Source organism: Duganella sp. Root198D2 (assembly GCF_001428585.1).
In the GTDB taxonomy this organism is placed as follows: domain Bacteria; phylum Pseudomonadota; class Gammaproteobacteria; order Burkholderiales; family Burkholderiaceae_D; genus Rugamonas.
The window spans coordinates 1-113,095 of the sequence record NZ_LMIC01000008.1 but is presented as its reverse complement, the minus strand read 5'-3'; the positions used below and the strand labels follow the sequence as shown (position 1 = coordinate 113,095).

The 113,095-nt window shown below is 63.9% G+C and carries 103 protein-coding genes and 1 riboswitch (1 of these 104 cut by a window edge); of the genes, 32 read left to right on the top strand and 71 right to left on the bottom strand.

The window, feature by feature from the left end:
* Positions 1-480, bottom strand: partial view of a pyrroline-5-carboxylate reductase gene (proC, locus tag ASE26_RS10260; RefSeq protein WP_057246167.1) — the 5' portion only. Its footprint begins 357 nt before the window's first position; the window shows 480 of its 837 coding nt (coding positions 1-480); its start codon is at positions 478-480; its stop codon lies off the left edge, out of view.
* Positions 481-486: 6 nt separating this feature from the next.
* Positions 487-1,194 (bottom strand): YggS family pyridoxal phosphate-dependent enzyme, encoded by a 708-nt coding sequence (locus tag ASE26_RS10255; protein WP_055932482.1) that lies wholly within the window; start codon positions 1,192-1,194, stop codon positions 487-489.
* 57 nt (positions 1,195-1,251) lie between these two features.
* On the opposite strand from ASE26_RS10255, the gene ASE26_RS10250 reads away from it, so the two are divergent.
* From ASE26_RS10250 to ASE26_RS10230, 5 genes are read left to right on the top strand one after another with little or no spacing between them, the layout of a single operon-like run.
* A complete protein-coding gene (locus ASE26_RS10250; RefSeq protein WP_055932479.1) occupies positions 1,252-2,295 on the top strand; it encodes a type IV pilus twitching motility protein PilT in 1,044 nt (347 codons plus the stop codon).
* 2 nt (positions 2,296-2,297) lie between these two features.
* Positions 2,298-3,434 (top strand): PilT/PilU family type 4a pilus ATPase, encoded by a 1,137-nt coding sequence (locus ASE26_RS10245; RefSeq protein ID WP_055932476.1) that lies wholly within the window; start codon positions 2,298-2,300, stop codon positions 3,432-3,434.
* Positions 3,434-3,919: a glutathione peroxidase gene (locus ASE26_RS10240; RefSeq protein ID WP_055932473.1), complete on the top strand. Its 486-nt coding sequence runs from the start codon at positions 3,434-3,436 to the stop codon at positions 3,917-3,919. Before ASE26_RS10245 ends, ASE26_RS10240 begins: the two co-directional genes overlap by 1 nt.
* Before the next feature lie 15 nt (positions 3,920-3,934).
* Positions 3,935-6,964 (top strand): MHYT domain-containing protein, encoded by a 3,030-nt coding sequence (locus ASE26_RS10235; protein ID WP_055932470.1) that lies wholly within the window; start codon positions 3,935-3,937, stop codon positions 6,962-6,964.
* Positions 6,961-7,944, top strand: coding sequence for an HD domain-containing phosphohydrolase (locus ASE26_RS10230; protein WP_055932467.1), 984 nt, complete (start codon positions 6,961-6,963; stop codon positions 7,942-7,944). The genes ASE26_RS10235 and ASE26_RS10230 overlap by 4 nt, the downstream gene beginning before the upstream one ends.
* Positions 7,945-7,946: 2 nt before the next feature.
* Here ASE26_RS10230 and glcF read toward each other — a convergent pair whose 3' ends face one another.
* From glcF to ASE26_RS10215, 3 genes are read right to left on the bottom strand one after another with little or no spacing between them, the layout of a single operon-like run.
* On the bottom strand, positions 7,947-9,182 hold the full coding sequence (gene glcF / locus ASE26_RS10225; RefSeq protein ID WP_055932464.1) for a glycolate oxidase subunit GlcF: 1,236 nt from the start codon (positions 9,180-9,182) through the stop codon (positions 7,947-7,949).
* Position 9,183: 1 nt separating this feature from the next.
* On the bottom strand, positions 9,184-10,260 hold the full coding sequence (gene glcE, locus ASE26_RS10220; RefSeq protein WP_055932461.1) for a glycolate oxidase subunit GlcE: 1,077 nt from the start codon (positions 10,258-10,260) through the stop codon (positions 9,184-9,186).
* Between the two features lies 1 nt (position 10,261).
* Positions 10,262-11,719, bottom strand: a complete 1,458-nt coding sequence (locus ASE26_RS10215) for an FAD-linked oxidase C-terminal domain-containing protein (protein WP_055932458.1) — start codon at positions 11,717-11,719, stop codon at positions 10,262-10,264.
* 102 nt (positions 11,720-11,821) lie between these two features.
* On the opposite strand from ASE26_RS10215, the gene ASE26_RS10210 reads away from it, so the two are divergent.
* A complete protein-coding gene (locus ASE26_RS10210) occupies positions 11,822-12,376 on the top strand; it encodes a cob(I)yrinic acid a,c-diamide adenosyltransferase (RefSeq protein WP_055932455.1) in 555 nt (184 codons plus the stop codon).
* Here the strand turns inward: ASE26_RS10210 and ASE26_RS10205 are convergent.
* Positions 12,373-13,269, bottom strand: coding sequence for a LysR family transcriptional regulator (locus tag ASE26_RS10205; RefSeq protein ID WP_055932452.1), 897 nt, complete (start codon positions 13,267-13,269; stop codon positions 12,373-12,375). The two genes, ASE26_RS10210 and ASE26_RS10205, sit on opposite strands and share 4 nt — an antisense overlap.
* Positions 13,270-13,370: 101 nt before the next feature.
* On the opposite strand from ASE26_RS10205, the gene ASE26_RS10200 reads away from it, so the two are divergent.
* A complete protein-coding gene (locus tag ASE26_RS10200; protein ID WP_055932449.1) occupies positions 13,371-14,591 on the top strand; it encodes an SGNH/GDSL hydrolase family protein in 1,221 nt (406 codons plus the stop codon).
* On the opposite strand, the gene ASE26_RS10195 is transcribed toward ASE26_RS10200, so the two are convergent.
* From ASE26_RS10195 to ASE26_RS10165, 7 genes are all read right to left on the bottom strand, one after another.
* Positions 14,577-15,368: a M48 family metalloprotease gene (locus ASE26_RS10195; protein ID WP_229207176.1), complete on the bottom strand. Its 792-nt coding sequence runs from the start codon at positions 15,366-15,368 to the stop codon at positions 14,577-14,579. The two genes, ASE26_RS10200 and ASE26_RS10195, sit on opposite strands and share 15 nt — an antisense overlap.
* A complete protein-coding gene (locus tag ASE26_RS10190) occupies positions 15,316-15,723 on the bottom strand; it encodes a glutaredoxin family protein (protein WP_055932446.1) in 408 nt (135 codons plus the stop codon). The genes ASE26_RS10195 and ASE26_RS10190 overlap by 53 nt, the downstream gene beginning before the upstream one ends.
* Positions 15,724-15,744: 21 nt before the next feature.
* Positions 15,745-16,143, bottom strand: a complete 399-nt coding sequence (locus ASE26_RS10185; RefSeq protein WP_229207175.1) for a glutaredoxin domain-containing protein — start codon at positions 16,141-16,143, stop codon at positions 15,745-15,747.
* A gap of 48 nt (positions 16,144-16,191) precedes the next feature.
* Positions 16,192-16,374, bottom strand: a complete 183-nt coding sequence (locus tag ASE26_RS10180; RefSeq protein ID WP_055932443.1) for a hypothetical protein — start codon at positions 16,372-16,374, stop codon at positions 16,192-16,194.
* Positions 16,375-16,553: 179 nt separating this feature from the next.
* Positions 16,554-18,422, bottom strand: a complete 1,869-nt coding sequence (dxs, locus tag ASE26_RS10175; RefSeq protein WP_057246165.1) for a 1-deoxy-D-xylulose-5-phosphate synthase — start codon at positions 18,420-18,422, stop codon at positions 16,554-16,556.
* Between the two features lie 2 nt (positions 18,423-18,424).
* Positions 18,425-19,315 carry a polyprenyl synthetase family protein gene (locus ASE26_RS10170; RefSeq protein ID WP_057246162.1) on the bottom strand — a complete coding sequence of 297 codons (891 nt, stop codon included), beginning with the start codon at positions 19,313-19,315 and terminating at the stop codon, positions 18,425-18,427.
* Positions 19,312-19,551 carry an exodeoxyribonuclease VII small subunit gene (locus tag ASE26_RS10165; protein ID WP_055932435.1) on the bottom strand — a complete coding sequence of 80 codons (240 nt, stop codon included), beginning with the start codon at positions 19,549-19,551 and terminating at the stop codon, positions 19,312-19,314. Before ASE26_RS10165 ends, ASE26_RS10170 begins: the two co-directional genes overlap by 4 nt.
* Positions 19,552-19,810: 259 nt before the next feature.
* Between ASE26_RS10165 and ASE26_RS10160 the strand changes: the two genes are divergently transcribed.
* The 3 genes from ASE26_RS10160 to ASE26_RS10150 are packed head-to-tail and all read left to right on the top strand — an operon-like array spanning position 19,811 to position 22,689.
* The gene (locus tag ASE26_RS10160) at positions 19,811-20,911 is read left to right on the top strand and encodes an aromatic ring-hydroxylating dioxygenase subunit alpha (protein WP_055932433.1); all 1,101 of its coding nucleotides are present in this window, start codon (positions 19,811-19,813) and stop codon (positions 20,909-20,911) included.
* Positions 20,911-21,825, top strand: coding sequence for a DMT family transporter (locus ASE26_RS10155; protein WP_055932430.1), 915 nt, complete (start codon positions 20,911-20,913; stop codon positions 21,823-21,825). The genes ASE26_RS10160 and ASE26_RS10155 overlap by 1 nt, the downstream gene beginning before the upstream one ends.
* Positions 21,826-21,834: 9 nt before the next feature.
* Positions 21,835-22,689, top strand: a complete 855-nt coding sequence (locus ASE26_RS10150) for a sulfurtransferase (RefSeq protein WP_055932426.1) — start codon at positions 21,835-21,837, stop codon at positions 22,687-22,689.
* Positions 22,690-22,764: 75 nt separating this feature from the next.
* Here ASE26_RS10150 and ASE26_RS10145 read toward each other — a convergent pair whose 3' ends face one another.
* Entirely contained in the window at positions 22,765-23,532 is a 768-nt protein-coding gene (locus tag ASE26_RS10145) for a hypothetical protein (RefSeq protein WP_055932423.1), read from the bottom strand.
* A gap of 194 nt (positions 23,533-23,726) precedes the next feature.
* On the opposite strand from ASE26_RS10145, the gene ASE26_RS10140 reads away from it, so the two are divergent.
* Positions 23,727-23,912: a hypothetical protein gene (locus ASE26_RS10140; RefSeq protein ID WP_055932420.1), complete on the top strand. Its 186-nt coding sequence runs from the start codon at positions 23,727-23,729 to the stop codon at positions 23,910-23,912.
* A 3-nt stretch (positions 23,913-23,915) separates the two neighbouring features.
* On the opposite strand, the gene ASE26_RS10135 is transcribed toward ASE26_RS10140, so the two are convergent.
* The 6 genes from ASE26_RS10135 to polA form a co-directional block, all read right to left on the bottom strand.
* Positions 23,916-24,386 carry a TssQ family T6SS-associated lipoprotein gene (locus tag ASE26_RS10135; protein ID WP_055932417.1) on the bottom strand — a complete coding sequence of 157 codons (471 nt, stop codon included), beginning with the start codon at positions 24,384-24,386 and terminating at the stop codon, positions 23,916-23,918.
* Complete coding sequence (locus tag ASE26_RS10130) at positions 24,383-26,125, bottom strand: serine/threonine-protein kinase (protein WP_055932413.1); 1,743 nt, start codon at positions 26,123-26,125, stop codon at positions 24,383-24,385. Before ASE26_RS10130 ends, ASE26_RS10135 begins: the two co-directional genes overlap by 4 nt.
* Positions 26,122-26,892, bottom strand: coding sequence for a PP2C family serine/threonine-protein phosphatase (locus tag ASE26_RS10125; RefSeq protein ID WP_055932411.1), 771 nt, complete (start codon positions 26,890-26,892; stop codon positions 26,122-26,124). The genes ASE26_RS10130 and ASE26_RS10125 overlap by 4 nt, the downstream gene beginning before the upstream one ends.
* Before the next feature lie 10 nt (positions 26,893-26,902).
* Positions 26,903-27,505 carry a type VI secretion system-associated FHA domain protein TagH gene (gene tagH, locus ASE26_RS10120; protein ID WP_055932409.1) on the bottom strand — a complete coding sequence of 201 codons (603 nt, stop codon included), beginning with the start codon at positions 27,503-27,505 and terminating at the stop codon, positions 26,903-26,905.
* Between the two features lie 54 nt (positions 27,506-27,559).
* The gene (locus ASE26_RS10115) at positions 27,560-28,273 is read right to left on the bottom strand and encodes a ZIP family metal transporter (RefSeq protein ID WP_055932405.1); all 714 of its coding nucleotides are present in this window, start codon (positions 28,271-28,273) and stop codon (positions 27,560-27,562) included.
* A gap of 280 nt (positions 28,274-28,553) precedes the next feature.
* Entirely contained in the window at positions 28,554-31,307 is a 2,754-nt protein-coding gene (polA, locus tag ASE26_RS10110; protein ID WP_055932401.1) for a DNA polymerase I, read from the bottom strand.
* A gap of 109 nt (positions 31,308-31,416) precedes the next feature.
* Between polA and ASE26_RS10105 the strand changes: the two genes are divergently transcribed.
* From ASE26_RS10105 to ASE26_RS10095, 3 genes are read left to right on the top strand one after another with little or no spacing between them, the layout of a single operon-like run.
* Positions 31,417-31,833 carry a hypothetical protein gene (locus ASE26_RS10105; protein WP_055932398.1) on the top strand — a complete coding sequence of 139 codons (417 nt, stop codon included), beginning with the start codon at positions 31,417-31,419 and terminating at the stop codon, positions 31,831-31,833.
* A 36-nt stretch (positions 31,834-31,869) separates the two neighbouring features.
* Positions 31,870-32,826, top strand: a complete 957-nt coding sequence (locus ASE26_RS10100) for a homoserine kinase (protein WP_055932395.1) — start codon at positions 31,870-31,872, stop codon at positions 32,824-32,826.
* Entirely contained in the window at positions 32,827-33,606 is a 780-nt protein-coding gene (locus tag ASE26_RS10095) for a BPSS1780 family membrane protein (RefSeq protein ID WP_057246161.1), read from the top strand.
* Between the two features lie 46 nt (positions 33,607-33,652).
* Here ASE26_RS10095 and ASE26_RS29805 read toward each other — a convergent pair whose 3' ends face one another.
* The 6 genes from ASE26_RS29805 to ASE26_RS10065 all read right to left on the bottom strand — a co-directional run bounded on the left by ASE26_RS29805 (position 33,653) and on the right by ASE26_RS10065 (position 36,880).
* Positions 33,653-34,159: a dual specificity protein phosphatase family protein gene (locus ASE26_RS29805; RefSeq protein ID WP_082507377.1), complete on the bottom strand. Its 507-nt coding sequence runs from the start codon at positions 34,157-34,159 to the stop codon at positions 33,653-33,655.
* Positions 34,160-35,036: 877 nt separating this feature from the next.
* On the bottom strand, positions 35,037-35,228 hold the full coding sequence (locus ASE26_RS10085) for a hypothetical protein (protein WP_055932389.1): 192 nt from the start codon (positions 35,226-35,228) through the stop codon (positions 35,037-35,039).
* Positions 35,229-35,295: 67 nt separating this feature from the next.
* On the bottom strand, positions 35,296-35,592 hold the full coding sequence (locus ASE26_RS31465; protein WP_057262022.1) for a cyclic-phosphate processing receiver domain-containing protein: 297 nt from the start codon (positions 35,590-35,592) through the stop codon (positions 35,296-35,298).
* Positions 35,593-35,694: 102 nt separating this feature from the next.
* A complete protein-coding gene (locus tag ASE26_RS10075) occupies positions 35,695-36,060 on the bottom strand; it encodes a DUF4844 domain-containing protein (RefSeq protein ID WP_057246156.1) in 366 nt (121 codons plus the stop codon).
* A gap of 19 nt (positions 36,061-36,079) precedes the next feature.
* Positions 36,080-36,541, bottom strand: a complete 462-nt coding sequence (locus ASE26_RS10070) for a GNAT family N-acetyltransferase (protein WP_057246154.1) — start codon at positions 36,539-36,541, stop codon at positions 36,080-36,082.
* A gap of 87 nt (positions 36,542-36,628) precedes the next feature.
* A complete protein-coding gene (locus tag ASE26_RS10065; RefSeq protein WP_200951608.1) occupies positions 36,629-36,880 on the bottom strand; it encodes a hypothetical protein in 252 nt (83 codons plus the stop codon).
* 161 nt (positions 36,881-37,041) lie between these two features.
* On the opposite strand from ASE26_RS10065, the gene ASE26_RS10060 reads away from it, so the two are divergent.
* Entirely contained in the window at positions 37,042-39,348 is a 2,307-nt protein-coding gene (locus ASE26_RS10060) for a UvrD-helicase domain-containing protein (protein ID WP_055932381.1), read from the top strand.
* A 178-nt stretch (positions 39,349-39,526) separates the two neighbouring features.
* Here the strand turns inward: ASE26_RS10060 and ASE26_RS10055 are convergent, their stop codons facing one another.
* Positions 39,527-40,699 (bottom strand): hypothetical protein, encoded by a 1,173-nt coding sequence (locus ASE26_RS10055; RefSeq protein ID WP_057246149.1) that lies wholly within the window; start codon positions 40,697-40,699, stop codon positions 39,527-39,529.
* 114 nt (positions 40,700-40,813) lie between these two features.
* On the opposite strand from ASE26_RS10055, the gene ASE26_RS10050 reads away from it, so the two are divergent.
* The gene (locus ASE26_RS10050; RefSeq protein WP_057246148.1) at positions 40,814-41,737 is read left to right on the top strand and encodes a DMT family transporter; all 924 of its coding nucleotides are present in this window, start codon (positions 40,814-40,816) and stop codon (positions 41,735-41,737) included.
* Here ASE26_RS10050 and ASE26_RS10045 read toward each other — a convergent pair.
* Positions 41,734-42,255, bottom strand: a complete 522-nt coding sequence (locus ASE26_RS10045) for a GNAT family N-acetyltransferase (RefSeq protein ID WP_057246147.1) — start codon at positions 42,253-42,255, stop codon at positions 41,734-41,736. The two genes, ASE26_RS10050 and ASE26_RS10045, sit on opposite strands and share 4 nt — an antisense overlap.
* A gap of 130 nt (positions 42,256-42,385) precedes the next feature.
* On the opposite strand from ASE26_RS10045, the gene ASE26_RS10040 reads away from it, so the two are divergent.
* Positions 42,386-42,694 carry a hypothetical protein gene (locus ASE26_RS10040; protein WP_200960804.1) on the top strand — a complete coding sequence of 103 codons (309 nt, stop codon included), beginning with the start codon at positions 42,386-42,388 and terminating at the stop codon, positions 42,692-42,694.
* A gap of 79 nt (positions 42,695-42,773) precedes the next feature.
* Positions 42,774-46,220 carry an EAL domain-containing protein gene (locus ASE26_RS31945; RefSeq protein ID WP_055932365.1) on the top strand — a complete coding sequence of 1,149 codons (3,447 nt, stop codon included), beginning with the start codon at positions 42,774-42,776 and terminating at the stop codon, positions 46,218-46,220.
* A 46-nt stretch (positions 46,221-46,266) separates the two neighbouring features.
* On the opposite strand, the gene ASE26_RS10030 is transcribed toward ASE26_RS31945, so the two are convergent.
* From ASE26_RS10030 to thiC, 9 genes are all read right to left on the bottom strand, one after another.
* A complete protein-coding gene (locus tag ASE26_RS10030; RefSeq protein WP_057246145.1) occupies positions 46,267-48,372 on the bottom strand; it encodes a M56 family metallopeptidase in 2,106 nt (701 codons plus the stop codon).
* A gap of 175 nt (positions 48,373-48,547) precedes the next feature.
* Positions 48,548-49,654 carry an S-(hydroxymethyl)glutathione dehydrogenase/class III alcohol dehydrogenase gene (locus tag ASE26_RS10025; protein WP_055932359.1) on the bottom strand — a complete coding sequence of 369 codons (1,107 nt, stop codon included), beginning with the start codon at positions 49,652-49,654 and terminating at the stop codon, positions 48,548-48,550.
* 37 nt (positions 49,655-49,691) lie between these two features.
* Complete coding sequence (locus tag ASE26_RS10020) at positions 49,692-50,084, bottom strand: response regulator (RefSeq protein WP_055932356.1); 393 nt, start codon at positions 50,082-50,084, stop codon at positions 49,692-49,694.
* 155 nt (positions 50,085-50,239) lie between these two features.
* Positions 50,240-50,869 (bottom strand): ANTAR domain-containing response regulator, encoded by a 630-nt coding sequence (locus ASE26_RS10015; protein ID WP_055932353.1) that lies wholly within the window; start codon positions 50,867-50,869, stop codon positions 50,240-50,242.
* 17 nt (positions 50,870-50,886) lie between these two features.
* A complete protein-coding gene (gene thiE, locus ASE26_RS10010; protein WP_057246144.1) occupies positions 50,887-51,504 on the bottom strand; it encodes a thiamine phosphate synthase in 618 nt (205 codons plus the stop codon).
* Positions 51,505-51,513: 9 nt separating this feature from the next.
* The gene (locus ASE26_RS31990; protein ID WP_055932347.1) at positions 51,514-52,557 is read right to left on the bottom strand and encodes a bifunctional hydroxymethylpyrimidine kinase/phosphomethylpyrimidine kinase; all 1,044 of its coding nucleotides are present in this window, start codon (positions 52,555-52,557) and stop codon (positions 51,514-51,516) included.
* On the bottom strand, positions 52,554-53,336 hold the full coding sequence (locus ASE26_RS10000; protein WP_055932344.1) for a thiazole synthase: 783 nt from the start codon (positions 53,334-53,336) through the stop codon (positions 52,554-52,556). The genes ASE26_RS31990 and ASE26_RS10000 overlap by 4 nt, the downstream gene beginning before the upstream one ends.
* Before the next feature lie 16 nt (positions 53,337-53,352).
* Positions 53,353-53,556 carry a sulfur carrier protein ThiS gene (gene thiS, locus ASE26_RS09995; protein WP_057246143.1) on the bottom strand — a complete coding sequence of 68 codons (204 nt, stop codon included), beginning with the start codon at positions 53,554-53,556 and terminating at the stop codon, positions 53,353-53,355.
* Positions 53,553-55,412, bottom strand: a complete 1,860-nt coding sequence (thiC, locus tag ASE26_RS09990) for a phosphomethylpyrimidine synthase ThiC (protein WP_057246142.1) — start codon at positions 55,410-55,412, stop codon at positions 53,553-53,555. Before thiC ends, thiS begins: the two co-directional genes overlap by 4 nt.
* Before the next feature lie 78 nt (positions 55,413-55,490).
* A riboswitch (TPP riboswitch) is annotated at positions 55,491-55,603 on the bottom strand.
* A 57-nt stretch (positions 55,604-55,660) separates the two neighbouring features.
* Here thiC and ASE26_RS09985 point away from each other — a divergent pair.
* The 10 genes from ASE26_RS09985 (at position 55,661) to ASE26_RS09940 (ending at position 68,765) form a co-directional block, all read left to right on the top strand.
* Positions 55,661-56,284 carry a hypothetical protein gene (locus ASE26_RS09985; RefSeq protein ID WP_057246141.1) on the top strand — a complete coding sequence of 208 codons (624 nt, stop codon included), beginning with the start codon at positions 55,661-55,663 and terminating at the stop codon, positions 56,282-56,284.
* Between the two features lie 201 nt (positions 56,285-56,485).
* On the top strand, positions 56,486-57,691 hold the full coding sequence (locus tag ASE26_RS09980; protein ID WP_057246140.1) for a DUF4382 domain-containing protein: 1,206 nt from the start codon (positions 56,486-56,488) through the stop codon (positions 57,689-57,691).
* Positions 57,692-57,827: 136 nt separating this feature from the next.
* Positions 57,828-59,591, top strand: a complete 1,764-nt coding sequence (locus ASE26_RS09975) for an acyclic terpene utilization AtuA family protein (RefSeq protein ID WP_057246139.1) — start codon at positions 57,828-57,830, stop codon at positions 59,589-59,591.
* On the top strand, positions 59,588-60,712 hold the full coding sequence (locus ASE26_RS09970) for an acyl-CoA dehydrogenase family protein (protein WP_057246138.1): 1,125 nt from the start codon (positions 59,588-59,590) through the stop codon (positions 60,710-60,712). The genes ASE26_RS09975 and ASE26_RS09970 overlap by 4 nt, the downstream gene beginning before the upstream one ends.
* Before the next feature lie 11 nt (positions 60,713-60,723).
* The gene (locus ASE26_RS09965; protein ID WP_057246137.1) at positions 60,724-61,596 is read left to right on the top strand and encodes an SDR family oxidoreductase; all 873 of its coding nucleotides are present in this window, start codon (positions 60,724-60,726) and stop codon (positions 61,594-61,596) included.
* Positions 61,596-63,215, top strand: a complete 1,620-nt coding sequence (locus ASE26_RS09960) for an acyl-CoA carboxylase subunit beta (RefSeq protein WP_055932319.1) — start codon at positions 61,596-61,598, stop codon at positions 63,213-63,215. Before ASE26_RS09965 ends, ASE26_RS09960 begins: the two co-directional genes overlap by 1 nt.
* 11 nt (positions 63,216-63,226) lie before the next feature.
* Entirely contained in the window at positions 63,227-64,384 is a 1,158-nt protein-coding gene (locus ASE26_RS09955; RefSeq protein ID WP_055932316.1) for an acyl-CoA dehydrogenase family protein, read from the top strand.
* Positions 64,381-66,393, top strand: coding sequence for a biotin carboxylase N-terminal domain-containing protein (locus tag ASE26_RS09950; protein ID WP_200960803.1), 2,013 nt, complete (start codon positions 64,381-64,383; stop codon positions 66,391-66,393). The genes ASE26_RS09955 and ASE26_RS09950 overlap by 4 nt, the downstream gene beginning before the upstream one ends.
* 10 nt (positions 66,394-66,403) lie before the next feature.
* Positions 66,404-67,234, top strand: a complete 831-nt coding sequence (locus ASE26_RS09945; RefSeq protein ID WP_055932313.1) for an NAD(P)-dependent oxidoreductase — start codon at positions 66,404-66,406, stop codon at positions 67,232-67,234.
* On the top strand, positions 67,227-68,765 hold the full coding sequence (locus ASE26_RS09940; RefSeq protein ID WP_057246136.1) for a class I adenylate-forming enzyme family protein: 1,539 nt from the start codon (positions 67,227-67,229) through the stop codon (positions 68,763-68,765). Before ASE26_RS09945 ends, ASE26_RS09940 begins: the two co-directional genes overlap by 8 nt.
* On the opposite strand, the gene ASE26_RS09935 is transcribed toward ASE26_RS09940, so the two are convergent.
* The 10 genes from ASE26_RS09935 to ASE26_RS09890 form a co-directional block, all read right to left on the bottom strand.
* Positions 68,762-69,238 (bottom strand): hypothetical protein, encoded by a 477-nt coding sequence (locus tag ASE26_RS09935; RefSeq protein ID WP_057246135.1) that lies wholly within the window; start codon positions 69,236-69,238, stop codon positions 68,762-68,764. The genes ASE26_RS09940 and ASE26_RS09935 overlap by 4 nt on opposite strands.
* Positions 69,239-69,442: 204 nt before the next feature.
* On the bottom strand, positions 69,443-74,692 hold the full coding sequence (locus ASE26_RS09930; protein WP_057246134.1) for a DNA repair ATPase: 5,250 nt from the start codon (positions 74,690-74,692) through the stop codon (positions 69,443-69,445).
* A 20-nt stretch (positions 74,693-74,712) separates the two neighbouring features.
* On the bottom strand, positions 74,713-75,243 hold the full coding sequence (locus ASE26_RS09925) for a zf-TFIIB domain-containing protein (protein ID WP_055932301.1): 531 nt from the start codon (positions 75,241-75,243) through the stop codon (positions 74,713-74,715).
* Positions 75,240-77,303, bottom strand: coding sequence for a flotillin family protein (locus ASE26_RS09920; RefSeq protein ID WP_055932297.1), 2,064 nt, complete (start codon positions 77,301-77,303; stop codon positions 75,240-75,242). The genes ASE26_RS09925 and ASE26_RS09920 overlap by 4 nt, the downstream gene beginning before the upstream one ends.
* 42 nt (positions 77,304-77,345) lie before the next feature.
* Positions 77,346-77,972 (bottom strand): hypothetical protein, encoded by a 627-nt coding sequence (locus tag ASE26_RS09915; RefSeq protein ID WP_055932294.1) that lies wholly within the window; start codon positions 77,970-77,972, stop codon positions 77,346-77,348.
* A 27-nt stretch (positions 77,973-77,999) separates the two neighbouring features.
* Positions 78,000-78,335, bottom strand: coding sequence for a hypothetical protein (locus tag ASE26_RS09910; RefSeq protein ID WP_055932291.1), 336 nt, complete (start codon positions 78,333-78,335; stop codon positions 78,000-78,002).
* Positions 78,336-78,340: 5 nt separating this feature from the next.
* Complete coding sequence (locus ASE26_RS09905) at positions 78,341-79,051, bottom strand: PspA/IM30 family protein (RefSeq protein ID WP_057246133.1); 711 nt, start codon at positions 79,049-79,051, stop codon at positions 78,341-78,343.
* Between the two features lie 9 nt (positions 79,052-79,060).
* Positions 79,061-79,489, bottom strand: a complete 429-nt coding sequence (locus ASE26_RS09900; RefSeq protein ID WP_057246132.1) for a DUF2170 family protein — start codon at positions 79,487-79,489, stop codon at positions 79,061-79,063.
* A gap of 98 nt (positions 79,490-79,587) precedes the next feature.
* Positions 79,588-79,836, bottom strand: coding sequence for a hypothetical protein (locus ASE26_RS09895; protein ID WP_156409910.1), 249 nt, complete (start codon positions 79,834-79,836; stop codon positions 79,588-79,590).
* A 146-nt stretch (positions 79,837-79,982) separates the two neighbouring features.
* Positions 79,983-80,594, bottom strand: coding sequence for a TetR/AcrR family transcriptional regulator (locus ASE26_RS09890; RefSeq protein ID WP_057246129.1), 612 nt, complete (start codon positions 80,592-80,594; stop codon positions 79,983-79,985).
* 55 nt (positions 80,595-80,649) lie between these two features.
* Here ASE26_RS09890 and ASE26_RS09885 point away from each other — a divergent pair, with 55 nt between their 5' ends.
* Together ASE26_RS09885 and ASE26_RS09880 are read left to right on the top strand one after the other, a co-directional pair.
* Positions 80,650-83,445, top strand: coding sequence for a valine--tRNA ligase (locus tag ASE26_RS09885; protein ID WP_055933485.1), 2,796 nt, complete (start codon positions 80,650-80,652; stop codon positions 83,443-83,445).
* A 161-nt stretch (positions 83,446-83,606) separates the two neighbouring features.
* Positions 83,607-84,056: a DUF2147 domain-containing protein gene (locus ASE26_RS09880; RefSeq protein ID WP_055932277.1), complete on the top strand. Its 450-nt coding sequence runs from the start codon at positions 83,607-83,609 to the stop codon at positions 84,054-84,056.
* Positions 84,057-84,106: 50 nt separating this feature from the next.
* Here the strand turns inward: ASE26_RS09880 and ASE26_RS09875 are convergent, their stop codons facing one another.
* The 6 genes from ASE26_RS09875 to ASE26_RS09850 all read right to left on the bottom strand — a co-directional run bounded on the left by ASE26_RS09875 (position 84,107) and on the right by ASE26_RS09850 (position 94,045).
* Positions 84,107-86,467, bottom strand: a complete 2,361-nt coding sequence (locus ASE26_RS09875; RefSeq protein WP_082591328.1) for an RND family transporter — start codon at positions 86,465-86,467, stop codon at positions 84,107-84,109.
* A complete protein-coding gene (locus tag ASE26_RS09870) occupies positions 86,464-87,546 on the bottom strand; it encodes a YCF48-related protein (protein ID WP_055932274.1) in 1,083 nt (360 codons plus the stop codon). The genes ASE26_RS09875 and ASE26_RS09870 overlap by 4 nt, the downstream gene beginning before the upstream one ends.
* Positions 87,547-87,629: 83 nt before the next feature.
* Positions 87,630-88,973: a DUF1329 domain-containing protein gene (locus ASE26_RS09865; RefSeq protein ID WP_082507373.1), complete on the bottom strand. Its 1,344-nt coding sequence runs from the start codon at positions 88,971-88,973 to the stop codon at positions 87,630-87,632.
* Positions 88,974-88,995: 22 nt separating this feature from the next.
* Positions 88,996-90,924, bottom strand: coding sequence for a DUF1302 domain-containing protein (locus tag ASE26_RS09860; protein WP_055932271.1), 1,929 nt, complete (start codon positions 90,922-90,924; stop codon positions 88,996-88,998).
* A gap of 32 nt (positions 90,925-90,956) precedes the next feature.
* The gene (locus ASE26_RS09855; protein WP_055932268.1) at positions 90,957-92,588 is read right to left on the bottom strand and encodes a long-chain-fatty-acid--CoA ligase; all 1,632 of its coding nucleotides are present in this window, start codon (positions 92,586-92,588) and stop codon (positions 90,957-90,959) included.
* A gap of 11 nt (positions 92,589-92,599) precedes the next feature.
* Complete coding sequence (locus ASE26_RS09850) at positions 92,600-94,045, bottom strand: coniferyl aldehyde dehydrogenase (protein WP_082507372.1); 1,446 nt, start codon at positions 94,043-94,045, stop codon at positions 92,600-92,602.
* Positions 94,046-94,175: 130 nt separating this feature from the next.
* Here ASE26_RS09850 and ASE26_RS09845 point away from each other — a divergent pair, with 130 nt between their 5' ends.
* Entirely contained in the window at positions 94,176-95,099 is a 924-nt protein-coding gene (locus tag ASE26_RS09845; RefSeq protein ID WP_055932265.1) for a LysR family transcriptional regulator, read from the top strand.
* A gap of 19 nt (positions 95,100-95,118) precedes the next feature.
* On the opposite strand, the gene ASE26_RS09840 is transcribed toward ASE26_RS09845, so the two are convergent.
* Positions 95,119-95,796, bottom strand: coding sequence for a Crp/Fnr family transcriptional regulator (locus ASE26_RS09840; RefSeq protein ID WP_057246128.1), 678 nt, complete (start codon positions 95,794-95,796; stop codon positions 95,119-95,121).
* Positions 95,797-95,879: 83 nt separating this feature from the next.
* On the opposite strand from ASE26_RS09840, the gene ASE26_RS09835 reads away from it, so the two are divergent.
* Complete coding sequence (locus ASE26_RS09835) at positions 95,880-96,737, top strand: sterol desaturase family protein (RefSeq protein ID WP_057246127.1); 858 nt, start codon at positions 95,880-95,882, stop codon at positions 96,735-96,737.
* A 12-nt stretch (positions 96,738-96,749) separates the two neighbouring features.
* Here the strand turns inward: ASE26_RS09835 and ASE26_RS09830 are convergent, their stop codons facing one another.
* The 17 genes from ASE26_RS09830 to ASE26_RS09755 all read right to left on the bottom strand — a co-directional run bounded on the left by ASE26_RS09830 (position 96,750) and on the right by ASE26_RS09755 (position 112,738).
* Positions 96,750-98,258, bottom strand: a complete 1,509-nt coding sequence (locus ASE26_RS09830) for an ATP-binding protein (RefSeq protein WP_057246126.1) — start codon at positions 98,256-98,258, stop codon at positions 96,750-96,752.
* A gap of 8 nt (positions 98,259-98,266) precedes the next feature.
* Positions 98,267-101,773, bottom strand: a complete 3,507-nt coding sequence (locus tag ASE26_RS09825; RefSeq protein WP_055932255.1) for a response regulator — start codon at positions 101,771-101,773, stop codon at positions 98,267-98,269.
* A gap of 74 nt (positions 101,774-101,847) precedes the next feature.
* On the bottom strand, positions 101,848-102,612 hold the full coding sequence (locus tag ASE26_RS09820; RefSeq protein WP_057246125.1) for a glutaminyl-peptide cyclotransferase: 765 nt from the start codon (positions 102,610-102,612) through the stop codon (positions 101,848-101,850).
* Positions 102,605-103,660, bottom strand: coding sequence for a Holliday junction branch migration DNA helicase RuvB (gene ruvB / locus ASE26_RS09815; RefSeq protein ID WP_055932250.1), 1,056 nt, complete (start codon positions 103,658-103,660; stop codon positions 102,605-102,607). Before ruvB ends, ASE26_RS09820 begins: the two co-directional genes overlap by 8 nt.
* A gap of 56 nt (positions 103,661-103,716) precedes the next feature.
* Entirely contained in the window at positions 103,717-104,019 is a 303-nt protein-coding gene (locus ASE26_RS09810; RefSeq protein ID WP_055932247.1) for a hypothetical protein, read from the bottom strand.
* Positions 104,020-104,089: 70 nt separating this feature from the next.
* Positions 104,090-104,665, bottom strand: a complete 576-nt coding sequence (locus ASE26_RS09805) for a phospholipid scramblase-related protein (RefSeq protein ID WP_055932244.1) — start codon at positions 104,663-104,665, stop codon at positions 104,090-104,092.
* Positions 104,649-105,131: a GNAT family N-acetyltransferase gene (locus tag ASE26_RS09800; protein WP_055932238.1), complete on the bottom strand. Its 483-nt coding sequence runs from the start codon at positions 105,129-105,131 to the stop codon at positions 104,649-104,651. The genes ASE26_RS09805 and ASE26_RS09800 overlap by 17 nt, the downstream gene beginning before the upstream one ends.
* Before the next feature lie 4 nt (positions 105,132-105,135).
* Positions 105,136-105,690, bottom strand: a complete 555-nt coding sequence (locus tag ASE26_RS09795; RefSeq protein WP_055932235.1) for a dihydrofolate reductase family protein — start codon at positions 105,688-105,690, stop codon at positions 105,136-105,138.
* Positions 105,691-105,786: 96 nt separating this feature from the next.
* Positions 105,787-106,086, bottom strand: a complete 300-nt coding sequence (locus ASE26_RS09790; protein ID WP_055932232.1) for a hypothetical protein — start codon at positions 106,084-106,086, stop codon at positions 105,787-105,789.
* A gap of 20 nt (positions 106,087-106,106) precedes the next feature.
* Positions 106,107-107,390, bottom strand: a complete 1,284-nt coding sequence (locus ASE26_RS09785; RefSeq protein WP_057246124.1) for an MFS transporter — start codon at positions 107,388-107,390, stop codon at positions 106,107-106,109.
* Positions 107,391-107,448: 58 nt separating this feature from the next.
* Complete coding sequence (locus tag ASE26_RS09780) at positions 107,449-108,204, bottom strand: hypothetical protein (protein ID WP_055932224.1); 756 nt, start codon at positions 108,202-108,204, stop codon at positions 107,449-107,451.
* Positions 108,205-108,261: 57 nt separating this feature from the next.
* A complete protein-coding gene (locus ASE26_RS09775; protein ID WP_055932223.1) occupies positions 108,262-108,705 on the bottom strand; it encodes a VOC family protein in 444 nt (147 codons plus the stop codon).
* Between the two features lie 36 nt (positions 108,706-108,741).
* Complete coding sequence (locus ASE26_RS09770) at positions 108,742-109,119, bottom strand: hypothetical protein (RefSeq protein ID WP_055932222.1); 378 nt, start codon at positions 109,117-109,119, stop codon at positions 108,742-108,744.
* A gap of 42 nt (positions 109,120-109,161) precedes the next feature.
* Complete coding sequence (locus ASE26_RS32040) at positions 109,162-109,374, bottom strand: septation protein IspZ (RefSeq protein WP_373922086.1); 213 nt, start codon at positions 109,372-109,374, stop codon at positions 109,162-109,164.
* Positions 109,375-109,749: 375 nt separating this feature from the next.
* Positions 109,750-110,310, bottom strand: coding sequence for a hypothetical protein (locus ASE26_RS09765; RefSeq protein ID WP_156398035.1), 561 nt, complete (start codon positions 110,308-110,310; stop codon positions 109,750-109,752).
* A gap of 798 nt (positions 110,311-111,108) precedes the next feature.
* A complete protein-coding gene (locus tag ASE26_RS09760) occupies positions 111,109-111,315 on the bottom strand; it encodes a hypothetical protein (protein ID WP_055932220.1) in 207 nt (68 codons plus the stop codon).
* 55 nt (positions 111,316-111,370) lie between these two features.
* Positions 111,371-112,738: a serine hydrolase gene (locus ASE26_RS09755; protein ID WP_057246123.1), complete on the bottom strand. Its 1,368-nt coding sequence runs from the start codon at positions 112,736-112,738 to the stop codon at positions 111,371-111,373.
* Positions 112,739-113,095 lie beyond the last annotated feature (357 nt).

Here is a 113,095-nt window from a genome sequence, read left to right as displayed (position 1 = left end):
CGTGGCGCCGACGGCGCGCAGGATCTGGTCGGCCGCCGCGCGCTGCCCGGCGCTGACGCCGCAGGACGCCACCATGCCGGTCACGCCCATGCCGATCAGGGCCGGCGTGTTCGGCATGGTGCGCACGATGGACTGATAACCGCCCAGCCAGCGCGCCAGGTCGGCGGCGCGGATGCCGGCTGCAATCGACAGCACCAGCGGCGCACGGCCGGCCGCCTGCGCCGCCTGCAGCAGCGGCAGCAATTGCTGCGTCACTTCGTGCATGACCTGGGGCTTGACTGCCAGCACCAGCACTTCGGCCGCCGCCACCGGCTCGCCGGCCGCAGCGGCAACGCTCACGCCGTACTCCTGGCGCAGCTTTTCCAGCGATGCCGGGTTGGGGTCCACCACGTGGATATTTGCGCCGGGCGTCAACTTGCCGGCCAGGCCGGCGATCAGCGCAGCGGCCATATTCCCGCCGCCGATAAATGCAATTTTCATTACTTCTTACCCTTGGTTGTAGTCGCGGGCGCCGAAAATGGCGCTGCCGACGCGCACAATGGTCGCGCCTTCATGGATGGCGGCGCGCATATCGGCCGACATGCCCATCGACAGCGTGTCGAGCGCAATGCCCTCGGCCCGCAATTGATCGTAGAGTTCACGCAGCACGCGGAAGGCCGCGCGCTGCCTGTCGAAATCGTCTTCCGGCTCGGGGATGGCCATCAGGCCGCGCAAGACAAGGCGCGGCAGCGCGGCCACGGTACGGGCCAGTGCTGCGGCGTCGGCGGGCAGTACGCCACTTTTGCTGGCCTCCCCGCTGGTATTGACCTGGATGCAGACCTGCATGGGATGCAGGTGCGCGGGCCGCTGCCCGCTCAGGCGCTGCGCGATCTTTTCGCGTTCAATCGTGTGCACCCAATCGAAGTTTTCGGCTATAAGACGCGTCTTATTACTCTGGATTGGTCCTATAAAATGCCACTCCAACGGCGTGCAGCCGCGCATTTTTGCCAGTTCGTGGATCTTGTCCACCCCTTCCTGCACATAGTTTTCGCCAAAAGCACGCTGTCCCGCCAGCACCGCCTCGAAAACTGCCTGCGCCGGGAAGGTCTTGGCAACAGCCAGCAGCTGCACTTCGTTGGGAACGCGCCGCGCTTCGCGTGCGGCAACGTTAATTGCTTCAGTAACAACTTGCAAGTTGTGGGCTATTGTGGACATAATCGAATGAGACAGGGCCAAGCTTTTTTGGCTATTGAAAAAGCACAGGGATTATAAATGGACATTTCCGAACTTCTCGCATTCTCCGTCAAGAACAAGGCATCTGACTTGCACCTGTCGGCAGGCCTGCCGCCGATGATACGCGTGCACGGCGACGTGCGCCGCATCAACCTGCCGCCGCTCGAGCACAAAGACGTGCACGGCATGATCTATGACATCATGAACGACGGCCAGCGCAAGGCCTATGAAGAGATGCTGGAATGCGACTTCTCGTTCGCCATTCCGGGCCTGGCGCGTTTCCGCGTCAACGCCTACAACCAGGAGCGCGGCGCTTCGGCCGTGCTGCGTACCATTCCTTCCAAGATCCTCTCCCTGGAAGAACTGAATGCGCCGAAGATCTTCGCCGACTTCGCACTCAAGCCGCGCGGCCTGGTGCTGGTGACCGGCCCGACCGGCTCCGGCAAGTCGACCACGCTGGCAGCAATGGTCAACCACCTCAATGAAAACGAATACGGCCACATCCTGACCATCGAGGATCCGATCGAATTCGTGCACGAATCGAAAAAGTGCCTGATCAACCAGCGCGAAGTGGGGCCGCACACGCTGTCGTTCAACAACGCGCTGCGCTCGGCGCTGCGGGAAGACCCGGACGCGATCCTGGTGGGCGAATTGCGCGACCTGGAAACCATCCGCCTGGCGCTGTCGGCGGCGGAAACCGGCCACCTGGTGTTCGGCACGCTGCACACCTCCTCCGCCGCGAAAACCATCGACCGTATCATCGACGTCTTCCCGGCGGAAGAAAAGGAAATGGTTCGCGCCATGCTGTCCGAATCGCTGCAGGCCGTCATTTCGCAGACCCTGCTCAAGACCAAGGACGGTTCCGGCCGCGTCGCCGCGCACGAAATCATGATCGGCACCCCGGCCATCCGTAACCTGATCCGCGAAGCCAAGATCGCGCAGATGTATTCCTCGATCCAGACCGGCAACAGCGTCGGCATGCAGACCCTGGACCAGAACCTGACGGACCTGATCCGTCGCAACATGATCTCCCCGGCCGCAGCGCGCGCAGCGGCCAAGATCCCAGATAATTTCCCAGGCTAATCATGGAACGCGACCAGGCTTCAAAATTCATGTTCGACTTGCTGCGCCTGATGGTCAGCAAGAAGGGCTCCGACTTATTCATCACCGCCGGCTTCCCGCCGGCCATCAAGATCGACGGCAAGATGACGCCGGTGTCGGCGCAGGCCCTGACGCCGGCCCACACCTCCGACCTGGCCCGTGCGATCATGAACGACAAGCAGACCGCTTCCTTCGAGCAGACCAAGGAAGCCAACTTCGCCATCAGCCCGGGCGACCTGGGGCGTTTCCGCGTCTCGGCCTTCGTGCAAATGAGCTCCGTCGGCATGGTGCTGCGTACCATCAACAGCTCGATCCCCGAGTTCGACGAACTGGGCCTGCCGCCGATCCTGAAGGACGTGATCATGTCCAAGCGCGGCCTGGTGATCATGGTCGGCGCTACCGGTTCCGGTAAATCGACCACGCTGGCCGCCATGGTGGGCCACCGCAATGCCAACAGCTACGGCCACATCATCACCATCGAAGACCCGGTCGAATTCGTGCACCCGCACCGCAACTGCATCATCACCCAGCGTGAAGTGGGGGTCGATACCGAAGACTGGGAAATCGCGCTGAAGAACACCCTGCGCCAGGCGCCGGACGTGATCCAGATCGGCGAGATCCGCGACCGCCAGACCATGGACCACGCGATCGCCTTCGCCGAAACCGGCCACCTGGCGCTGGCTACCCTGCACGCCAACAGTTCCAACCAGGCGCTCGACCGTATCATCAACTTCTTCCCTGAAGAGCGCCGCCAGCAGCTGCTGATGGACTTGTCGCTGAACCTGAAAGGCATGATCTCGCAGCGCCTGATCCCGAAAAAGGATGCCAAGGGCCGCGCCGTGGCGGTGGAGATCATGCTCAATTCCCCGCTGATCGCCGACCTGATCTTCAAGGGCCAGGTGCATGAGATCAAGGAACTGATGAAGCGCTCGCGCGAACTGGGCATGCAGACCTTCGACCAGGCGCTGTTCGACCTGTACGAAGCCGGCCAGATCACCTATGAAGATGCGCTGCGCAACGCCGACTCGGTGAACGACCTGCGCCTTGCCATCAAGCTGGAATCGAAGGATGCGAAAACCCGCGACCTGGCGGCCGGTACCGAGCACCTGGGGATCATCTGATGACCACTGTTTACGATTTCAGCGCCGACAGCCTGGCGGGCCAGAACGTGGACCTGAAGCAGTACCAGGGCAAGGTGCTGCTGATCGTAAACACCGCCAGCAAATGCGGCTTCACGCCGCAGTACCAGGGGCTGGAGGAATTGCACAAGGAGTTTGCCGGCCAGCCCTTCGAAGTACTGGGCTTCCCCTGCAACCAGTTCGGCCAGCAGGAACCCGGCAACGCTGAAGAAATCGGCGCCTTCTGCGAAAAGAACTACGGCGTGACTTTCCCGGTGTTCGCCAGGATCGAGGTCAAAGGCGACAATGCGCATCCGCTGTACCGGCATTTGACGAAGAACGCTCCCGGCATCTTCGGCTGGGAAAGCATCAAGTGGAATTTCACCAAGTTCCTGGTGCGCAAGGACGGCAGCATCCATGACCGCTATGCGCCGACCACCAAGCCTGCCGACCTGGCGGATGAAATCAGGAAGCTGATAGCGCAATAAGGAAGGGGCGCCGTCATGGGCGAGATCAAGCACTACTTGATCCAGCTGTTCTCTCCGCCTGCCGACCCGGCGCTACTCACTTACGGGATCTACACTCCAGCGCTGGTCATCCTGTCGGTGCTGGTGGCGAGTTTCTCGTCCGCCATGGGCTTGCAGCTGGCCGGCCAGGCAGCGCGCAGCAGCAAGCGCACGCTGCGCCTGGCCGCGCTGGTGACCGGCAGCCTGGCCCTTGGCAGCGGGGTATGGGCCATGCACTTCATCGGCATGCTGGCCTTCGACCTGTGCACGCCGGTCTCCTACGATCCCGCCACCACCCTGCTGTCGATGCTGCCCAGCATCGCCGCCTCCACTGTCGCCCTGTCGCTGCTGAGCCGCCATCGCATCGGCTTGCGCAGCCTGCTGGTGGGCGGCGTGCTGGTCGGTGCCGGCATCGGCGCCATGCACTACACCGGCATGGCGGCCATGCGCTCGGCGCTGCAGTTGCGCTACGACCCGTGGATGTTCGGCTGGTCCATCATGGTCGCCATTGCGCTGGCGACCCTGGCGCTGTGGGTGCGCTTCGGCTTGCAGGGCCTGCGCGGCAGGCTGGGGGAAAGCGGCAGCGTCGCCGCGGCAGGCCTGATCATGGGCTGCGCCATCTCCGGCATGCACTACACCGGCATGGCCGCGGCACGCTTTGTCGGCCGGGTGCCGCTCGACCCGGCCAGCGGCATTGCCAATGCCGGCTTCCTGGCGCTGGCCGTGACCGTGACCACGGCGCTGCTGACGGCGCTGGTGGTATTCGCCAACGGCATGCTGCGCTACCGCGCCCTGTTCCACCACGTGAGCGACCTGGAACAGGCGCTGCGCGCCAGCGAAGAGCAATTGCGCTCGCTGGTCACGAACATCCCGGGCATAACCTTCCGCTGCCGCAACACACCCGGCTGGCCGCTGGTGTTTGTCAACGATGCCATCGAAAGCATGACCGGCTATCCCGCTGCCGACTTCCTGGGCGACCCGCCCAAGCGCCTGTTCGGGGAACTGGTGCATCCAGACGACTTTCCGGCAGTCCAGCAAGGCGCGCGCCTAGCAGTCGAACAGCGCCGCCCCTTCACGCTGGAATACCGGATCATCCACCGCGACGGCAGCATCCACTGGTTCTGGGGCAACGGCAATGTGGTGCTGGGCCCGAGCGGCGAAGTCGAACTGCTGGACGGCGTGGTGCTCGACATCAGCAATCGCCGCCTGATGGAGCTGGACCTGCGCGTGGCCAAGGAGCGTGCCGAGGGCGCCGCCGCTGCGCGCGCCGCCTTCCTGGCCAATATGAGCCACGAAATCCGTACGCCGATGAATTCCATCCTCGGTTTTACCGACGTGCTGCTGCATGGCGAACTCACTGCCGTGCAGCGGCGCCACCTCGACACGGTGCGCAATGCCGGCCGCTCGCTGCTGCGCCTGTTGAACGCCATCCTCGACACGGCCAAGCTGGACAAGGGCGCGGTGGAGCTCGAACTGCACGATTTCAGCCTGCTGGCACTGAGCGACGAGCTGTCCTCGAGCATGGGCAACGCGGCCAAGGCCAAGGGACTATCGCTGTCGCTGCACTACGACCCAGCCCTGCCGAACTGGATCCATGGCGACGAATTGCGCGTGCGCCAGGTGCTGACCAACCTGCTGGACAACGCGATCAAGTTCACCAGCCAGGGCGGCGTGTCGCTGGCTGCCAGCGCGGCACGGGAAGGCGAGCGGCGTATGGTGCATTTCGCCATCGGCGATACCGGCATCGGCATCGCCGCCGACCGCATGGCGGCCATCTTTGAACCCTTCGTACAGGCCGATGCCTCGATGAACCGCCGCTTCGGCGGCACCGGACTGGGTACCACCATCTGCAAGCAGCTGGTGGAGCTGATGGGCGGCCGCCTGTGGGCCGAGAGCGTACCGGGCAAAGGCAGCACCTTCCACGTCATGCTGCCGCTGCTGGCGGCGCGCGACGAGGCGGTACGCAGCGCGGCAGCACCGGTATTGCTGCCGCCGATGCATATCCTGGCAGCCGACGACGTGCCGCAAAACCTGGAGGTGCTGATGCTGCTGCTGGCAAAACTGGGGCATACCGTGACCGGCGCCGGCGATGGCGCAATGGCGGCGCAACTGGCGGCGGAAGCGCAATTCGATGCCATCCTGATGGACGTGCAGATGCCGGGCATGGACGGCCTGCAAGCCACGCGCCGCATCCGCGCCGACGAAGCGGCCGCGGGCCGCAGGCGCACACCTGTCATCGCCATGACCGCCAGCGTCCTGGAACGCGACCGCGATGCCACGCGCGAGGCGGGCATGGACGGTTTCACCACCAAGCCGGTCGATGTGGCCGTGCTGACGCAGGAACTGGCACGTGTGCTCGGCATGCCCGCCGGCGCCCCGCAGCTGGCGCCGGCCGCCATCCCGGCGCGCGGCATGGTACTGAATGCGGAAAAAGGCCTGGCGCGCTGGGCCGGCCAGCGCGAAGCCTACCAGCGCGCATTGCGCCGTTTTGCGCACGAGTATGAAAGCGCAGAGCGGGAACTGCGGGCCGGGCTCGCGACCGGCCAGCACGCCGCCTGCGCCGCCCTGGCGCACCGTTTGCGTGGCGCCGCCGCCAACCTCGGCATGGAACAATTGGCCGATGCGCTGTGGCGCCTGGAAAGCAGCTTGCAGGCGCAGGACGGGCGGGCGGCGCTGCCGGATCTGCTGGAGCAGGCTGCCCTGTGCCTGTCCGATGCGCTGGCGGCGGTGTGGGCGCAGGACGATATCCGCCCCGGGCCCGCCGCGGAAGCGGCAGCCGGCCCGGCAGCGGCGCTCGACCAGGAACAGGTGCGCGCGATGGGCAATGCCATGCTGCAGTCGCTGGAACGCGGCAGCTTCGACCAGCAGGAACTGGCGGCGCTGTCGGAGCTGCTGCACGGCCGGGCGGCCGAAGAGCGGCTGCAGGCCTTGCAACGCGCGCTCGACGACTTCGACTTCACGGTGGCGCGCGGCGCCCTGCAGGAACTGCTCGACGAATGCCTGCCGATGCAAAGGAAAATGCCATGACCCGACAGGCCACCGTGCTTGCCGTCGATGACGAATCGACCAACCTGCAGCTGTTGCGCCAGGTCCTGCAGGACAAGTACCGCCTGCTGTTCGCCAAGGATGGCGCGCGCGCCATCGAACTGGCGGTCAACGAAAAGCCCGACCTGATCCTGCTCGACGTGATGATGCCCGAAATGACAGGCTACGACGTATGCCGGGTCTTGAAAGCCAACCCTGCCAGCAGCAAGATCCCGGTAATCTTCGTCACCGCGCTGACCGATTCGACCGATGAAGTGGACGGCTTCGAGGCCGGCGCGGTGGACTTCATCAGCAAGCCGCTCAGCCCGGCCGTGGTCAAGGCCCGCGTCAAGCTGCACCTGTCCATGGTGCGCATGGAGGAGCTGCGCGCCAGCCGCCTGGCCATCGTGCAGCGCCTCGGCCTGGCCGCCGAATACAAGGACAACGAAACCGGCCTGCACGTGATCCGCATGAGCCACTACGCCCGGCTGCTCGGCACTGCCGCCGGCTTCGACGAGCAGCAAGCCGATGACCTGTTCATTTCGGCGCCGATGCACGATATCGGCAAGATCGGCATCCCCGACAGCATCCTGCAAAAGCCGGGCCGCCTGACGCCGCAGGAGTACAAGATCATGCAAACCCACCCCGGCATCGGCGCCCATATCATCGGCCAGCACGAGGGCGGCATGCTGGCCATGGCGCACGACGTGGCGCTGTCGCATCATGAAAAGTGGGACGGCAGCGGCTATCCCAACCGGCTGGCCGGTGAAGAGATCCCGCTGGCCGCCCGCATTATTGCAGTGGCCGACGTATTCGATGCGCTGACGTCCGTGCGGCCCTACAAGGCGGCCTGGAAACTGGAGGATGCCTGCGCCTGGATGCAGGACCAGCGCGGCCTGCACTTCGAGCCGCGGCTGGTGGACCTGTTCCTCGGCCAGTTGTCCGAAGTGGCGCGCATCATGGACAAGTGGGCCGAGCGCTGAGGCTAGCCGTGCAGCGCGCGGTCGACCAGCTCGATCCAGTGTTCCACCGGCGTTTGCGTGCCGGACTGCAGGTGGCCGATGCAGCCGATATTGGCCGAGACGATGCGCTCGGCGCCGGTATCGGCCAGGTTGGCCAGCTTGCGCTCGCGCAGTTGCTGCGACAACTCCGGTTGCAGCAGCGAATAGGTGCCCGCTGAACCGCAGCACAGGTGGGCGTCGCGGCACAGTTTCACTTCCACGCCGAGCGCGCGCAGCAGGCCCTCGACCTTGCCGCGGATTTGCTGGCCGTGCTGCAGCGTACAGGGCGGGTGCCATGCGACTGGCCCGGCGCCGGCCCGGGTTGCATCCGCGCGCTGCGCCAGCTCGGCCTCGAACGTGGGCAGGATTTCAGCCAGGTCGCGCGTCATGCCGGAAATGCGGGCCGCCTTGGCGGCGTAGGCGCCGTCGTGCGCCAGCAGGTGGCCGTACTCTTTCACCGTGACGCCGCAGCCGGAGGCGGTCATCACGATCGCCTCCACCTGTTCTTGCGCCACATACGGCCACCAGGCGTCGATGTTGCGCCGCATATCGCCAAGCGCGGCCTCCTGGTCATTCAGGTGGAAGCGCAACGCGCCGCAGCAGCCGGCACCCGGCGCTGCGACCAGCTGCACGCCCAGCGTGTCGAGCACGCGCGCGGTGGCCGCGTTGATATTGGGCGCCAGGCCGGGCTGCACGCAGCCGTCCAGCACCAGCATCTTGCGGGCGTGCCGGCGCGTTGGCCATGCTGCCGCGCGGCCGCGCGGCGGCAGCTTGTCCTGCAACGGCTTGCCCAGCACAGGCTTGAGCAGCTGCCCCATGCGCAGGGCCGGCTCGAACAGCCAGCGGCGCGGCAAGGCTTCCTTCAGCACATAGCGCCTGATGCGGTCTGGCAGCTTGCGCGGCACGCGCTGCTGCACCACCTTGCGCCCGATGTCGGCCAGGCGGCCGTATTTGACGCCCGAAGGACAGGTGGTTTCGCAATTGCGGCAAGTCAGGCAGCGGTCCAGGTGAAGCTGGGTACTGGCCGTCACCGCAGCGCCTTCCAGCACCTGCTTGATCAGGTAGATGCGCCCGCGCGGCCCATCCAGCTCATCGCCCAGAAGCTGGTAGGTCGGGCAAGTGGCGGTACAGAAGCCGCAATGCACGCAGGCGCGCAGGATCGCCTCCGCTTCATCGCCCTCCGGCGTGCCCTTGATGAAATCTGCCAGGTTCGTTTGCATATCAGTACATGCGGCCGCGGTTGAAAATGCCGGCGGGATCGAAGGCGGCTTTCAGGCGCTGATGGATGCGCGCGATCGCCGGCGCCAAAGGATGGAAGGCGCCTACGCCCGCGCCAAGGTCCTCGCTCGCTACCCGGTAGCGCGTAGCGTGGCCGCCCGCCGCCGCCGTAACGCGCCGGATATCGTCGGCCGCGCCGCGGTCGACGCGCAGCCAGCGCTGTGCCCCGCCCCACTCGATCATCTGCTCGCCGCGCATGACCAGCGCGCTGGCGGTGGCCGGCACCGAAAGGCGCCACAGCTCCGCAGCCCCGGCCTCCGCCGCCGCGAAGAAATCGGCGCCCTGGTCGCGCAAGGCGCTCCAGAATGCATCGCCAGCGGCCAGCGCCTCGCCTCCCATGCCTGACTGCGCCGCCCTGACTGCCGCCTGGGCGCCGGACAGGCGCACAGTCAGCACGCCGGCGTGCCAGCAAGTGCCCGACAGCGGCAGCGGCCGCCCCGCCCATTCATTCATCATGCGCAGCGCCTTGATTTCATCCGCCTCGAAGCGGATGGTCGCTTCGCAGAAAGGCAGCGGCAGCACTTTCAGCGAGACCTGGGTAATCAGGCCCAGCGTGCCCAGCGAGCCGGCCAGCAGCCGCGACACGTCGTAGCCCGCCACATTCTTCATCACCTGGCCGCCGAAAGACAGCAACTCGCCGCGGCCATCCAACAACTGCGCCCCCAATACGAAGTCGCGCAACGCCCCGGCAGTCGCGCGGCGCGGGCCGGACAAACCGCTGGCCACCACGCCGCCAATTGTCGAACCGGCGCCAAAGCGCGGCGGCTCGAACGCCAGCATCTGCCCATGCCGGGCCAGCAGGGCTTCGATCTCGGCCAACGGCGTACCGCAGCGCGCCGTGACAACCAGTTCGGTCGGTTCATAATCGACCACGCCGGCGTAGGCGCGAGTGTCGAATACGTCGCCCACCACGTTCTGGCCGTACCAGTCCTTGGTGCCGCCGCCGCGCAGCAGCAGCCGCGTGCCGTCGGCGCTGGCCGACCGGATGCGGGCGCGGAATTGTTCGAGGATCGCATCCATGTCAGAACCTCGGCAAGCCGGCGTGCGGCAAGCGTCCCGCGCGCACATGCATCTTGCCGAATTCGGCGCAGCGGTTCAGCGTGGGAATGGCCTTGTTCGGGTTCAGCAGCGCCAGGGGATCGAAAGCCTGTTTCACCGCAGAGAACGCGGCCAGTTCGGCATCGCTGAACTGGGCGCACATCGAGTCGATCTTCTCGATGCCCACGCCATGCTCGCCGGTGATGGTGCCGCCCACCGCCACGCACAAGGCGAGGATCTCGGCGCCGAACGCTTCGGCGCGCTGCAGTTCGTCGGGCCGGTTGGCATCGAACAGGATCAGCGGGTGCAGGTTGCCGTCGCCGGCATGGAACACGTTGGCGCAGCGCAGGGCGTATTTTGCCTCCATCTGCCCGATACCCAACAACACGCGCGCCAGCTGCTTGCGCGGGATGGTGCCGTCCATGCAGTAGTAGTCGGGCGAGATGCGGCCGGCCGCCGGGAAGGCGTTCTTGCGGCCGGACCAGAATTTCAGCCGCTCCGCCTCGCTGCCCGACACCAGCACCGCGCTGGCGCCGGCCGCTTGCAGTACTGCCGTCATGCGGGCGATTTCCTCTTCGACCTCATCGACCGTGCCATCCGCCTCGCACAGCAGGATCGCCGCGGCGTCGGTGTCGTAGCCGGCGCGCACAAAAGGCTCCACCATGCGCGAAGAAGTACGGTCCATCATCTCCAGCCCGGCCGGGATGATGCCGGCGGCGATCACGTCAGCCACCGCGCTGCAGCTCGCCGCCACTTCGTTGAAGGACGCCATGATGACGCGCGCACTGGCAGGCTTGGGCACCAGCTTGACGGTGACCTCGGTGACGATGCCCAGCATGCCCTCGGAACCAACGAAGGCGGCCAGCAGGTCCAGGCCCGGCGCATCGAGCGATTCGCCGCCCAGTTCCACCACGTCGCCCTCGATGGCCACCATGCGCACGCGCAGCACGTTGTGCACGGTCAGGCCGTACTTCAGGCAATGCACGCCGCCCGAATTCTCCGCCACATTGCCGCCGATGGTGCAGGCGATCTGCGACGAGGGATCGGGAGCGTAATACAGGCCGCTGGGTTCGGCCGCTTCGGAAATGGCAAGGTTGCGCACGCCCGGCTGCACCACCGCCGTACGCGCATAGGCATCCACGCGCAGGATCTGGTTCATGCGCGCGGTGGACAGCACCAGGCCGTCGGCAATCGGCATGGCGCCGCCGGACAGGCCGGTACCCGCGCCGCGCGGCACGATCGGCACATTGAACTGGCGGCATATCCGCAGCACCGCCAGCACCTGCGCCTCGTCGGCCGGCAGGGCGACCGCCATCGGGAGCTGGCGATAGGCCGAGAGGCCGTCGCATTCGTAGGGGCGGGTGTCTTCCTGGTCGGACAGCACGCTCGCCGGCGGCAGGGCCGCGCGCAGGGCGGCAACGAAGGCTGTGCTGTTATTCATTAATCCATTGTAAGTTCAAATCCTGCAGGCACGCGGAAATCCCCTCCCAACCATTGGTAATTTGTCGTATCCTGCCAGCGTTAACGACAAATTGAGGCTGCAATGGGTAATCGACTCTCGAAAATCGCCACCCGTACCGGCGACAAAGGCACCACCGGCCTGGGCGACGGCTCCCGCGTGGACAAGGACAATGTGCGCATCCAGGCCATCGGCGAAGTGGATGAGCTGAACTCCAACCTGGGCGTGCTGCTGGCCGAGCCGCTGCCGGACGAAATGCGCGATGAACTGGTCTCGATCCAGCACGACCTGTTCGACCTGGGCGGAGAGCTGTGCATTCCGGGCTACCAGATGATCAAGGAAGAACATGTCGAGCGCCTCGATGCACTGCTGGCCAAGTACAACGCCACGCTGCCTGCGCTGACGGAATTCATCCTGCCGGCCGGCTCGCGCGCCGCCGCGGTGTCGCATGTCTGCCGCACCGTGTGCCGCCGCGCCGAACGCGCCATCGTCACCCTGGGCAAGACGGAAACCATCCACGACTTCCCGCGCCAGTACGTGAACCGCCTGTCGGACCTGATGTTCGTGCTGGCGCGCGTGCTGAACCGCTTCGCCGGCGGCAGCGACGTGCTGTGGCACCACGACCGCAAACGCGGTTAAAAACCCGCCTGCGCGGCAAAGCGCTGCTGCAGGTAATCAAGCATCAGCCGCACCCGGTGCGGCAGGTAGCGGCGGCTGGGGTACAGCAGGTTCAGTTCCTGCCCCGGCCCTTGCCAGTCGCGCAGCACCCGGCGCAGTTTGCGCCGGGCCAGCAGGTCGTGCACCAGCCATTGCGGGCACAGGCCGATGCCGGCGCCTGCAGCCAACGTGTCGCGGATTGCCAGCGCGTTGTTGACGCGATAACGGCCATGCGTGGCGACCGTCACGCTTTGTTCACCATCCGATAATTCAAGCCGGTCGCCTGTGCTCAGCCAGGCGAAGCGGATGTATTCATGGCCGGCCAGCTGGGCCGGCGTTTGCGGCGTGCCGTGGGCTTTCAGGTAGGCCGGTGCGGCCACCAGCATGCGTGGCGAGACGCCGACCCGGCGCGCGACCACGTTCGGCGGCAAGTCGCTGCCAAGGCGCACGGCGATGTCGACACCCTCCTCCACCAGGTCCGCCATGCGGTCGTTCAGGATCAGCTCCACTTCAATGCCCGGGTATTGCCGCAGGAAGTCCTGTACGTAGGCGTTGAGGCAAAACTGGCCCAGTGCTACCGGCGCATTGATGCGCAGCAGGCCGCTGGCGGCGGCGGTTTCGCCGCGCACATCGGCCACGGCATCGGCATATTCTTCGAGCACGCCGCGGGCGCGTTCATAGAAACGGCGGCCGGGCATGGTGGGCGACAGGCTGGCGGTGCTGCGCTCGAGCAGGCGCACGCCAAGTTCGTCCTCCAGCGCGGCGACGATCTTGCTGATGTTCGATTGCGTCGTGCGCTGCTCGCGGGCGACAGCCGACAGGCTGCCCAGTTCAATGGCGCGCACGAAGCACTGGAGGGAGCGTAAGGTATCCATAGTCATTCCATTCTGGACTTAACTATAGTCCATTTTCCAGGCTACCAGTCGCATTCAGAATAAACGAGGATGTCTCCACCCCAATCAACTGGAGAATCCTCATGAAACGCCTGACCGCTTCCCTGGCCGCAATGCTGGCTGCCACCGCCGTCCACGCAGCCGAATGGCGCACCACCTGGTATGCCGCGCCAATGCCAGCCTGGGGCGCCGAATTCGCCTTGCCCACCATGCTGCCACCCGCGCTGGAGGCCCAGACGGTGCGCGAAGTCGTGCGCACCAGCGTCGGCGGCGAGCAGGTTCGCATCACCTACTCCAACCGCTATGGCGCTGCGCCGCTCGTGATCGGCGAGGCTCGGCTGGCAGCGACACGCGGCGAAGCGTCGCGCGCCGCCTCGTCGCAGCAGGATGGCTCAGGGGTGCAACTGACCTTCGGCGGCCAGCGCGGCGTGACGATCGCGCCGGGGCAGACGGCCACCAGTGACGCGGCATCCCTGCCGATAGCCGCCCGCCAGCGCCTGTCGATATCGACCTGGCTGCCCCAGCGCACCGCGCTGGCGACCTTCCATTGGGGTGCGCAGCAGACAGCGTTTGTCGCCCCCGGCAACCTGGCCGCCGCCACCGCATTGCCGGCTGCACAAGCCATGACAGGCCGCACCTTCCTCAGCGCCGTGCAGGTCGCAGGCCCCGCGCGCCTTGCCGTCGTCGCCTTCGGCGATTCGATCACGGACGGCAACGGCTCGACGCCGGACCTCGACCTGCGCTGGCCCGACCAGTTGGCCGCGCGCGCCGACGGCGTCGCCGTGGCCAATGCCGGCATTTCCGGCGCCCGCCTGCTGTCCGATGGAATGGGTGAAAAGGCGGCGGCGCGCTTCGAGCACGATGTGCTGGCGCAGCCGGGCGTCGGCACGGTGATCGTCCTGCTGGGCATCAACGACATCGGCTGGCCCGGCAGCGCCTTCGCGCCGCAGGAAGCGCCAGCCACGGCCAGCGCCATGATTGCCGGTTACCGCAAGCTGATCAGCGCCGCGCGTGCACGCCAGGTCCGTATCGTCGGCGGCACCCTGCTGCCATTCGAAGGCGCCCTGCACGGCACGCCCTACTCGGGCCATTATTCGCCAGCCAAAGACAAGGTACGGCACGAAGTCAACGACTGGATCCGCCACAGCGGCGAGTTCGACGCAACCATCGATTTCGACCAGCTGCTGCGCGATCCTGCGCACCCGACTCGCCTGCGCGCCGGCTTCGACTCCGGCGACCACCTGCACCCAAGCGACGCCGGCTACGCGGAAATGGCGCGCGCCGCGGCACTAGTCGCCAAGTAGGCGCGACATGCCTTTGGCAAGGCTGAGGCGAGTGGCCCCGCTGGGGTGGCTGACCAGCAGCGCGGGGCCGCTGGAATCGGCGGCAAGCTTGCTGTAGAAGGACAGCATGGCTGAGCGAGGCCAGCCGGCGCGATAGGCGATCAACATGCCGAGTTGGTCGGCTTCCCGCTCCTGGATCGCGGACAGCTTCGACAGGCGAAATTGCAAGGGGATGTCGGAGGCCAGCCGCTCCTCTACCACCTCCAGCGGCAAGTCGCGCCGGCTGTCGAGCAGCGCCTCCGACAAGGTCTCGCGCCCATGCTCCGCAACCACGTGCGCGATTTCATGCGCCAGCAGGATCGCCAGTTCGCCATCATCCAGCCGCAGGCTTTCAATAAACAGGCTGCCCACCAGCAGCTTGCCGCCAGGCTGGCTTTCCGCTTCGACTGCAGGATCGTCGGTCACGTGGACTTCCCACGGCCATTCCGCAGCAGCCGGCTTGAGCGCACTTGCCGCGTGCACCAGCCCCTGCGCGACGCGCCTCACGCGCAGCAGCAAGACCTTGTCACGGTCAAGCCGGCCAGCCGCGGCAAGCGACACCGTCTGCTCAATATACCGGTCTTCCGCGCGCTGCCCCACTTCCTCCGCAGCAAAGCGCAGTTCCTGCCAACGACCGGAATCGGGCACTTGCGCAAGCGCAGGGGTGAACACTGCCAGCAACGCGAGCGAGAGATAGCGCAAGAAATCAAGGCGCAGCGCGCCGGATAGCGGCATCCAGCGCTGCAGGATTGAAACCATGCAGCACTTCAGAACCGATGACGAACAACGGCACACCGCGTCCGCCGAGCTGCCCGAACTCCTGCGAATCACCGGCATCCCGCTCTTCATAAGGAATGCCGCGCGCGGCCATATGCGCCCGCGCCTTGGCGCAATAGGGACAGGTGGCCGTGGCATACATGACGATGTACGGCATGCGGGCAGGCAGCGTGGTGGCGGCGCGTTTCTGCTGCGTTGTGGAGGACCTGGTTTTGGCTGGCGCCTCAGCCGGCGCGTCCTCCATCGTGGGCAACTTGATCGATGGGGGCGGGGGCTGCCCGGCAAAGGCTGCGGCGCACACGGCCAGCAGGATAACGGCAAGGCTTGCGGCTTTCACGACTGCCTCCGTGGGGGAAGATCACCGGCCCAGCATAGCACGCCCGTCGGCCTTCAATGCCGCATGGATAACGGCGACATTAAAGCCGTCTATACGGCGCTCGCCTATCAGCAGCAGGGGAACGTTTTTCCCGCCGAGTTTTTTGAACTCCTCGCGCGACTCGCCCGGCTTGCCGACATCCAGGTCGGCGTAGGCAATACCGTTCTCCTTGAAGTAGGCACGCGCTTTGGCGCAATAGGGACAGGTCTCCGTACCGTACAACACTACCTGCGCCTTATGCTGCGTCAGGTAGGCGGAGTAGTCGCCCTGCACAAAGTCCTTCTTGAACAGGGCGGGTACTTTTGCCACCGCCACGCCGACCGCAAGGCCGGCTGCCAGGATCAGGGCATACATGCCCAGGGTCTTCAAATGCTTGATCATCGATGTCTTCGCAGATGTTGGTGACGGTGGCGGCTAAGGCTCAATCGCTTATTCGGCGTCGCATGCCTTGTTGCAGGCGAAGAAATCGGCGCGGCAGTTGTACCAATGCCCGCCCGCCTCCTGGCAAGCATCGAGTTCGGCATCGCAAGCCGCGTAGCATTCAGGGGAACCGGCATAGGCAGCTGCTGCAACGCCTACAGCAAACAGGAACAGACCAATCTTCTTGAACATCGTCTTCCTCCGTTAATTGTTTGATTGCGCAAATATTCATCATTTGCAGCAGCCACGTTAGCGGAAGCAACTATGTTGTTCAAGCAAAAACATGTACAGCGCAACAATATTGCAACACTATTAACATGCTAGGCAAAAAAAACGGCGCCGCAGCGCCGTTCCTTGTGGGGCATATCCGATCAACCGTTGTTGACCACCAGGCGTGGTTCGTCGCCGAAGCGCGCCTTGATCGAGGCCGCGATGCCGGCGGCATCCAGGCCCACCAGCGCCAGCAGCTTGGCCGGGTCGCCGTGGTCGATGAACTTGTCCGGCAGGCCGAGCATCTGGATCGGCTTGGTGATGCCTGCGGCGGCCATGGCTTCGGCAACGGCAGCGCCGGCGCCGCCCATGATGCAGCCCTCCTCCACCGTCACCAGGAAATCGTGGTCGGCAGCGAGCTGCTTGACCAGTTCCACGTCGAGCGGCTTCACGTAGCGCATATTGGCCACGGTGGCGTTCAGCAGGTCGGCCGCGCCCATCGCCGGCGCCACCATCGAACCGAAGGCCAGGATAGCGATCTTCTGGCCCTTGCGGCGGATTTCGCCTTTGCCGATCGGCAGCGTGGTCAGTTCCTGCGCAATGGCCGCGCCGATGCCGGCGCCGCGCGGATAGCGCACCGCCGCAGGACCGGGGTAGTGGTAAGCGGTCGAGAGCATCTGGCGGCATTCGTTCTCGTCGGACGGCGCCATCACCACCATGTTCGGGATGCAGCGCAGGTAGGCCAGGTCGTAGTTGCCGGCGTGGGTAGCGCCGTCGGCGCCCACCAGGCCTGCGCGGTCCAGCGCAAAGGTCACGTCCAGGTCTTGCAGCGCCACGTCGTGGATCAACTGGTCGTAGCCGCGCTGCAGGAAGGTCGAGTAGATCGCCACGACCGGCTTCAGGCCTTCGCAAGCCAGGCCGGCGCCGAAGGTTACCGCGTGCTGCTCGGCGATACCGACATCGAAGTAGCGGTCCGGATACTCTTTATCGAAGCGCACCATGCCCGAGCCTTCGCGCATGGCCGGCGTAATGCCGACCAGGCGCTTGTCGGCCTTGGCCATGTCGCACAGCCAGTCGCCGAATACTTCGGTATAGGTCTTCTTGGAAGGCGCCAGGGCGGGCTTGATGCCTTCGGCAGGATTGAACTTGCCGGTGCCGTGGTACAGGATAGGTTCGGCCTCGGCCAGCTTGTAGCCCTGGCCCTTGCGGGTCACCACATGCAGGAATTGCGGGCCCTTGAGCTGCTTGATGTTCTGCAGCGTCGGGATCAGCGAATCGAGGTCATGGCCGTCGATCGGGCCGATGTAGTTGAAGCCCAGTTCTTCGAACATGGTGGCCGGAACCACCATGCCTTTTGCATGTTCTTCCAGGCGCTTGGCCACTTCCAGCAACGGGCCTGGCAGCACCGATTTGCCGACGTTCTTGGCGGCGGCGTAGAACTGGCCCGACATCAGGCGCGCCAGGTAGCGGTTCAGCGCACCGACCGGCGGCGAGATCGACATGTCGTTGTCGTTCAGGATCACCAGCAGGTTGCAGTCCTTTTCCACGCCGGCGTTGTTCAGCGCTTCAAACGCCATGCCGGCGGTCATCGAGCCGTCGCCGATCACGGCGATAGCGTGGCGGTGCTCGCCCTTGATCTTGGCGCCCAGCGCCATGCCCAGCGCGGCGGAAATCGAGGTCGAGGAATGCGCGGTACCGAAGGTGTCGTACTCCGACTCCACGCGGCGCGGGAAGCCGGAAATGCCGTTCAGCTGGCGCAGCGTATGGAACTGGTCGCGGCGGCCCGTCAGGATCTTGTGCGAGTAGGTCTGGTGGCCCACGTCCCACACGATGCGGTCTTGCGGCGTGTTGAACACATAGTGCAGCGCAACGGTCAGCTCCACCGTGCCAAGGTTGGACGACAGGTGGCCGCCGGTCTTGGACACGGAATCGAGCAGGAAGCTGCGCAGCTCTTCGGCCAGTGGCGTGAGCTGGTGGCGGCCCAGCTTGCGCAGGTCGGCCGGGTTATTGATGGTTTCAAGCAGTTTCATGTTTAAGCTTTCCTCTGCACGATCAGGTCTGCGAGTTCACGCAGGCGCAGAGCTTGTTCTCCGAACGGCGCCAGCGCAGCGTGCGCATCCTGCCGCAATTTTTCCGCCAGGGCGATCGATGGCTCCAGGCCCAGGATGGATACATAAGTCGGCTTGTTGTCCGCCGCATCCTTGCCCGCCGTCTTGCCCAGCGTGGCTGAATCGGCCGTCGCGTCGAGCACATCGTCGACCACCTGGAAGGCGAGGCCGATGGCGCGCGAATAATCGTGCAGCGCCTTCAGTTCGGCTTCCGTCAAATCCTTGCCCGCCATCGCACCCAGCACGACGGAAGCGCGCAGCAGCGCCCCGGTCTTCAGCTGGTGCATGCGCTCCAGCTGTTCCAGCGTCAGGCTGATGCCCACGCTATCGAGGTCGATCGCCTGGCCGCCGCACATGCCGGCCGAACCGGCGGCATCGGCCAACAGGCGCAGCATGCCGACCAGGCGTTGCGGCGGCACCGAATCGACGCCGGCCAGCACGCCGAAGGCTTGCGCCTGCAGCGCATCGCCCACCAGCAGCGCGGTGGCTTCGTCATAGGCCACGTGCACCGTCGGCTTGCCGCGGCGCAGCGCATCGTCGTCCATGCAGGGCATGTCGTCGTGCACCAGCGAATAGGCGTGGATCATTTCCAAGGCGGCGGCCGCGCGGCTCAGGGCCTGCGCATCGGCGCCGTACAGGGCGCCGGCGGCATACACCAGCAGCGGGCGCACCCGTTTGCCGCCATCGAGTACGGCGTAGCGCATGGCCGCGTGCAGCTTGGCCGGAACGATATCGTCGGCAGGCAGGTAGGACGCCAGGTCCTGCTCCATGCCGGCCTGGATGGTCTTCATCCAGTCCTGGAACGATGCGGTCATTGGACGGCCTCCTCGCCTTCGGCGAATGGCTTGAGCATATCGCCTTCCAGCACCTTGACCTGGGCTTCGACTTTGTCGAGCTGTCCGGCACAGAATTTCACCAGCTCGGAGCCGCGGGCATAGGCTGCCACCGAAGCTTCCAGCGGCAGTTGGCCGGCTTCCATCTGGCTGACCAGCTGGGCCAGTTCGGCCATCGCTTCCTCGAAGGTGGCGGGCGCATTCATTTTCTTGGACATGGCATATAACTTGAGTGTAGCCCGCTATTTTAGAACAAACTCCTGTATCCGGTCTAAAAAGCGGCCTCTAATCCGCTGGAAACGTTGCAATTACTTTCACATTGACTGTCGCGCGCCCCGCCCCAGATAGTTCAGCGAAGATAGCCTGTTTCACGCTATAATCTCCGGTTCTGTCCGAAATACCGTTTTTATTATCTGAATTCAGGTCTTTGCGGATCTTTCTCTTCTTGGTTTGATTATTTAATTAAGGGGGGTTTGGATGTCCGATCTGGGTAGCCACGCCAAGCTGGCGCGTTCCAACGCGCAACTTCCGGTCACCGTCTATTTTGACGAAACGCTGCTGCAGCGTGAAATGCAGGAACTGTTCAAGAAAGGCCCGCGCTACGTCGGCCACGAGCTGATGGTGCCGAATATCGGCGACTTTGCCACGCTGGCGGCTGAAAATGAAGGCCGCATGCTGGTTCGCAATGCCAACGGTATCGAACTGCTGTCCAATGTCTGCCGCCATCGCCAAGCGCTGATGTTCAATGGCCGCGGCAATGCAGACACCATCGTCTGCCCGCTGCACCGCTGGACCTACGACCTGAAAGGCGAGCTGATTGGCGCCCCGCACTTCCCGGACACCCCGTGCCTGAACCTGCCGAAGGCCAAGCTGCAAAGCTGGAACGGCCTGCTGTTCGAGCAGAACGGCTACGACGTCATGGAAAAGCTGGGGAGCCTGTCGGTCACCAAGGACCTGGATTTCAGCGGCTACATGCTGGACCACGTGGAAGTGCACCACTGCGACTACAACTGGAAGACCTTCATCGAGGTCTACCTGGAGGACTACCACGTCGAGCCGTTCCACCCCGGCCTGGGCAGCTTCGTCACCTGCGACGACCTGCGCTGGGAATTCGGCCGGGACTACAGCGTGCAGACGGTGGGCGTGAACCGCGGCCTGAAGAAGTCAGGCTCCGACACCTACCAGGCATGGCACGAGCAGCTGCTCAAGTTCCGCAACGGCGAGCCGCCGAAGCACGGCGCGATCTGGCTCACCCTGTACCCGAACATCATGGTCGAGTGGTACCCGCACGTGCTGGTGGTCTCGACCCTGTGGCCGGAAGGCCCGAACCGCACCCGCAACGTGGTGGAGTTCTACTATCCGGAAGAAATCGTGCTGTTCGAGCGCGAATTCATCGAAGCCGAACGCGCAGCCTATATGGAAACCTGCGTCGAGGACGATGAAATCGGCGCCCGCATGGACGCCGGGCGCAAGATCCTGATGGAGCGCGGCGAGAACGACGCCGGCCCGTATCAATCACCGATGGAAGACGGCATGCAGCACTTCCATGAATGGTACCGGAGCAAACTGGACACCTGATGCAATCACTCTGGATGTTAGTTGCCAGTTTCCTGTTCGCCGCCATGGGGGTGTGCGTGAAACTGGCGTCCGGTGAATTCAGCGTTTCCGAAATGGTGATGTACCGCGGGGTGATCGGCATGGTCATCCTGTTCACCATGCTGCGCCTGCAGCGCGGCACCCTCAAGACCACCATGCCGCTGGCCCACTTGTGGCGCGGCGCGGTCGGCGTACTTTCGCTCTGGATCTGGTACTACACCATCGCCAAGCTGCCCCTGGCCACGGCCATGACGCTCAATTACATGGCGCCGATCTGGATCGCCGTGTGGCTGTTCGGCCATGGCTGGTGGCACCGGAAAAACCGCGTCGAATGGCCGCTGATCCTGGCGGTCGGCATGAGCTTTGTCGGCGTCACCTGCCTGCTGCAACCGGCCTTCGACGCCAACCAGCTCGGCCCCGCCCTGATGGCGCTCGGTTCCTCCGTGCTGTCGGCCATGGCCTATATGCAGGTGCGCAAGCTTGGCCTGGCCGGCGAACCCGAGTCGCGCGTGGTGTTCTTTTTCAGCGTCACCAATTTCTTTGCCGGCTTCAGCGGACACCTGCTGGAAAGCGGATGGAACTGGCACCCGCTGGACAACGCACGCGGCGTGCTGCTGATCCTGGGCATTGGCCTGTGCGCCACCGCCGCACAAGTGGCGATGACGCGCGCCTACCGCCTCGGCAAGACGCTGGTGGTAGCCAACCTGCAGTACACCGGGATTGTGTTCTCCAGCTTCTGGGGCGTGCTGCTGTTCAGCGACAGCTTCGGCTGGCTAAGCTGGGTGGGCATCGCGATCATCCTGCTGTCCGGTGTGGCCGCGACGTTCTACAATACCCGCAGCACGGAACGTGGCAAGGCCATTTCCGAAACCGACCCGATTGCCAGCGAAGTATAAGGACCACGCATGTTCACTACCCTGATCGACGCCAACACCCTTTCGCAGCACCTGTCCGACCCGCAGTGGGTCATCCTCGATTGCCGCCACGACCTGATGAATCCGGACTTCGGCCGCAACGCCTTTGCCGAAGGTCATATCGAAAACGCGCAATTCGCCAATATCGACACCGACCTGTCGGGTCCCAAGACGGGTAGCGATGGCGTGTTCCGTGGCCGCCACCCCTTGCCGGACCGCGCCGCGCTGCTGGAAACCCTGCGCCGCTGGGGCATCAACGACGATACGCAAGTTGTCGCCTACGATGCGCACGGCGGCATGTACGCGGCGCGCCTGTGGTGGCTGCTGCGCTGGGTTGGCCATGGCGCAGCGGCGGTGCTGGACGGCGGCCTGGCCGCATGGAGCGCCGCCGGCCAGCCTTTGGTCACGTCGGTCGCCGAACGCCCGCGCGGCAAGCTCGCCGACAAGGCAGCCCTGGTGCGCACAGTGTCGGCAGCCGAGCTGCTTGAAAACCTCGGGGTAAAACGCCTGCAAGTAGTCGACGCCCGCGCCAACGACCGCTTCCGCGGCGAGAACGAAACGATAGACCCGGTGGGCGGCCACATTCCCGGCGCGCGCAACCGCTTCTTCAAAGACAACCTGCAAGCCGACGGCCGCTTCAAAGACGGCGCCGCGCTGAAGCAGGAACTGACGCCGGTAGTGGGTGCGCCGGTTGGCGCCGTCATGCAATGCGGCTCCGGCGTCACCGCCTGCCACAACCTGCTCGCCCTGGAAATCGCCGGCCTGCCGGGCGCCGCCCTGTATCCCGGCTCCTGGTCCGAATGGTGCGCCGACAGCACCCGCCCCGTCGCCACCGGCCCCGCCTGATATTTCCAAGTACAGTTCAGCCCGTGTCACACTTGGGGTGTGACCCCATGGTGTGACACGAACTCAGCCGTTCAATCAGTCGCCGCCTCCGCCGCCGCAACTGCTGCCACAGCTGCTTCCGCAGCTGCTGCCTCCGCTGTCGCAACTGGAACTGGAGGAATCACTGCTGCAGTCAACCGAACTGCCGCAGCCTGAGCCGCAACTGCTGCCGCTGCTGCTGTCGCTGCTGCTGGAAGCCTGCTGCCGCGCGCGCTGTTCGAAGTCGTCGAACTGGGAGGCCGTGATGAGGCCCGCCGTCAGCAGGCCGGCCGCCGCCATCTGCGGCGGGCATTGGATGTCCGAGTCGAACCGGCCTTGTGCATCGAGTTGGCTGTAGCCGGGCTGGCCGCGCTTGACCGAGTAGCCGAAGCCGGACGGCATCTTCAACTTCTTATCCAGCAAGAACAGCGACGGCAGTCGCGGCCCTTCGGGATTCAGGCATTCGGCCAGGCGCGCCCGCACCAGGCAGACCGCCAGCGCTTCATCCAGGTTGCCGCCCATTGCGGCGCCTTCCACATGCGGCACCACGCGGCCAAAGTGCTTGCGGCAGAATGCTTCGAGCTTGAGCGGGGATAAACGCAGCCAGGCATGCCACACCGAGTCGGCGGCTTTGGATGGCAGGGCACAGGGTTTGCCATCCTGCGCGGCACAGTCGAAGAAGTCGAGCAGGCCAATCGTGGCGCGGGCAAAAAAAACGGCATCTGTCGGGATGCCGTGGTATTCGAGAGGCGCGCTGCTTTTCCAGTAGCTGTAAAGTCCCGCCGGTATCTCCTTGAGGGCTTTGTGGTGATGTGAGCGCGACATGAGGCGCCGCGCGTACCAACTGTTCAACATTGTCCAAATCATGATGCCAGCCTAAGTAAAGATTGTGACAAGTGTATTACAACGTGGCGCGCTTGCCGCACCAGCCCGCTTTTCGTTGGAAATTTGCGTGAGAAAGTGTGACTATATTCTTGAGAGTTCGTCGGGAATAACGAACTTGTCGCGAAAGCAAATATATGAAAATCAGAACAGAGCTGGCGGCCGCGGAATTCGAAACGCAGGACATCGTCCAGATTGCCATGCGCATCAATGTGGAGGCGGGCAGCATTCATGCCTGGATTTTCCTGAAGCAGAACGGCTTCCGGGATGACGAGATCATGAACTTGTTGCGTCACACCCCGTCATTGCGCGTCGTTCATTAGCAGTTACTTTTTTTTTGCAGCTTCCTTGCGGGCGCGTTCGAACGAAGGCGTCCACAGCGGGTGGCCCTTTTCGCCCGGGCTCAGGTCGAAGGACTTGTCCAGCTTGAAGGCCTTGACGAATTGCTGGCGGCACTGGGTGGCGCGGTTGGTGACGCAGTAGCTGAAGGCCGTATATTTGATCGCTTCCAGCTGCAGCGGCTTATCGGCATTCGCCAGTTCAGGCGCCGAGAGCTGCTTGATGGCGCCGTTGAAATTACCCGCCTTGTACATCTCGATACCTGCGCCCAGCGCCTTGCGCGCGTCCGGCACTTCCGGCTCCGCTGGCGGTGGAGGCGGAAGTGCTTTTTTGACCGGCGGCGGCGCCGCTTCTTTTGCAGTGGCAGGAGCGTGTGCCGGCTTGTCATGCAGCGGGCCGAAAGATTCGCAGCCAGCCAGCAAGAGCGCGGCGGCGATCAGGAAACTCTTATTCTTCATTGTCCAAAGTCATGCTTGATGGTGACCGGCTTCCTGGCGTCCACAGTGACCTTCTGGACATATGCTGGGAAGTTGGGGTTCTCGAGGCGAACTTCATGTTCGCCCAAAGGCAGCGTCAGTTTTTTCAAAGGCGGTGTGATGCCTTTCTGTACACCGTCGACGTAAATTGTAGCCCACGGCTGCACAGCGATGCTGAGCGTGCCGGAAGTCGGCGCAGGCGCTGCAGCAGTCGCGGCGGCGGTGCCCGGTGCGGCTTGCTCCGCCGGCGTGGCCGCCGGTACTGCACCTGCCGACGCGGATGCGTTGGCGCTGCTGCCGGCAACGGCAACCTGCGGCTCTGCGGCAGGGGGGCCGGCCTCAGCCAGCGCGCTGGCCGGGACTGCACTGGCAGGCGCTTCAGCGCTTGCGCTGCTTGCTGCCGGCACCTGTGCGCTGGCTACTTCCGGCGCGGCCGGCTTTACCGGGCTGCCGTCGGCAAACCACGTGATGCCGCCAACCAGCAAGGCCAGGACGCAAAGACCGCCGGCGATCATGTTGTTCGATGGGCGCGTGCTGCGTGCAACCGGGACCGCCTGCTTGCCCGATTTGCTGCCGGCCTTGTTGCGCCCGGAGCGGTTGCCCGAATCAAACGGCGAGCTTGCGCTCGGGCTCGAACTGGCGCCGGCTTCGCCCGATGCGGATCCGCCCTTCTCGGCGTTGCGAGGCGTGCGGGGGCGGTTGCGGCGCGGTACATTGTCTGTCGCAGTGCTGGCGTCACCGGCTGCGCCGGCATGCGCGGCCTCGGCGGCGCCGTCGGCTGCGGCTGGCGCATTGCCGCTGTCGGCGGCAGGCGTTGCGGCGGCCGGCGCGGCAGCATCAAGGCCAAGCAGCGCTGAAAATTCGGCGATCGATTGCGGACGGATTTCCGGACGCACGGCCATGCCGCGGTCGATCGCTTCCAGGAACTGGTTGCTGTAGCCTTCGCGCCCGCTGATCGCCAGCGGTTCGATCGGGTCGTTCAGCATGCGCGCCACCGCTGCCGGCGGCGCCTTGCCGGTGATCGCCGCATACATCACGGCAGACAGCGAATAGATATCGGTCCACGGTCCCTGGCGCATCGATTCGTCGTCGGCGTATTGCTCGACCGGTGCAAAGCCCGGCTTCAGGATCACGGTCAGCGACTGCGCCATGTCCTGCACGATCTGGCGCGCGGCGCCGAAATCGAGCAGTACCGGCTGGCCATCGGGCTGGATCATGATGTTTTCCGGCGAGACGTCGCGATGCAGGATCTTGGCCGCGTACAGCGCTTCCAGCGCGCCCAGCACCGGCTGCAGCAGGCGCTTGAGCCATGCTTCGGTCACCAGTTCCGGATTGTCGCGCACCACCGACTTGAAGGTGCGGCCTTCGTAGTAGCGCATGGCCATGTAAGCAGTGCCATGCGACTCCCAGAAGCGGTACACCTTGACCAGCGCCGGGTGGTCGAATTGGGCCAGCAGGCGCGCTTCGTTGATAAAGCTGCGCAAGCCGGCGCCGAAGGCTTCCGCGTGGCGCTTGGAGCGCACCGTCACCGTATGGTCGGTGGCGCGGGCGGCCAGGGCCGACGGCATGTATTCCTTGACCGCCACCGTGCGTTGCAGCGAGTGGTCGAAGGCGAGGTAGACGATGCCGAATCCGCCTTCCCCGATCACTTCGCGGATCTCGAATTCCGCGATGCGGGTGCCAATTGGCAGGCTGTTAGGCAGTTCGACTGCTTTGTTCATGGAGCTTCACCGATAAAAATTGCCTGAGCGCTGAAATTATCGCGCGCCTTATGCACCAGGCCCGCGCGCTCGTCGGCCAGGGTGCAGATGGCGGAAAGCCACTCTTGCGCGCTGCCTGCTTTCGCCAGCAACAACTCCATCTGCGGCTCGGCGACCCATTCCCACAGGCCGTCGGTGCAGATCAGGATTGCATCGCCCGCGCGCAGCGCCATTGGCGGCATCACGGACGGCAGCACTTCATTTTCAGTGCCAATAGCAGCATACAGCACATTGCGCTTGGGATGGCTGCGCGGGTCGGCCCCAGCGGCCAGCCCGGCGTCAATCATCTGTTGCACCATGCTATGGTCGCGCGTGGCATGCAGCAGGCGCCCGCGGCGGAACAGGTAGATGCGGGTGTCGCCCATATGCGCCCAAGTGGCCTGGGAGCCTGCACGGTCGACCAGCGCCAGCGCCACGGTGGCGCTCATGCCCTGCAGCGTGGGGCGTTGTCTTTTGCTGCGTGCTACCGCGATCGCCGCTTCGGCCACCATGGCCGGCGTGGCGTCGGCGCTGAAGGCGGGATGCTCGCCGAAGTTGGACAAGACCGCTTGCACCACGGTCTGGGCCGCGACTTCGCCGCCCTCGTGACCGCCCGCTCCGTCGGAGACGACGAAGCACACCAGTTCACCGCGCTCGGCACGGCCAATAGCATCCTGGTTGGATGCACGTCCGCCGACGGAAGTAACTTCCGCGACGCTGAGCGCAATGCGCTGGGGCATATCGGCCATGGCTGACTCCTTATTCCATCTCGTCCTGGCGGCGCTCGTAAGCGCTCAGGAAAGCATCGCCCAGCGTACCGTTGAAATCGGAGTCGGTTGCCTTGAGCAGGGCCGCGTGCTGGGCACGGTAGCTGTCCCACAAGGCCGCCTTGCGCGCGATCGGCAGGACGGTGCCTACCACGCCGCGCTTCAGCTTCTCCTCGACCGCTTGCGGCGATACCCGCGCCAGCGCTTCCGCGACGGCGCCTTCCATGCCGGCCTTCACGCATGTCTGGTGGGCAGTCAGGTCGGCGAAGGCATCTTCCAGCGCCTCCACCGGTCCCATGAAGCCAGGCATTTTCTTGCGCAGCATCTGGGTCTTGGCAGCCTGGCTGTCAGGCAGGAACTTCAGGGGGTTGTTGTTGCGCACGACGACGACGGTGGCGTCGGCGTGGATGTTGCGCTTGAGCTCAGCGCGATTCAGCAGCAGGCTATGCGCCCCGCTGATCGAGGTGCCGACCAGTTTTCCCAGCATTTCCATGAATTCCGGCGTCAGTTGCCAGTTTGGTTGCACTCCGGCGCCGCGCTGGAATGCGGCCATCAGAGCTTCTGCAGTGTGGTGTTCGGTCGATGTTTCGTGCATGGGGCAATCTCCTATCCCCTTAGCGTAGCAAAAATGATGCCAATGCGTAATAGTTCAATGCGTATCGTGCGCACTGGAAGTGAGGAATAGCACAATTACAACACCAAGTGCAATTAAGAAAACTTGCGGGATGGTCTCGCGCATGGTGGCGCGGCGTTGCATTTGTGGCATCAGGTCGCTGACGGCAATGTAGATGAAGCCGGAAGAGGCAAACACCAGCACGAAAGGAATCAGGTTGGTGGCCTTGTCCAGCGTGTAATAGCCGAGCACGCCGCCAGCCACGGACAGCAGGCTGCACAGCAGGTTGTAGACATAGGCGCGCGTGCGCGAGAAGCCGGCATTCAGCAGTACGATGAAATCGCCGATTTCCTGCGGGATCTCATGGGCAATGATGGCGACGCCGGTCACGATGCCCAGCTGAGGGTTGGCCAGGAAAGCCGCCGCAATCAGGATGCCGTCGGTGAAATTGTGCATGCCGTCGCCCACCAGGATCATCCAGCCGGCACGGCCCGCTTCGGCCTTGTCGTGGCCATGGTGGTGATGGTGGCCGTCGTGCTCGTGGTGGTGCGAGTGGCGCAAGATTGCCAATTTTTCAAGCAGGAAGAAGGCCAGCAGGCCGGCCAGCAGCGCGCCGAACAGGTGGCGCGGGTCGGTGCCGGACTCGAACGCTTCCGGCAGCGCGTGCAGCAGCGAAGTGGACAGCATGATGCCGACCGACAGGCTGACCATCTTCTCCACCACCTTCGACAGCAGGGCGAACGAAAACACCGCCGCTGCCGTAATACTGGCAACGCCGGCGATCGTGGTGGCCAGCAGGATGGAGGTCAGGACGGGGTCGATGGTGCTTCCTTCGCGTGCAAACCGGGCATTTTACCGCCCTGCAGCATTTTTCGCTAACTCAAGCCCTTGCGAAGCCAGCTCGACAGAGACGGTGCCGCTCACTTGCAATTTTTTTATTGTTGTCATTTCAAGTAAGTTGACAAGGTTTGTCGAGCTCGGCTGCCAAAATTTGTCAGTGCTGACAAATTTTGGCGATCAGCAGGCATCTTTAGTGAGCCTCTTCCCAATTGCAGCCAACTCCGACTTCCGCCACCAGCGGCACCTTGAGTTCCGCCACACCCGACATCAGCTTCGGCAGCATGTCCCTGACCAGCGCCAGCTCGGCATCCGGCACTTCCAGCACCAGTTCATCATGCACCTGCATGATCATCTTGCTTGCCAGGCCTTCGCGCTCGAGCCAGTCCTGCACCGCGATCATGGCCAGCTTGATCAGGTCGGCCGCCGTACCCTGCATCGGCGCATTGATCGCCGCGCGCTCGGCACCCTGGCGGCGCGGGCCGTTCGGCGAATTGATCTCCGGCAGCCACAGGCGGCGGCCGAACACGGTCTGCACAAAGCCCTGCGCCTTGGCTTCGGCACGGGTTTCATCCATATAGCGCTTGACGCCGGAGAAGCGGGCGAAATAGCGGTCGATATAGTTCTGTGCTGCAGTGCGGTCGATGCCCAGGTTGGCTGCCAGGCCAAAGGCGCTCATGCCGTAGATCAGGCCGAAATTGATTACCTTTGCGTAGCGGCGCTGCTCCGGCTGCACGTCGGCCGGCGCCACGCCGAATATTTCGGCGGCGGTAGCGCGGTGGATGTCCTCCCCTTCCGCGAAGGCGCGCAGCATCGCCTCGTCACCCGAGATATGCGCCATGATGCGCAGCTCGATCTGCGAGTAGTCGGCCGACACGATGTGGGCGCCCGGCGGAGCGATGAACGCTTCGCGGATGCGGCGGCCTTCGGCGGTGCGCACCGGGATGTTCTGCAGGTTCGGATCGTTCGACGCCAGGCGGCCCGTGATCGCCACCGCTTGCGCATAGTTGGTATGCACGCGGCCGGTGGCCCTGTTGATCATCTTCGGCAGCTTGTCGGTGTAAGTCGACTTGAGCTTGGCCATGCCGCGGTATTCCAGCAGCACTTTCGGCAGCGGATAGTCTTCGGCCAGCTTTTGCAGCACTTCCTCGTCGGTGGAAGGGGCGCCGCTCGGGGTCTTTTTCACCACCGGCAGTTCCAGCTTGGTGAAGAAGATCTCGCCGATCTGCTTCGGCGAGCCGAGGTTGAACGGCTGGCCTGCCAGTTCATAGGCTTTCTGTTCCAGTTCCAGGATGCGCGCGCCCAGTTCGTTGGACTGGGTCGCCAGCAGGCCGGCGTCGATCAGCACGCCGTTGCGTTCGATCTTTTGCAGCACGACCGCGGTCGGCAGTTCGATCGTGTTGTAGATGCGGGTCAGGCCTTCGTCGCCCGAGACCTGGCCATGCATCGCCAGGTGCAGGCGCAGCGTGATGTCGGCATCTTCCGCCGCGTAGTCAGTGGCGCGGCCGATTTCAACCTGGTCGAAACCGATCTGGCTGGCGCCCTTGCCGCACACTTCTTCGTATGCGATGGTCTTGTGGTTCAGGTGGCGCAGCGCCAGGCTGTCCATGTCGTGGGTGCGGTGCGATTCGAATACGTACGATTGCAGCAGGGTGTCGTGCACGACGCCGCGCAGGGTCACGCCATGGTTGGCGAAGATGTGCGCGTCGTACTTCAGGTTCTGGCCCAGCTTCGGCTTGGTCCCGTCTTCCAGCCACGGCTTCAGCTTGGACAGCACCCAGTCGCGCTGCAGCTGCTGCGGCGCGTCCGGGTAGCTGTGCGCCAGCGGGATATAGCAAGCGATGCCCGGCTCGGTGGACAGCGAGATGCCCACCATCTCGGCCAGCATCGGCTCCAGCGACGTGGTTTCGGTATCGATCGCCGTCAGCTCGGCGGCATCGATGCGCGCCATCCACGCTGCCAGTTGTTCCTCGGTCAGCACGGTCTCGTAGCTGATGGTGGCCGGCGGCGCGGCAAACAGGTCAGCCGTGGCGCCCGGTGCCGGCGCAGCGGCAGCCGCACTGCCCGGCGCCGGAGCGGCCGGGGTCAGGCCGGACAGCTCGCGCAGCAGGGTCTTGAAGCCGTACTTGGTGAAGAAGGCAACCAGCTGCTCGCGGTCTTCATCCTTGGCGCCCAGCGATTCGGAAATCGACATCATGTGCGCCGACAGGTCGCAATCGGTCTTCACGGTAATCAGCTCGCGGCCCTTCGGCAGCCACTCCAGCGCCGAGCGCAGGTTGCCGCCCACTACGCCACCGATCTTGTCGGCGTTTGCCATGATGCCAGCCAGGCTATCGTATTCCTGCAGCCATTTCAGTGCAGTTTTCGGGCCGCACTTGGCCACGCCCGGCACGTTGTCGACGGTATCGCCGATCAGGGTCAGGTAATCGATGATGCGGTTCGGCGGCACGCCAAATTTGGCCAGCACGCCCGCCTCGTCCAGCTTTTCATTGGTCATGGTATTGATCAGCATGACTTTCGGCGTGACCAGCTGCGCCAGGTCCTTGTCGCCGGTGGAGATCACCACGTCCAGGCCGGCCTGTTCGGCCTGCACCGACAGCGTGCCGATCACGTCGTCGGCCTCCACCCCTTCTACCATCAGGATCGGCCAGCCCATGGCGCGCACCGCCTCATGGATCGGCTCGATCTGCAGGCGCAGGTCATCCGGCATCGGCGCGCGGGTCGCCTTATAGTCGGGATACATATCGTCGCGGAAGGTCTTGCCCTTGGCGTCGAACACGCAAGCGATGTAGGCAGCCGGGAAGTCGGCGCGCAGGCGGCGTAGCATATTGACCATGCCGTGCATGGCGCCGGTGGGATGGCCTTCGGCGCTGCGCAGGTCAGGCAGGGCGTGGAAGGCACGGTACAGGTAGCTGGAACCATCGACCAGCAACAGGGTCTTTTGCATAGCGGGAGAGTGGTGTAAATCTCAATATTCCATTATCGCAGAGTTTTACAACGGGACAGGAGGGCATTTGATACAATGGTTAAACCAATAAATTGAACGAAATCCCATCATGCGCGCCCAAACTTCCTGGCTTGCCCTTCCCTTCGTCCTGCTGGCCACCGGCGCCGTGGCGCAGTCTGCCCCGCCCCAGCCGCAGCAACTGGAACGCATCGAGGAAGTCGACAATCCGGTAACCGTCTCGGCCAAGCCGAGCACGCAAACCAGGATTGTGGAAAAGCGCGAAGGTGGCCGCGTGACCGAAGCCAAGGTCAAGAGCGGCGGAAGCACGTATACCGTCAAGCCGAATACCCCGGCTGGCAGCGCACTGCCCGGCGATGCAGCCGGCTCGGCCAACCGTGGCCCGCAGTGGACCGTGCTGGAGTTCGACCTCCTCGCCAAGAAGAAGAAACGCTCTGCCGAGGAAGCGGACAAGGAGGACGGCCCGCCGCCTCCACCGCCAGCCCAGCCGGCCGCGTCAACTAAATAAGCGCGCGCCCCGTACGAACACTTAACCTGGTTTCTCATGGCAGTTTTTACCCCGGTCTCACTGGAAGATGTCGGCCATTGGATCAAGCAATTCCCCCTTGGCAAAGCCGTCGCGCTGAAAGGCATCGCGTCCGGCATCGAGAACAGCAATTTTTTCCTGACTACCGAGCGCGGCGAGTTCGTGCTCACAATTTTTGAAAACCTGACGTTCGAGCAGCTGCCGTTCTACCTGCAGCTGATGCGCCACCTCGCCGAACACGGCGTGCTGGTGCCTGCGCCCGTGCCCAACGGCCAGGGAGAACTCTGCGTCCCGCTGCACGGCAAGCCGGCCGCCATCGTCTCCAAGCTCGAAGGCAAGCCGCAAATGGCGCCGCAGCCGGTGCACTGCGCCGCCGTTGGCGCCATGCTGGCGCGCATGCACCTTGCCGGCCAGGACTTCACGCTGCACCAGCCCAACCTGCGCGGCCTGCCGTGGTGGCGCGAAGCTACCGCCGCCGTGTTGCCGCACCTGGCGCTGGAACAAGCCCACCTGCTGCACGACGAGATGAAATTCCAGGAAGCGCTGCATGCTTCCGCCGACTACCACACGCTGCAGCGCGGCCCGGTGCACGCCGACCTGTTCCGCGACAACGTGATGTTCGACGGCGAGCGCCTGACCGGCTTCTTCGACTTCTACTTCGCAGGCTGCGATAGCTGGCTGTTCGATGTCGCCGTGACCGTCAACGACTGGTGCATCGACCTCGCCACCGGCGCGCTCGACGAAGCACGCGTGCGCGCCATGCTGGACGCCTACCACGCCGTGCGGCCATTCACGGCCGCCGAGCACTCGCTGTGGCCTGCCCTGCTGCGCGCCGGAGCATTGCGCTTCTGGATATCGAGACTGTACGATTTTTATTTGCCGCGCGCCGCCGAAATGCTGACGCCGCACGACCCTACCCACTTTGAGCGCATCCTGCGCACACGCATTGCCGTACCGGCCCCGGAGTTGTATTAAATGAGTCATTTACCCGCCAGCGCAGGCATCGCCTGGATCCGCGAAGGCTTCGCCATCTTCCGCAAGCAGCCCGGCGGGCTGATGCTGCTGATGCTGGCCTATCTGGTGGCGGGGATGATAATGGGGATTATTCCCCTGCTGGGACAGTTGCTGCCGATGATTCTCGCTCCGGTGTTCACAGCCGTGTTCGTGCAAGCCTGCGCAGCAGCTGACCGCCAGCAGAAACTGACGCCGGAAATGCTGCACCCTATCTTCCAGAAACCGGTCTTTCCGCGCCTTGCTGGATTGGGCACGCTGTTTGTGATTGTGCTGATCTTGCTCACCTTCGTGTTTGCGAGCATTGTCGGTCTCGATACCATGCGCCAGTTAGTGGAGCAGAAGATGAAGGCCAGCGCGGTGGCAGCCAATGGCAATGTAAACTTTGCCATTTTGGTTGTCTTCCTGGTTTCCCTGCCAGTCAGCATGGCCATGCTGTTTGCGGCACTGCTGATCTTCTGGCAGCAGATGGGCGTCGGCAAAGCACTTTTCTTCAGCTTCTTCGGGGTATGGCGTGCCTTGCGTCCCTTCCTGCTGTACTTCCTGTCGTGGGTAGTGATTGTGATGCTGTTGTCGAGTATGGTGATAATACTGTTCGGCGAAACACTACTTGGCGCAGCAGTGCAGCAGTCAGTCCTGATGGTCATCGCAATGATCATTCAATGCTCGGTGTACGCGGCCTACAAAGGCATATTCGGCGAGCCGAATTTGCCTGGCGCAGGGCTGACGCAAACGCCGACATAGTCTGCCGCCGGGCTCCCGTATCAGGGTGATTCGCTTACGCATTGGCTTAGATTCGCTGCAGAAGCCGAGGGACAGCGACCGAATGAAACCACTCGACCTGAGACTGCGTATCAGGGACCGGCAGGCGGCGAGCTCGCGACAGAATCGCAAATGCCTCCGCTGCGGGAATTCCAAGCTTCAGTAGTACGCAAGCAGCAGTGAGGCCGGAACGACCAATGCCAGCGCGACAATGCACCGCAACGCCGTGATTGTTTTGCACCAGCGAAGTCAACTCGTGTACCAGCGCGAAGAAGTCCGCTGAAGAAGCGGGCGTACTTCGATCTTGAATCGGCAATGACTTGTACTCGATCCCGCTAACCTTGCAAAGTGCCGCCTCATTTGAAATGGACAGTTCTTCGATTTCATATCGATGCAGCAGGCTGACGACATGGGTGACCCCTGACCGTTTCCAGCCTGCGATTTCATCTTCAAGCCAATCACCACCTCGAGGACGAGGCATGATTGCTAGCCTTAGAGGTTCGATATCACGAACCCAGTAAACTTCCGCTGACATAGGAATATATTCCTCGCTATTCGACGTATGCGAAGCGGTACATTGCTCTCAGCATACGGGTGAACTCTACTATCTATAATTTGGCCAGACAACGTTCCAGGTTGTCGGCCCCTTCTATCCTGGACGCACGAGAAGCTGAATTATAAGGCCGACAGCACGTAACACGGACTCACATGAACGCAGATCTCACTATTGCCAACGACGCGAACGAGGTCGTGAGATTGAATCTGCATCAGTTCACATGGATTCAAGCGGAGGAGCCGGTCAGCCTCTAGATCCACCACAGCCTGGATATCCCGGTCATTCAATGTAGGCACATGTTCCTCAATAGTCGATGACGGTCTACTTTGGCCGATAGCACATCAGACGTGCCATGATTCAACTGGGCTGGCGCCACAGGCGGTGAGAATTTTGCAGGATTTGAAAATCGCGAGAAGCTTCATGTAGGCTCTAGGGCGAACGCATTCTTGGCAAATTCCGTGCGCGCGGCCAGCGGTATTCGACCGCCCCTCATACAAGAATGCACTCATCCGAATAGCCCCCTACGGCGGTACCACCTAATGCATGCAGCCTCAAGAAGGAAGAAGCCCACCAACGAAAACATGAAAAGCCAAGGTATAAGTATTCCCCCCGCAAACATCGGCATGACGACGAACCAGCAACAAAATTTGTAGTACCGGGGAAGTGCATTGTACCGCTCCCGCTTTTCAGGGCTTTGTTTGAAGTCGCGCTTATTCAATAAGGCATGCGTGCACAATAGAAACGCATAGCAAATGGCGAAGAGCATAATTTAGTGCAGCGGTGACAAGGAATTCATGCTTCTTTTTCCAACGTACGCCAATCAGGGGGCGCGCGTCCTGCTGACTGAATTGTTGGACTATTTACTTGCCATGGCTAATGCGACGAACGGTGGCATCATCTCTGGAGATTTCTGCAACTGCGACGCCACCGCAGTTGCGGCGTCCGGCACATAACCAGCGGCTGGCTTGTAGTTGTGAGGCTCCGAGCTCTGGGCAAGCGCGTTCGCTGAAAGGAAGGCTACAAAGAAGAGCATCAAGAGATTATTCATATGGGACAACGTGCTTGCTCAGCGGCGCCCTTAGGCGTCCAACGGAACCTATGATTAGCGATGGGGCTCATGTTCTGGCTACCAGACGTTCGAGAGATAGGATACCTGCGATCATCTTATCCCTTGCCGAAGAGTTGGCGGAATGAACTGCGATCTTAGGTGGTTTGAAACCACGAAGCGCAACGGCCTCCTCAATCCAAAGCACAACGTCGTACCCGGTCCCACGTTCGTCGTCGCCGAGGTCGTGGTCCAAGCTCAATTCTTCCACGGCTCCAGATTCAAGAAGCTCGATGGCTTCATCGGGCCAATAGACTCGCACCCATCCCTCTGGGGTAGTGCGTTCATCGTCAAGAAAAACTCGCATGCGTACGAAAGATGGAATCGCTAAGTTTCAAAGTAACTGGCTGCCGGAAGGCGCAGCGTGGAGGCTGTACAGTTGCCCCTCCCCAGGTTCGCAAAAATTGTATTAAATCCCGCCAAGATAATAGCTGAGCAGCCCATCTGAACTTTCGATGCCGAGAATGTCCATGATCTCTTCTATTTCCATTCCAAAATGATCTCGGGCTTCAGTGTCTTCGTCTTCGACTAATCGAAGCGAACTTTGAATTTGAGTAAGCACCCAGCGCTTGCTCGGGTTTTCACCAACGCCAACAATAAGCTTGTCGACCAATGCGTTCAGGATGTCAGAGAGGAGTTCGCGTTCAGGTTCGGCGCCTAGGCCAGGCAGTTCTTCGAGCTTTGGGGCGCTGCGGAATGCGACAAGATCAGCGATCACGGCGTCGTCAACGATGAGCGCTTCGTCTTCTACTTCGGTAATAGGATCGTACGTCATTGATCAATAGTCCAATGTACTAATTCAGCCGCGCCGAAGGCGTCGGCTGGAATGCTTGGTTGGGCCCATTACGCCGCATAGCAATAACGTCTTGGCCCCGAGCCAAATATGAGTATAGCCGCTTGGCCAAAAAGTCCGGCAGCTCTTCGGCACTGACGGCTTCAAACGACGCGGCACCGTAGAACTCCGCGAGGTGTGAATATGGCAGGCAAAACGCTTGGCCAATGTCCATATGCCCGGCACAAGCCTTCAGCAACTGCGAACCGATTCCTTGCCTTTGGAACGTTTCGCTGACCTGCATGCCTCGAAGCACTGTGACGCCATCTTCAGAACATAAGCGTACCGCACCAACAATTTTCTCGCTCGCGGTGGCAACAATTACTGTGTCGTTTTCATCGATCCCACCACCGTATCCAGCCTCGACGTAAAGCGCGCCAACTTGAGGTACGTCAGCATTCTTAGCAAGCCTGACCTTAACCATGTGAGACCCAACGTTGAACGTAAGCGGCCATAGCAACGAGCAGCGTTGCGGAGGCCCGGTTGACGGAATGGTTGGGCAAAAGCGCTTTCATAACAAGCGTTCGCTCACTCGTTGATCGAGCAAGCGATCAATTGCCTCGATTTTTTTGGTAGCGCCAGCCAAGTCAAAGGTGTCTCCGTCACAAACTGCTAAAGCCTCATTATGGAGAGCATACGCGATGTGCGCCGCGATGCGCACCGACATGTCTGCGTCCACGGAACTGCCAAGATAGCCAGAAAGAAGCAGCCGAATTTCGTAGAGCGCCTTCGCAAGAAGCTTGGTTTGATCTGATGTGTCCATTGTCATGTCCGGGCCCAACGTAAATTCGGCATCATATTAACGTTTTAACAAACCTAATTATGACGCCAAACTCCGGGCCTATCAATCACCAATGACGAGACCAGCCAGCCGCCACGCCCCGTCTCCCGGCCTCCCAAGCGCTGCGCCGGTATAATGGAGGGATGCAAAATCTCCTCCACAACCTCAATCCCGAACAACTCGCAGCAGTCACCCTGCCACCGCAAAATGCCCTGATTCTGGCCGGTGCCGGATCGGGCAAGACGCGCGTGCTGACCACCCGTATCGCGTGGCTGATCCAGACTGGCCAGGTATCCCCGTCCGGCGTGCTGGCGGTGACCTTTACCAACAAAGCGGCAAAGGAAATGCTCACCCGTCTGAGCGCCATGTTGCCGATCAATACACGCGGCATGTGGATCGGCACCTTCCACGGCCTGTGCAACCGCTTGCTGCGCACCCACTACAAGGATGCGGCCCTGCCGCAGACTTTCCAGATCCTCGATTCGCAAGACCAGCTATCGATGATCAAGCGCCTGCTGAAGGCGAACAATATCGACGATGAAAAGTTCCCGCCGAAGCAGGTGGTGTACTTCATCAATAACAACAAAGACCAGGGCTTGCGCGCCTCGCAGGTGGAGGCCTACGACGCGCTGGAGCGCAAACTGGTCGAGTTGTACCAGCTCTATGACGACCAGTGCCAGCGCGAAGGCGTGGTGGATTTCGCCGAACTGCTGCTGCGCACCTACGAACTGTTGTCGCGCAACGAACCGCTGCGCCAGCACTACCAGCAACGCTTCCGCCACATCCTGGTCGACGAGTTCCAGGATACGAACAACCTGCAGTACGCCTGGCTGAAACTGATGGCTGGCCATGCCTCGCCATTCGGCGGCGCGCTGTTCGCCGTGGGCGACGATGACCAGAGCATCTACGCTTTCCGCGGCGCCAACGTAGGCAATATGCAGGCCTTCGAAAGCGAGTTCCAGGTCAAGAACCTGATCAAGCTGGAACAGAACTACCGCTCGCACGGCCACATCCTGGATTCGGCCAACCTGCTGATCGCCAACAACAGCCGCCGCCTGGGCAAGAACCTGCGCACCGACGCCGGCCATGGCGAGCAGGTACGCGTGTACGAAGCCAGCTCGGACCTGCAGGAAGCGCAGTGGATCATTGAAGAAGCCAAGTCGCTGATCGCCGAGGGAGCCCTGCGCCGCGAAGTCGCGATCCTGTACCGCTCGAATGCGCAGTCGCGCGTGATCGAACATGCCCTGTTCTCGGCCGGCATGCCTTACCACGTGTACGGCGGCCTGCGCTACTTCCAGCGCGCTGAGGTCAAGCATGCCATCGCTTACCTGCAGTTGATGGACAACCCGCATAACGATTCGGCCTTCCTGCGCGTGGTGAATTTCCCGGCGCGCGGCATCGGTGCGCGCTCGATTGAGCAACTGCAGAACGCAGCAGCCACCTACAACTGCTCGCTGTACGCCGCAGTGCCGTACATGGTCGGCAAGGCCGGCACCTCGCTGGCCGCCTTTACCAAGCTGATTGAGGGGGTGCGCTTCGAGACCCAGCAACTGGCACTGCCGGAACTGGTGAAGATCACGCTGGATTCCTCCGGCCTGCTGCTGCATTACCAGAATGAGAAGGAAGGCGCCGACCGCGTCGAGAACTTGGAGCAGATGGTCAGCGCTGCTACGCAGTTCGTGTCCGAAGAAGGCTTCGGACAGGGGGCGCCTGCGCACCTCGGTCCGCAGGCTTCGGCCTCCGCCGGCGCGCAAGTGGTGGTAGCAGACGGCGTGGAGATCATCGACGCCGATGCTCCGCTGGCGACCGTGATGTCGCCTCTGTCCGCATTCCTGTCCCACGCTTCGCTGGAAGCCGGCGACAACCAGGCCCAGGAAGGCCAGGATGCGCTGCAGCTGATGACGGTGCACTCGGCCAAGGGCCTGGAGTTCGACAATGTCTTCATCACCGGCCTGGAAGAAGGCCTGTTCCCGCACGAGAGCAGCTCGAAAGAAGAAGGCGGCGTGGAGGAAGAGCGTCGCCTGATGTATGTTGCGATCACACGTGCGCGCAAGCGCTTGTACATGTCGTTCTGCCAGACCCGCATGCTGCACGGCCAGACGCGCTACAACATGAAGTCGCGCTTCTTCGACGAACTGCCGGAGGAATCGCTGAAGTGGCTGACGGCACGCGTGCAGAACAACTGGTTCTCTACCGGTTCACGCAAGTCGGCATGGGATGAAATGCCGTCCGTGCCAAGCGCCGACAATCGCCTGGCGGCGCGCATGAACGAACGCTCCGGTGCCTCCGGTGGCTGGCGCATCGGCGAATCGGTCGCCCACGCCAAGTTCGGCGAAGGCGTGATCGTCAATCTCGAAGGCAGTGGCGCCAACTGCCGCGCGCAAATCAACTTCGGCTCCTTCGGCATGAAGGTGCTCGACCTCTCGGTCGCGAAGTTGGAACGGATCTAACTCCATCCCCGGGGCGGGGATGTCCCATTCCCGCCCCGTATTTGAATCATGCTATGCCCTGGCATAAGAAACATAATGCGTTTCGCTCAAAGCATGCTTACTTCAACGTGATAGGGATCCCGTACATACCTGGCGGTGCAGCGAAGACCTGGATTTCCGTTGGACCTGCAATTTCCATTCAATAGAATATCGGAGCCCCCCTGAAGTCACAAAAGTCTTTGCTGTTTGTGAAATGGGCGTTCAGCTTCGACACGACAGCTTTCCCGTAGCGCCCCCTGATCGTCCCTGCGATGCCGAATGCCCGCTCCCTGTGAGCTTCGGTCAGCAGCGGCATGACAAACATCATTTCGCCATACTTGGCTTGCTCGTAATAGTCGCTTGCGGAATCGTCAAGGCACTCAATTTTTTCCAGTGCCAGGCTGATGACGCGAGTCGGGTCCAGCGTTTTCAGCACCGATCCAAAATGGTACAGGTTATGTATCCTCGCTGAGGTAGCCGGCTGCGTGTTGAAGTCCAACATAAACTGCTCATACAGTTTTTCGACTTCCCCGTCGTGCAGAAAGGCGGCTAGTTTAAGCAGGCAGCGGTTCCTGTAATAGTCCGACTCGAAAAGTCTGGCCCTGGCCGCCAGCCTGACTGCATCGTCGTACTCGAAATAGGCTGCGTTGCGGACAACAAGATAGGCAATGAGCCCCTCCGGTACGTCCGGCAGGCCAAGGTGGGCGGCTACCACTTTGGCTCGGGAGGCACTATCCATGTACGGGAACATGAACTTAAGACGATACGCGGCCTCAGAAGATCCGGAGGCAAATTGTTGCAGCAAGTAGCTCAGGATCTCCGTTTTGCGAAGCGTATCCATCCTGGGGTAGATGCCGGCAAGAGCCCTTGTTTTGTACGGTTCGTGGAGTTCGAGGATGGTGTGGTACGCCTGGCTGGCGACTTCGTCGGTAAGCAGGTAAGCATATTGGCCAATGCAGTTTGCCTTGTCGTAGCCATCGTCAAGATCGCGTATCGCTGACCAGATTGTTGCGGCGTCAAAGCATTGTTCAGCGCGGAAGCGGTCCTGTCGCCAGGCTACCCGATGCAAGAACAAGTCGATGAGCGGACTCTTGTTCTTCAGGAATGAGCTCAATAATTCAAATAGCCTGATCGAACGTTCTTTCGTTCTTTTTCGATAGAACTGGTCAAGCAATGAATTGGCGTAGTAAGTCGTCATCGAGTCGTCCGGATATGCATCGAGGAACTCTGCGATTTTTCGCACCAGCGCGGTTGGAACTTCCAGCCTCCCGGCATAGCCCACCGACGCAACCATTTCGCTTTTCAAAGCGGCGTAGGTAGCGTATTGATTCATAGTCTCATTCTGCGTTTTTGCATAGCTCAAACGCGATTATTGGGAATATCCATGCAATGAAGCATAGCCTACAGTGGGCGCGACCGTCACTCACATTTTCTTCGGAGGCTAAACATGGAAACCCTTCTGATCCCGGCATCGCTGTTTGCCGGCGGACTGCTCGCTGTGCAAGCGGGCGCGAATGCGCAACTGTCCAAAGCAACCGGCAGTCCCTTTGCGGCGACCACGCTGCAACTGTCGGTCGGCACGCTTGCGCTGCTGGTGCTTGCCCTGCTTACGGGGACGCTGACCGCCGCCGCCGCCCTGCCCCACGTACCTTGGTGGCATGCAGTCGGCGGGGTAGCGAGCGCCATCTATGTCGTTTCCACCATCCTGCTGTTTCCGCGCCTCGGCGCAATTGTTTCAGTAGGACTCTTCATTGCGGGCCAGATGCTGGCGTCATTTGTCCTTGATGTCACCGGACTGGCCGGCGACGCACCGCGTACAGTCGATGCCCCGCTTGCCGTCGGCATGCTGGCACTCCTGGCGGGGGCCGCGATCATCGTCAAGGGGCAGTCTGGCCGGCAATCACACCCGGTAGCGGGCAAGGCCGGCTGGATCATGCTCGCCTTGCTTGCCGGTGCAGTGCTGCCGGTTCAGGGCGTGGTGAACGGCTTGCTGCGACATGATCTCGGTGCGCCGTTGGTGGTTGGTGCCGTAAGCTTCCTGGTCGCCACCTTGGCGATGGCTGTGGCGCTGCTGTTTTCGACCACGGTACTGCGCGCACCGGCGCCTACGTTGCAAGGCCTGCCTTCCATGCCCTGGTGGGGATGGCTCGGCGGCTTCGCCGGCGCGATCTATGTCACGACTGTCTTTACCGCGATTCCGGTCATCGGTGCCTCGGCTGCAATCGGGTTGACGGTCGCCGGGCAGCAAGTGGCGTCTGTCTTCGTCGACCGGCATGGCTGGTTCCGGCTGCCGCAACGCGACGTTTCGGCGCTGCGGCTGACTGGCGTCGTGCTGCTGCTGGCCGGCGTGGCGGTCATCAAACTGCTTTAAGTGTCCCTGGCATCAGGCGCGAGCACCTTCGTCATCGGGATCTCGTCGTACCTCACGCCATCGACAACCAGCGCGGCAGGCTCATAGCCCCAGGCCTTAAAGCCCAGCGACTCATACAGTTTTTGCGCAGCTTCGTTGCCGGCCGTGACGGCAAGGCTGACGTAGGTCACACCTTCCAGTGAAGCGGCACAGTCCAGCGCCCGCTCCATCAGCTTGCGCGCAGCGCCTTTCCCTCGCTGGGCGGTAGAGACGTACACGCCGCGAATGTGGGCGCGGTGGCGTTGCTTTGAGCTGCTGTCGCGATCCACGCGCGCGATCGCAACCAAGGCCTCCTCATTGAACACGCCTAGATATTCGCGTCCCGATCCTGGCGACAGGCGCCTCGCGATTTCGCTGAGTGGCGTGGTGGACTCCTCTTCAAAGCTGGCTGTGAATGCCGAAGGCGCTTCGCGCAGGCCTTCCAGGCGCAAGGAATGATAGGCAGCGGCATCGCCGGGTGTCAGGAATCTCGTTTGCATGGTGGCTGCATTGTACTGAATGATGGGTTTTCGCCACATGTTGTCGCGAAACCGCCAAGCTGTGATTCGGGGCCTTGAAGACGCGGCGGGACGTGCGAATATGCGCCTCACACATATGAAAGGAACAATAATGAATACCGCTAACGACCTCGCTGCCATCAACCAGAAAATCCTTGCCGACGGCGAATCGCTGCCGCTGGTGCAGCTAAAAGACGGCAGCAAGGTGCAAACCGGCACTGTCGCCACCATGCTGCGCAATATCGAGTTGTATAACGCCGGCGAACGCGGCGACCTTGAACAGCAACTGGAAGCAGCCATCCCGACCGTCGCCAAGGTCGGCCTGTTCGACCTGTTCCCCCCCGAAGAGTGGATTGCAGGCAGCAACCAAGGTCGCCGCCTGGTCGGAACCTTGGCCGCGCAGTACCTTGCCTTTAAGTAGTTGATTTCTGCGGGGATTTTTTTCTGTTAGATTGAGGAGAGCGCTGCCCACACTGCAATACAAACAGATAAGGGTTGCAATGTTCGACTACCTGATCCTCGTCCTCGGCGCGCCCGACAGCAGTGTGCTCTACCTTGGCCACTACGACGCCGTGCTGGTCACCCTGTCAGTGGCGGTCGCTATCTTCGCTTCCTACGCTGCGCTGCTGGTAGCGCAGCTGCTGCCTTCCGCAGCGAATCGGGCACGCCGCGCGGGGTGGCTGGCTGCGGGCGGCGGCTGCCTGGGCCTGGGCATCTGGGCCATGCACTTCGTGGGCATGCTGGCCTTCACCCTGCCCTGCACCAACAGCTATGACGCCGGACTGACACTCCTGTCCACCGTACCCGGCATGTTGGCCAGCGGCCTGGCCTTGCACGTCATCAGCCAAGGCCCGCCCAACACGCCGCGGCTGTGGATCGCCGGCACCCTGCTTGGCGCCGGCATCGGCGCCATGCACTACACCGGTATGGCGGCGATGCAGTTCGACGGCATGATCCAGTACGACCTGCGCCTGTTCCTGCTGTCGATCGCAGTGGCCGTGGCGATGGCAACGCTGGCCTTGTGGCTCAAGTTCCGGCTGGCGCGATTAAAGGGACGCTGGGCGTCCCCGCTGTGGAGTTCCGTGGTGATGGGCCTGGCGGTGGCCTGCATGCACTACACCGCGATGGCCGCGGCCTATTTCGTGCGCGACGGCCGTGGCAGCAGCGCCGCGGCCAACGTCGCGGAGACTGCGCACATCAGTCCAAGCATACTGGCTGCTTCCGTCCTGGTGTTCACCAGCCTGCTGATTGTTGTCACCATTGTCGCCACCTATGTCGGCAAGCGCCGCCTGTTCACCTTCGAGCGCTCCTACCGCCTGATCGCCATGCTGATCCTCGGCTGGAGCGTGATCGCGTGGCTGGGCGCCAGCTACTTCCAGCAGCGCATGTCCGACGAGGTGTACCAGCATGAGCTGAAAGTAGCACAGGACCAGGCCGACAACGTCGCCAGCAGCATCGAAGAAAGTACGGCGCGACTGCGCGGCTTCGCCTTGATGCTGGCGCGTGATGCCGCCATCCGCAGCATAGCGCTGCAGGGCTCAGCAGACCAGGCATCGAACGAACGGCTGGCGCAGACTGCGCGCGCTTTGAAGGTCGACAGCATGTTTGTGCTCGATGCCGGCGGTACCTGCATCGCCACCAGCAACCTGGCCGAGACGGCCTTGTATGTCGGCCGCAATTTCTCCAGCCGCGACTACTTCATCCAGTCGCACGCCAGCGAAGAAGGACAGCAATATGGCGTCGGCCGCGACGGCCAGACGGGCGCCCTGTACTACGCCCACGCCGTGCGCGATGGCGACAAATTCCTCGGCGTCGCGGTGGTCAAGTTGAATGCCGGCGCATTAGCCACCATGGCAGGTCCGTCGCAAGCCTGGGTGGCCGACAGCAACGGCGTCATCATCCACTCGGCCGATGCAACCCTGCGCCACCAGGCCTTGCCCGAGGCCCGCGTGAGCCGGCTGGACCCGGCGCAGCGCCGCCAGCGCTATGGGCGCGAACGTTTCGCCAGCGTCTCGCTGGAACCCTGGGACGCGGCCGGCATGCCGGCCGCGGCGCGCATAGGCGGCGCGCGCACCCCAAGCGTGCTGGCATCCCGCTCCTTGTCCGATGGCAGCCTCTCGGTCACGGTGCCGCGGCCGTTGCCGGCCTTGCAGCACCAGGGTACGCGCCGCTTCTGGCTATTCATGCTGATCGAATTCACGGGAAGCATGCTGGTCGCCGCAGCCACCGCCACCGCGCTCTACCTGCGCGAGAAGCAAAAGGCGGACGCCGACCTGCGCGTTGCCGCCACCGCATTCGAGTCTTTGGAAGGCATGGCCATCACCGATGCAGATCACATGATCTTGCGCGTCAACCGCGCTTACACCGACATCACCGGCTTTTCCGAGCGCGATGCGCTGGACCGCGAACTGCTGGTATGCGACGACTCCGCGCTGCAACAGCGCATCTGGGATGGTGTAACCGCCCATGGCGCCTGGCAGGGCGAAGTATGGCAACTGCGCAAGAGCGGAGGGCGTTTCCCGTGCTGGCTGGTGGTGACGGCCGTGCGCGACGCGGCCGGTGAAATCACCCACCACGTGTGTGCGCTGACCGACATCACCGAACGCAAAGCCTCGGAGCAGGAAATCCGCAACCTGGCGCTATTCGACTTCCTGACCCAGTTGCCGAACCGGCGCTGCCTGATGGACCGCCTGCAGCACGCGCTGGCTTCCAGCGCACGCACCGGCCAATGCGGTGCGCTGCTGTTCATCGACCTGGATAACTTCAAGGACCTGAACGACACGCTGGGCCACAACGTTGGCGACATGCTGCTGCAGCAGGCCGCGCGCCGCTTCGTCGGCTGCGTGCGCGAGAGCGATACCGTGGCGCGCCTGGGCGGCGACGAATTCGTGATCATGCTGGAGAACCTGTCCGACGATACCGAACTGGCCGCCGAACAGGCGCGCGCCATCGGCGCCAAGCTGCTGGCGAGGCAGACCGAACCGTACATCATGGGCCCGCACCAGCACAGCTGCACCTCCAGTGTCGGCATCACGGTGTTCCGCGGCGAACAGGAAAGCCTGGAGGACCTCCTCAAGCAAACCGACCTCGCGATGTACCAGGCCAAGGCGGCCGGCCGCAATACCATGTGCTTCTTCGACCCCGCCATGCAAACCGTGGTCAGCGCCCGCGCCGCCCTTGATGCGGACTTGCGCCAGGGCCTGTCGCTGCGGCAGTTCATGCTGCACTACCAGCCGCAAGTCGATGCTGAAGGACGCATCACCGGCGCTGAAGCCCTGCTGCGCTGGCAGCACCCGGTACGCGGCCTGGTGCCGCCGATGCACTTCATTGCTGCGGCCGAGGCGTCGAGCCTGATCCTGCCGCTCGGCGCCTGGGTACTGGAGCAAGCCTGCGCCCAGTTGGTAGCCTGGGCGCACGAACCATTGACAGCTTCGCTGGAATTAGCAGTGAACGTCAGCCCGCGCCAGTTCTACCAGGCCGACTTCGTCGAGCAGGTAATGGGCGCGCTGGTGCGCAGCGGCGCCTCGCCGCACTTGCTGAAGCTGGAGCTGACCGAAGGCTTGCTGCTGGACGACGTGGAAGCATCGATTGGCAAAATGGCGCTGCTGAAGGCGGCCGGCATCGGCATCTCCCTGGACGACTTCGGCACCGGCTATTCCTCGCTGGCTTACCTGAAGCGCCTGCCGCTGTGCCAGTTGAAGATCGACCGCTCTTTCGTGCGCGACATCGTGCACAATGCCGACGATGCCGCCATCACCAAGACCATCCTGACCCTGGCCGACAGCATGGGGCTGTCGGCCATTGCCGAAGGCGTTGAGTCGCTGGAACAAAAGAACTATCTCGCACACCAGGGCTGCCGCGCCTTCCAGGGCTACCTGTTCGGCGCTCCGCTGCCGGTGGCCGAATTCGAGGCGCTGCTGTTGCCGGAACAGCTGGCCCGCGCATGAGGATTCCGGCTGCGTCACCAAGTCCCAGACCTGACCCCGACTTTTATTACAGGACTGGCTTGGCGCTGCCGTTGCTGATGGCTTCGTCGATCAGGGCGCGCGAAGCTTTGTCCGCTTCACGCGACAGGCGGCCTTGTTCGCGTCCCAGCTCGCCCATCTTGCGGCCCATTTCGTGCAGCGGTTTGGAGGCTTCGGCGATGCGGGCGTGCATGGCGGCCATCGGGGCTTGGCGTGCTGCCAGCGCGGCGTGGCGGGCGCCGATCTCACTGCCCTGACGCGCCATTTCCGCCGACAGCGGTTCCATCTGCTTGCGCAGGCTTTCCAGGTCGCGTTCCAGCTGGGCGCGGGTCTTGTCGTCGGCCATTGCCATCTTGCGGCCGGCTTTTTCCATGGCGCGCCCGATGCGTTCTTGCTGCCGTGCGGACAGTTCCATCTTGCGCTCCAGGTCGCGTTCCAGGGCTTGCTGCTCCTTGCTGCCCATGGCGGCTTCGACTTCTTTCGCAACCTGGTCGCTCATCGCTTCCACTTGCTTGCCTTGGACGTCCATCAGCTTGCCCTGTTCATCCATCAGCTTTCCTTGCGCTTCGGCTGGCTTCCAGAGGTCGCGCACCTTGCCCAGCAGGACCGGGTCCTGGATCACGTAGGATTTGCCGTCTTTGCGAACGTAGATGAATTCGCCCTTGGTATCCTGGCGCAGGCGCTTCAGCATCGTCAGGTCGCTTGGCGCGCCGTGGAAGCCGTTCACCGACAGGTGCTTGTCGTTGTCACGCACGAAGGCGTAGGCGCTGCGGCTGCCGTCGTCGATCGAGATGTAGCTGCTGCTTTCGATCTCCTTCAGTTCCTTCGGCGGCTTCGGTGGTTTGGGCGGAGCGGGTACGGCTGCCATCGGTACGGCGGCCATCGGCGCGGCGGGCGGTGCGGGCGGCGCCAGTTCGGCCACCGGCGGGGCCGGGCGGGCGGGCGGCGCAGCGACTGCGGGAGGCGCCGGCGGGGCCGGTGGCGCGGGCTCCACGTCGTGCGGGTCGTCGGCATCGGTGACGTGCAACAGCATGGCGCCTGCCGGCGCGGCGTCGGGAGCGGCTGCGGTAACAGCGCTGGCGGCCGGGAGCGACACTGCTTGCGGCATCGCGTGGGCATACAGCGCGGCGCAGGCCGCAAAAATTCCTAACAACGGGGTCGCCATCTTCCAGCTCAGTGGCTGTGCATCGGGACGGATCAGGCGTTTGATTCGGGACATGAGGTCTCCTCCGTTTGCCGCGGGGGCAGCAAAGTGATGGGTGGTGAACTGGAATCTGTCCAGCTCTGAAAGTGCAAGTGCCAGGCGCCGCGGTTCGCCGAGCGTGCTTGCGGCTAAGTCGTCTGCTATCTGTTCGCGCTCGCGCCGGATGCATTGCGACAGCATCCACACGCTGGGGTGGTAGAACAGGAAAATCTCGATGCCGCTCTGGACCAGGTTGACCAGGTAGTCGTGGCGGCGTACATGCGCCAGCTCGTGCGCCAGCAGTGCTTCCAGCAAATCGGGCGGCAGGCCGCTGACCAGCGAAGCTGGCAGCAGCACGATCGGGCGCAGGATACCGGCCGTGATCGGGCCTTCCAGCGCATCGTCCGATACGCCGAGTCGCACCAGGCGCCGAATGCCCATGCGCTGCGCCAGCGCGGTGGTGCGTGCCTGCCAGCTGGCGTCGGCGTGGTAATGATTGGGCAGGGTGCGGGTGCGCACCCATTGCAGGCCAAGCGACAGGCGCAGCGTCATCAGCGCAGCGCCGGCGGCCCACAGCAGCACCAGCCAGGGCATCTGGCGGCGCAGCAGGTATTCCCAGGATGCCATGGCATCAATGTCGACCAGCGCTGCTTCGCCGCCCTGCCCGCCTGCTACGCCGGGGATGGCGGCGATGGCGGTGGCTTCCAGTGGGGCGGGCAGTACGTAGCCGGTGTCGGCTGCGTCGGCCAGGCGCCATGCGAAATGGGCCAGCGGGAGTGCGGCGCACATCAGCAAGGCGGTGCAGGCGACCAGGTAACGCGCTTGCGGCCGGGCATTGCGCAGGGCGTGCAGGAGCAATGCCGCGACGCAGCCGATCAGCAGGCCTTGCCACAGAAAGTGCAGCAGGGACCAGCCCAGGGCGGGGATGACGGCGTTCAGCAGGTTGCTCATGGCAGGCGGCTCCGGTTTGATGGTGTCCTTGCAAACTAGATTAAATGATCTAGATCTTTGTGTCTAGAACTTTTTGTCTAGATGCGGATGCAAGCGCTCAGGAGCCAATGTAGCCGCGCGCCGGCAGCGCGGCGCGGGATTTGCGACAGGCGGCGCAATTCGCCGCCCAGGATGCTTAATACACGACCACGGAGCGGATCGATTCGCCGCGTTCCATCAGGTCGAAGCCTTCGTTGATGCGTTCCAGCGGCAGGGTGTGGGTGATCAGCTCATCGATTTTGAGCTTGCCTTCCATATACCAGTCCACGATCTTCGGCACGTCGGTGCGGCCGCGCGCGCCGCCGAAAGCGGAGCCGAGCCAGTGGCGGCCGGTGACCAGCTGGAACGGACGGGTCGAAATCTCCTGCCCTGCCGCCGCCACGCCGATCACAATCGATTTGCCCCAGCCTTTGTGGCAGCACTCAAGCGCCTGGCGCATCAGCTGCGTATTGCCGACGCACTCGAAGCTGTAATCGGCGCCGCCGTCGGTCAGTTGCACGATGGCGTCCACCACGTTCTCGACGCCGCGCGGATTGATGAAGTGGGTCATGCCGAACTGGCGCGCCATCGCTTCGCGCGCCGGGTTGATGTCGACGCCGATGATCTTGTCGGCGCCCACCATCCTGGCCGCCTGGATCACGTTCAGGCCAATGCCGCCCAGGCCGAACACCACCACGTTCGCACCAGCTTCCACCTTGGCAGTGAACAGCACGGCGCCCACGCCGGTGGTGACGCCGCAGCCGATGTAGCATACCTTGTCGAACGGCGCGTCGGGACGGATCTTGGCCAGCGCAATCTCCGGCACCACGATGTAGTTGGAGAAGGTGGAGGTGCCCATGTAGTGGAACAGCGGCTTGCCGTCCAGCGAGAAGCGGCTGGAGCCGTCCGGCATCAGGCCCTTGCCCTGGGTCGAGCGGATCGCCTGGCACAGGTTGGTCTTGCGCGACAGGCAGAATTTGCACTGGCGGCATTCCGGCGTGTACAGCGGGATCACATGGTCGTCTTTCCTGAGCGAAGTGACGCCCGGCCCGACGTCAACCACTACGCCTGCGCCTTCGTGGCCAAGGATGGCCGGGAACAGCCCTTCCGGATCGGCGCCGGACAGGGTGTAGTGGTCGGTATGGCAAATACCGGTGGCCTTGATCTCCACCAGCACCTCGCCCGCGCGCGGGCCATCCAGGTCCACCTCTTCAATGGTCAGCGGCGCTCCCGCCTTCCATGCCACAGCTGCTCTCGTCTTCATCCCGGTACTCCAAAACTGATAAAGACGACAGCATAGCCTAACTCCTGACAGCCAGCGTGGACTCCAGTCCCAGCATGTGCGACACGGTGCGCCAGAGCTGGCGCGGCGAAGTCCAGGGCTTGGGCAGGAAGGCGTGGGCCTGGTGATGCAGCATCGGCTGGCTGCCCGAATACAGCAGCACCGGGGTGTTCTGCTCGGTCTGTCGCATGCAGCGGATCAAGGCGTGGCCGTCGCCGTCCGGCAGGTCGGGGTCGATCACCACCAGGGCAAACTCGCCTTGCTGCAACTGGCTTTGCGCCTGGCTGTAGCTCGATGCGTGCACCACGTGGATTTCAGGCGCCAGCAAGGTGGCGAGGACGACGGCGCTATCTTCGTCGTGGTCGACGTGCAGCACCCGTGGCGCCGGATGCAAATCAAATGGCATGTTCATGAAGCGGTTCTCCGCACTGCAGGGGATGGTCGGCGGAGCTGGGCCGAAGGATGTTGCCGGGCCGCGAAGGAGGGGCGGCCGCTGAAGGGGATTACGGTGGGCGAGTCGGGGCCCACCGGAATAGTCTAAAGCAAGCGCGCGGCCCGCGGAAAGCTTTATTTCTTCAGGCGTGAGTTAAATGCAGCATGCAAACCGTTCAACATTTCTTCCGCCGCCAGCAGCTGGTCGGCTACCTCGTTGATCTTGCGCCGGCTGGAACGGGCATGGTCGCGCAACACTTCGAAGGCGGTGTTGCGGTCGGTCTGGTACTTGCACATCAACAGTCCCACGGCCAGGCTGGTTTCGCGACCGGCTGCCAGTGCTGCATTAAGGTTGATTTCAGTGCGCCGCAACTGGCGGATTTCGTCGGCGCGCGCCAGGCCGGCTTCAAAAGCCGGCATCAGGTGGTGCTCGTCGACCGGCTTCACCACGAAGCCCACCGCGCCATAAGCGGCGGCCTGCTTGCCGGCGTCGGCGTCGCCGCGGCCGGAGAGGAACATGAAAGGCACCGTGGTGTTGCGGTTCAACTGCTTGGCCAGTTCCAGGCCCGACATGCCGGGCATGTGAATGTCGAGCAGGGCCAGGTCGGGTTCGCGCTCGGCGATCAGGGACAAGGCCTGGTCCGATGAATGCGCCAGCATGGTGTCGTAGCCGGCACGGGCAAGCAGCTCGCCCAGGAACTCGGTCAGGATCTTGTCATCATCGACGATCAGGATCAGGCGCTTTGGCGGAGTCTGGGCGTTCATCGGCGTCAACCTTATGGTTATGCTAATGGGGAAATTATAGACTGAAATTCCCGCACTGCAGCCGCTACATCATCGGCCAGGTAAACACTGGTGATGGCCGCCACCATTTGCGCTCCCTCGGCCACCAGCGGCGCTGCATTTTGCGCCGTCATGCCGCCGATCACGCACAGCGGCACACCGATCACTTCACGTGCGTGGCGCAGGATCGACGGCTGCGTGGTGACGGCGTACTGCTTCACCTTCGACGGGTAAAAGCCGCCGAATGCCACGTAGCTGGCGCCGGCCGCCTGCGCTGCCTGGGCGCGCGCCAGCTCGCCGTAGCAGGAAGCGCCAATCAGCTTGTTGGGGCCGAGCGAAGCGCGTACTTCGGCCAGCGGCGCATCGGTACCGCCCAGGTGCACGCCATCGGCGCCCAGTTCACGGCACAGCGCCACGTGGTCGTTCACCAGGAACGGCACGCTGTACTTGTGGCAAAGCTCGCGCAGCGCCCCGCCCTGCTCGCGCCGCAGCGCCGCACTAGCGTCCTTGTGGCGGTATTGCAGCAGCGCGACGCCAGCGCGCAGCGCCTGCTCGCTCACCTCGAGCAGTTTGTCGGTATCGTCCCAATTGGGAGTGACCAGGTAAAGTCCTTGCATGATTTCTCCTTATCGCTGCGGAATGCGCTGGCCGGGCGCGATCGCGTATGAAGCGGCCAGTGCGCGCTGGGTATAGCCTTGCGCCTTGGTCAATGCTTGCGCCATCGTGTTGCCCAATGCCAGCAGGCCTGCCGTGGCGGCGGCCAGGGTGCAACCGCTGCCGTGAAAATCGCCCGGCAGGCGCGGCCAGCTCCAGTTCTGCTGGCGGTCAGGCCCGAGCCAGCGATTGATTACCACGTCGCTGCCTTCATCGTGGCCGCCCGTGACCAGCACGTGGGTGCAGCCCAGCGCCCGCAGCGCACGTGCATGGGTCAAGGCATCGCCATGCGCGGTGCCGTGCCAGGCCGGCGGCACTCCGGGCGCCGCCAGCGCCACCATTGGTGCCGCGTCCACCAGCGCAACCCCGCCCGCCTCGCCCGCCTCGCCTTCAGGCGCATCACCCGCCGCAGCCAGCGCACCAGCCATGGACGGCACCGGCGACCGTGCCGCAGCACCGATGCCGGATGCCGCCGCCGCGCTTGCCCGGACAGGCGCGCGATAGCGCGCCGCATTGCCGGCCAGGGCCGCGGCCTCGGGGCCATTCGGCATGATCAGCGTGGCCAGCGGCAGCAGGGGCGCCAGCGCCTGCACCGCATCGTCGCGCCCCAGCGCATCGCCATGGCCGCTGCGCAGCACTGGATCGAGCACCACCGGCGGATCGCTGTACAGGCGCTGCGCCCAGCCCGGCGCCGCACCGGCCGCGGCGCGATGCGTGGCACGCAGCTCGCAGAGCAGCATCGCGATGGCTTGCGCATTTTCCGCGCTGCCCGGAATGCCGATCTTCACCGCCGCCACCGGCACCTGCGCCAGCAGCGCGCGCGCCTGCTGCAGTACCACTTCCGGCGCCAGCGGCATCACCGCATGCACCCGGTTATTGTCCTGCACCGTAATGGCCGTCAGCACCGGCAGCGCATGCGCGCCCATCGCCGTGATGGCCTGGATGTCGGCCGCCATGCCGGCGCCGCCCGAAGGATCGGCGCCGGAAAACACCAGCACGCAAGGCCGGTCGCTCATGCCAGCCTCCCCGCCATCGGCGACGACGGCGAGGCGGCGAAACGGCGCGGCATGCGGCCGGCCAGGAAGGCTTCGCGGCCGGCCTGCACGCCCAGCTTCATGGCGCGCGCCATGCGTACCGGGTCGCCGGCAGCGGCGATGGCGGTGTTCATCAGCACACCGTCGCAGCCCAGCTCCATGGCGATGGCCGCATCGGACGCGGTGCCGACGCCGGCATCGACCAGCACCGGCACGTTCGACTGCTCGATGATCAGCGACAGGTTCCACGGATTCAGGATGCCCATGCCCGAGCCGATCAGGGACGCCAGCGGCATCACCGCGCAGCAGCCGATATCTTCCAGCATGCGCGCCTGGATCGGGTCGTCGCTGCAGTAGACCATCACATCGAAGCCGTCCTTCACCAGTTCGCGCGCAGCGACCAGGGTTTCCGGCATGTTGGGGAACAGGGTCTTCTCGTCGCCCAGCACTTCCAGCTTGACCAGTTTGTGGCCGTTCAGCAGTTCGCGCGCCATCTGCAGCGTGTACACCGCATCCTTCGCCGTGTAGCAGCCGGCCGTATTCGGCAGGATGGTGAATTCATGCGGCGGCACGTAGTCCAGCAAGCTTGGCGCGTGCGGGTCCTGGCCGATGTTGACGCGGCGAATCGCCACCGTGATGATGTCCGCGCCCGCCGCCAGCGTGGCTTCGCGGGTTTGCGCCAAGTCCTTGTACTTGCCGCTGCCGACCAGCAGGCGCGAGCTGTATTGCTTGCCCGCGATGAGCAATGGTTTGTCTTGCATTTGCCGTCTCCCCTTTTCAGCCCCCGCCGATGGCGCGGACGATATCTACTTTGTCGTTTTGGTTCAGTGCGACCTGCGGCCAGCGCTGGCGCGGCACCACCTGGCGGTTGACCGCCAGCGCCAGCGCCTGCCCTGTCAGTTCCAGCGCATCGATCAGCGCCTCCAGCGTCTGCCGCGGCGGCACCGCGTGCGGCGCACCGTTCAGTTCAATCTCGATCATGCCTGCTCGCGGTAGATGCTGGCACCGCCCTTGACGAACTCGATCGACTTTTCCTGCATGCCCTTGGCCGCGAACTCGCGCACTTCCTGCGTGATCTTCATCGAGCAGAAATGCGGGCCGCACATGGAGCAGAAGTGCGCCACCTTGGCCGAATCCTTCGGCAGGGTCTCGTCGTGGAATTCGCGCGCGCGGTCCGGATCCAGGCCCAGGTTGAACTGGTCTTCCCAGCGGAACTCGAAGCGCGCCAGCGACAGCGCGTTGTCGCGGATCTGCGCGCCCGGATGGCCTTTTGCCAGGTCGGCCGCGTGTGCCGCGATCTTGTAGGTGATGATGCCTTCCTTGACGTCGGCCTTGTTCGGCAGGCCAAGGTGCTCTTTCGGCGTCACGTAGCACAGCATGGCGGTGCCGTACCAGCCGATCTGCGCGGCGCCGATGCCGGAGGTGATATGGTCGTAGCCGGGCGCGATATCGGTGGTCAAGGGGCCTAGGGTGTAGAACGGCGCTTCGCTGCACTGCTCCAGCTGCAGGTCCATGTTCTCTTTAATGAGCTGCATCGGCACGTGGCCCGGGCCCTCGATCATCACCTGCACGTCGTGCTTCCAGGCGACCTGGGTCAGTTCGCCCAGGGTTTTCAGTTCGCCCAGCTGCGCCGCATCGTTGGCATCCCACACCGAGCCGGGACGCAAGCCGTCGCCCAGCGAGAAGCTCACGTCGTAGGCTTTCATGATGTCGCAGATGTCTTCGAAGTGCGTGTACAGGAAGTTTTCCTTGTGGTGGGCCAGGCACCACTTGGCCATGATCGAACCGCCGCGCGAGACGATGCCGGTCATGCGGTTGGCCGTCAGCGGCACGTAGCGCAGCAGCACGCCGGCGTGGATGGTGAAATAGTCGACGCCCTGCTCCGCCTGTTCGATCAGGGTGTCGCGGAAGATTTCCCAGGTCAGGTCTTCGGCCTTGCCGTTGACCTTCTCCAGCGCCTGGTAGATCGGCACCGTGCCGATCGGCACCGGCGAATTGCGCACGATCCATTCGCGCGTCTCGTGGATATGCTTGCCGGTGGACAGGTCCATCACGGTGTCGCCGCCCCAGCGAATGGCCCAGGTCATCTTCTCCACTTCCTCGCCGATGGAGGACGTGACGGCGGAGTTGCCGATATTGGCGTTGATCTTGACCAGGAAATTGCGGCCGATGATCATCGGCTCCAGTTCCGGGTGGTTGATATTGGCCGGGATGATGGCGCGGCCGCGGGCAATCTCGTCGCGCACGAATTCAGGCGTGATTTCTTCCGGGATGGCGGCGCCGAAGGACTCGCCACGGTGCTGGCGGCCCAGCAGGTCGGCCATGCGCTGGCCTTTCTCGCCCTGGGTGCGCAGGCCGGCCAGGTATTCCTTGCGGCGCAGGTTTTCCCGGATCGCCACGTATTCCATTTCCGGCGTGACGATGCCTTGGCGCGCGTAGTGCATCTGGCTCACGTTGCGGCCGGCTTGCGCGCGGCGCGGCTGGCGGTGCAGTTCGAAGCGCAGCGCATCGAGCTTTTCATCGGCCAGGCGCTGGCGGCCATAGTCGGAAGTCGGGCCGGCCAGCAGCTCGGTGTCGCTGCGCTCGGCGATCCAGGCCGCGCGCGGCGTGCCGAGGCCCTTGCGGATGTCGATCGTTTCGTCCGGGTCGCTGTAAGGCCCGGAACAGTCGTACACGGTGACCGGCGCATTGTCGCCGGACAGGCTGATCTCGCGCATCGGCACGCGCAGGTCGGCGCGGCTGCCGGTCACATAGATTTTGCGGGAATTCGGCAGCGGGGTAACAGCTGCGGAGTCGACCTCTGCCTGGGCGGCGAGGAAAGTTGGATTGGCGTTCATTTTGGCTCCTTTGTTGGCGCAGGAGCCAGCAAAGGAGGTTAGGCTGCGCGTGCAGTTGCGCCGTGCGTGGCGCAGCCGCTGCGTATCCTGAAGCTTCCCTTCGCTGGCATTATCCAGATCAGGTTCGGAGGGTATTTCTCACCCGCGCAGCTCAATATGAAACTGAGCGCACAGGACCCCTAGCGTGTGCCACCTTTCGGCAGCGAGCGGATTATATCTATAATCGATGCGCATTGAAAGGAGACCGGATGCGATATGTAGTATTCCTGGCGGCGATGGCCGCGCAGGCGGCAACGGCGATGGCCGGGCCAGGCCCTGCTGCGCGCGCGCCGACGCTGGCCGAGCAGCGCTCGTTCGAACAATTCATGCAGCGCAGCGCGCCGGGCACGCCCGTGCCGCCGCTGCGCCTGGAGCGCGCAAGCGATGGCAGCAGGTGGATTGCCAGCGCTACCACCGATGCACCGCCGGTGCGCCTGGTACTGCCGCTGTGCCGCGTCACGCGCACCCGCTACACGCAGCAGGCCGACGATAGCTGGCGGGCCGACAGCAGCCAGCATGTCTGGATCCACCACACCACCAGCTGCGGCATGCCGCCGGCCACAATGGTCGAACTGCGCGCACCGCTGGCCGAAATCGACATGCTGCGCCTGATCCAGGCCCAGGGCGAACTGCTGCAGCGCGCGCGCCTGCTCATGGCCGGCAATACCAGTTGCGCACCGACCCGTTCGCGCAGCTTCCAGTTGCGCGCCCTGGGCCGCAGCACCGACGGCATGTTCCTGCTTGGCTATGAAAGCGATATCGGCAGCAAAGTCGAGATCACGGTGCGGCCGTCGCGCGCGGAACTCACCGCATGGAACGTTAACTGCCGATAATTAACTGCCGGTAATTAACTGCCGGTAAAACAGTGCGTCGCAAGGAGGGCTGTGTTCCACATGCAACACAGCCCTTGCTGCAGAGTGACTTTTGATCTGCAAGTGTAACAATTCGTTACTATGTGGGTAATCGCACATTGGGTTTTTCCTCTCGCTTCCGATAATGGAAGAGCACCAATAACTATTACGAGAGGCACTACCATGAACTCCAAAGTCTCCCTGCTCCCACTCGCGCTGACATCCCTCCTGCTCGCTGCCTGCGGCGGCGGCGGTGGCGGTGGCGACGCCCCACCCACCCAGACCATGGGCACCCTGGGCGTCTCGATTACCGACGCTCCGGCCTGCGGCTTCGATGCCGTCAACGTGACGGTCAACAAGGTCCGCGTCAACACCAGCGCCACCGCCAGCGACACCGATAGCGGCTGGACCGATATCACCCTCTCGCCAGGGAAGAAAATCAACCTGCTGAACCTGACCAACGGCACCCTGGACGCGCTGGGCCAGACCGCGCTGGCGGCAGGCCGCTACAACCAGGTACGCCTGGTGCTGGACCCGAACACCGGCAACGCGACTGCCAACTCCGTGGTCCTGAGCGGCACCACCACCGAGATCTCGCTCGACACCCCGAGCGCGGTACAAAGCGGCATCAAGATGAACGCCGACTTCACGGTGGAAGCGGGCCAGCGCTATGACCTGGTGATGGACTTCGACGCCTGCAAATCCATCGTCACCAAGGGCAATGGCAAGTACGCGCTGAAACCGGTGGTCAAGGTGATCCCGACTGCCCTGAACGGCATCAGCGGCTTCGTCGCCGTGCCGCTGCTGTCCGACGGCATTACCGTCAGCGCCCAGCAAAACGGCGCCGTGGTGGCCGCGACGGTGCCAAGCGCCACCGGCGAATTCGTGCTGCCACGCCTGCCTCTCGGTAACTACGACGTGGTCATCACCTCGAATACCCATGCGGCCTACGTGGTGGGCGGCGTACCGGTGACTTCCACCACTGCCATGGTGCCGATCAGCACCACCGGCGCCCCGTTCACCCTGCCGGCCACCAGCCTGATGGGATCGATCAGCGGCACCGCCACGCTGACCCCGGCCAGCGCCACCGAATCGGCCCTGGTCTCGGCCAAGCAAGCCATTACCGGCGGCCCGACCGTGACCCTGCGCTACACCAATGCGGACCTGAGCACCGGCGCTTACAGCATCGCCAAGTTGCCGCTGGCCGCGCCGCAATACGCTGCCTATAGCGCCACCCTGCCGCTGGCCTTCTCCAGCGCCGGCACCATCCCGGCCACCGGCATGTACAAGGTCGATGCCTCGGCCACCGGCTACACCACGCTGTCCAATGCCGCGGTCGACCTCAATGTCGCCAACGCCATCAACGTCAACTTCAACCTGGTGCCTTAAGCACCTGGCGTCGGCTAAGCTGACGCGCCAGCCCCGGCCCCGCCTCTGGCGGCAGCCGGGGCTTTTTCCTTGCACGCCCGCGCTTTTCCGAGGTATCCTTAATTATTCAATCGCATGATTTAATAAAGGAGGCAGGGTGCGCGCAGGCAGGAACCATGTCCGGATCGGAGGGGCGGCTGGCTTCTGGGGCGACAGCGCCCTCGGCCCGCGCCAGCTGCTCGACGGCGGCGACCTCGATTACCTCGTTTTCGATTACCTGGCCGAACTGACCATGTCGCTGCTGGCGGCGGCGCGCCGCAAGCAGCCGGAGTTGGGCTACGCCACCGACTTCATCGACGTCATGCGCGACGTGCTGGCCGACGCGCTGGCACGCGGCGTGCGCATCGTGGCCAACGCCGGCGGCATCAACCCGCAAGGCTGCGCCGCCGCACTGCGCGCGCTGGCGGCGGAACAGGGACTGGCGCCGCGCATCGCCGTGGTGGAAGGCGACGACGTGTCAGCCTTGCTGCCCGGCTTGCGCGCGGAAGGCCTGCCCCTGCCAGCCACGGTGCTGAGCGCCAACGCCTACCTTGGCGCACTGCCGGTCAAGGCCGCACTCGATTCCGGCGCCGACGTGGTGATCACCGGCCGCTGCGTCGACAGCGCCGTGACGCTGGGCGCCCTGATGCACGAATTCGGCTGGGCCGCCGGCGATTACGACCTGCTCGCCGCCGGCAGCCTGGCTGGCCACTTGATCGAATGCGGCTGCCAGGGCAGCGGCGGCCTGTTCACCGACTGGGAAGACGTACCCGATTGGGCCAACAGCGGCTATCCCGTGGTGGAATGCCGCGCCGACGGCAGCTTCGTGCTGGGCAAGCCAGAAAGCAGCGGCGGGCTGGTATCGCCAGCCGCGGCGGCCGAACAGCTGCTCTATGAAATCGGCGACCCGGCGCACTACCTGCTGCCTGACGTGGTGTGCGATTTCACCGGCGTCACGCTGGAGCCAGCGGGCCCGCAGCGCGTGCTGGTGCAAGGCGCGCGCGGCCACGCGCCTACGCCGACCTACAAGGTCAGCGCCACCTACGCCGACGGCTTTCGCAGCGCCGCGCAACTGACCATCGTCGGCCACGACGCAGGCCGCAAGGCGCGCCGCAGCGCCGAAGCCATCCTGACGCGGACCCGGGCCATGTTCGCCCGCGCCGGACTGGCCGACTATTCCGCCACGCACATCGACATCCTCGGCGCGCAAGAAGGCTTCGGCCAGGCGGTCATGTGGCTGGCGGTAGCCCACCCGCAGCGCGCCGCGCTCGAAAGTTTCACGCGCGAGATCGCCCCCGCCGGCACTTCGTGGGCACCCGGCACCACCGGTTTCGGCGGCCGCCCCTCCGTCTCGCCCGCCATCAAACAATTCTCCTTCCTGCTCGACAAAAACCGCATCCAGCCCGTGGTGCACCTGCCCGATGGCGAGCAAGCGCGCCCCGCAATCCCGCCCGGCACTGCCGCTACGGCCGAGCCCGTGTCACACCTTGGGGTTGCCCCTAGGGGCGAGGGTGTGACACGAGCTCTACCGCGTGAGGGGTGGCGCATGGTGCCGTTGATTGAGCTGGCCTGGGCGCGCAGCGGCGATAAGGGCGATACCTCGAATATCGGCGTCATCGCGCGCCATCCTGGAGACCTGCCTTTGCTGCGCGAGCAACTGACGCCGGAAGCGGTGGCCGCGCACCTGGCGGACAAGGTAAGCGGCCCTGTGAGGCGCTACGAACTGCCCGGCATCCACGCCTTCAACTTCGTCTGCGAGCAGGCGCTGGGCGGCGGCGGCATGGCGTCACTGCGCCACGATCCGCTTGGCAAGGGCATGGCGCAATGGCTGCTGGCGATGCCAGTCGCGGTGCCGCCGGATTTCACCAGCCGGAGAACATGATGGAAGAAGCCTTGCGCGCCACCGTGCGCCGTTTCGTCGAGCAGGAGCTGCGCCCCCACGTCAACGACTGGGAAGAAGCCGGCACCTTCCCGCGCGCCCTTTATCAGCAAGCCGGCGCACTGGGCCTGCTGGCCCTGGGCTTCCCGGAGGCCGACGGCGGCATCCCCGCCAGCTACCGCCAGTTGCAGGTGCTGAACGAGGAACTATGCCGCACCGCCTGCGGCGGCCTGCTGGCATCCCTGTTCAGCCATCGCATCGGCACGCCGCCGATCGTGCATGGCGGCTCTGCCGAACTGCGCGCGCGCGTGCTGCCCGGCATCTTCTCCGGCGCGACGATCAGCGCCCTGGCCGTGACGGAGCCGGGCGGCGGCTCCGACGTGGCCAGCCTGGCGGCAACGGCGGAGCGCGACGGCGACCATTACATCGTCAACGGCAGCAAGACCTTCATCACCTCCGGCATGCGCGCCGACTGGATCACGCTGGCCGTGCGCACCGGCGGCCAAGGCAGCGGCGCGGCCGGGGTGAGCGTCCTGCTGGTGCCCGGCGACACGCCGGGGCTGACGCCTACACCGCTGAAGAAGATGGGCTGGTGGTGCTCCGACACGGCCGAACTGCATTTCGACCATTGCCGCGTGCCGGCCGCCAACCTGCTGGGCGCCGAAAATGCCGGCTTCACGCTCCTGATGCGCAACTTCAACGATGAACGCCTGATGCTGGCCATGCACGCCTGCTACCTGGCGCAAGCCTGCCTCGATGAAGCGCTGCAATGGGCGCAGCAGCGCAAGACCTTCGGCAAAGCGCTGGTGCAGCACCAGGCCGTGCGCCACAAACTGGTGGGCATGGCGACCCGCATCGAGGCCACGCGCGCCTTCATCGACAGTGTGGTCGCGCGCATGGATGCGGGAGGGCAGGACGTGGCGCAAGTGTGCATGCTGAAGAACTTCGCGGCGCAAACCATGCAGGCCTGCGCCGGCGAAGCGGTGCAGATCCTGGGCGGCATGGGCTTCATGCGCGGCACGGTGGCCGAGCGCGCGTACCGCGACGCCAAGGTGTATATGATCGGCGGCGGCGCCGAAGAAATCCTCAACGACCTGGCCGCGCGCCAGCTCGGCTGGTCCTGAAAGGAAGTGCAATGTACCAATCGATCTTCAAACCCGGCCTGTTCGAGGGCCGCGCCATCGTGGTGACGGGCGGTGGCAGCGGCATCGGGCGCTGCACCGCGCACGAACTGGCGGCGCTGGGAGCGCGCGTGCTGCTGGTGGGGCGCGACAGCGCCAAGCTCGATGCCGTGCGCGCCGAGATTGCCGGCGCCGGCGGCGCTGCCCACGGCTACTCCTGCAATATCCGCAGCGAAGAGGCCGTGCGCGAGCTGGTGGCGCAGATGGTGGCCGCACACGGCCCGCTGCACGGCCTGGTCAACAACGCCGGCGGCCAGTTCCCGGCGCCGCTGCGCGAGATCTCGCAAAAGGGCTGGGAAGCGGTGGTCCAGACCAACCTCACCGGCGGCTTCCTGCTGGCGCGCGAGTGCCTGAACCAGAGCATGGCCGAGCATGGCGGCGCCATCGTCAATATCGCGGCCGACATGTTTGGCAGCATGCCGAACATGGGCCACTCGGGCGCGGCGCGCGCCGGCATGGTGAGCCTGACCGAGACGGCAGCTTTCGAGTGGGCGCAGTACGGCGTGCGGGTGAACGCCGTGGCGCCGGGCTACATCGCCTCCTCCGGCATGGACCAGTATCCGCCGCAAATGCGCGACACCATCCGCGTCTTCCCGCGCACGGTGCCGCTGCACCGCTTCGGCACCGAATCGGAAGTGGCGGCGGCCATCACCTTCCTGCTGTCCGACGCGGCGGCCTTCATCACCGGCAGCACCTTGCGCGTCGACGGCGGCCGGCCGAATGTGCGGCCTGGCATGCCGATGCCCGCGCCGCGCCAGGCCGGCGCCACGGCGCCCTTCAACGGTTTCCACCTGGCGGCCACGCCGCGCGTACTGGAGGGCGGATAATGCCGGCGCTCGAAAGCCGCGTGCCGGCGCAGGGCGCAGCCTTCCAGGCCAACAGCGCGGCGCTGGAGGCGCAGCTGGCGCGCCTGCGCCAGCTGGAAGCGCGTAGCCGCGACAAATCGGCAGCCTCGGCGCCGCTGTTTGCCAAGCGCGGCCAGCTGCTGCCGCGCGAACGCCTGGGCGCCCTGCTCGATGCCGGCGCACCGTTCCTGGAAATGGCCACGCTGGCCGGCTACTGCCTGGACCATCCCGATCCCGAGCGCTCGGTGCCGGGCGGCGGCCTGGTGGGCGGCATCGGCTTTGTCAGCGGCGTGCGCTGCATGGTGGTGGCCGACGATTCCGGCATCGATGCCGGCGCCGTACAGCCGATGGGGATCGAGAAGTTCCAGCGCCTGCAGCAGGTGGCGCTGGCGCAGAAGCTGCCCTTCATCCACCTGGTCGAATGCGCGGGCGCCAACCTGCTGGACTACAAGGTCGAGACCTTCATCCACGGCGGCAGCGGCTTCTACTGGCTGGCGCGCCTGTCGGCGGCGGGACTGCCGGTGATCAGCGTGGTGCACGGCTCCAGCACCGCGGGCGGCGCCTACATGCCGGGCCTGTCCGACTACGTGGTGATGGTGCGCGAGCGCGCCAAGGCGTTCCTGGCCGGGCCGCCGCTGCTGAAGGCGGCCACCGGCGAAATCGCCAGCGAGGAAGAACTGGGCGGCGCGGAGATGCACGCCACGCTGTCCGGCCTGGCCGACTACCTGGCCGAAGACGACGCCGATGCGCTGCGCATCACGCGCGAACTGGTGGCAAGCCTGGGCTGGAACGCCGCGCCGGCGGCGGGCGGCGCACCGTACGAGGCGCCGCGCCATGCGGCGGCGGAACTGCTCGGCATCGCGCCATGCGACCAGCGCAAGCCGCTCGACATGCGCGAAGTGATCGCGCGCATCGTGGACGGCTCGGCCTTCCTGGAGTTCAAGCCCGGCTACGGCGCGGCCACGGTGACCGGCCATGCGGCCATCTGCGGCATGGCGGTCGGCATCATCACCAACAACGGCCCGCTCGATCCGGCCGGCGCCACCAAGGCGGCGCACTTCATCCAGCTGTGCTGCCAGTCCGGCACCCCGCTGCTGTTCCTGCAGAACACCACCGGCTTCATGGTCGGCAAAGCCTACGAGCAGGCGGGCATGATCAAGCACGGCTCGAAAATGATCCAGGCGCTGGCCAACGCCAACGTGCCGCGCATTACCCTGCATTGCGGCGCATCGTTTGGCGCCGGCAATTACGGCATGTCCGGGCGCGGCTTCATGCCGGACTTCTGTTTCAGCTGGCCCAATGCGCGCACCGCCGTGATGGGCGCCGAGCAGGCAGCCACCACGATGGCCATCGTGATGGAAGGCAGCATGCGGCGCAAAGGACAGGAAATCGACCGCGAGGCGATTGCCGCCATGCGCGCACGCGTGGTGGAAACCTTCGAGCGCCAGACCGACGTTTTTACGACATCCGGACGCCTGCTGGACGACGGCGTCATCGACCCGCGCGACACGCGCAAGGTGCTGGCCTGCGTGCTGGCAGTGTGCGAGGAAGCGCGCCGGCGCGAGCTGCGGCCGGTGCAATTCGGCGTCGCCCGACCATGATTGGAGAACCTATGGAATACAGCCACGAACACCTTGAACTGCAGCGCAACCTGAAACGCTTCATCGACACCGACATCAATCCTTTTGTCGACGAATGGGAGGCCGCCGAGATCTTCCCTGCCAAGGAAGTGTTCCGCAAGCTGGGCGCACTGGGCATGCTGGGCGTATCCAAGCCGGCCGAATTCGGCGGCCTGGGACTGGACTACTCCTACTCGATGGCGATGGCCGAAGCACTGGGCCACATCCGCTGCGGCGGGGTGCCGATGGCGATCGGCGTGCAGACCGACATGGCGACGCCGGCGCTCTCGCGCTTCGGCTCGGACGCGCTGCGGCGCGAATTCCTGGCGCCGGCGATTACCGGCGAGGCGGTGGCCTGCGTCGGCGTGTCGGAACCGGGCGCCGGCTCCGACGTGGCGGCCATCCGCACCACGGCGCGCAAGGACGGCGGCGACTACATCATCAACGGCAGCAAGATGTGGATCACCAACAGCCTGCAGGCCGACTGGATGTGCCTGCTGGCCACTACCGGCGACGGCCCGGCGCACCGCAACAAGTCGCTGATCATCGTGCCGATGGATACGCCGGGCGTCAGCGTGGGCCAGAAGATCCGCAAGATCGGCATGAATTCCTCCGACACGGGCCTGATCCACTTCGACGAAGTGCGGGTGCCGCAGCGCTACCTGGTGGGCGAGGAGGACAAGGGCTTCACCTACCAGATGCTGCAATTCCAGGAAGAACGCCTGTGGTGCGCGGCCAATATCGTGCAGCAGATGCAGAACTGCATCGACGCCACCATCGAATACACGCGCGAGCGCAAGATCTTCGGCGCCAGCGTGCTGGATAACCAGTGGGTGCACTTCAAGCTGGCCGAGATGCAGACCGAGCTCGAATCGCTGCGCGCCCTGACCTACCGCGCCTGCGGCATGTACATCGGCGGCGCCGATGTTACCGAACTGGCGTCGATGGCCAAGCTCAAGGCCGGCCGCCTGGCGCGCCAGATCACCGACGGCTGCATGCAGTTCTGGGGCGGCATGGGCTTCACGCTGGAAAACCCGGTGTCGCAGTTCTACCGCGACGGGCGCCTGACCTCGATTGGCGGCGGCGCCGACGAGGTCATGCTGGGCATCATCTGCAAATACATGGACATCCTGCCGGGCCGCAAAGCGTGAACGCCTTCGACACCATCCTGGTCGCCAACCGCGGCGAGATTGCGCTGCGCGTGATGCGTACGGCGCGGCGCATGGGCTACCGCTGCGTGGCGGTACATTCCGACGCCGACGCCGGCGCCCCGCACTGCGCCGCCGATGCAACCGGCGCAGCCGGTGGCGCGCATGCGGCGCTGCGCATCGGCGGCCCCGCGCCGGGCGAGTCCTACCTGAACATCCCGGCGCTGCTCGCCGCCGCGCAGGCCAGCGGCGCCGGCGCCGTGCACCCCGGCTACGGCTTCCTGGCCGAACGCGCCGATTTCGCCCAGGCCTGCGCCGACGCGGGCCTGGTTTTCATCGGTCCGCCGCCGGCAGCTATCGAAGCCATGGGCAACAAGGCCGGCGCCAAGCGCCTGATGCTGGAGGCCGGCGTGCCCTGCGTGCCTGGCTACCACGGCGAAGACCAGTCGAGCGAGCGCATGGCGGCGGAAGCGCAGCGCATCGGCTACCCGGTGATGATCAAGGCTGCCGCCGGCGGCGGCGGGCGCGGCATGCGCCGGGTGGACGACCCGGGCGCATTCAGCGCCGCGCTGGCGGCTGCCCGCTCCGAAGCGCTGCACGCCTTCGGCAGCGCGGACGTGATCCTGGAGCGCGCCGTTATCGAACCGCGCCACATCGAGATCCAGCTCTTCGCCGACAGCCACGGCAACGTGGTGCACATGGGCGAACGCGATTGCTCGGTGCAGCGGCGGCACCAGAAGCTGATCGAAGAATCGCCCTCCCCGGCCGTGACGCCGGAGCTGCGCGAGCGCATGGGCGCGGTGGCCGTGGCGGCGGCACGCGCCATCGGCTATGTGGGCGCCGGCACGCTGGAATTCCTGCTCGATGGCGACGGCGAATTCTATTTCATGGAGATGAACACGCGCCTGCAGGTCGAACATGCGGTGACGGAAGCCATCACCGGCATCGACCTGGTCGAATGGCAGCTGCTGGTGGCGGCAGGTGCGCCGCTGCCGCAGGCGCAGTGCGAACTCGATGCGCGCCGCGCAGCCGGCGGGCATGCCATCGAAGTGCGTCTGTGCGCGGAAGACCCGCAGCAGGACTTCCTGCCGCAAAGCGGAAAAGTATGGCGCTGGGCGGCGCCGTTCGGCGTGCGTAGCGACCACGCGCTGGCCGACGGGGTGCAGGTGCCGCCCTACTACGACTCCATGCTGGCCAAGCTGGTGGCCCATGGCCGCGACCGTGCCGACGCGCTGCGCCAGTTGCGGCGCGCGCTGGACGAATGCGTGCTGCTTGGACTGCCCAGCAACCGCCCCTTCCTGGCGCAATGCCTGGCGCACCCCGAATTCCGCGCCGGCCGTGCGACCACCGGCTTTATCGCCCAATACCTGCCGCCCGGGCGGCGCGGCAGCGCCACCGCGACTGGCCGCAGCTCGCAGGCGGCCAGCGCGCTGCTGGCCTGGCACCGTTCGCAGCGCCACCCGCGCCGCTACCCGGCCGAGCTGCACGGCTGGAGCTCCAGCCATGCCCATGCCCAAGCTTTGCGCTTCACGCTGGATGGCGCCGCGCACCAGGCCCGCGCCAGCGCCGACGGCCGCAACGCCTGGCACATCACCAGCGAAGGCAGCGCGGTGTCGATGCGCGTCGAAGTGGCCGAAGCCGGCGACGGCACCGTGCTGCTATCCCTCGACGGCCAGCCCGCGACACTGCATTTCGCCGCCGACGGCGCCCGCCTGTTCTTCCTGCTGGACGGCAGAGAACATATGCTGGACGACCTGGGCGACGCAGCGCCGCAAGGAGCGGGCAACGGCGCCGCCGACGGCCGCATCGCCGCGCCAATGAACGGCCGCGTGGTCGCTCTGCACGTGCGCGAAGGCCAACAAGTGAGCATCGGCCAGCCATTGCTGGCGCTGGAAGCGATGAAGATGGAACACAATATGCTCGCCACGCGCGACGGCAAGGTGGCGCTGCTCGCCACCGCCCTCGGCACGCAAGTGGCGACCGGACAGCTGCTGTTGGAAATCACCCCCTGACGGAGAACCCATGACTACGCTGCAAGGCAAGACCCTGTTCATCACCGGCGCCAGCCGGGGCATCGGCAAGGCGATCGCCTTGCGCGCGGCGCGCGACGGCGCGAACGTGATCATCGCCGCCAAGACCACCGAACCCGATCCGCGTTTGCCCGGAACCATCTACTCCGCCGCCGAGGAAATCCGCGCCGCCGGCGGCAATGCGCTGCCGCTGCAGGTCGATATCCGGGAGGAGGAGCAGGTCATTGCCGCCATCGAACGCGGCGTCGCGGAGTTCGGCGGCATTGACATACTGGTCAACAATGCCAGCGCCATCAGCCTGACCAACGCGCAAAGCACGTCGATGAAACGCTACGACCTGATGATGGACATCAACGTACGCGGCACCTTCGCCTGCGCCAAGCACTGCCTGCCGCATCTTCTGGAAGCCAGCAACCCGCACATCCTGACGCTGTCGCCGCCGATCGACATGAACCCGAAATGGTTCGCCCGCCACGCCGCCTACACCACGTCGAAATACGCGATGAGCATGATCGTGCACGGCCTGGCCGCCCAGCTAGCAGAGGAAGGGGTCGGGGTCAATTCGCTGTGGCCGCGCACCGTCATCGCAACGGCCGCCCTCAATGTCGCCCTGCCCGGCGGCGCCCAGTACGGCCGCACGCCGGAAATCATGGCCGATGCCGCCCACCTGATACTGACGAAGGATAGCCGCACGACGACCGGCAACTTCTTCATCGACGAGCAAGTCCTGCGCGGCAGCGGCATGACCGATTTTTCACAGTACCAGGTGACGCCGGGCGTAGAGCCGATGATCGACCTGTTCGTGGAGGCAGGCCATGACTGATCGCATGCAGGAGACCCTGGGCAATGTGGTTTCGCGCAGCGCGCGCCGCAATGGCGCGGCACCGGCGCTGCTGGAACATGGCCGCCGCATGCCTTACGCCCAGCTGGACGAGGACAGCAACCGCTTTGCGCACTATCTGCTCGCCAGCGGCCTGCAGCCCGGCGACAAGGTAGCCATGCTCAGTCCCAATTCCATGGACTTCGTGGTGGCCTCGTTCGGCATCATGAAGGCGGGGCTGGTATGGGTGCCGGTCAACGCCATGCTGTCGCCGACCGAAGTCGCCTACATCGTGCAGCACGCGGAAGCGCGCCTGCTGGTGGTGGACGCGCAGCTTGGCGCGCATCCCGCCTGGCGCGCCGCGTTGCCCGCGCTGGGTGTGCCGCTACTGCGCTGCGGCCCGGGCGCCCAGGGCGCAGGCACGCTGACCGAGGCGCTCATCGGCCAGCCGGCAACCCCGCCGGCGCTGGACATCGACGAACACGCGCTGGCCATGATCATGTACACCAGCGGCACCACCGGCCATCCGAAAGGCGCAATGCACTCGCACCGTTCGGTGCTGTCGGCCGTGATGTCGAACGCGGTGACCGTATCGATCGTTCCGAATGACGTGCTGTCCGCCATCCTGCCGCTATTCCACTGCGCCCAGTTCAGCATGGCCGCAGCGGGACTGGCGTGCGGCGCCGCGATATCGCTCTCGCGCAGCTTCGATCCGGCCGCCGTGCTGGCGACTTTGGCGCGCGAGCGCGTCACGCTGGTGGCCGCCCTGCCGGCGATGTATGGCGCAATGCTTCTGCATCCTGCGCGCGCGGAACACGACCTCTCCGCGCTGCGCCTGGCGATATACGCCATGGCTCCGATGGCGCCCGAGCTGCTGCGCCGCCTGATGCAGGAATTCTGCCCTCGTTTCGCGCTGGGCAGCGGGCAGACCGAGATGTTCCCGATGACGGTCTACTTCCCGCCCGAGCAGCAGCACCGTACCGGCAATTGCTGGGGACAGGCGACGCCGGTCAACGACACCGCCATCATGGACGCCGACGGACGCCTGCTTGGCAAAGGCGAAGTCGGCGAAATCGTGCATCGCGGCGCAAATGCGATGCTGGGCTACTTCAAGGACCCGGAAGCCACGGCCACCGTGCGCCGCTTCGGATGGCACCATACCGGCGACCTTGGCATGTGGGACGAGGACGGCTACCTGCACTTCAAAGGCCGCCTGAAGGACATGATCAAGACCGGCGGCGAAAACGTGCCCGCCATCCGCGTGGAAGAAGCGCTACTCGGCCACCCCGCCGTGGCCCTTGCTGCCGTGGTCGGCTTGCCGCACGAGGAATGGATCGAAGCCGTCACCGCCTTCGTCTGCCTCAAGCCCGGGCAATCCGCCGACGCGGGCGCGCTGCAGGAGCATTGCCGCAGCACGCTGGCCGGCTTCGAAATCCCCAAGCACATTGCCATCGTGGAGAACTTGCCGATGACCTCCACCGGCAAGATCCAGAAGCACGTGCTGCGCGCGAATCACCAGGCTTTATACGGCTAAGAGGAAGATGAGCCCGGCGGCGCGGTGCGTTCGGCCTTGCGTTTAGCCGTGCGGAACGCATGGGCCATGGCCGCGTGGCGCATCCGGGTAGCCGGCGTCCAATCACCGTCCCCTGGAAGCTGAACGTAAATCACTTTCCAGGCGTTCCCCACATTACCCAGGCTGGCAGTGACAAATTGGTTTGGTGATACTGCCCGCCCTTCATAGATTAGCTCGCCACAGACCACCTCGGCGTAATGCGGTCCGTCACGGCTGCAAATGCGCAGCAATGCTCCGTCTGGCAGGAAGACCGTCTTCCAAAAGAAACCCGCTAGTTCCATTGGCTTGCTGGCGGCGCGCTGGCGTTGCAACCATTCGCGGATCGCAATGTCGGCCAAGTCCGTAAGGGTGTGGTCTGCCGCCTGTTCAGAGTGGTAGTCGAGCAGCGCGTGCAGCGTAGGGAGGCTTACCTCCAGGGTCACTCGGGAAGTCATACTGAAAGCTCCTGAAATTTTCCCCGTTAGAGCGCTATCACGCCCTGAAAGTTCAACTTTTCAGTAGTTTCAGTGAAAATTTCAGTAGTTTTCAGTAGTAGTCCGCGACAGCGGTGCACTGAACTCCCCAAGCAGCAACCCGATGGCGGGCTCGGCCAGTTCTTCGATGAGAACGTGCCCGCCATCTGCAAAGAAAAGGTCCTCTCAGTCGCCTGACGGCTCGCCAGCCGTCTCGCCAGCCGGCTCGCGCGCCTGCTTGGGCGGCGGCGGGCCCTTCTTGCCCCGGTAGCGCAGGCGGTGTTCCATATCCTTGACGATGGAACTGGTGGCCCGCACCTCGTCCCAGATGCCGTGGTCGAGGCGCATCTTGTAATTCATCGCGCTCATCATGGGCAGCAGGACCTTTTCATAGCTGTCCGCCAGGCGCTGCAGCAATTCGTGCAGCCGCTCCTGTTCCGGCACGTGCACCTGCACCTGCGGCGCCATGCGGCCACCCAGCGCGGCGATGCCGGCCCCGATCTCGGCCAGGTGTTCGGCTACCCGCGCTTCGCCATCCGCTTGCCCGCCGTTCTTGCGCAGGCGGACGAATTCCTCCACCAGCTCGCTCCAGCGCGCCTGCTCCGCGTCCGTCGGCTGACCCAGCAAGTGCGCCAGGCGCAGCAGGTTTTCTTCGGCGCCGCTGGTCAGGGTCTGCGCCTCGCCGCGGTAGTGGTCGCGCAGCAGCGCGTCCAGTTCGGCGTCATGCATCAGGGCGGACACCTTGGGCGCCAGTTTGGCCATATTGCGATAGCTGCCTTGCAGCTTGAACGCGGGCTCGCTGCGGTAGGCATCGTCCTGCGCGGCCGAGGCGATATAAGCCAGGTTGACCTTCATCAGCGCACTGCGCACCTTGAACAGGCGCTGCAGCACCGCGCAGATCTGGTCGATCTCCTGCGAAGTGTAGGCATGCTTCAGGTCCGACGCCGCCACCGGTTCGCCCTGCGACATGCGTACCAGCAGGTACAGGTCCTGCGGGTCGCGCGAAGCCAGCGGCTGCAGTTCGGGATGCGCCACCAGCGCGTTTTCAATATACGAGAGGGCGAACAGTTCTTCGCGTCCGCTCAGCACATCACCCAGGTTGTAGATGTCGGCCCGGTTGGCCAGCATGTCCGGGATCTTGAACACGTCGCCCGATTCGGTATAGGGGTTGCCCGCCATGACCACGGCGAAGCGCTTGCCGCGCAGGTCGTAGCTGCGGCTCTCGCCGCGCCATACACCTTCGATGCGGCGCGTGCCGTCGGCCAGGGCGATGAACTTCTGCAGGAACTCGGGGTTGGTGTGCTGGATGTCGTCCAGGTACAGCATCACGTTGTTGCCCATCGCCAGGCCGAGGTTGAGCTTTTCCAGTTCCATGCGGGCGGCGCTGTTGCCGGCCAGGGCCGGGTCGAGCGACGTCACGTCGTGACCCAGTACCGGGCAGTTGATGCGCACGAAGATCATGCCCAGGCGCTCGCCCAGGTACTCCATCAGGGTGGTCTTGCCGTAGCCCGGCGGTGAAATCAGCAACAGCATGCCCATCGAGTCGACCCGGCGCTGGTCGCCGGCCGCGCCGATCTGCTTGGCCAGGTTGTCGCCGATCAGCGGCAGGTAAGCTTCGTCGATCAGGCGATTGCGGAAGAAACTGGCCAGCGGCTTGGCCTGGAACTGCTCCAGGCGCAGGCGGGTTTTCTCTTCTTGCGCCAGTTGCTGGCGCAACTGCTGCAGCAAGCGGAAGGCAGGCACCACGACAGCTTCGTGATGTTCGAGGCGGCGCAGGAAATCATTCAGTTGCAGCTTGAGCGTCCGGTTTTCAATGCGGGCGTGCTCGCCGAGCAAACCGGTGACCTGTGCTTCGACGCCAACCTGCACGACGCGCCGCGGCAGGTTGCTCAGCAGGCTGGCGGCCACCTCGGGCAGCAGCGACAGCTCATGGCCCTGCTGGAGTGCGTAACCGTGCAGCCATTCGGTGGCCAGCATCCAGCGCTCGCGCCACGACAGTGCCGGCACTTGCCAGGGGGCGGCGATATTGTGGCGCGCAAGGTGCTGCGCCAGGCCGTTCGCCAGTTCGCTGCCGCTGCGGCTCAGCAGCCAGGCCTGCTCCACGCCCGCGGGCACGCCCAGTTCGGACAGCAGGTAGCGCGCGGCCTGCGCCAGCGCCAGGGCGCGCGTTTCGCTGCCGTGATCGAGCCAGGCCTCGATATCGAGCAGTTCGGCATCGAGGAAGCGCTGCAGCGCTTGCTCGACTTCAGCCGCCAGCTTGTCCCATAAGCGCTCGCTATTGAAATGGCGGCGCATCAATTCGGCTTGCTCGGCCTGGTGCCGCAGCGACTGCGCCGCAGGCGAGGCATGCACATGGGTCCAGTACAGTACGGCGACGGCGCGCGCCAGCGGGCTGAAACGCAGCAGGCCGGCGCCCTCCCACAACGGCACCAGCTGCCGCAGGATGGCGGCAGCGTCGTGGTCGTGCAAGCCTTTCTGGTAGCCCTCCTGGTAGCGCGGCGCGGCAAAGCGGCGCACCGGTTCGTCCAGCGCCGCTCTATCGGGCTGCGCCAGCGCTTCCTGCAATTGCTGCCAGTCGATGCCGGCGGTGCCGGCGCGCACCGCGCGCATGAACTGGTAAGCCAGGTATTCGGCGCGGTAAACCTGCGCTGTCTCGGCCACGGTCTCCTGCGACCACCATGGGCGCAAGGCATCCAGGCGCGCGTCCTGCAGCGGCGCATAGTAATCGGTGCCGGCCAGGTGGAAGGCCAGCTCGCCCTGGTGCGGCACGATGGCCAGCTCCAGCGTTTGCCGGTTGACGGTGAAGTCATGCCGTCCCAGCTTGATGGTATTGCCGCTCACCAGTTCGTTCTGGTCGCGCAGCGCACGCTGGCCCTGTTCGCGCAGGTTCTTCAGCTGCCCGCTCAAATCGTCCGCGGCGACCGCGTTGCCCAGCTTGCGCAATTCCTCGATGCTGGCCTTCAGCTTGGCCAGCAGGGCATCGGCGGCGAAATACGCTTCCATCTGGGCCGCTTCGCTGAACTGGGCCAGGCGCTTGGGCACACCCGCCAGGATGCGGCGCGCCGCTTCGCCGATGGCCTGCATGCGGCGCGCACGCGCATCGAGCAGCGACTGTTTGCGCCCCTCCAGCGCTTCGTACACCGCTTCGCGCTTGTGCGCAATCTCGGCCAGGTAGTCTTCCTGCTCGGCGAACTGCCCTTCCAGGGTTTCCAGCTGGGCCAGCAGGCGCGTCAGCAATTCATCGCAGCGCTCCGGCGTGTCGGCCTGTTCCAGGCTGCTCTCCACCGACTGGCTGAACAACTGGAACTGGGCCGCGAATTCGGACGCCGACTCGGTCTGCGCCAGCTGCTTGCGGCGCTGGCGCACTTCGGCGCGCAACTGGTTGATGCCCGCGTACAGGCGCGAGATGGCGGTCAGGATCTGGGTGCGCAAGGCGGCATCGCCGACCGCCAGGGTGCCCAGCAGTTCGTTCAAGCCATCCAGGTTGCGCGCCGTGCGGTCCAGCGCTTCGTTGAGCGGCGCCAGTTCGGCCGTGGTGCCCAGCTGCGGCAGCTGCCCGCGCTGTTTCGCCAGTTCCGCCTCCAGCCCGGCGAAGGCATTGGCCTGCGACAGGAACTGGACGGTGCGCTCGCCCACGCGCGCCTCTTCGGCGCCCAGTTCGCCATCCAGTTCGGCCAGGCGCGCCACGTCCATGTAGCGCCGCTCCTTCAGCGTGGCCAGGCGGCCGCGCGCCAGGCGGATCTGTTCCAGCGCTTCGATAAACTCGGTCGGCGATTGCCACAGCCGGCTGGCCGTCTCGGCCAGCAACTGGCGCTGCTCCTGCGCCGCCTGCTGCAGCACGCGCGCCGCTTCGCGCTGGATTGCCGCCGCCTTGTCGAATTCGTCCATCGTGGCGCTGGCCAGCTCGGACACCCCGCCCAGGTCGGCGCCGACACCCATGGCTTCGGGCGCGCCCAGCCAGTGGAAAGCGTCGGCCACCCGGCGGCATTGGCGCAGCAGGCTCTCGTAGACGGCGCGGCCGGGCAGCGCATGGCCGCCGCCTTCACCCTGGCCCTGGCCCTGCTCGCGCACCATGCGCCCGATCGAATACAGTTCCGACACCCCGCGCACCAGCTCGCGGTTGCCGATCTTGCCGAAGAAGCCCTGGCGCGGCGCGGCGCGGGCGGCGTATTCCTCGCCCAGGAACGGCGTCTGCCACCACTGCATCGGGTGGTTGCGGGTCGGCTCCTCGCTTTCCGCGGTGAACAGCAGCATGCTGCCGTCGTCATAGCGGGCGTAGCCGTGCGCCACCAGCGGCTGCGACAGGGTCTTGTTGATCAGGTTATAGGTCAGCAGCACATAAGTGCCGCTGACAAGTTCGTAAAAGACATACAGCACGTCTTCGCCGTTGGGCGCCAGCACCCGGCGCTCGAATTGCAGTCCCTCCGGCAGGCCGGCGAACAGGCGCGACTCGCCGCCCTGCAGGATCACGCCGCCGGGGAAGACAATGCCGTGGTCTTCCGGCAGCTGCACGCAGGAGGCGCCGATGCTGTCGACCCGCTGCGCCTGCTGGCTCAGGCGCGAATACACCAGGTAGCGCAGCTGCGTCTCGCGGTAGGGCCGCACGCGCAAGAGGATCAGGTCGCCGAGCGCGGCATATGCGATCTCGGCGTCGCTGAGCGACTGGTTGGGATCGTCGACCGGCTCGCTGTAGATGCCCAGCCCTGTTTCCGTGTTGTTCTCGATCTTGAGCGTCAGGTCGCCGCCCACTGTTTCCACGAACAGGGTGTCGAGCACGTTGACGTGCGGGTGCTGGCCCAGCACGTGCTGGTCGCGCGTGGTGACGCTCCATTCGAAATCATGCGGCGGCGGCAGCGCGACATCGCGTTCGCCGCGGTTGTCGATGTAGGTCGCCGCGCCCTGCTCGCCGAGCTGCCAGCGGAACACGCGCAGGTCGCTCTGGCGTTCGCCGATCTTGAAGGCGGCCAGCAGCTTGCCTTGCGTAACGCGCAGCTGCACCAGCTGCGCACTGCGGTAGTAGTTGTAGAGTTCCTTGAATTCGGCCACGAAACGCGGCTCGGCCAGGAAGCTGCCGTCCAGCGCCAGCGGCTCGAGCTCCACCTCGGCGCCGTCCTGGCGCAGGCGGTACAGGGCGAACACGTCCGCCACCTGGGTCTCCTGGCGCAGGCCGATGAAGACGTTATAGCCGAACAGCAGCACCTCGCCGACCAGCACCAGGTCGCGCGCGGTGCAGTTGTTGTCGGTGCGGGCGCGGGTGCGGGCGCGCAGCGCCATCTCTTCGCGGCCGAACTCGGCCAGCCGCGCTGCGTTCAGCGCGCCGGCCTTCTCCAGCAGGGACTTGCCCTGCTCGGCCAGCCGCTTGCGCAGCAAATCGAAACTGCTGGAATGGCGCAGCGACGCCTCGGCACCCTCGGGTGCTGCTTGTTCTTGGCTCATGATGTTGTGCTTCTGTCGCTTCAGTCTTTAAGGGCGCCGAGGAAGGCCAGCATCTCGCCGCGGTTCGGGCGGCCGTCCAGCCAGGCCCGCATGCGCGCCAGCTCGGCAAAGTCGTCGCCGAAGCGCGCCTGCATGGCTTGCTCGATGCGCTCACGCGATGCCGCTTCCTGCACGCTGGCCTGCCAGCGGTCGGAGGCGATCTCGTCAAGCTGGCCGTGGAAGTCGAGCGACATCAGCGTGTCCCACTCGCCGGCGTCGAGCCAGATCGCCTGCGCCGCCGCGCTGTAGTCCAGGCGCAGCGGATGGTGGTTGTCCACCTTCAGGCGCGCCATGATGCGCCCGGTCCTGGGGCAGAGCCGGACGGCGCCGTCGGTGACGCTCGCTTCGGCGGTGGCGGCGGCCAGCGCCACCGCCGGCATGGTCTTGCGCCAGGCGCGATAGCGCTCGAGGTCCACCAGCACACCGCGGCAAGCCTCGCATTGCTCTGCGGGCAAACCGCCTTCGATGCGGGTCGACTGGAAATGGGTGCTTGCGCAGGCCGGGCAGATCATGCTTTTCCTTTCAGTTCAGGGACCGAGGCGATCAGGTTGTTCAGGGCATGCTGCTGTTGCTGGGTGCCTTCGCGCGACACCTTGGCCAGCAGCGAAGCCACGCTCAGGTTCTGCAGCTCGCCGGAGGAGCCGCCCAGCGCGCCGACCAGGCCGCGCAGGTCGTTCAGCATGTCGCGCTCGCCGCTCAGGTGGTCCTTCAGGCCGATCTGCAGGGTCTTGCTCTTTTCGATGGCGGCATCGATGCCGCGCCCGACCGACAGCGCGCGCACGAAGCTGTCGAAGTAGTTGCCGTCGCCGCCGACGATGTCGATCTTGGCGTTCTGCAGCGCCTTGCCCAGGACTTCGGCCTGCTCGCGCGCGACCATGGTCTGCGCATCGATGCCTTTCAGGGCCTGCTCGTTGGCCAGTTCCAGCTGCATGCGGAACTCTTCGTGGGCGCGCGTTTCGGCGCTCATCGCCGACATCGATTCGAACTTCTGCGCCAGGCCGCGCGACTCGGCTTCGAAGCGCGCCTCGATCACCTTGGCTTCCGCCGCGCCCAGGCTGGCCGTGGCGGCCGCATCGGCCGTCTTCACCGCAGCGTCGGCCAGGCCCAACTGCTCCTTGCCCTTGGCTTCGGCTTCCATGCGCAGGCGGGTCGCTTCGGCCTGGGCCGCGCCCTGCTTGACGATCGCTTCCGACGACGCCAGCATGACGCGCGCTTCCGCCAGGCCAGGGGCGGCGATTTCTGCTTCCGTGCCTTCCGCCTGGCGCTTCTTGGCTTCGGCTTCCTTCTCCGCCACTTTCAGCGCCGCTTCCGCCAGCGTCAGTTCCTGGGCGGCGCGGTGCTTGGCCGCGCGCTCATCCGCTTCGGCCGCCTTGACCGCCAGCAGCAGCTTCTCTTCCGCGCTGGCCTCGGCGGCAATCACCAGCGACTTCTTGCCGCGGTCGGCCTCGGCCAGGGTGCGCACGTCCTTGATGGCTTCTTCCTGCTCGGCCACCGTGCGCTCGACCACGATGCGCTCGCGGATCACGTCGGCGATGGCCTTCTTCTGCACCTCCAGCGCCCTCTCCTTATCGATGCGTTGCAGTTCGACTTCCTTCTCGCGCGCCACCACTTCCAGCAGGCGGGCGCGGGTCACGCGCTCTTCCTCGATGGCGACGGCGCGCTTGCGGTTGTTCTCCGCCACTTCCTTCTCGCGCGTGGTATTTTCCTGCTGCACCAGCACCACCTGTTCGGCCTGCAGGCGGGCCAGTTCGGACTTGGCGCGCTCTTCGGACTGCACCTTCTCGGCTTCGGCCTGTTCGCGCGCACGCACCGAGGTGACCTCGCGGTTCTGGCGCGCTTCCGCGTCGGCTTGCTGGCGCTCCAGCTCGAGGATCGCTTCGCGCGTTTCCACGTCCTTCTTCTTGATGCGCATTTCCTCGTCGCGCTTCAGTTCATTGGTGCGCACGCTTTCGATCGCGGTCAGTTCGGTGATCTTCTTGATACCCTGCGCATCCAGGATGTTATGGCTGTCCAGCTTTTCGATCGGGGTCTGCTCGATATAGTCGATGGCCGCGTCTTCCAGGATGTAGCCGGACAGGTCGTTGCCGATCTGGCGGATGATGTCGTCGCGGAAGCGGTCGCGCGCCTGGTACAGGTCGACGAAGTCCATCGACTTGCCGACCGTCTTCAGGGCCTCGGCGAACTTGGCCGAGAACAGGCTTTCCAGCGTGTCCTGGCTGGAAGCGCGGGCGCAGCCTACGGCCTGGGCCACCTTCAGCACGTCGTCCCTGGTCTTGTTCACGCGCAGGAAGAAGGTGACCTTGATGTCGGCGCGGATATTGTCGCGGCAGATCAGGCCATCCTTGCCAAGGCGGTCGATCTCGATGGTCTTGAGCGAGATCTCCATCATTTCCTTCTTGTGGATGATGGGGTAGACCATGCCGCCGGTAAAGCTCACGTCCGGCTCGGCACGCAGGGTATTGATGATCATTGCGTGACCCTGTTCGACCTTATGGTAGAAGCGGGCGAACATGGCCAGGGCGCCGAGCAAAAAGACGATACCGATGGCGGCTGTAATCAACATGATGTCCATGGATTTCCTTCAGGTGTGTTGGTATTGTTGGTATTTATTGTTTTAGCTGGCCGCGCTGGCGGCCTGTACTTCGTACTGCTGCGATGCTTCGTCGTAGGCGACGATCACCGCAAGCGCATCCTTGCCCAGTGAATTGGGCGAACTGGCCCAGACCCGGATATTCAGGCTGGCGCCGCTGGTCGCCACTTCGGCGCGGCCGAATTTCTCGTCCACCGCCAGCGTGACGATGCGGCAGGTGCGGCCCACCAGGCTGCGGTTTTCCGGCGCATGGTGCTTGACGAACAGCGCACGCAAGGGCCTGACCAGGCGCGCCGAGAGCCACACGCTGAAGGCCGCAGCCGCCAGCAGCACGGCGCCGCCGCCGGCCCATTGCAGCACCCCGGCCGGCAGCCAGGCCAGCAGGTACTGGTGCAGCAGGGCCGTCGGCAGCCAGGTGAAGAAGACCAGCAGCGTGGCCACGATCGACAGCGGTACGCCGCCCAGCCCCAGCGCCACCAGCCACGATGCCAGCGTTTGCAAGTCGGCGTCATCGGCATCGGCCTCGGCCTCGAGGTTGTCGCCCAGGTCGAACAGGCCGGCCAGCGACAAGCCCCAGTACACCAGCAGGATGATCAGCAGGACGGTGGGGACGGCGGTAGGAAAACTGGTCAGGGTTTGCCAGGTGCTCATGCGGTGCCCTTCAGGGTGGTGAAATCGTCAAGCATTCTCGCGCTCTAATTGCTTTATTGCAAACGTTATCAACTGTTCATGCAGGATTTCCTTGATGCGGCGGCGGTCGGCCGCGTCCACGCCCAGGCGCCCGGCCAGCAGCGCGTAGTCGGCGTCGGACAGGCTGACCGTCAGCCGCGGGCGCACCGGCTTGCTGCTAAACGGCAAACCGAGGATCTTGCGGATCTGGTCCGAGGTGGAAAGCTGGCTCTTGAACGCCGCCAGGCGCACCGCGTCGATCACCTGCGTCTCGACGTCAAACGCCACCTGGACGGCGCGCAAGGCCGCGTCCGATCCGGACCAGCGGCTGGAACTGCGTACCATGCGCCTCAGCTCCGGTCCGGCGTGCTGGGCCGGGCACGCGCCTGCAGGCGGGCAATGACTTCGGCCTTGCGGCTGGCGCGCTCGCCGATCCCCGCCTGCGCCAGCTTGTTCTCCAGCGCCTTGGAACCGAATTCGCCTTCCAGCACTTCGGCTGCCTGCATGCGGTCGGCCAGGTCCTGGTGGCGCTGGCGGATGCGCTCCAGCGACTCCTTCGCGCTCATCAGCTTGGAGCCGCTCGCGCCCATGTTCTGCGAGATGGTGGCGGTGGCCTTGTACACGCTCTCGGTGGTCTTGGCCATGGCCAGCTGGCGCTCGTGTTCGCGCAAGGTGGCCTCGGCGTTGCGGATCATGTCCTTCAGGCGCGCCACGTGGGCGGCATACTGGGCCCGGGCTTCTTCCTGCTCGGCCAGCGCCACTTCCAGGTCCGCGACGCGCGCGGCGACTTCCTCGGCCAGGCCGGCCTCATCCTTTTGCAGCGCCTGCACCGCCAGGTCTTCGTACTTTTGCAGTTCGGCGCGCAGGCGTTCGATTTCACGGCCGGCCTGCATTTCCTTGGCCATCACCGCCGTCAGGTCGTTCTTGGCCGCGGCCACATGGGCAGTGGCTTCGACGATTTCCTGTTCGTAAATGGTCGACGCGTTGCCGTCGACGATGCTCTGGCCGATCTCGCGCAGGTTACCTCGCAACATGGTCAGCACTTTGGAAAAAACAGCCATGATGGCTCCTCACATGAGAAATTCGTTGAACACTTCCAGGGCTTCGAGCGCATTGTCGGCGGCCATGGCGACGTCGGTGGCGATGCTCTCCGGCGTCGCGTCGGCCGCCAGGGCGCCGAAAATGACGTAGTGCTCGCCGATGCGGCCGAAATTCGACAGCGGAATGGCGATGTTCAGGTCCATCATCGCTTCCAGCATCTCGGCGCGGCGCTCGGGGCGCACTTCGCGCTCGGTCCACAGGTAGCAGATGCACAGCACCTGCTGCGGCGAAGCCGTGACGAACACCGGAATCTCTTCCTGCCCCTCGATGCACATGCGCATCACCGGTACGCCATCCGGCTCGCTTGGGGCCAGCAGGCTGGCGCTCACCGACAGCGAGCCCACCTGGGCGGACAGCGCACGCTCGATCGCCAGCATCCGGCCCATCACTTCGTCCATAGAGTCCCTCCTTGATGTGGGGTGGTTAGACATATTATGTCATTAGTATAAAAGCATGACATAAAATGTCAAGCGCGCTTTGCGTGCGGCCGGGCAAACTAATCCCCCAGAGGCGCGGTGCGCTCAGCCTTGCGTTTGGCCGTCCGCAGCGCATGCGCCGTAGCAGCCTGGCGTAGCCGTAGCGCCGGCGTCCAATCGGCGTCGCCGGGAAGCTGCACCTGGACGGACATTGCCATCCTCGAATGGCTGCAACGCCAGCGCGCATCCGATAGGAAATCCGTCAGGGAAAGGTCGCAAGCCTGCGCTGCCTGGTAATCCAGCAACGCGCGCAGGGTGCAGAGACTCACCTCCAGACTTCCTCTGCGACTCATACTGAAACCTCCTGAAATTTTTCGACTTGTAGCGCTATCACCGCCCAAAAGGTTCGAATTTCAGTAGTTTCAGTAGTTGTTTCAGTAGCTTTCAGTAGTAGTCGCAGACAGGGTGCGGAGGGCTACCGAAGCAGGAAGCGAATGGCGGACTCGGCCAACTCGTCGATACTGACGCCGGCATCGCGCCGGTACCACTGCGCCGACCAGTTCAGCGCGCCGAACAGCCATAGCCGGTCAAGCTGGCCCGGCGCCGGCCACTCGCCGGAAGCCTGGAGCTCGCGCAGCACCGCATCCCACAAGGCCTCGTAGCGGTCCTTGGCCGCCACGATGCGCAACTGCCCCTCAAGCGTGAGCGAGCGCCACTCATACAGCATGACGTAGACAAAATCCTGCCCCGGCGACAACAGGGTCTCCAGGTGGGTATGCACCAGGCGGCGCAACGCCTCGCGCGGCGCCAGCTGCAAGGCCGCCACCTCCTCGATGCGCGCCAGGGCCTGCTGCATGCCCTCCTCGATCACCGCCTGCAAGATGTCCTGCTTGGACTTGAAGTGATAGAACCACGACCCCGCCTGCACGCCCGCAGCGGCCGCAATATCGCGCACGGTGGTGTTATCAAAGCCCTGCTCGCGGAACAGCCTTGCCGAAACGGCAATAAGCAGCGTTTTGAGGCTGTCGGAAGCGGCCTGCGCAGGGCGGCCGCGCTTGCGGGGCGGAGGGGAATTGCTGGCGTCCATGGTCCCGGCAATCTACCTTATAATGAAAGTTTTCGCCAAATTTACAGCCCAAATCATGGAATTAGCCAAGTCTTTCGAGCCTGCCGACATTGAACAGTTCTGGCGCAGCGAGTGGGAAAAGCGCGGTTACTACGCCGCCTCCCTCGACCTCTCCAAGCCGTCCTTCAGCATCCAGCTGCCGCCGCCGAACGTCACTGGCACGCTGCACATGGGCCACGCCTTCAACCAGACCATCATGGACGGCCTGACCCGCTACCACCGCATGCTGGGCCACAACACCGCCTGGATCCCGGGCACCGACCACGCCGGCATCGCCACCCAGATCGTGGTGGAGCGCCAGCTGGACGCGCAGAAGGTGTCGCGCCATGACCTGGGCCGCGAAAAATTCGTCGAAAAAGTCTGGGAGTGGAAGGAAAAGTCCGGCTCCACCATCACCGGCCAGATGCGCCGCATGGGCACCTCCCCCGACTGGAAGCGCGAATACTTCACCATGGACGCCGAGCGCTCCAAAGTGGTCTCCGAAGTGTTCGTGCGCCTGTTCGAACAAGGCCTGATCTACCGCGGCAAGCGCCTGGTCAACTGGGACCCGGTGCTGGGCACCGCCGTCTCCGACCTGGAAGTGGCATCGGAAGAAGAAGACGGCTCGATGTGGCACATCAAGTACCCGCTGGCCGACGGCAGTGGCCACCTGGTGGTCGCCACCACCCGTCCTGAAACCATGCTGGGCGACGTCGCCGTGGCGGTGGACCCGACCGACGAGCGCTACACCGCGCTGGTGGGCAAGATGCTCAAGCTGCCGCTGGTTGGCCGCGAAATCCCGGTGATCGCCGACGAATACGTCGACAAGGAATTCGGCACCGGCTGCGTGAAGATCACTCCTGCGCACGACTTCAACGACTACGCCGTAGGCCAGCGCCACAACCTGGACATGCCGTCGATCCTGACGCTGGACGCCAAGGTCAATGAAAACGCGCCAGCAGCCTACCAGGGCCTGGACCGTTTCGCCGCGCGCAAGCAGATCGTCGCCGACCTGGACGCGCAAGGCTTCCTGGTCGAAGTCAAGCCGCACAAGCTGATGGTGCCGCGCGGCGACCGCACCGGCGTCGTGATCGAACCGATGCTGACCGACCAATGGTTCGTCGCCATGAGCAAACCGGCGCCTGAAGGCACCTTCAACCCGGGCAAATCGATCACCGAAGTGGCGCTGGAAAAAGTCTCCAGCGGCGAGATCAAATTCGTCCCAGAAAACTGGAGCACCACCTACAACCAGTGGCTGAACAACATCCAGGACTGGTGCATCTCGCGCCAGCTGTGGTGGGGCCACCAGATCCCGGCCTGGTACGACGAGCAAGGCAACATCTACGTCGCCCGCAGCGAAGAAGACGCCAAAGCGCAAGCCGCCGCCAAAGGCATCACCGGCGCCCTGACCCGCGACAACGACGTGCTGGACACCTGGTTCTCGTCCGCCCTGGTGCCGTTCTCCACCCTCGGCTGGCCGAACGAAACGCCTGAACTGCAGGCCTTCCTGCCAAGCTCCGTGCTGGTGACCGGCTTCGACATCATCTTCTTCTGGGTTGCACGCATGGTCATCATGACCAGCCACTTCACCAACAAGGTGCCGTTCGAAACCGTGTACGTGCACGGCCTGGTACGCGACTCGCAAGGCCAGAAGATGTCCAAGTCCAAGGGCAACACCCTGGACCCGATCGACCTGATCGACGGCATCGCACTGGAAGACCTGGTAGCCAAGCGCACCACCGGCCTGATGAACCCGAAAGACGCGGCCAAGATCGAAAAAGCCACCCGCAAGGAATTCCCGGACGGCATTCCAGCCTACGGCACCGACGCCGTGCGCTTCACCATGGCCTCCTACGCCTCGCTGGGCCGCAACATCAACTTCGACCTCGGCCGCTGCGAAGGCTACCGCAACTTCGGCAACAAGCTGTGGAACGCCACCCGCTTCGTGCTGATGAACACCGAAGGCCACGACTGCTCCGCCAACGAAGCCGACCTGTCGGCCGCCGACAAGTGGATCATCTCCGCCCTCAACCGCGCCGAACAGGAAGTGCACAAAGGCTTCGCCGACTACCGCTTCGACAACATCGCCTCCACCATTTACCAGTTTGTCTGGTACGAGTACTGCGACTGGTACCTGGAACTGGCGAAAGTCCAGGTCCAGCAAGGCACGCCGGGCCAGCAGCAAGCCACCCGCCACACCCTGCTGCGCGTACTGGAAGTGATCCTGCGCCTGGCGCACCCGATCATCCCGTTCGTCACCGAGCAGCTGTGGCAGACCGTCGCCCCGCTGGCCGGCAAAGGCGGCGAAGGCATGTCGATCATGACCCAGCCTTACCCGCTGCCGAACGAAGCGGCGATCAGCGCCGAAGCCGAAGCCTGGATGGGCGAGCTGAAAGGCATGACCGACGCCGCCCGCAACCTGCGCGGCGAAATGAAGCTGTCGCCGTCGGTGCGCGTGCCGCTGATCGTCGAAGCATCCGGCGCCGACCAAGCCAAGATGGCCGCCTTCGCCCCGTACATCCAGATGCTGGGCAAGCTGTCGGAAGTGCAGATCGTCGACGCGCTGCCGGAATCGCCGGCCGCCGTCTCCGTGGTCGGCACCACCAAGCTGATGCTGAAAGTCGAAATCGACGTGAAAGCAGAACGCGAGCGCCTGTCGAAAGAGATCGCCCGCCTGGAAGGCGAAATCGCCAAGGCCAACGGCAAGCTGTCCTCGGAAAGCTTCGTCGCCCGCGCCCCGGCAGCCGTGGTGGCACAGGAACAGGAACGCGTCGCCACCTTCAGCGCCACCCTGGCCAAGATGCAGGAACAACTGGCAAAACTCCCAGCATAAAAGTCGGGGTCAGGTCTGGCAATCGGACATTTAAGGCGCACTCAGGTGCGCCTTTTTCATTTCTAGAGGCTTCCCTCCAAAAAAAATAGCATGACCGTACGGTGTCCCGCCGGGTCCTTTGCTAAACTGATTTTCCCCAAATCTAAAAAAGAGACACCCCCATGCGCCTAACCCGCACAGCGGCGCTGGCTGTGGCAGCCTTGCTGGCTGCCGCTCCGGCATTTGCCCAAGATCCTACCCCCATCGGCCTGTGGAAAAACATCGATGACGTCAGCGGCAAGCCAAAGGCCCTGATCCGCATCACCGAGGAAAACGGCGCCCTGCAGGGCAAGATTGAAAAGCTGTTCCGCGGCCCGGCCGAGGAACAGAACCCGGTGTGCGACAAGTGCACCGACGCGCGCAAGGACAAGCCGATTGTCGGCATGGTGATCGTATCCGGGCTGAAGAAGGACGGCAGCGAATACACCGGCGGCGAGATTCTCGACCCGAATAACGGCAAGGTGTACAGGAGCAAGCTGGAAATCGCCGACGGCGGCAAGAAGCTGAAAGTGCGCGGTTACGTTGGCTTCCCGATGCTGGGCCGCTCGCAGACCTGGGAACGCCAGGAGTAAAACCGGTAAACCAGGGTCTGACCCTTGGGTCAGACCCCGGCCTACCGGTTTTAACGCTTCGGCAGCAGCAGCGACGCCAGCGCCGGGATCATCACAATCGCCCCCACCATATTCCACAGGAACATAAACATCAGCAGCAGGCCCATATCGGCCTGGAACTTGATGTCCGACCAGGCCCAGGTCAGCACCCCCAGCGCCAGTGTCACGCCGGTCAGCGCCACCGCCACGCCGGTGGTCTTGAGCGTCTCGAAGTAAGCCTCCTTCAGCTCCATTCCGCGGTCCAGGAAGCACTGCAGCCGGTTGTAGATGTAGATGCCGTAGTCGACGCCAATCCCGATCCCCAGCGCAATCACCGGCAAGGTCGCCACCTTCACCCCCAGCCCCAGGCGCGCCATGATGGCCTCGCACAGCGCCGACGTGATATACAGCGGCACCATGATGCAGATGGTCACCCGCAGCGAACGGAATTCCCACCACACCAGCAGCGCCACAATCGCATACACCAGCACCAGCATGGTGATCTCGGCCTGCTTGATCACGATATTGGTGGCCGCCTCGATGCCCGAATTGCCGGCCGCCAGGATGAACTCCGCCTGCGGCGAATTGTTCTCCCTGGCGAACGCCTGCGCCGCCTGCACCACCCGCGTCAGCGTATCGGCCTTGTGGTCGGCCAGGAACACCAGCACCGGCAGCATCGAGCAATCGTTGCTGTACAACTCGGACGGAATCATGCGCTGCGCCGAATTGGACACGAAACGGTTGCGCGACAGCGCCTGCCATTTCAGGCTGCCGCCATTCACGTTGGAGATGATCCGCTTCTGCACCGTGAACAGCGAAGTAGTCGACTCCACCCCCGGCACGTTCTCCATCTCCCACTGGAAGCGGTCCACCACTTCCGCCGTCGGATACGCCCCGCACTCGCCGGCCGGCGTCTTCACCATCACCACGAACACGTCCGAACTGGTCGAGTAATGGCCGGTGATGTAAGCGTTGTCCCGGTTGTAGCGCGAATCCGCCCGCAGCTCCGGCGCGCCGGGATCGAGGTCGCCGATCTTCAGGTCGCGGCTCAGCGCAAAGGCGGTGACGAACACCGCCAGCGCGCCCAGCAACGCCCACTTGGCAAACTTCGGCTCCGCAATACGCGACAGCGTGCGCATGAAGCTGTGCTTGCGCTGCGCCTTGCGCTCCTGGTTGCGCAGGCAGGCGGGCGTCACGCCGACATAGGACATCAGCACCGGCAGCAGGAACATCTTGGTCAAGACGATCACCGCCACGCCGACCGAGGCCGAAATCGCCAGCTCGCGGATCACGCCGATTTCGATCACCAGCAGGGTCGAGAAGCCCACCGCATCGCACAGCAGCGCGATGGTGCCCGGAATGAACAGCTGGCGGAAAGTTTGCTTGGCGGCCTCCACGTCCGTCTTGCCCGACAGCCGCTCGGCCGCCATGGTATTGATGTTCTGCACCGCATGCGACACGCCGATGGCAAAGGTCAGGAACGGCACCAGGATCGAATACGGATCCAGCCCGAAACCCAATAAGCGCACGATGCCTAACTGCCAGATCACCGCCAGCGAACAGCAGAATACCGTCACCAGGGTCGACTTCCAGCAGCGCGAATACCACAGCAGCAGCGCCACCGTCATGGCAAAGGTGATCGCAAAGAATATGCCGATCGCCTTGGCGCCGTGAATCAGGTCGCCCACCACCTTGGCAAAGCCGACGATGTGGATCTTCACGCCCTGCGCTTCATACTTGTCGCGCACCAGTTTTTCCAGCCGTTCGGAGAACAGGCCGTAATCGAGCTTGGTGCCCTTGTCCGGATCGATCTCCAGCAGCGGCACCTGCACGATGGTGGACTTCTGGTCCGCCGCCACCAGGCTGCCGATGCGCCCCGAGCGCGCCACATTGGCGCGCACCTCGTCCAGCATGGCCGGAGAACCGTCGAAGCCCTGCGGGATGATCTGGCCGCTGTTCATGCCCGTCTCGGTGACCTCCATCCACTGCACGTTCGGCGTCCACAGCGACTTCAGGTTGCCGCGGTCCACGCCGGGAATGTAGAACACTTCGTCCGTCACAGCCTTCAACGTGTCCAGGTATTCCCTGGAATAGATATCACCGTTCTTTGCCTCCACCGCGATACGGATGTTGTTGCCCAGCGGGCGCAACTCATTTTCGTACTTCAGGTAGTTGGCGATGAAAGGGTGCGTGGCCGGCACCATCTTCTGGAAACTGGCGTCCGGCTTCAGCAACGCCGCCTGCCAGGCAAACAGCACTGATGCCAGCAGGAAGACAAGCAGGATGATGAAACGGTAATGGAACAGGCGCGGCTCCAGCCAGTGCTCGACTGAGGTGAAGCGCTGGTGGCCCTGCTCCGCCACTGCGCAGGCTTTTTTGTCGTTGCGGTTCATTTTGCGCCCTCCCCGGCCACGGCACGCACGCCGCCCACGCCCGACAGCAGCACGACGCCGTCCAGCGCCAGCATGCCGGCCGTCGGCACCGCATCGCCCTGGCGCAGCACGCGGAAGCTGGCGCCATCGTCATCGCTGCGCAGCAAAGCGCCATCCTGCGCCGCCAGCACAATGCTGCCGCCCTGCATGGCGCCGCCCACCAGGCTCTTTTTCGTCACAGCCGGCGTTTCGCGCCAGGTGGCGCCGCCATCTTCGCTGCGGAACACATGGCCGCCGAAGCCGTAAGCGAGCACGCTGCGGCCGGTGAAGATCACGCCGTACAGCTGGCCGCCGTAGCCGGTCTCGATGCGCTGCCAGCTGGCGCCGCCATCCTGCGAGCGGTACACATAGCCGCCCTCGCCCGCAATGGCCAGCGCATTGCCAGGCCCGCCGGCAATCGCGTTGTAATGCAGGCCTTCGGGATTGGGCAGGCCCGCGCCCATGGAAGTCCAGTTTGCCCCGCCGTCCGTGGTACGGAAAGCCTGGCCGTATGCGCCCACCGCGTAGCCCGTTTTGGCATCGCGGAACCAGACGCCCAATAACGGGCGCGACGGACCGAACTTGGCCGCCGCTTCGATATCGCCCAGCGCATTCTCGGCGTCGGCGAGCGTATTGCCCCCGGCCGCCTGCGCCTTGCCAACTGCCGCCTTGGCATCGGCCAGCATCAAGGCATTGGCCTTGTTGCCATCAAATCGTGTGCTCCAATTCGCTCCGCCGTCATTGGTGGCAAGGATCACGCCATCGTGCCCGACGGCCCAGCCATTGGACGCGTCGGCAAACGCCACGTCGGTCAGCGTGACCGACACCGGTACCCTCGCCTGCTGCCACGCCGCATTCGCGCCGCCGTCGCGCAGCAGGATGACGCCCCGTTCGCCCACCGCCACCGTGCGCTGGCCGGCCAGCGCCATTGCCGTCAGCATGGCTTTCGGCGCCCGCGCCGACATGCGCGCCGGCGTTTGCAGCGGGTCGCGCGCCACGGCCGGCATCACCGCCAGTGCGCCCAAGAGCGCGGCAGCGGCCTGTATCAAGACTTTATTCATTCTCTACCTGCGAAAAAATGGGCGCAGCGCTCCCTGAGAACGCAAGCGCCCGAAGAGACACCCCCAAACCCGCTACGCCGTCCTCAGTTGGACGAGCGGCGCAGCGTATCTGGCGTGAAGTTCGACGGATCGAGCTTTACGCCAAATTTGATCGGCTTCTCCTGGTTGGAGATGCCGGACAGCAGGTAGCGGCGTGCCTGCAGGTCGTAGAAAACTTCGTAGGCGAAGTAGTGGGTCATCGCATCGTAGTACTGGATGCCGCCGATTTCGTGCACACGCCACAGTTCACCGCGGCCGTCGTACGAATCGGTGTGCACCACCTGCCAGCTATCCTCGTCCACGTAGAACACGCGCTTGGCGTAGATGTGGCGCTTGTCCTTCTTCAGGGTCGCTTCCACTACCCACACGCGGTGCGGCTCGTAGCGCACGAAGTCCTGGTTGATGTGGCCGGCGCGCACGATGTCGGCATACTTGATCGACTTGTTGGTGATCTTGTAGTTGTTATAGGAGACCAGCATCTCCTTCTTGCCCACCAGCTTCCAGTCGTAGCGGTCCGGCGCGCCGTTGAAGCCGTCGTAGTCGTCGGTGGTGCGCAGGCCGTCGGCGCCCTGCCCCGGCGAGTCGTACGCCACGTTCGGCGCGCGCAGCACGCGGCGCTGGCCCGGGTTGTAGGTCCAGGCCAGGCGCGATTCCTTGACCTGGTCCAGCGGGTCCACCACCAGCAGCGCATCGCCCGCCACCGAGGACGGCCCGGTCAGGGTCGCCATGTAGTACAGCAGGCGGTTCGGTTCCGGATTGGCCATGCCCTGCGCGAACGCCACCTTCTCGGTACGCGTCACCGGCGTAAAGGCGCCGTTGGTCTGCACCGGGAATTCCGCGGTGTAGCGCTCAATGGTGCCGCCGCGGTAGCGCATCAGGTGGTTCCAGATCACTTCCACGCCGGTCTTCGGCATCGGGAACGGCACCGTGGTCCTGGCAATGCCGGTCACGCCGTTGCCGCCGCCGGCCAGCTCCGCCTTGGAGGCTTCGGCCTTGATGGTGTCGTACACGCCCTGCGGATAGCCCGCCGTGCGGTAGCTTTTGTAGACATTCATCTTGTAGCTCGGGTAGCGTTTCAGCATTTCCATCTGGCCCGGCGCCAGCACGTCCTTGTACTTGTCCATATTGGCGGCCGTGATGCTGTACTGCGCCGCTTCGTTCGGCAGCGGGTCGGCGTAGCCGTTCTTGCTGTCGAAGCCGGCCGGCGCCTTGGTGACGCCGCCGCCCCAGGCCGGGATGGTGCCGGCCTTGTTGCCCTCTTTTTCCGCGCCGACCGGCGTCAGGTCCTTGCCCAGGCGGTCCACATCGGCCTGCGGCAGGCCGGCCAGGGTGCTGCCCGCGATACACGCCAGCGCTGCGGCCAGCAAGCTTTGCTTCATCATCTTCATCTACTTGTCTCCTGTGTCTCTATTAGAAGTTGGCGCCGACCACGAACTGCATATTGTCGCGGTCGTGGAACTGGTCGTACTTGGCGCTCTTGTTGTAGCTGGTATAGCTGATGTCCGCGTAATAGCGGTTGTTGTAGTCCGCACGCAGGCCGACCGAGCGCGTCTTGCGGTCTTCGACGAACAGGTTGTCCGCCGCATAGCCCTTCACGTCATGCGCGAAGTAGACGCGCGGCTTGAAGTTGATGCCGGCAACCACGTTCGGGAACAGCATCTCGGCCGACAGGCGGTAACCCCAGGCGGTGCGGGTGGCGAAGCCCTCGTTCTCGCAGTACGACGGGTTCGGCTGGATGCTTGCCGGGCAGGTGCCGCCCAGCGCCGCGGTCGGGCCGAGGTTGAACATGAAGGCGCGCCCATAGCGCGTGCTGGTATTCGGATCGCCGATGCCGGTCCATTTCTGGCCCGCGATTTCACCGAGCAGCGTCAGCGAATCCGCGCCCAGCACTTGCGGGATCTGGCGGATAAACGACATCTGCGCCTGGGTCTTGTCCTTGCGGTCGTAGCCATGGATCACGGTACCGGTGGGCACGTTAGGATCGCGCGCAACGGCAAACAGCTTGGCCTGCGGGCCCAGGCCCAGCGCGGTGCCGACCAGCAGGTCGATGGCGTTGATCTGGACCGGAATGTCCTTGGTGCGCGATATTTCGCCGAACAGCGAGAAGCCGGCCACTTCGGTGGCCGCCGACAAGCCCATGGTCTTCACGTTCTCGCCGCTGTAATCCCACACGATATTCCCCGGCGGCAGGAGGGCCAGCGCGCCGAGGTTCGGCGCCAGCGCGGGCACCGCTTTCACCAGCTGCGCCAGGCGGCCCGACCACACCGACGGCAGGGCCGACGGCTGCTTGACCACCGAGACGATCGGCGAGTGGCTGTGGTAGCGCGCGAAGTAGACGCCGAAGTCGGTCGCGATGGCATCGGCAAAATAGTGGCTCGAGAGGCCGAACTGGCCGGAATTCTTCGGCCGGATCTTTTGCGCGGTGGTCATGCGGAAGTTGAGCGGCATGCTGCGCGACAGGCCGAGCGAAGCCAGCAGCGGATTGAGCGCCGCCGGCAGCCCGGCCAGCAGAGGCGCGCCGTTGTACTGGCCCTGGTCGTTCATCTTGGTACCGTCGCCAAACAGCACGGTGCCGTTATTGCAGTTCAGCGAGTCGGCCGCCGACCAGTAGGTACCGCAGCCGTCCACCACGTTCTGGCGCCAGCCCAGGTTGTAGAACGCTTCCACCGAGACGCCATTGCCCAGGCCCAGGTTGGCCATCAGGGCCGGCTGCGGGCGCAGGATTTCCTTCACCTGCGCACCCGGGCGGCGCGCGGCGCTGGTGTCGAATGCGCCCATCGCGTTGATGCCCGGTACGAACAGCGATTCGCCCCAGTTGATCACCTGGTTGCCCAGCTTGGCGCTCAGGGCCTTGCCGCCCAGGTCCCAGTTGGCAAACACATAGGCGTCGGCCAGTGCCACGCCGTCAAAGGTGGACAGCTGGTCGAAGCCGGTGTCGCTCAGTTCTCCATTCGTCTTGTAGCCGTTGTTGAAATGCCCGTGCGGCATTTCGCGGCCCTTCAGCACGCGGTCGTACCAGGCAAAGCCGCGCATGAACATGCCGTAGGTATCGCCTTTCAGTTCCAGTTCGCCGGTCAGCTTGCCGACGGTGGAGTAGGCATCGTGCTTCTTGAAGTTCAGGTTGCCGTCGTCGGCGCCGGCGCCTGCCGTGCCGCCGTTGGGTACAGAGATCAGGTTCTTGTCTGCATCCTTCATGCGGATGCTGGTGCCGACCGACATATTGAGGGACCAGCGTCCTTCCAGTCCATCGCCAGTGGTGAAGGTATCTGCGTGCGCCAGTGGGGTTGCCAGCGCCGCGGCCACAGCGAGCGCCATGGTACGGTTGTACTTCCTCGTCATCCTTGTGTCTCCTAATGGTTTTTTACAGCTTTTTATACAGGCTTATATAACTGCTTGAACTCCTCACGCAACTTCATCTTCTGCACTTTGCCGTTGGCGGAATACGGAAGCTCGCTGACAAAAACCACGTCGTCGGGAAGCCACCACTTGGCTACGCGGCTGGCAAGGTAGCCTAACACTTCATCGCGTGCGGGGGAACTGCCATGACGGGGAACGACCACCAGCAAAGGGCGCTCCTGCCATTTTTCATGCGGGATGCCGACCACCGCGGCGGCCATCACATCGGGATGGCCCATCACTGCGTTCTCGACATCGATCGATGAAATCCATTCGCCGCCGGACTTGATCACGTCCTTGGCGCGGTCGGTTATCTGCAGATAGCCATCGCTGTCGATGTTGGCAATGTCGCCGGTATCGAAGTAGCCGTCCTCGTCCAGCACTGGCGCATCGCTGCCGTAATAGGCCGACAGGATCCACGGCCCGCGCACCATCAGGCGCCCGTTCGCCATGCCGTCATGCGGCAGGCGCCGCCCCGCTTCGTCTTTCAGCGCCAGCTCCACCCCGCATACCGGACGGCCCTGGCGCGCCTGCACGCGCAGCTTTTCTTCGTCGCTGGCCTTGTCGTGCGATTGCAACAGCGAGCACACGGTGCCGAGCGGCGACATCTCCGTCATGCCCCAGGCCTGCATCAGGGTCGCGCCCAGCGTGTTGCGGCAGCGCGTGAACATCACCGGCGGAATCGCCGAGCCGCCGCACAGCATGCGCTCCAGGCACAGCTCCTGCAGCGCCGGGCGCGCTTCGCTGTCGATATGATTGAGCAGGCCGAGCCAGACGGTCGGCACGCCAAGCGCCATCGTCACGCGCTCGTCGCGCAGCAATTCATAAATACTGCTGCCGTCGAGCGCGGGTCCCGGCAGTACCAGCTTGGCGCCGCTCATCGCGCCCGCATACGGCATGCCCCAGGCGTTGACATGGAACAGCGGCACCACCACCAGGCAGCTGTCACGGTGCGAAATTGCTGCGCTGCCCGCAGCGCACAATCCCATCGAATGCAGGTAGGCCGAGCGGTGCGAATACAGCACGCCTTTCGGATTGCCGGTGGTACCGGAGGTATAGCACAGCGCCGACGCCGTGCGTTCATCGAACTGCGGCCACGCATATTCTTCGCTGGCGCCTTCCACCAGCTCTTCGTAGCACAGGGTGCCGGCCGGCAGGGACGGCGGCATGTGCGCGCGCTCGGTCATGCAGACCAAGGCTTTCACGCCCGCCAGCCTCGGCGCCAGCGCAGCCACCAGCGGAGCGAAGCTGATATCGAAGAACAGCACCTGGTCCTGCGCGTGGTTGACGATGTACTCCACCTGCTGCGGGAACAGGCGCGGGTTGATGGTGTTCAGCACCGCGCCCATGCCTGACACGCCGAAGTACAGCTCCATGTGGCGGTGCGTATTCCAGGCCAGCGTTCCGACACGATCGCCCATGGCCACGCCCAGCGCCTGCAGCGCGTTGGCCAGGCGCCGCGCGCGGCGTTCGATCTCGCCGTAGCTGCTGCGGTGCAGCGGGCCTTCGCAAGTACGCGACACAATCTCGGCACGCGGGTGCACGCGGCGCGCATGCTCGATCATCGAAGAAATCAGCAGCGGCTGGTCCTGCATCAAAGCTTGCATGCGCTAACCCGTTACATATGGCGTTTCAGGAAATCGGCCAGCGTATCGAATACGCGGCCATAAGGTGGGCGGAACAGGCCGAAGCCATTCAGGCGCGCCTGCCGGTAGATCGGCTTCTGTTTGGAGAACGCCAGGAAGCCATGCTCGCCGTGATAGGCGCCGGTGCCGCTGGCGCCCACGCCGCCAAAGGGCAGGTTTTCCTGCGCCGCATGCCACAGCGCGTCGTTGACGGTCACGCCGCCCGAGATGGTCGAGTGCAGCACCTTGCTGCAGTTGCGGCGCTCCCTGCCGAACCAGTACAGCGCCAGCGGGCGTTCGCGCTGGTTGATGAAGGCGATGGCTTGCTGCAGCGTGTCATACGGCACCACCGGCAGCAGCGGGCCGAAGATCTCTTCGCGCATCACCGCCATTTCCGGCGTCACGTCCAGCAGCAGCACCGGCGCCATGCGCCGCTCGCCGGCCGGCCCCGCCGCGGCGTCGCCCAGCCGCAGCACGCGCGCGCCCTGCTGCTCCGCGTCCTGCACCAGCTGCTGCAGGCGGGCGTAATGGCGCTCGCTGATGATGCTGGTGTACTGCTCGTTGCCGGCAAAGCGGGGATACATCGCCGTTGCCGCCGCGCTGACCTCGCGCACGAATTCCTCGACCCGCGCGCGCGGCACCAGCGCATAGTCCGGCGCCACGCAGGTCTGGCCGGCGTTGAACAATTTGCCGAAGGCCAGGCGCGGCGCGGCCTCCGCCAGGTCGCAGCTTTCGTCGATGATGGCGGGCGACTTGCCGCCCAGTTCCAGGGTGACCGGCGTCAGGTTGTGCGCCGCAGCGACTGCGACCTGGCGCCCGACCGTGGTGGAGCCGGTGAATATGAGGTGGTCGAACGGCAGCGCCGAAAATTCGCGGCTGACTTCCACCCCGCCTTCGATTACCGCCAGTTCGGCCGGGGCGAAATACTGCGCCGCCAGTTGCGCCAGGAGGCGCGAAAAGGCCGGCGTCAGTTCGCTAGGCTTGATCATCACGCGGTTGCCCGCGGCCAGCGCGGCTGCCGCCGGCACCAGCGCCAGCTGGCAAGGGTAGTTCCAGGGCACGATATTGCCGATCACGCCCAGCGGCTGCGGCATGATCCGGCTCGAGCCGGGCAGCATGTGCAGCGGGGTGGCCACGCGGCGCGGGCGCATCCAGCGTCCCAGCTTGCGGCGCTGCTGGCGAATCGCCGACAGCACGACGAACAATTCAGTCAGCACCATTTCCTGCCGCGCGCGCCCGCCGAAGTCGGCGTTGATCGCCTCCAGGATGGCCGGCTCATTGTCGGCCACCAGCGCCTGCAGGCGGCCAAGACGTTCACGCCGCACGGCCGCCGTCGGCACCATGTCGGCGTTGAAGGCCGCGCGCTGGACTTCCAGCACGTCGAGCAGAGATGACGCGCAGCGTCCTACGACGGCGGGGTCGAATTCCTGAACTTTCATCACAGTGTCTCCAGTTGCGCCGCGTTTTATTAACGCTGTCGTTGAAACGAGTATGTGTTTGACACTACTATTCGTCCAATGCATTGTATTTATCCGCACAATGCATATTCCGCATACTAGAGGTTTTTCCATGGATTTCAAGCGTTTGCGTTACGCCCTGGCTGTCGCCGACGAAGGCAATTTCGTGCGGGCCGCCGAGAAGGTCAGCATCAGCCAGCCCGCCCTGTCGCGCGCCGTGCAAACCCTGGAGGAAGAGCTGGGCTTCCTGCTGTTCGACCGCGGCAACCGCAACGTGGCGGTGACGGTGGCCGGCGCCGCCTTCTTCAACCACGCGCGGCGCTTGCTGTTTGATGTACGCAACATGGAACACGATTTGTCCTTGTTGCGAAATGGCGACAGCGGCCATGTGGCCTTCGGCATCGGCCCGCTGCATTCGGGCGCCCTGCTGCCGCGCATGCTGCGCCAGGTGCGCGCCGACCAGCCGGGCATCAGCCTGTCGGTCACCATCAACACCTCGACCTACCTGCTGGACCACCTGCGCGGCGAGGAAATGGAATTCTTCATGTCCGACGTGCGCCTGATCGAACCGGCCGAAGACCTGATCATCACCCACGAATGCCGCCAGTACGGCGGCATCTACTGCCGTCCCGGCCACCCGCTGCTGGGGCGCGACGACGTCACCCCGCCCGAGCTGCTGCCCTACGGCATGGCCGCGCCCACCATTCCCGAAGTGCTGATGACGCAGATGAACAGGCTGTTCCGCCTGCCGCCCGGACGCGACCTGCCCATCATGCTCAGTTGCGACAGCGTGCACACCCTGGTCGACGTGGTGGCCGAAAGCGACCTGCTGCTGATTTCCAGCCATGCGGCGCTGGCCGAGGCGGCCGCCGAGGGCCGCTTGGAACAGGTGCAGGTGCCGCTGCCGCCGCTGTGGGCCGACATCGCCACCATCCGCCTGCGCGGGCGCACTTTGTCGCCGGGCGCGCAACGCGTGCTGCAGGCGGCGCGCGAAATCCTGGCGCAACTGGCCGGTACCGAAATGCCGCGCCAATAAACCGCCCGCGAGCCCCCCGTCAGGCCGCGGCTGCGCGCAGCAACTCCAGGTCGAGCAGCTCGATCTGGCCATAGCGCAGGGCGATCGCGCCGCAGCCGGCCAGCGCCTGCAATTCCTTGTTCAGGGTGGTGCGCCCGACGCCCAGCATCATCGCGATGTGGTCCTGGGAGGCGCTGATGGTGCTGCGCGCGCTGGCGGCCTGGGTCAGGTCGCCGTGCGCCATCATCAGCAGGCGCCGCGCCAGGCGGGTGCCGGTGCTGTGCATCGCCATGTCGGCAATCAGGCCGAAGGCCGCATGCAGCCGCTCCGCTTCCATCCGCGCCATGGCGTTGGCGAAAACCACGTCCTGCATCAGGACCGTGAAACGTTCGGCGCTGACCGCCAGCAGCTCCGTGTCCTCCTGGGCGGTGGCCGTGGCGCTGCGCGGCAAGCCCGCCAGCAGCGCCGTTTCGCCAAACCAGTTGCCCGCTTCGGCCATGGTCACGATCGCCTCGTTGCCGTCCGCATGCATGACCGACAGCCGCACCGCTCCGCGCACCACGCCCCACAGCCCATCCTGCGCCCCGCACGACCGTTCGCCCTGCAGGTAGAGCACCTCGCCTTGTGCCAGGCGCACGCTGCGCGTCAACGCCAGCAAAGCTTTGGCCTGCGGCGCCGGCAGGCGGGCGAACCAGGGGTTGTTGAAGAATATCTGCATGCAAAAAAATCCTGAATTGCCCGGAATTGAACAATCTTCGCCGGCGCGGCCCTGCATCATGCTTGCAAAAGGAGACCCGGAACATGGACAACAGCATGATGTACACGCTGCTGGCACTGGTGATTGCCGGCCTGGCCATGGCGGAATTCGCCAGCCGCCGCTACCGCGACACAGTGCGCGCCAGCGCCAATGATACCGCGCTGGAAGTGGGCATGACCGTCAGCCTGCTGCTGGTTACCCAGCCGCTGATCATCTTCAGCAGCAGCGCTCTGGGCCACTGGCTGGSGCCCGCCATGCGCAACGCCTGGGCCGCACTGCCCTGGTGGGCCTGGGCCGGACTGCTGCTGGTGGGCGACGACATGACGCAGTACTGGTGGCACCGCATCTCCCATTCGCCGAAGCTGTGGCCCCTGCACCGCGCCCACCACTCGGCTTCCTACATGAGCATCCGCATCACCTACCGCAACAACTTCTTTTACTACCTGATGATGCCCGGCATCTGGTTCGCCGGCGCCATGGTCTACCTGGGCTGCGGCTGGATGTATTTCGCCTACGTCATCGTCAAGCAGACCGTCATCCTCGGCGCGCACTGCGCCTGGGCCTGGGACGAGCCGCTGTACAAGGTGCGCGCCCTGCGCCCGCTGATGTGGGTAGTGGAACGCACCATCTCCACCCCGGCCACCCACCGCGCCCACCACGCCATCACCAATGCCGACGGCATCGGCTATTACAAGGGCAACTTCGGCAACCTGCTGTTCTTCTGGGACGTGCTGTTCGGCACCGCGCACATCACGCGCCGCTACCCGGCCGAAGTCGGCCTGCGCGACGACCAGCTGTTCGGCGCCGAACGCTGGGACAAGCAGATGTTCTACCCCCTGCTGCAATCGAAGCGCGAATACAGCGCCTTGAAATTCGGCGGAAAGATCTACAGCGAAGAATAAGGCCAGGACGAATTAGCCCACTGTCAGCGGCAGCCTGAACTCAAATTGCACACCCTGGCCGGGCGTGCTGGCCAGGCTCACGCTGCCTTGCAGCGCGCCGCACACCAGGTTGTTGACGATGTACATGCCAAGGCCGGAGCCGCCGGAGCCGACCTTGGTGGAGAAGAACGGTTCGAAGATCTTCTGCTGCAGTTCCGGCGCGATGCCGGCGCCGTCATCGCTGTAGAGCAAGCGCACATGGCCGTCCGCCACGCTGGCGGCAATCGATATCTTGCCGCAGCCGCGCCCCTCAAAGCCGTGCAGGATGGAGTTGACGATCAGGTTGTTGAGGATCTGCTCCAGGTGGCCAGGATAGGAATCCATCAGCACACCGGGCGGCACCTGCAGCTCCGCCGTCACGTTCGCCTGCCGCATCATGCGCCCCAGCGTGACCAGGATATCGTGCAGGCAGGAATGCAGGTCGAACTGGCGCCGGCGCCGGCTGGTCTGGTCCACCGCCACGTTCTTGAAACTCTCGATCAATTCGCGCGCCCGGTCGGCGCTGCGCACCAGCACCTCGCTCGCATCGCGGCATTCGCCAGCTGCCTGTACCAGGCAGGAGCGCGTCAACTTGCCGGCCAGCGCGTTGTCGGCCAGTTCGCTCACCCGCTCGCGCAGCGTCGACGCCAGCAGCACCAGGTTGCCGACCGGCGTATTCAACTCGTGCGCCACGCCGGCGACGATGCTGCCCAGCGCCGCCATTCTTTCCTGTTCGACGATCTGCTGCAAGGCCTGGCGCAGCTCGCAACGGCGCGCCTCTTCGGCCTCCTTGCGCTGCGTGATATCGCGCACCAGCGCTGCAAAAGCCGGAGGCTGCGATTGCGGCACCTGCCACTGCGACACTTCGACGTCGAATTCGCGCCCGGTGCGGTGGCGCGCGCGCCGGCTGCAGCCGTCAGGCGGCAGCAGCACCTTGCCGGCGGGCTGGCCCAGCATTTCGTCGCGGCGCCAGCCGAACAAATCTTCCGCCGCATGGTTCCAGTCGGTGACAACGTCCTCGCTGTCGGTGGCAATGAAGGCTTCGCTGGCACTGTCGATCACCATCCGCAGGCGCCGCTCCGATTCATGCAAGTCGCGCGTACGCTCCTGGACCTTGGCGTACAGCTCGCACAGCACGGCCACCTTGTTGCGCAGCACAGCCGGCTCGATCGGCTTGTTGAGGAAGTCCACCGCGCCCATTTCATAGCCCTTGAACTGGTGCACGCGGTCATGCAGGCCGGCGGTGACGAAGATGATGGGCAGGTGGCGCGTGCGCGGATTGGCGCGCAGCAGTTCGGCCGTCTCCAGGCCGTCCATCTCCGGCATCTGCACGTCCAGCAGCACCACCGCGAAATCATGCCTGAGCGACTGCCGCAAGGCCTCATTGCCGGACATGGCTTTCACCAGGTGCAGCGGCAGCGGCATCTCTTCCAGCAAGGCTTCCAGCGCCGTAAGGTTTTCCTGTCGGTCGTCGACCAGCAGCACCGGGATGTTCAGGTCCATGCGCTCCCCTAGCGTCTAATCCAGACCCGCAACAGCGATAAGAGCTGCGCGGTATCGATCGGCTTGGCGAGGTAATCACTGGCTCCCGCCTCCAGGCAACGCTGATGGTCGCCCGGCATGGCCTTGGCGGTCATCGCGATGATGGGCAAGTCCTTGTAGCGGGCGTCAGCGCGGATGCGGCGCATCGCTTCATAACCATCCATCTGCGGCATCATTATATCCATCAGCACCGCATCCACCCTGGGTTGCGCCGCCAGCCTGGCCAGCGCCTCGATGCCGTTTTCCGCTTCAAGCACTTCTACCCCGCGGTCGCCGAGCAGGCTGGCCAGCGAAAAAAGGTTGCGCATATCGTCATCCACCACCAGCACCTTGCTGCCTGCAAGCGCGAAAGCCTCCTGCTGCGTACCCTGGCCGCCTTGCTCCACGCTATGCAGGAACAGCTGCACCTCGCTGAACAGACGCTGCGGGCTGTGCGCGCCCTTGATGATCACACTGCGCGCGTAATGATTCAGCATGCGCAGCTGCTCGCGCGTCAGGTCCTGGCCGGAGTGGATGACCACGGGCAGGCGGCGCAGGCCGGGCGTGGCCTGGATTTCCTCCAGCACTTGGTAGCCGGACATGTCCTGCAAGCCGAGGTCCAGCACCATGCAGTCGAAGTGGCCATGCACCAGCAGTTCGAGCGCGGCCCGGCCCGACTTGCTGCGCACCACTTCCACCTCGCGCCCCTCAAGCAGCGCGGCCAGGCTGCTTAGCTGGCTCTCGTCGTCTTCCACCACCAGCACGCGTTTCAGCGCACCGGCCCAGGCCTGCTCGATCGTATCGAACACCTGCGCCAGCTGCCCGGGGCTGACCGGCTTGGTCACCAGACCCAGCGCCCCCAAATCGCGCGCGCGCTGGATTTCGTCAAGGCAGGTGATGAAGTGCACCGGCAGGTGGCCGGTACGGGGGTCGGCGCGCAGCTCGCGCATCACTTCCCAGCCGTCCATGCGCGCCATCATCACGTCCAGCAGCACGGCATGCGGCGACTCCTGCCGCGCCAGTTGCAGCCCCTGCTCGCCATCCGCTGCGACCAGCGGCGTATAGCCGCGGCCGCGCACGAAGTCTGCCAGCAGGCTGGCGAAGAAAGGATCGTCTTCCACAATCAGGATGCGGCGCCCGTCATCGCCCGGCGCCGGGACGGCACTGGCAGCGGCAGCGGCCGGCCGCACCGGATCCTGCGCCCCGTCGCCAGGGAGCAATGGCAGCATGAAGGTGAATGTACTGCCCTCCCCTTCCACGCTGTGCAGGTGCAGCGCACCGCCCATGGTGCGCGCCAGCTGAAGTGAAATCGACAGGCCCAGGCCGGTGCCGCCGTAATGCCGGCTGATGCTTCCGTCGGCCTGGCGGAATGCTTCGAAGATCGTCACCTGCTTGTCCGCCGGCACGCCGATCCCGGTATCGCTGACCGCAAACGACAACTGCTCGCCCGTTACCGACACGCGCAGCGCCACGCTGCCCTGGTGCGTGAATTTGAGCGCATTGGCCAACAGGTTGCGCAGCACCTGCTGCACACGATGTCCATCCATCAGCGCTGCCGCCGGTGTACCGGGCAGACGTTCCATCAGCAATGCCAGCCCTTTCTGCTCGGCCTGCGGCTGGAACTGCGCCTGCAGGTCCTCGCACAAGCCAGCCAGCTCCACCGGGGCGATATTCAGCTCCACCTTGCCCGCTTCCATCTTGGCCAGGTCCAGGATATCGTTGATCAGGTTCAGCAGGTCGCGCCCGGCATTGTGGATGGTGCCGGCATATTCGAGCTGCCGTTGATTCAGGTTGTGCGCCTTGTTTTCTTTCAGCAGGGCCGACAGGATCAGCATGGAATTCAGCGGCGTGCGCAGCTCATGCGACATATTGGCCATGAACTCGCTCTTGTAGGCGCTGACGCGCTGGATCTCTTCGCGTTGCCGTTCCAGCAGGTCGGCACGCTCCTCCAGCTCCGCATTGCTCTGCTGGAGCTCCTCCTGCTGCACCCGCAGCTCCTCCGCCTGCTGCGCCGTCTCCGCCAGCAGGGAACTGGTGCGATGGCGGGTGATGTTCACCTCCAGCCCGATCGCAACCGCTTCTGCGCAGAGGTCGACAAACGCCAGCTCGTTGTCGCTGAAACGGCGGAAGGCACCCAGCTCCATCACCCCCACCATATTGCGCCCGTGCTGCAGCGGCAGCACCAGCACGCAGGACGGCTGCGCACTGCCCAGGGCGGATCCGATTGCCAGGTAGCCCGGCGGCGCCTCGCTGACCAGCATGCGCTGGCCGTCGCGGATCGCCTGCCCGGCCAGTCCTTCGCCCGGCGCTACGCGCGCCAGCTGCCGCTCCTGCGCCAGCCCATAACCCGCCAGCAGGCACATGCCCGCACCCAAAGCTTCATCCACGTACAGCGCACCCACGCGCGCCTGCAGGCGCTGCGCGAAAAAGTCCAATATGCGTTGCCCGAGCGCGGCCAGTTCCTGCTCGCCGCGCATCACGGTATTGAGTTCGTTCTGGCTGGACTTGAGCCAGTCGCGCTCGCGGTCGGCCAGCTTGCTGGCGCGCAGTGCCTCGGTCATCCGGGCAAAGGCCTGGTCGAAGCTGCGCTGCGACTCGGCCAGTCCCGCCACCGACAACAGCAGGTCGCCCGCCTCATCGTGCGCCACGCCGGCCAGGTCCAGCTGCGGCAGCGGCGACGGCGTGAAATCAGGACCGAGGTTGCCGCTCGCCACGGCCTGCACCGCCGCCACATGGCCGGCCCTTGAATCGGCCAGGGCGCGCGCCGAATCCAGCGCCCGGTGCAGCGGCTGCGCCACATTGCGCTGGTAGAACACCCGCAGCGCTACGGCCACCAGCAGCAGCACGGCGCCGAACGCGATCAGCACCCAGCTCACGATGCGCGTGGCGCTTGCCGCCTCGCGCGTGGAATCGACCTCCAGCACGCCGCGCACGTCGCCCAGCTTCCAGTCGGTCTTCGGGCTTTGCGGATGGCTGTTGTGGCAGGACACGCAGGCCTGGGCGCTCATGCGGTCGGCCAGCGCCACGCGCACCGTGCTGCGGCCGTGCACGGTCTCGGTGCGGGAGAACACGCCCTCGGGGTTTTTCTGCAGGTAGTTCCAGGCGTCCTGCGCGAACTGGTCGCTGGTGCGCCCGCGCCGCTGCGGGAAGGGAAAAGGACTGTAAAGCTTGACCGAGGTGCCGCCGCCCTGCATCAAGTCGCTCAGGTCGTGGATCATGGTAGCCGGCAGCGGGATCGCATTTTCCTTGCTGCGATAGTCCGGATCCACCTGCATATCGGTCCGCGCCAGCACGCGCGCCGCCACGTTCTCGGTGTAGTACTTGCGCAGCAGGAGGAATTGCCGCACCGTGGCCTGCGCCGCATCCACGGCATCGCGCTCCGCGTTCTCGCTGATCAGGATTGGCAATAATGCCGAAATGACCAGCCCGCACCCGGCCAGCAGCAAGGCGATTGGCAGGAACAGCTTCCAGAACAAGCTGCTGGAACGTGCAAGCACGGCGGGCCTCCGCAAGGCTGGGTTTCACCTATTCTTGCGCGGAAAACTTCATGAAGCAAGCCTACCGACAATTACTATTTCTTTTGGGGTCGCAGCACGATCTCGAACAGTTTGGGCCAGCGCTTGCCGGTGACGAACAGGCGGTGTGTCTTGGCGTCGTAGGCGATGCCGTTCAGGACATTGTCGGCATCGCCGCCCGCCTTGGCGGTAGCCGCCAGTCCGGACAGGTCGATCCAGCCCAGCACACGGCCGCTGGACGGATCGATGCGGGCAATGCGGTCGGTCTGCCAGACATTGGCATAGAGCTGCCCTTCGACCCACTCCAGCTCATTGATCTGCGCCAGCGGCTGGCCATCGGCGGTCACCTTGATGCGGCGCTGCTCGCTGAAGGTTTTCGGGTCGAGCACGCGGATTTCCGGCGTGCCGTCGCTCATGTACAGGCGCTCGCCGTCGCTGGCCAGGCCCCAGCCCTCTCCCAGGTAATTGAAAGTGCCCTTGATGGACAGGCTGCCCTGGTCCATCACATAGCCGGCCTGGTTCATCCAGGTGATGCCGACGATGCTGTCGCCATGCGGCGCAATGCCTTCGCCGAATACCTTCTCCGGCAGGTCGCGCTTTTGCAACACCTTGCCGGTGGCCAGTTCCACCTTGCGCACCGACGAAGCACCGTACTGGCCGGTGCTCTCCCACAGGAAGCCGTCCTTGAAGAACAGGCCCTGGGTAAAGGCTTGCGGATCGTGCGGGTAAGTCGCCTTGATCGAATAGCCCTGCACCGGCACCGCTGCCGATGCGATTTGCGCGGCCAGCGCCGCCGCGCCCAGCGCTGCCAGCTTACGCATCCCAAAGGTCTCCGCTGGCGTTGCTGCGCGGCGGGGTCACGCCGAAATGCTGGTAGGCCTGCGCCGTAGCGACGCGGCCGCGCGGCGTGCGTTGCAGGAAGCCTTGCTGGATCAGGTATGGTTCCAAAACGTCCTCGATAGTATCCGCGGCCTCGCCGATGGCGGCCGCCAGGTTGCCGATGCCGACCGGGCCACCGCCGAATTTGTACAGCACCGCTTCCAGCAGCTTGCGGTCCATGACGTCAAAGCCCGCATGGTCGACGTCCAGCATGCGCAGCGCAGCGTCGGCCACTTCGCGCGTGATGTCGCCGTTGCCCTTCACTTCCGCATAGTCGCGCACGCGGCGCAGCAGGCGGTTGGCAATACGCGGCGTACCGCGCGCGCGCCGTGCAATTTCCACCGCGCCGCTTTCGTCGATATTCGCCTTCAGCAGCGCGGCGCTGCGGGCGACGATTTTCGCCAGTTCATCGGTGGTATAGAACTCCAGCCGCGCCACGATGCCGAAACGGTCGCGCAGCGGGTTGGTGAGCATGCCGGCGCGGGTGGTGGCGCCGACCAGCGTGAAAGGCTGCAGGTCCAGTTTGACGCTGCGCGCCGCCGGACCCTCGCCGATCATGATGTCGATCTGGTAGTCCTCCAGCGCCGGATACAGGATTTCTTCGACCACCGGTGACAGGCGGTGGATCTCGTCGATGAACAGGACGTCGTTGGCTTCCAGGTTGGTCAGGATGGCGGCCAGGTCGCCAGGGCGCTCCAGCACCGGCCCGGAAGTCTGGCGCAGGTTGACGCCCATCTCGCGCGCAATGATATTGGCCAGCGTGGTCTTGCCCAGGCCAGGAGGACCGAAAAGCAGGGTATGGTCAAGCGCCTCGCTGCGCTTGCGGGCGGCCGAAATGAAAATTTCGAGCTGGTCGCGGATCTTGGACTGCCCGACGTATTCATCGAGGTGCTTGGGACGCAGCGCGCGCTCGATTGCCTCCTCGTTGGGGGAGGTTGGCGCCGCATCGATGATGCGCTGCTCGGTGAAATTGTCGGTTTGGATACTCATGCCAGCTCGAAAAGAGGTTCAGGGCATGATTTTAACAAGGCCGGGCAGCCTGGGGCTCACTTCACGTTGGAAGCGGCCGCGCTTGCCGTTTCGTTGGTTTTCTTCTGCAGGCTGCCGGAGACTTGCATCGCCCGCTCGCGGCGGTCGGGCTGGCTGCCCGCCTGGCCCTCCTTTTTGGGCTCCTGCAGGCCGGTGGCCTTGCGCGCCGCAGAGGAAGATTCACCTTTCACGGTCGCTTTGGCTTGCTGCCGGGCTTCCGGCTTGTCCTGTCCCGGGGTGGTTTGCTGGCCCCAGCCGGCCGGCGTAGCGGCAGCCAGGCACAGGCCCAGGACGGCAGCAAACAAATTCATGGTCTTCATGACAAGTCTCCTTCGGAGGTCGGTATTATCCTTTTCATAAATTCTAGCACCATGCCCGGCGCCCGCCATATTAGCGCTCTTTGAAGACGATATCGATTGCCAGGCCGGCAGCGAGAAGCAAGCCGGCGTTGGCCTTGAAGTCGTCGGCGATCGAGATCATGTAGTTGTCGGCAGTGGTGAACAGCTCCTTGCCGATGCCTGCCCACTTCTTGCTGACGGTGCCCTTCTCATTACCCTTGGCATCCAGGAACTTGAAGTTCCAGCCCTTCCAGTCGCCCTTCACTTCAGCGATCAGCTGGTCGCGCATGTCGTACACAAAAAAACCGCCGCCCAGGCTGAACAGCTTGGATTTGAAATAGCCGATGGCCTGGCCCGAGCGGTCCACGATCTCGATACGCGAACGCAGGAAAGTCATGCCACGCTTGATGGTCAGCAGCGCCGGGCCGTTCACCTGTTCCGAAATTTCCACCTTGGTCGGCAGCATGCGCTTGTCGATGACGAGGCGCAGCGCGTGGACCAGGAAGCTCAGTTTTTCCTGGGCCACGCCCAGGTTCTGCCGGGTCTCCGGGTCGATGATGTCGTAAGTGTCCGACATTTTGAATACGCCGGCGTGTTCTTTGATGAAGTAGTTAGTCCTGTCCAGCAATTGATTTCCCCAGTAGTGAGTTAGAGTTATGTAGTACATGCGCAGTCGCGGCAAACCGCTCGTTACCTGCCAGCTTGCCGCTGATCGTTTCAACGATCTTGAAGCCGGCACTTTGATATAAGGCCAAGGCAGCCGCATTTCCGGCCAATACGTCCAGCGACAGCGGCTTGCCCGACCCGCGCAACACCGCTTCAACCAGCGCGCGGCCGATTCCCTGCCGATAGCGGGCCGGATCGACGTACAGCCAGGTCACCTCGTCTTCCGTGAAGCCAGCGAAGCCGACGACTTCACTGTCGATTTCAGCCACCAGCAGCGTCGCCTCGAACAGGCCTTCTGCCTCGCCGGTTTCTTCCAGCGTGAAGAAAGCGTCTGCCAGGCCACTGGCTGCCAGTTCGAATTTGCGCGCGGCGTCGTGCACCACGCATATGCGCCGCCAGTCGGAGGCTTGATAAGGACGGATCAGCATTCGGTCACCGCCCCGGAACCAGATAGCGCAGTTCGGCCATGCCGGTTCCGATCTGGCGCGCCGATTGCAGCAGCAGCGGCGGATTGGTCAGGCGCCGCGGAAACAGCGGTTTGCCGCGCCCCAGCGTGACCGAGCCGACCTGGACGATCAACTCGTCCAGCAGTCCCGCGTCATGGAACTGGCCCGCCAAGTCCCCGCCGCCCACGATCCAGATGTTCTTATCGCCCGCCGCCTCGCGCATCGCAGCGTGCACCGGACGCACATCGCCTTTCACAAAGCGCACATCCGCACCGGGAATCGACGGCAGGGAGCGCGACGAGAAGATCCACGTCGGCTGGGTGTAGGGCCAGGGCGCCCCCACTTCCGCCGCCACCGTATCGGCATTGCGCAGCATCCACTCGTAGGTGGACGAGCCCATGGCGATGGCGCCAACGCGAGCGATGAATTCAGGATAGCTGCTGTCGTTGACATCGCCCAGCGGGAATAGCCATTCCAGCGAATCGTCTTCGGTGGCGATAAAGCCATCAAGGCTGGCAGCGGTAAAAAATTGGGTCTTCATGGAGCTTGCAGCGCTGCCGCATTCGCGAAAGTTGGGTGCAAGATTGTACGCTTCCGCGGAGCCTCGAATTCTCTCGAAAAGTCGCCTCGGGCTGGCCTATTTCCTCACACTGGCAACCAGCCAGCCCAGCGCGCCGCCGACGGCGCCACCCACCAGCGCTTGCGGCAAGGCGATCATATCCTGCAGGCTGCCGTCTGAGAGAGTCATCAAGTCGCCAATGAGATACATCGGCCCCATGCCGACACCAAGCGGCACCGCCAGCCACGCCGGCCATTGCCCGCTTTGCTCCCAGCCGATGACGCCACCGATCCAGCACGACACCGCTGCCATTCCAACCATTGCGCCAACCAGCGCGAACGCGGCCTTGCGCGCTTTAGCGGAGGTAGTTTGCGGCATCGAGGCACCAGTCAATCATTTCACTCCTCTTCAGGAATTGGACGCGCGACCAGGAACAGGTAGGACATGGCGCCAAGGAAGGCGATCGCTGCACCGGTCAGCAGCGCCGGCACAAAGGACCAGCTTTGAGCGATATACCCGGTAAGCACCGGCGCCAGCGACCCGCCCAGGAAACCGCCGAAATTCTGGATCGCGCCAAGCGAAGCGATACGGCTGCGAGGTGCCGCCACCGTGGCCAACGACCAGGCGCAGGCCGACGAAGCATTGGCAAGGAAGATCACGATGGAAATGCACGCCACCGCCACGACATTGCTCTCCACCAGCGCGGCAGGAATCGTGAACGCCACCATGCCCAGCGTGGCAACTACCACCGCGTTGCGGCGTCCGGAAATCGGCGTACTGGCAAAGCGCACAATGCGGTCTGAAGCCCAGCCTGCGATCAGGGCGCCGGCAAAACCGCACAGGAATGGAATTGCCGACGCAAAGCCCGCATTCGCCAGGTCCATATGGCGTTCCGTGCGCAGGTAGCCGGGCAGCCAGGTCAGGTACACCCAGTTCAGGTAGACGGAGCCGAAGAAGCCGAACATCATGCCCCAGGTCACACGATGGCGGAACAGCGCCCGCCAGGCCGCAAAGCTGGTTTTCGGCGCGGCTTCGACGGCCTCCCCCTCCTCCAGGTAGGCGCGCTCCTCGGCGCTCAGTTCCTCGCGAACCGGATCGCGATAGACGCTCACCCAGACAATTGCAGCCACCAGGCCCAATCCACCGGTGACGTAAAACGCCCAATGCCAGCTGGTCGCAGCAATCAATGGAGGCAGCAGCAGCGGAGCCAGCGCGACGCCCAGCGGCGATGCAGAGTTGTAGATGCCGGTCGGCGTTCCGCGCGAGCGCAGCGGGAACCAATTGCTCACCACCCGCGCCGCAGAAGGAAACTGCGGCGCCTCCCCAATGCCCAGTGCAATACGCGCCAGCACGAAGAAGCCGAAAGTCGAAGCCAGCCCGCCAGCCGCCTGTGCCACCGACCATACCACCAGGCCCATGCCAAGCAGCCACCGCGGACCGACCTTGTCCACCAGTGCACCGACCGGAAGCTGGCACAAGGCGTAGCTCCAGGAGAATGCCGACAGCAGCAGGCCCATTTCACCCAGTGAGAGGCTGAGGTCCGCGCGGATATACTCGTTCGCCACGGCCAGGGTGGCGCGGTCCAGGTAATTAATGACGCCGCTCGCCACCAGCAGTACCAGCGCCAGGGTTTGCCGTCGCAGGACTCGTGGAGGGACTTGGTTAGCAGTGATGTTAGTCATTCAGAAAATGCAGCGAGAGAAGGAAACCGTGGCGAGTATAGAGTAAGTCATGAAGAACTCAGTCAAAACCGCTTTGCGGCTCCGAAAGCGGACAGGCGCTATAGCCCTTCTCGTCACTGATAACACAAGCCTTCGCGGAGTACTTCGAATCGCGCAACTCATAAATCGTCGAGAACTTCCCGTACGACTTTTGGGCTTGCTCCATCAGCACAAGCTTGCCTTTAACCTTGTCGTCGACCACAACGATGCCTGCCGACGCCCAATCCGCATATGCCAGCGTAAAGTCCTTCTTCGAATTCGACAGCATCACGAAGTATACGCTGGCCTGGTTTGCAGTCAGGCTAAAGCAGTAGTAGCGATCCGAGATGATATAGTCTTTGACGCCGTCACCATTCAAGTCCCGGCGATCGGCCGTCAAGGCCTGGCCGATGGAATTCTTGCCATAGCCATGCTGCGCAATGCATGAACTTTCCGGTTCCATCGAATAAATTTCGCAGGCCGACTTCGCGCCAAGGCGCTTCGCAACCAGGGCGCCCGAGCAGAAGGAAAGCGCGTCCGCGATCTTCTCGCCCTTTGGCCACTTCGCAACCTGCGCCTTCAGCGACTGCGCTATCGGCTCAGGAACGTAATCCGGCTCGCCCGGCTTGACCTGGCGCTCTTTCCCGACCATAGAATTGGCAATGCTTGGCAGCGGCTCAAGATTGGACAGCCTGATATCCTCATCAGATACGCTGGCAGCCTTCTGGCTGCAGGCGGAAATCAGGGCGAGGCTGGAAAAGATCAGTATGGATACGAACTTGCTTCGGCGGGACATGTGCGATGGGGTTGATTTTTTGGCAAATTCTAGCACGCACCGCCAGCGCACAAGGCGTCACTCAGGCCCAAGCTCCTGGGCCAGTCCAATGAGGATTCCTTCCGGCCCGCGGATGTAGCAAAGCCGGTACACGCTCGCGTACTGCACCACTTCACCAACAAGCTTCGCCCCAAGTTTGCCGAGCCGTTCCAGCGTATCGTCGATATCATCCACGGTAAACATGACGCGCAGGTAGCCAAGGGCATTCACAGGGGCGGCACGGTGATCGGCAACCACCGCCGGCGTGAGGAAGCGGGACAACTCGAGGCGGCTGTGGCCATCCGGCGTACGCATCATCGCAATCTCGACACGCATGCCACGCAGGCCGGTTACGCCATCCGCCCAATCGCCCTCAATCGGCGCGCGGCCTTCGAGTTCGAGACCCAGTTCGGTGAAGAACCCAATGGCAGCTTCGAGGTCCTCCACTACGATACCCACGTTATCCATGCGTTTGACTGTCACGAGGCTTGCTCCGGTTATGGTCGCTTCAGGCGACCTCTAGCTATTCCAAGTCTGTTCGTACAATGCCTGTACTTCCTTTGCGACGTATTGCCACGCGCTGGCCTTGGCATCCGCGTCAAGATCCCACATTAAATTCTCCGCATACGAGACGTCCACCATTTTTCGGACTGCGTCAGTCCCGTCCCGGTACTCTGTCGCAAGAAACTCAGTATGCGACTTCACCAATCCCCAATCCTGGTCGCGAGCCGCCTCAGTCGTTCGATCGGCGAATGCCTCAACCCAGATATGCGGACATTCGTCCACCAGCTCCCAACCACGCTCTATCAGCCAATCGTCAGTGCGAATTGCTTCAATCGGAAACCTAGTCCGCACGCGCGCAACAAGCGCCTTTTCATCAGGGTATTTTCCGCTCATCGTGCCTGCTTGGTTGCACATCCAATCATACCGTTCACCAGTTCACGTCACACTTCGAATGAACCTGGGGGCAAACAAACACAGGGCAAGCAATGAAATGAGCGGAACATACAACTTAAACTGAAGCCAGGCTTCAACGGAGGCGGTAAAGACCAGAATCATGTTACCTATTGCCATAGCAATGTAATATGCAACCAGTAACCAGTTGAAGCGGCGCCAAAAAAACGCAGCCAAACCAAGGCGATCACCCCACAGCCGAAAATAGGCCAGTCTTCGAGACTAACGCAGCGATGACCAAGACCAGCACCATGATGAAGTAGATAGCGGAGGGCTTGAGCCGAATATACCCGTCACTCGCTGGCCACAGGACCGCCACCGGAATAGCTACAAATGCCTGCAGCAGAAAGATTCGCCAAAAAAGCGACGCCCCTAGCCAACGTCCATTCGGATGTGATGTACCAGACGGTACGCCGATAGCTTTAGCGCCAGGCGGGGTGCTGGGATCTTCAGTTGACATAAATTTTTGCGATCTAATGAATATGAGGGCTTGCTTGTCGAAACAACGCTAACACGCGGATGGTAAATGGCGCGCCGGACGCACGCAACGGAATGTTCATTGGTTCAACGGCCTTAGGCATTGGAAACTTTGAGCTTCTTTGTTGCTATAGCGGATTGGTTAGCGTCTGAAAACTTCTTGGCATACTCCGAGTTCGTGAACTCCAGCGCCAGGCCTGTGATGTCTGCCGGCCACTTGTGCGCGGTATTTTTCAGCTTGATGGGCTGGTAATAAGTCGATTGCGCGCCAATTCGCTTTCGGAGCGAGTAGAAGCCCAGGACAACCATCAGGCTCAATACAATCAATGCGGGTCCGACCACATAGGTAGTCTGCTCTTCGGGCAACTGCGGCCCAAAGAAGATCCAGCACATTCCGAATACAAGCGCGAGCAACGATGAAACTGCAACTACGCCGAGCAAGGAAGGACGACGACGCGTCGCCGTGGCCGTACAAGACTCGCAGTATGGGAACGGGAGGACAATTTTTATTTCTGCACCCGCTAGCCCCATCAACGGCATACGGCGAAGATCAGTTTCAATAGGCCGTACGTTAATAGTGGAACCACAGTTACAGCAAGAATCTGCCGGAGCGACGAGCAGTACATCGCTTTTGGTTGGAAGATTGAGAAGAATCATAATCAAGTGTTGTGATATCTATCGTTAAACGAAAGTTGCTACAGGTACGAACAGCATTGAAGCGATCGATCACCTCTGGCAGCATAGGCCTCGACCGGCATCATTGCCTGCTCGTCCGGCAACTGATCGAGCTGCGATTCAATATCTGAGTATTTGCTCTCCCTGCAATGAGAGAAGCAAAGACCTGAATCAATCGCGGAAAGTACAAGCAAACAGCAAATTACAAATTCCCGTTCGTGGCCGGGAGTAATGGAGCTAGCGCCCAGCTCCACCACTTCAAGCGGGAAAGCAAGGACGCTGCAATTGCGCTGATTTTCCGATTTCTCTCCATAAGCCCTAACATCCGACAACCGCCAGCGAAAACACACAGCGCGGAGGCAGCCCAGTTAACTGGAGGGTTAGCCGTTCGCATCTGAATCAATGCCTGCAGCCCGCAACATTCGCCGACTCTTAATAGCGCCCGGCAAGAACGCAGAGACCCAAAGCACTATAAATGCCCCAAGACCTAGGTCTTGTTTGGTCATTGCATCGTCAACATAGACTCGAACACATAGCTCGGCCAGCGGGGGAACTATCGCAAGCCCTGTCATTCCACCCAAGGCAAGAAACCAGTGTTGAGGCTTGGATGATTGGCCAGGGTCGCGTATTCGGCGAGCGCTGAGGGCGAGCATAACGTAAGCTGCCACGAGACCATATACAACAAAGAAAAAGATCCAAGCTACTAGTTGCATAGGGTCCTGACGTGCGGGATAGCTGGCAACGCATAAGCCGCCCAGTTGAATAAGTTGTTTGACAAAGTCATACGTCAGGATCCAATTCAGGATGTTCTTGCACGATCGGATGCTGAAGGCCCGTCCAAAGCATGGCCATCATCGACCCTAGGCCCGTCAGATACGACTCACGTTCGCCTTCAGGAAGCGCCCGCAGAATAGGCTCGGCTTCGTTTAAAGTAGCGCCTACTCGCTCGAAAATCGCCATCAATTCGGTTGCTGTCTTCAGTTCCATAAGCGGAGGGGTCAAACGTTCAAGGTAAAGACGAATTCACGGCTATTCCGCTCGCTTAATCCGCGATGCGCTCGGCCACCTGGTCGCCTATGGTCTGCTGCACCAAGAGGCTGGTAACCTTACCGCCGGCATCGCGCCGGAACTCGACGCTATTCATGGTTCCATCCATGAAGAAGCTGGTCGATGCATACGGCTTCAAGTCCGTCGCCGGACGGCCTTCGCGCTGCCAGGTCAGGATTGCCCCTTTGCGGCGCACTGTACGCATGCTGTTATCGGCCAGTTTATAAGTGCCGACGAAAGCATCCAGCGCCTCCGGCGTCAGAGCAATGACTTTCTGCTCGGGGAATGGATCGCCAATGGCAATGGCTGCAGCATGCTGCGCCACCACTTCCGTATTGAGCAAAGAACGTTCGCCATTGCTTAACACCGCCACAAAAACTTTATCGTCCGGCAGGCGAATTACATGGCCATTAAAGCCTGGGATGTCGCCCCCGTGCGCCATTTCCTGGTGCCCGCGCAGTTTACCGATGTTCCAGCCGAAACCATAATTGCATGTCACCGCATCAGGCAGAGTGCAAGGCGTGAAAGCCTGCCTCCAACTCTCCGCCGTCAACAGCTTGCCGGCGCCAATGGCGGCGTCCCAACGCGCCAGATCGTCAACGGTGGAAACCAGCGCACCTGCTGCGTAGGGCAATGACATGCTGATTGGGTCGGCCGGACTATAGCCCGAAAAAAATCCGCTGCGATAGCCTGGAGTGCGGCGCTTGGCGCTGCGCTCCACGCCCTCATAGGCCGTATCCGCCATACCTAATGGCTCGAAGATGTTCCGGGCAATAAAATCGGCATAGCGCATGCCGGAGGCCTTCTCGATCACGGCGCCAAGCAGGAAGTAGCCGGAGTTGCTGTACGCCCAGCGTTCGCCAGGCGCAAAGTCCAGCGGTTCATCTTTGAAGAAGTCGATCATTTGCGCGACGCTCATGTCCTTGCGCGCCGCCGACCAGAATGAACGCATGGCCGTGTAATTATGGATGCCGGACTTGTGCTGCAGCAGCTGTTGTATGGTGATGGACTTGCCTTTGGCCGGATAATCCGGCACGAACCGCGTGATGTCGTCCTGCAGCGAAAGTTTGCCTTGCTCCGCCAACATCAGGATTGCCACTGCGGTGAACTGCTTGGTGATCGAGCCCAGTCGCAACTGCATATCCGCCTGCAGTGGGACCTTCTTGTCGAGGTCGGCCAGGCCATATGCTTTGCGGAAGACCGTCGCACCTTCCCGCGTGACAATGACGGCGGCTCCGGGGCCGCCGGACTTGAACATAGGCGCCAACTTGGCATCCAGCTGCCCCTCCAGGGAACTATTATCCGCATGTGCTAAGCAGGCATGCAGCAGCACCGCTGCTGCAAGGATTGGGCGTAGGGGCATCAATGGACTCCTGAAAAAGTGGTGCATATCTTAACTTACCAACGATTCGTAAAGGCTCACCAAATTTCACCACGCTGTCCGTCTACAAATATCAAGGCATCGATCTGGCGCGAATGTCGCGGCGCTTGGAAGACCTGCCACTCGTTCTGAAGGTTTGTGGTCACGGCTTCTTCGCTATTCCTTGGCGCCGCCAAGCGCCCGATGGTACTGATGGCTAGGCTTCATGTGAAACTCCGATCGCTTCTCTAATCGCCGCAATCGGAGCGTGTCAATGAATTTGAAACACCTTGTTGAATTGGTGAGTGTCTAAATCTCGGATTTCAGGCAGCTTTTTTCTCCATGGTCGGTGGGTTGATC

Excerpts from the sequence above, each read along its gene's own strand:
- ASE26_RS31945 (WP_055932365.1), top strand. The coding sequence starts at position 42,774 with ATGTTCGACTACCTGATCCTCGTCCTCGGCGCGCCCGACAGCAGTGTG.
- ASE26_RS10030 (WP_057246145.1), bottom strand. The coding sequence starts at position 48,372 with ATGAGCAACCTGCTGAACGCCGTCATCCCCGCCCTGGGCTGGTCCCTG.
- ASE26_RS10210 (WP_055932455.1), top strand. The coding sequence starts at position 11,822 with ATGGGTAATCGACTCTCGAAAATCGCCACCCGTACCGGCGACAAAGGC.
- polA (WP_055932401.1), bottom strand. The coding sequence starts at position 31,307 with ATGCAAAAGACCCTGTTGCTGGTCGATGGTTCCAGCTACCTGTACCGT.
- ASE26_RS10140 (WP_055932420.1), top strand. The coding sequence starts at position 23,727 with ATGAAAATCAGAACAGAGCTGGCGGCCGCGGAATTCGAAACGCAGGAC.
- ASE26_RS09925 (WP_055932301.1), bottom strand. The coding sequence starts at position 75,243 with ATGATCTGCCCGGCCTGCGCAAGCACCCATTTCCAGTCGACCCGCATC.
- ASE26_RS10105 (WP_055932398.1), top strand. The coding sequence starts at position 31,417 with ATGCGCGCCCAAACTTCCTGGCTTGCCCTTCCCTTCGTCCTGCTGGCC.
- ASE26_RS09800 (WP_055932238.1), bottom strand. The coding sequence starts at position 105,131 with ATGCTGATCCGTCCTTATCAAGCCTCCGACTGGCGGCGCATATGCGTG.
- ASE26_RS10045 (WP_057246147.1), bottom strand. The coding sequence starts at position 42,255 with ATGCAAACGAGATTCCTGACACCCGGCGATGCCGCTGCCTATCATTCC.
- ASE26_RS10055 (WP_057246149.1), bottom strand. The coding sequence starts at position 40,699 with ATGAATCAATACGCTACCTACGCCGCTTTGAAAAGCGAAATGGTTGCG.
- ASE26_RS09880 (WP_055932277.1), top strand. The coding sequence starts at position 83,607 with ATGCGCCTAACCCGCACAGCGGCGCTGGCTGTGGCAGCCTTGCTGGCT.
- ASE26_RS09780 (WP_055932224.1), bottom strand. The coding sequence starts at position 108,204 with ATGTCCCGCCGAAGCAAGTTCGTATCCATACTGATCTTTTCCAGCCTC.
- ASE26_RS09785 (WP_057246124.1), bottom strand. The coding sequence starts at position 107,390 with ATGACTAACATCACTGCTAACCAAGTCCCTCCACGAGTCCTGCGACGG.
- ASE26_RS09865 (WP_082507373.1), bottom strand. The coding sequence starts at position 88,973 with ATGAAGATGATGAAGCAAAGCTTGCTGGCCGCAGCGCTGGCGTGTATC.
- glcE (WP_055932461.1), bottom strand. The coding sequence starts at position 10,260 with ATGGATGCGATCCTCGAACAATTCCGCGCCCGCATCCGGTCGGCCAGC.
- ASE26_RS10205 (WP_055932452.1), bottom strand. The coding sequence starts at position 13,269 with ATGGATACCTTACGCTCCCTCCAGTGCTTCGTGCGCGCCATTGAACTG.
- ASE26_RS09840 (WP_057246128.1), bottom strand. The coding sequence starts at position 95,796 with ATGCAGATATTCTTCAACAACCCCTGGTTCGCCCGCCTGCCGGCGCCG.
- ASE26_RS10095 (WP_057246161.1), top strand. The coding sequence starts at position 32,827 with ATGAGTCATTTACCCGCCAGCGCAGGCATCGCCTGGATCCGCGAAGGC.
- ASE26_RS09900 (WP_057246132.1), bottom strand. The coding sequence starts at position 79,489 with ATGGACGAAGTGATGGGCCGGATGCTGGCGATCGAGCGTGCGCTGTCC.
- ASE26_RS09965 (WP_057246137.1), top strand. The coding sequence starts at position 60,724 with ATGTACCAATCGATCTTCAAACCCGGCCTGTTCGAGGGCCGCGCCATC.
- ASE26_RS10020 (WP_055932356.1), bottom strand. The coding sequence starts at position 50,084 with ATGAACATGCCATTTGATTTGCATCCGGCGCCACGGGTGCTGCACGTC.
- tagH (WP_055932409.1), bottom strand. The coding sequence starts at position 27,505 with ATGCACGAAACATCGACCGAACACCACACTGCAGAAGCTCTGATGGCC.
- ASE26_RS09960 (WP_055932319.1), top strand. The coding sequence starts at position 61,596 with ATGCCGGCGCTCGAAAGCCGCGTGCCGGCGCAGGGCGCAGCCTTCCAG.
- ASE26_RS10015 (WP_055932353.1), bottom strand. The coding sequence starts at position 50,869 with ATGAACGCCCAGACTCCGCCAAAGCGCCTGATCCTGATCGTCGATGAT.
- ASE26_RS09910 (WP_055932291.1), bottom strand. The coding sequence starts at position 78,335 with ATGGTACGCAGTTCCAGCCGCTGGTCCGGATCGGACGCGGCCTTGCGC.
- ASE26_RS10070 (WP_057246154.1), bottom strand. The coding sequence starts at position 36,541 with ATGGTTAAGGTCAGGCTTGCTAAGAATGCTGACGTACCTCAAGTTGGC.
- ASE26_RS31990 (WP_055932347.1), bottom strand. The coding sequence starts at position 52,557 with ATGAGCGACCGGCCTTGCGTGCTGGTGTTTTCCGGCGCCGATCCTTCG.
- ASE26_RS10065 (WP_200951608.1), bottom strand. The coding sequence starts at position 36,880 with ATGGACACATCAGATCAAACCAAGCTTCTTGCGAAGGCGCTCTACGAA.
- ASE26_RS09770 (WP_055932222.1), bottom strand. The coding sequence starts at position 109,119 with ATGAGCGGAAAATACCCTGATGAAAAGGCGCTTGTTGCGCGCGTGCGG.
- ASE26_RS10135 (WP_055932417.1), bottom strand. The coding sequence starts at position 24,386 with ATGAAGAATAAGAGTTTCCTGATCGCCGCCGCGCTCTTGCTGGCTGGC.
- ASE26_RS10250 (WP_055932479.1), top strand. The coding sequence starts at position 1,252 with ATGGACATTTCCGAACTTCTCGCATTCTCCGTCAAGAACAAGGCATCT.
- ASE26_RS10050 (WP_057246148.1), top strand. The coding sequence starts at position 40,814 with ATGGAAACCCTTCTGATCCCGGCATCGCTGTTTGCCGGCGGACTGCTC.
- ASE26_RS10230 (WP_055932467.1), top strand. The coding sequence starts at position 6,961 with ATGACCCGACAGGCCACCGTGCTTGCCGTCGATGACGAATCGACCAAC.
- ASE26_RS10000 (WP_055932344.1), bottom strand. The coding sequence starts at position 53,336 with ATGCAAGACAAACCATTGCTCATCGCGGGCAAGCAATACAGCTCGCGC.
- ASE26_RS10130 (WP_055932413.1), bottom strand. The coding sequence starts at position 26,125 with ATGAACAAAGCAGTCGAACTGCCTAACAGCCTGCCAATTGGCACCCGC.
- ASE26_RS09760 (WP_055932220.1), bottom strand. The coding sequence starts at position 111,315 with ATGGAACTGAAGACAGCAACCGAATTGATGGCGATTTTCGAGCGAGTA.
- ASE26_RS09795 (WP_055932235.1), bottom strand. The coding sequence starts at position 105,690 with ATGAAGACCCAATTTTTTACCGCTGCCAGCCTTGATGGCTTTATCGCC.
- ASE26_RS09820 (WP_057246125.1), bottom strand. The coding sequence starts at position 102,612 with ATGCGTAAGCTGGCAGCGCTGGGCGCGGCGGCGCTGGCCGCGCAAATC.
- ASE26_RS09985 (WP_057246141.1), top strand. The coding sequence starts at position 55,661 with ATGCGATATGTAGTATTCCTGGCGGCGATGGCCGCGCAGGCGGCAACG.
- ASE26_RS10170 (WP_057246162.1), bottom strand. The coding sequence starts at position 19,315 with ATGACCGCATCGTTCCAGGACTGGATGAAGACCATCCAGGCCGGCATG.
- ASE26_RS09940 (WP_057246136.1), top strand. The coding sequence starts at position 67,227 with ATGACTGATCGCATGCAGGAGACCCTGGGCAATGTGGTTTCGCGCAGC.
- ASE26_RS09875 (WP_082591328.1), bottom strand. The coding sequence starts at position 86,467 with ATGAACCGCAACGACAAAAAAGCCTGCGCAGTGGCGGAGCAGGGCCAC.
- ASE26_RS10160 (WP_055932433.1), top strand. The coding sequence starts at position 19,811 with ATGTCCGATCTGGGTAGCCACGCCAAGCTGGCGCGTTCCAACGCGCAA.
- ASE26_RS09970 (WP_057246138.1), top strand. The coding sequence starts at position 59,588 with ATGATGGAAGAAGCCTTGCGCGCCACCGTGCGCCGTTTCGTCGAGCAG.
- ASE26_RS10185 (WP_229207175.1), bottom strand. The coding sequence starts at position 16,143 with ATGATCAAGCATTTGAAGACCCTGGGCATGTATGCCCTGATCCTGGCA.
- ASE26_RS09870 (WP_055932274.1), bottom strand. The coding sequence starts at position 87,546 with ATGAATAAAGTCTTGATACAGGCCGCTGCCGCGCTCTTGGGCGCACTG.
- ASE26_RS10215 (WP_055932458.1), bottom strand. The coding sequence starts at position 11,719 with ATGAATAACAGCACAGCCTTCGTTGCCGCCCTGCGCGCGGCCCTGCCG.
- ASE26_RS10060 (WP_055932381.1), top strand. The coding sequence starts at position 37,042 with ATGCAAAATCTCCTCCACAACCTCAATCCCGAACAACTCGCAGCAGTC.
- ASE26_RS10125 (WP_055932411.1), bottom strand. The coding sequence starts at position 26,892 with ATGGCCGATATGCCCCAGCGCATTGCGCTCAGCGTCGCGGAAGTTACT.
- ASE26_RS10235 (WP_055932470.1), top strand. The coding sequence starts at position 3,935 with ATGGGCGAGATCAAGCACTACTTGATCCAGCTGTTCTCTCCGCCTGCC.
- ASE26_RS10075 (WP_057246156.1), bottom strand. The coding sequence starts at position 36,060 with ATGACGTACGATCCTATTACCGAAGTAGAAGACGAAGCGCTCATCGTT.
- ASE26_RS10240 (WP_055932473.1), top strand. The coding sequence starts at position 3,434 with ATGACCACTGTTTACGATTTCAGCGCCGACAGCCTGGCGGGCCAGAAC.
- ASE26_RS10100 (WP_055932395.1), top strand. The coding sequence starts at position 31,870 with ATGGCAGTTTTTACCCCGGTCTCACTGGAAGATGTCGGCCATTGGATC.
- ASE26_RS10085 (WP_055932389.1), bottom strand. The coding sequence starts at position 35,228 with ATGAATAATCTCTTGATGCTCTTCTTTGTAGCCTTCCTTTCAGCGAAC.
- ASE26_RS09915 (WP_055932294.1), bottom strand. The coding sequence starts at position 77,972 with ATGAGCACCTGGCAAACCCTGACCAGTTTTCCTACCGCCGTCCCCACC.
- ASE26_RS10150 (WP_055932426.1), top strand. The coding sequence starts at position 21,835 with ATGTTCACTACCCTGATCGACGCCAACACCCTTTCGCAGCACCTGTCC.
- ASE26_RS09845 (WP_055932265.1), top strand. The coding sequence starts at position 94,176 with ATGGATTTCAAGCGTTTGCGTTACGCCCTGGCTGTCGCCGACGAAGGC.
- ASE26_RS10245 (WP_055932476.1), top strand. The coding sequence starts at position 2,298 with ATGGAACGCGACCAGGCTTCAAAATTCATGTTCGACTTGCTGCGCCTG.
- ASE26_RS29805 (WP_082507377.1), bottom strand. The coding sequence starts at position 34,159 with ATGTCAGCGGAAGTTTACTGGGTTCGTGATATCGAACCTCTAAGGCTA.
- ASE26_RS10180 (WP_055932443.1), bottom strand. The coding sequence starts at position 16,374 with ATGTTCAAGAAGATTGGTCTGTTCCTGTTTGCTGTAGGCGTTGCAGCA.
- ASE26_RS10025 (WP_055932359.1), bottom strand. The coding sequence starts at position 49,654 with ATGAAGACGAGAGCAGCTGTGGCATGGAAGGCGGGAGCGCCGCTGACC.
- ASE26_RS09905 (WP_057246133.1), bottom strand. The coding sequence starts at position 79,051 with ATGGCTGTTTTTTCCAAAGTGCTGACCATGTTGCGAGGTAACCTGCGC.
- ASE26_RS09980 (WP_057246140.1), top strand. The coding sequence starts at position 56,486 with ATGAACTCCAAAGTCTCCCTGCTCCCACTCGCGCTGACATCCCTCCTG.
- ASE26_RS10255 (WP_055932482.1), bottom strand. The coding sequence starts at position 1,194 with ATGTCCACAATAGCCCACAACTTGCAAGTTGTTACTGAAGCAATTAAC.
- ASE26_RS09855 (WP_055932268.1), bottom strand. The coding sequence starts at position 92,588 with ATGCAAGCTTTGATGCAGGACCAGCCGCTGCTGATTTCTTCGATGATC.
- ASE26_RS10165 (WP_055932435.1), bottom strand. The coding sequence starts at position 19,551 with ATGTCCAAGAAAATGAATGCGCCCGCCACCTTCGAGGAAGCGATGGCC.
- ASE26_RS10155 (WP_055932430.1), top strand. The coding sequence starts at position 20,911 with ATGCAATCACTCTGGATGTTAGTTGCCAGTTTCCTGTTCGCCGCCATG.
- ASE26_RS09810 (WP_055932247.1), bottom strand. The coding sequence starts at position 104,019 with ATGAAGACCATGAATTTGTTTGCTGCCGTCCTGGGCCTGTGCCTGGCT.
- ASE26_RS09930 (WP_057246134.1), bottom strand. The coding sequence starts at position 74,692 with ATGAGCCAAGAACAAGCAGCACCCGAGGGTGCCGAGGCGTCGCTGCGC.
- glcF (WP_055932464.1), bottom strand. The coding sequence starts at position 9,182 with ATGCAAACGAACCTGGCAGATTTCATCAAGGGCACGCCGGAGGGCGAT.
- ASE26_RS10145 (WP_055932423.1), bottom strand. The coding sequence starts at position 23,532 with ATGTCGCGCTCACATCACCACAAAGCCCTCAAGGAGATACCGGCGGGA.
- ASE26_RS09945 (WP_055932313.1), top strand. The coding sequence starts at position 66,404 with ATGACTACGCTGCAAGGCAAGACCCTGTTCATCACCGGCGCCAGCCGG.
- ASE26_RS09955 (WP_055932316.1), top strand. The coding sequence starts at position 63,227 with ATGGAATACAGCCACGAACACCTTGAACTGCAGCGCAACCTGAAACGC.
- ASE26_RS09765 (WP_156398035.1), bottom strand. The coding sequence starts at position 110,310 with ATGATTCTTCTCAATCTTCCAACCAAAAGCGATGTACTGCTCGTCGCT.
- ruvB (WP_055932250.1), bottom strand. The coding sequence starts at position 103,660 with ATGAGTATCCAAACCGACAATTTCACCGAGCAGCGCATCATCGATGCG.
- ASE26_RS10040 (WP_200960804.1), top strand. The coding sequence starts at position 42,386 with ATGAATACCGCTAACGACCTCGCTGCCATCAACCAGAAAATCCTTGCC.
- ASE26_RS09920 (WP_055932297.1), bottom strand. The coding sequence starts at position 77,303 with ATGGACATCATGTTGATTACAGCCGCCATCGGTATCGTCTTTTTGCTC.
- ASE26_RS09885 (WP_055933485.1), top strand. The coding sequence starts at position 80,650 with ATGGAATTAGCCAAGTCTTTCGAGCCTGCCGACATTGAACAGTTCTGG.
- thiS (WP_057246143.1), bottom strand. The coding sequence starts at position 53,556 with ATGATCGAGATTGAACTGAACGGTGCGCCGCACGCGGTGCCGCCGCGG.
- ASE26_RS10200 (WP_055932449.1), top strand. The coding sequence starts at position 13,371 with ATGAAACGCCTGACCGCTTCCCTGGCCGCAATGCTGGCTGCCACCGCC.
- ASE26_RS09935 (WP_057246135.1), bottom strand. The coding sequence starts at position 69,238 with ATGACTTCCCGAGTGACCCTGGAGGTAAGCCTCCCTACGCTGCACGCG.
- ASE26_RS09830 (WP_057246126.1), bottom strand. The coding sequence starts at position 98,258 with ATGGACCTGAACATCCCGGTGCTGCTGGTCGACGACCGACAGGAAAAC.
- ASE26_RS09890 (WP_057246129.1), bottom strand. The coding sequence starts at position 80,594 with ATGGACGCCAGCAATTCCCCTCCGCCCCGCAAGCGCGGCCGCCCTGCG.
- dxs (WP_057246165.1), bottom strand. The coding sequence starts at position 18,422 with ATGAAACTGCTTGAAACCATCAATAACCCGGCCGACCTGCGCAAGCTG.
- ASE26_RS10195 (WP_229207176.1), bottom strand. The coding sequence starts at position 15,368 with ATGGTTTCAATCCTGCAGCGCTGGATGCCGCTATCCGGCGCGCTGCGC.
- thiE (WP_057246144.1), bottom strand. The coding sequence starts at position 51,504 with ATGCAAGGACTTTACCTGGTCACTCCCAATTGGGACGATACCGACAAA.
- ASE26_RS09850 (WP_082507372.1), bottom strand. The coding sequence starts at position 94,045 with ATGAAAGTTCAGGAATTCGACCCCGCCGTCGTAGGACGCTGCGCGTCA.
- ASE26_RS09790 (WP_055932232.1), bottom strand. The coding sequence starts at position 106,086 with ATGCCGCAAACTACCTCCGCTAAAGCGCGCAAGGCCGCGTTCGCGCTG.
- ASE26_RS09755 (WP_057246123.1), bottom strand. The coding sequence starts at position 112,738 with ATGCCCCTACGCCCAATCCTTGCAGCAGCGGTGCTGCTGCATGCCTGC.
- ASE26_RS31465 (WP_057262022.1), bottom strand. The coding sequence starts at position 35,592 with ATGCGAGTTTTTCTTGACGATGAACGCACTACCCCAGAGGGATGGGTG.
- thiC (WP_057246142.1), bottom strand. The coding sequence starts at position 55,412 with ATGAACGCCAATCCAACTTTCCTCGCCGCCCAGGCAGAGGTCGACTCC.
- ASE26_RS09860 (WP_055932271.1), bottom strand. The coding sequence starts at position 90,924 with ATGACGAGGAAGTACAACCGTACCATGGCGCTCGCTGTGGCCGCGGCG.